The following is a 115,343-nucleotide window of genomic DNA, read 5'->3' as shown; positions in this document are numbered from 1 at the left end:
GAGAATAGAGAATGAGACAACACATCATGGTTGTGGATGACGACGAGAAAATCACTTCTTTGCTTAGAAGAAGCCTTGCGTTTGAGGGGTACGAGGTGTCTACGGCAAGCAACGGAATGGAAGGCCTGAAGCTTCTCTTAACGGCGGATCCGGACATGCTTATACTTGACGTGATGATGCCGCAGGTAGACGGATGGGAAGTATGCCGCCGCGTGCGGGAGGGTGGAAGCACCGTGCCTATTCTTATGCTGACGGCGAAAGATGATATTTCGGATCGGGTCAAAGGACTGGATGCGGGCGCGGACGATTACTTGATCAAACCTTTTGCGCTGGAGGAGCTTCTGGCCCGAGTCCGTGCTTTGCTGCGCCGTAAGTCGGACAGGATGGACGAGTCCAGCAGCAACAAGATTGTGTTCGAGGATCTGGCATTGGATCTGGATTCCCGCGAAGCGATCCGTTCCGGCAGAAGAATCGAGCTGACCGCGAAGGAGTACGATTTGCTGCTCTTATTTATGCAGAATCCGCGCCGGGTATTGACGAGAGATGCCATTATGGAGAAAATCTGGGGCTATGATTTTAGCGGAGAGTCGAATGTGCTTGAAGTGTACATCGCGATGCTCCGCCAGAAGCTGGAGGAAGGCGGAGCCAAACGGATTATCCAAACCGTGCGCGGAACCGGCTACGTACTGCGGGGAGAGGGTTGATTAGCACATGACGATCAGGCTTCGTCTGACCTTATGGTTTTCCGGAATTCTTGCGGCTACATTGATCGTATTGTGCTTGGCTATTTATTTCTTCGTTAATATGAATACGTTTGCTGATGTCAAAGAGCAGCTTCGTGACCAAGCCAATGACTATAACGTTTATAAATATGAATACGGCTTAAATCAAATGGAGCTCAATTTGCAGAAGAAGTCGCCCTTCGTAGACAAAAATTACTTTGTCCAATTAGTTAATTATACGGAAGGTGTTATCAAGCAATCCGCTGAACTGGGCAGCAACGGATTGAAATTTCCGATTCCAGAAGCAAAGTCGAATCCGAAGAATGGCTACGTGAAAGCTACATTAAAGACCGATAGCGGGGAAATCCTCCCCTTCCTTATTTACCAAAGGGTCATTCCGAATAATACTGAAGAGGGGGAGATCATTGGTCTGCTCCAAGTAGGAACCGTCGTTGCGAGCGAAACCAATTATTTGACGGGACTTCGCGTAATACTCATTGCATCCTCGGTAATTTGTTTGATGATTGCTTTCTCAGTAGGCTTGTTTCTTGCACGGAAAGCCTTGCAGCCAATCGAACGGGTTATCCGCAGCACCGAGCAAATTCAGAGCGGTTCCGATTTAAGCGTGCGGATTCCGATTGAAGGTCCGAAGGATGAGATCGGCCATCTGGTCTATACCCTGAATATTATGCTATCCCGCATCGAAATGGCGTATAACGGACTGGACGAATCCTATAAAGCGCAGCGAAGGTTTGTTTCCGATGCGTCCCATGAGCTGCGTACTCCCCTGACGACGATTCGCGGCAATATCGAATTGCTGCAGCGGATGTGGTCAAAGACGCTTGACCCGGGTGAAGCGGGAGATATTGTACTCGCTCTGGATACCGAGCGCTGGGAGCTGTCAAACGAAGCGATGCAGGATATCTCGGCGGAGGCACGGCGGATGTCCACTCTCGTTAATGACCTTCTTGCTCTGGCAAGAGCGGATGCAGGTTACGAGATGGAGAAAACACCGCAACCCATGCTGCCCATTGTAGAAGAAGTGGGCCGCAGAGCGGGGCTGCTGCCTCGGAATGCGGAATGGCGGATCGGGGATTTGTCGGCGCTCGACGGTTACCGGGTAAACGGGAATGCGGATTATTTGCAGCAGCTGCTCTTCATCTTCATTGAGAATGCGTTCAAATATACGCCAAGCGGCTGGATCGAGATGTCGGCGACACGCCGGGAGAACCAGCTTGGCATTATTATTAAAGACACCGGAATCGGCATGAACCCGAAGGAGGTTCCGCATATCTTCGATCGGTTCTACCGGGCTGACGAATCGCGCGGCAAGACCGTTGGCACAGGGCTTGGCCTGTCCATCGCGAAATGGATTATCGATGAACACCGCGGCTCGATCGAGGTCACAACGATGGAGGAAGAAGGGTCCACGTTTGTCATTTGGCTGCCAATAGACTTTTCCCCCCAGCCTGCTTCGATTATAATAGAAGGAACCGATCGAATCGAAGACTAACCTTCGTTATTCAGAAAGCAGGTGCAACAAGTGGAAATTGTTAAAATATCGCCGCGCGGCTATTGCTATGGCGTAGTGGATGCCATGGTGCTCGCGCTGCAAACCGCCAAAAACCTGGACCTTCCGCGTCCGATTTATATTCTTGGCATGATTGTTCATAATGCGCATGTGACCGAAGCTTTCGAGCAAGAGGGCGTGATCACGCTTGACGGCGAGAACCGTCTGGAGATTCTGGAGCAAGTGGAGGGCGGTACCGTTATCTTTACGGCCCATGGCGTATCCCCCGAGGTCCGCAACCGTGCGCGCGAGAAAGGCCTTACCATTGTGGACGCAACTTGTCCGGATGTAACCAAGACGCATGATTTGATTCGGGAGAAAGTCGCCGAGGACTATCATATTATTTATATTGGCAAAAAAGGCCATCCGGAGCCGGAAGGCGCTATTGGCGTGGCGCCTGACCGCGTTCATCTGATAGAGCGCGTCGAGGATATTTCCAAGCTTAACGTGCCTGAAGGCCGTATTATCATTACGAATCAGACCACGATGTCGCAATGGGATATCCGTCATATTATGAGCAAGCTTCTGGAGGCGTATCCGAAGGCGGAGATTCATAACGAGATCTGCCTAGCTACGCAAGTGCGTCAAGAAGCCGTAGCGGAGCAAGCCGGACAGGCGCAACTGTGTATCGTTGTTGGCGATCCGCGCAGCAATAACTCCAACCGTCTAGCGCAGGTATCCCAGGAAATCGCGGGAGTACCGGCTTACCGTGTGGCGGACGTATCGGAGATCCAGCAGGAGTGGCTCAAAGGCATTGACCGTGTAGCCGTAACCTCCGGCGCGTCGACTCCAACTCCAATTACAAAAGAAGTTATCGCGTATTTGGAGCAATACGACCATAACGACCCTTCCACGTGGGAGATCAAGCGTACCGTCAACAAGAACAAGCTCCTTCCAACCATTCGTACCAAATCGGCTTCCAGCACAGCCGAAGCTTAATAGAAGATAGAGTAAATGCGGTGCTCCATGCACCGCATTTATTTTGTTTTTGGCTAAATGCGCCATTTCCGTGGTTTAGTTGTGCCTTAACGATGCACGGCATCGTTAAGGCAGCCGCTCTGCGCTAAATGGTGGTACTTAACGCTGCCGCGCATCGTTAAGAAGCGTAAAAATCGTGAAAAACCTGCCATTTCCATGGTTTAGCCGTACCTTAACGATGTGCGGCATCGTAAAGGTGGACGTACTGCGCTAGATGGTGGAGCTTAACGATGCCGCGCATCATTAAGAAGTATGAAGGCGTGGAAAATGCGGCCATTTTAGTGGTATAGCTGTGCCTTAACGATGTGCGACATCGTAAAGGGGGCTGCTCTGCCCTAAATGATAGAGCTTAACGATGCCGCGTATCGTTAAGAGTGGAATTAAGCGTCAAACTGAGCAGAGTCCGGCTGTGCTAATATCGCCCGCCAATAATCTGACCATTTTGTTCAGGACCGTAAGGGATGGACTTAGAGGAGGTTTGAAGGTGCGGTCCGGTTCTCCGGACTTTAGGTTGAGTTTTTATTGTTTTTTGTAAATCAAGCGGTTTGCAGCGGAGGAAGTGAATGTTCTGGAGAAGCGGAGCGTTCGCCTTGTGAGATAGATTCCAACCTTGGAATAGTTAATTCAAGGAATCTATCGAGCACAGCGATCGTAAGAATATTCACTTCCGTAGCTGCCAAGCAGCTGATTTAAGAAAATAATAATTGACGAAACCAAAGTCCATCGTGTATATTTGCTTTAACAAGTAAAAGCATAAAAGCCACAAAGCATAAAAGCGTATAAGCGTTGAAGTGAAAAAGGAGAGATGAACATGATCGTTATTACTAGCCCGAATATTGCGGATGAGCGTATCCAAGAAATTGTGAACCATATTGAAAAAGCGGGCGTGCAGGCCCATGTATCGAGAGGAACTGACCGTACGGTTATCGGAATTATCGGCAAGGCCGAGCCGACGCTTGCGGAGCATTTGCGCCAAATGAAAGGCGTAGAGAATGTTATAAAGATTTCGAAGTCCTACAAGCTGGCAAGCCGCGACTTCCATCCGGACGATACCGTAATCGACATTAAAGGAGTAAAGATCGGCGGCGACAACCTTGTTATTATGGGAGGGCCTTGCGCGGTTGAATCGCCTGAGCAGATCGATGAGATCGCACGACTTGTCAAGGCAGCCGGCGGGCAAGTGCTCCGAGGCGGTGCGTTTAAGCCTCGCACGGGTCCTTACAGCTTCCAGGGCGTTGGCGTGGAAGGTTTGGTCATGATGGCGGAAGCGGGCAAGAAGCATGGCCTGCTCACGATTACGGAAGTCATGACACCAGAATATGTTGATGTATGCGCCGAGTATGCCGATATTCTTCAGGTCGGAACGCGCAACATGCAGAACTTCGACTTGCTCCGCAAGCTTGGCACCATTAAGACACCGGTATTGCTGAAACGCGGCTTCAGCGCAACGTATGACGAATTCCTGAATGCGGCGGAGTACATCCTGGCAGGCGGAAATCCGAATGTTATGTTATGCGAGCGCGGAATCCGAACGTTCGAAACTTACACGAGAAACACGCTGGACTTGTCCGCGATTCCGGTTCTGCAAGGGCTTAGCCATCTACCGGTCATTTCGGACCCTAGCCACGGTACAGGCCGCCGCGAATTGGTAGAGCCGATGTCCAAGGCATCCGTTGCGGCAGGGGCGAACGGTCTGATCGTCGAAATGCACACAGATCCGGATAATTCGATGACAGGCGACGGTGTACAATCCTTGTTCCCAGACCAATTCGCTAATTTATTAAAGGATTTAGAAAAGCTGGCTCCAATCGTTGGCAAGCAATTTAACACTCCCAAAGAGCCTGCTGCTGCTTTTGCGGAATGGAAAATTTAATCCAGATTTAAAAAATAAAAAGCCGGGAAGCCTTGATACACAAGGCCTCCCGGCTTTTCTGATCGAATGTAAAGGCTTAATTGTGAACAAATGTTTAAACTTGTAAGTATACCTCACATATGAATAAAAAATACCTTACATAAGTATTGACGATGCCAAACCGTAGTTTTATAATTACCTCATAGTTTAGCACGAAAATTGAACGATAACTGTTCAACACTAAGCAAATGTTCGGAAATGGAGGAAATATCTGATGTCAGTTCAAAATGTTTTGAACACAATTCAAGAAAACAACATCCAGTTTGTAGATTTCCGTTTTGTGGATCTCGCTGGTCGCGCGCACCACATTACTCTTCCTGCTACAGAAGTTGACGCTGATACTTTCGTAAACGGTGTAGCATTCGACGGTTCCTCGATCCCAGGTTTCCGCGGTATCGAAGAGTCCGACATGGTAATGATGCCGGATACTGAAGCAGTATTCGTTGATCCTTTCACAGATCATCCTACACTGAACATTATGTGTAACATTCATACACCGGACGGAGAGCGTTATGAGCGTGACCCACGCAGCATCGCTCAAAAAGCGGAAGAATACCTGCAAACGACTGGTATCGGTACTACTGCATTCTTCGCGCCTGAGTCCGAATTCTTCATCTTCGACGAAGTTCGCTACGAAAGCACAATGAACTCTTCTTCCTTCTATGTTGATTCCGAAGAAGCGGGTTGGAACACAAACCGTAAAGAAGAAGGCGGCAACCTGGGCTTTAAAGTTCCTGTAAAAGGCGGCTACGTGCCAGTTGCTCCAGTTGACCAACAACAAGACATCCGCAGCGAAATGGTTCGCCTGATGCAAGAAGTTGGCCTTCGCGTTGAGCGTCATCACCACGAAGTTGCAACTGCGGGTCAAGCGGAAATCAACTTCCGTTTCAGCACTTTGACTAAAACAGCTGACAACCTCATGCTGTACAAATATATCGTTCACAACACAGCTCGCCAATACGGAAAAGTGGCTACTTTCATGCCAAAACCGCTGTTCGGCGACAACGGTTCCGGTATGCACGTTCACTCCTCGATCTTCGACGGCGACACTCCGCTGTTCTATGAAAAAGGCGCTTACGGCAACCTGAGCCAACTGGCTATGCACTACATCGGCGGTATTCTGCACCACGCTCCAGCTCTGATCGCTTTGACGAACCCTTCGACAAACTCGTTCAAACGTCTGGTTCCTGGTTACGAAGCTCCGGTTAACCTCGTATTCTCGAAAGGTAACCGTTCCGCTGCAGTACGTATTCCAATCGCATCGGTAACGCCAAAAGGCTGCCGTATCGAGTTCCGTACTCCGGACTCCACAGCTAACCCTTACCTGGCATTCGCAGCTATGCTGCTTGCTGGTCTGGACGGCATCAAACGTAAACTGGATCCTGTTGCTCTGGGCTACGGTCCATTCGACAAAAACATTTACGAACTGCCAGAAGAAGAGAAAAAAGAAATCCGCAGCGTACCTGGTACACTCGACGAAGCGCTTGACGCTCTTGAAGCGGATTCCACATTCTTGACTGAAGGTGGCGTATTTACGGAAGAGTTCATCGCTAACTATGTTGCCGTTAAACGCAGCGAAGCAAAAGCGGTATCGATCCGTATTCATCCACACGAGTACAGCCTGTATTTCGGCTGCTAATTCGAAACGCACTTATTCAAGCGGATTCCCTGGCGGGAGTCCGCTTTTCATTTGTCGAATTGTGCAATCGCAAGCGGTTCGTACATAGGTCTTTCGCCTAGTCTTGTGCGGTATAAAGTAATTTCGGTGACGTCGAAGGCTGTCTGACCCTGTAGAAAGGGGCTGGAGAGCTCTTCGAGCTTGCGGGCAGTGCATGGTTCATTAGCTGAATATTTTCGTGCTAAGGTAACGTGAGGACGGTAAGGGCGGCTCTCGGGCGTATACCCAATACCCGAATGAAGCGATTGGCCAAGCGATTGGTGGAGCCTGTGCAGGCCAGCGGGCAGTTGCTTTAAGCCCAGCCATAAGACGGAGGGGCGTTCCTCCCGGCCAAATCCGCCAAGTTTCGACAACTCCAAAGGAAATATGGAGGAGCGGGAAGCGGCTTCCTTCATTGCAGCCTCGATAGCGGGAATAGAGGAGACGGCCATGTCTCCGATAAAGTGAAGCGTAATATGCAGGTCCCGGGGATCAACCCATTTCTGAAACGCGAGCTGATTTTGCCAATCGGGCAAATGGCTAACGATTTGTCCGGTAATGTTTGCTGGAATAGATATTGCGGTGAAAATCCGAATGTTTTCTGCCATATGATTATTCTCCGTTCGACTTTTTGTCACTAACATTATGTAAATGTACTTGAAGACAGCCGTTAAACTTGCTATCATAATCAATATCATGTGAGTTGGTTAACAAAAATAAAAGGTGGGTAACGGAAATGAAACGAGCCTATAATTTCAATGCAGGACCGGCCGCTTTACCGCTTGAGGTGCTGCAGCAGGCGCAAGAGCAATTTGTCGAATATCAGGGCGCGGGAATGTCCATCATGGAAATGTCCCACCGCAGCGCACTTTATGAGCAAGTGAATAATGAATCACAAGCACTCATGCGCGAATTGTTCGGTATTCCGGATAACTATCATGTCCTTTTCCTGCAAGGCGGCGCAAGCCAGCAGTTTGCCATGATTCCCATGAATCTGCTGTCCGCGGGCCGTTCTGGCGCTTATGTCAAGACAGGCGCTTGGGCTGACAAAGCCATTAAGGAAGCGAAGTTGATCGGCGAGACGGTCATTGCCGCTTCATCGGAAAACGACAACTTCATGCGTATGCCTAACGTTAATGATTTTGTTGTGCCGGAGAATGCCGCTTACCTTCATCTGACATCTAATGAAACTATCGGAGGCGTGCAGTTCCAGGAATTCCCGACTAACCTTGGCGAAGTGCCGCTTGTAGCCGATATGTCCAGCGATATTTTGAGCCGTCCTATTGATATTAGCAAATTTGGCCTTATCTATGCCGGCGCGCAAAAAAATCTTGGTCCATCCGGTGTTACTGTTGTTATCGTGCGCGATGACCTGGTTCAAGAAAGCCCGAAAAATATCCCGGCTATCTTCCGCTACGACACGCACGCGAAGAACAAGTCGCTCTACAATACGCCGCCTTCCTTCTCGGTATATATGGTTAACCTGGTTCTGAAATGGATCAAGGGTAACGGCGGGGTTGCTGCGATGGAGCAGCTGAACCGCGACAAAACAAAGCTGATCTACGACGCGATCGACCATAGCAACGGCTTCTACGTTGGATGCGCTCATCCGGACAGCCGATCGCTTATGAACATCACATTCCGTATGCAAAACGAAGAGCTCGAGAAGCTGTTCGTGAAGGAATCGGAGCAAAACGGTTTTGTTGGCCTGAAGGGCCACCGCGATGTTGGCGGTCTGCGCGCTTCGACGTACAACGCGGTTCCGCACGAGAGCTGCAAAGCGCTTGCTGATTTTATGGCTGACTTCCAGCGCCGTAACGGTTAAGAAAGTGAACAAAGACCGCCATTTCCGTAATCGGAAAGGCGGTCTTCATTGTTAGGGGTGTTTATGCGAGTGATGAATCGGCCATATTAGGGGCGTGAAGCTTGTAACCGACATTGCGGACCGTCATAATGTACTCGGGCGTTCTTGCGTTTTGCTCGATTTTATCTCTAAGATGGCTGATATGAACGTCAACGATCCTTGTATCGCCGAGGAAGTGGTAATCCCATACCCCGTGAAGCAGCTGCTGACGGCTTAATACTTTGCCTCTATGCTTGCATAAGAAAAGAAGAAGCTCGAATTCCTTTGGCGTCAGTTCAATGGACCGGCCGTCGATCAGCACTTCGCGTTGTTCGGCGCGTACCGTCAATCTGCCAATATCGAATGTCGTTGATTCCGCTTGACCCGGAAGGGACTGAATACGGCGGAAAATCGCCTGAATGCGGGAGATCAGCTCTTGCGGGCTAAATGGCTTCGTCATATAATCGTCTGCCCCGTTATCGAGCCCGGCGATTTTGTCCGTGACATCCTGCAAGGCGGTCAGCATAACGATGGGCACCGCGTTGCTCTGCTTGCGCAGCTCGCGGCATACTTGAATGCCATCCATCTTCGGAAGCATCAAGTCGAGTACGATCAGGTCAGGACGGAATGGCTTTAACATCTCGAATACGGCTTCGCCATCGCTTACGCAACGGACATCATAACCGGCGAGCTTCAAATTGAATTCGATAAGCATGGAGATGGATGGCTCGTCATCAACGACCAATATTTTCTTTTTCATCGTATCTATTCTCCTTTTGCCTCCTACATGATGTTTTCATTATGAGGGGAGACATTTATGCGGAGATTAAGAGTACGTTAACCTAATGTAAAAATTGCCTCTTTGGCACTGATGCGGGAACGCAGTGTTTCGTGTATAATGACATAGAATGTGAGGTTGGTACAGTTATGGCTTTTCATATTGTTTTGGTTGAACCTGAAATTCCTGCAAATACGGGCAATATTGCACGGACTTGCGCCGCAACAGGAGCGCATCTGCATCTTGTACGCCCCCTTGGTTTCCAGACCGATGACCGCACTCTTAAGCGCGCAGGACTGGATTATTGGCATGCGGTTCATGTGGAGTATCATGATTCCTTCAAGGAGCTGCAGGATGCGAATCCAAACGGAAGATTCTTTTATGCCAGTACAAGAGCTACAAAAGTGTATACGGAGTTTGAATTCCAAGACGGAGATTTCTTCGTATTCGGGAAGGAAACAAAAGGGCTTCCGCAGGAGCTGATTGATGCGAATCTGGAAACTTGCATGCGGATGCCAATGACGGGTGATGTCCGGTCGCTGAATCTTTCCAACTCGGCGGCTATTATTGTGTATGAGGCCCTGCGCCAGAACAAGTTCCCGGGAATGGACTGAATTTACATAATATTAAGGAGTATCCATGCTTGGGGAGGAATTCGAAAAAGGCCATCGAAAGTCTACTGTGCTATGTTTTCATGTTAGCTTGCAAATCCAGTCATAAAGAGGTGAAAAGATGAAACCAGCAGGTGTGGTTAGAAAGGTGGATCAACTCGGGCGAATTGTCCTTCCGAAATCACTTCGTAAACGGTATCAAATGAATGAAGGGGATCCTGTAGAGATTTTGGTGCAAGGTGACCATATTATTTTGGAGCGTTACCGTCCAAGATGCGTGTTCTGCGGATCAATGGAAGATGTGAAGGAATTCAAGGACCGTTATCTATGCGAGCCGTGCATGAATGAAATGGGACAGCTTCACAACCGTTAATTAAATAATTATCCATAATGCACTATTACAAACATACGAAGTAAAAAAAGAAGCTTCTCCTGAGTACAAGGGAAGCTTCTTTTTTTGAATTCTAACAATTTATAAGCTTTACCTTATAAAAATGGCTTAGAATTCACTCGGATGAGACGCGCCTTGCAGCCGTTTCATCGCGGCCTTTTTAAAGGCCTTTGGTCTTGTCGTCGTTGTACGAAGACGTCAAGATGGCAGTCAGGAACAAAATAAAGACTGTCATAACAATAACGAAAGTAATAGACATTTTGTGCACCTCCGATATGCTAGCTTCATTATAACCAAGTATTAGGGAAAAGAAAACGTTTAAGTTTGCGCGAATTCTTTTTATTATGCGACAATAGTGGCAGTACAAATCATGGATTTATGTTGCGGGAGGAGAGGGAAAATATGGAATTTCGATTTGCATCAAGAATGACGCAGGTTAAGTCATCCGTCGTAAGGGATATTCTGAAGCTGACGCAAGGCAACGATATCGTATCCTTTGCCGGCGGCCTGCCGGCGGAAGAGCTTTTTCCCGTACAGGCCGTCAGGGAAGCCGCGGACCGCGCGATCTCGGCGGGTACAAGCGCCTTGCAGTATGGGCTTACCGAAGGTTACTTGCCGCTTCGCGAGCAGCTGTGCGTCCGAATGGCACAGAAGGGAATGAACGTGCAGCCGGAGGAAATGATTGTGACGACAGGCTCCCAGCAGGCGATCAGCCTGCTTGTCCAGGTGTTGACCGAACCGGGAGACACGGTGCTGGTTGAGAGGCCTACCTATTTAGCCTGTCTGCAAGTATTCGAACTGCATGGTTTAAAGGTTGTTGCGGCGGAAAGCGATGAGCATGGCATGATTCCGGAGGATGTGGAGCGTCTGGTCCGACAGCATAAGCCGAAATTTATTTATGCCGTTCCGACCTTTGGCAATCCGACAGGCAATGTCTGGAGCTTGGAGAGAAGGCAGCAGATCCTGCGCATTTGCGCCGGCCATCAAGTGCCTATTATTGAAGATGATCCATACGGCGAACTGAAATACGATGAGAATGAGGCATACCCAACCCTGTTTGCGCTTGACCAGCAGCAGGTTGGAAGCGGCGTTGTAATATACACAAGCACCTTCTCGAAAATCGTAGCTCCCGCACTTCGCACCGGCTGGGCGATCGGCGATACCCGCGTAATCAAAATGCTTGCAAAAGCGAAGCAGGCGGCCGACCTGCAGTCCAGCACGATGGATCAGCAGATCTTAAGCCAGCTGCTCGCGCGGTTCCCGCTAGACGAACATATTCGCATTATTTCGGAATCGTACGGTGGCCGGATGCGGGAGATGCAGAGCCTGCTCAAGGCGCAAGAAATCGAAGGGCTTAATTGGATCGAGCCGAAGGGCGGCATGTTCCTGTGGGTCGAGCTTCCCGAGGGGCTGGATGCCGAAGCGCTGCTGCGGGTTGCGGTCTCGAAGGGCGTAGCTTTTGTGCCGGGCAGCGCCTTCTATGCTTATGATCCAAAACGAAACACCGCCCGGCTTAATTTCACCCATAATAAAGGGGAAAGAACGGTGCTTGGCGTTGCGCGTCTGGCGGAAGCCATTCGCGAATTTACGGCTCGTAGCTAAAAGAAGTCTTCTTTGCGCGGTTCGTCTTCTTCCCTTTGGAGGCTTTAGGGGCTTTCGCTTCAGCTGCTTTTGCCGGTTTCGGCTCGGATGCCTGCGGAAGGGTGAAGGTCTCTTTCCATTCGGCGATTACCTCCGCATATTCCGCCAGGGCCAAGGCTCCGGCTGCCGTTAATCGGTATTGGCCGCGCCCAACCTTCTCGAACCAACTATAATAATTGCTTCGAAGCATCGAAGCGCTTTGCGGGTTGCCCGTCAGCGACGCCAGCTGGCTTGGCGACAGAATGCCGGCCTGCTGCATGGCGTAGGCTGCCCGAAGCGCCTTCTCCCGATAGGCGGTGACGAGCTTGCGGCCGGTGCTGCCGCCTACGTTGTAATCGCCGCTGCGTTCCCGGAATTCCCTGAGGAGCCGGGCCTGGCGGGTTCTTCGGATCCCGCGCTTAGGCATCTCCCCGGGCTCGCAAAGCATTTCGATCAGCGGAGCTTTGGTCTTGAAGAAGGTGACGGTCATGAGGCCAAGACCCAGCATCCGGCACAGTTCCGTGATATCGCTGAAGCGCTGGTTGTGGGCGCCGCTTTTCTTGCGGTTGCGCTCAACGGCCAGTACAACATGATCATTTATGCGTAAACGTTCAATCCCTTGCAGCAGCAAAGCGAGATTGAACGTTTTTTTCATTTCGACAACAACCGCTTCGCTGCCATCCGGTTTCATTGCAACCAAATCGCAGTGGAGAACCTCGCTTTTTACCGTAAAACCTAACTTTTCGTAGTAGGCCTTGATGGGGCTGTACAGCTCCTCTTCCTTGTTAACTGCCATGTTAATTCCCCTCTTTCTCCCATCATTATAGCAAATGCTTGTCGTTATTTGCCGGATTGCCGACTAAAATAGTGGTCAATTTCCTACATAACTAAGCATAGGATTGTAATACTTCAGTAAAAAAGTTGGTCCACACGATCAATGATGTAGAGATAATCCCGGGCGGAATGAAAACTAGCGGATTGCGGAAGCGATGGGAGGAGGCACGGCATGGACATTTTCAAGCGAATATCGGAGTATCAGACAGAGAGTGAGAAGCTTGCGTGGACGGGATCTTTCAGAGAATATATCGAACTGCTTAGAGAGGACCCGACCCCGGCCATGACTGCGCACGCGCGCGTCTATGAGATGATTGAATCTTTTGGGGTAGAGGACGATAACGGAAGGAAACGTTATAAGTTCTTCGAACAGGAAATATTCGGTCTCGACCGCGCCGTAGAGAAGCTGGTGGAGGAATACTTCCACTCGGCGGCCAGAAGGCTGGATGTCCGTAAACGGATCCTGCTCCTAATGGGACCGGTCAGCGGCGGCAAATCAACCATTGTGACGATGCTGAAGAAAGGGCTGGAGCGTTTCTCCAGAACGGAGAAGGGAGCTACTTACGCCATTAAAGGCTGCCCGATGCATGAAGAGCCGCTGCACTTGATCCCGCATGAGCTTCGTCCAGAGATCGAGAAGGAGCTTGGTGTCCGTATTGAAGGCAACTTGTGCCCTTCTTGCCAAATGAGGCTTCGGGTTGAATACGATGGAGATATTGAGAATGTCATTGTTGAACGCGTGCTTGTGTCGGAGGAAAACCGGGTGGGTATCGGTACATTCAGCCCTTCCGATCCGAAGTCGCAGGATATTGCCGACTTGACAGGCAGTATCGACTTCTCGACGATTACGGAGTTTGGCTCGGAATCCGATCCTCGCGCATACCGCTTCGACGGCGAATTGAACAAAGCGAACCGCGGTCTGATGGAATTCCAGGAAATGCTGAAGTGCGACGAGAAGTTTCTGTGGAACCTGCTCTCGCTGACGCAGGAGGGGAATTTCAAGGCGGGCAGGTTTGCGCTTATATCAGCCGACGAGCTGATTATCGCCCATACGAACGAATCCGAGTACAAGTCGTTTATTAGCAATAAGAAAAACGAGGCGCTTCAATCGCGTATGATTGTGATGCCGATTCCATACAACCTTAAAGTATCCGAGGAAGAGAAGATTTACACGAAGCTGATCGGCCAAAGCGATATGAAGCATATTCATATCGCGCCTCATTCCCTGAAATCGGCAGCTATCTTCTCCATACTTACCCGCCTCAAGGAAACGAAGAAGCAAGGCATGGACCTTGTGAAGAAGATGAGAATGTACGACGGAGAAGAGGTCGAAGGATTTAAGGAAGCCGATCTGAAGGAAATGCAGAACGAATATATTGAGGAAGGGATGTCCGGCATTGACCCTCGTTATGTCATTAACCGGATTTCCAGCGCACTCATCAAACAGGATATGCAATGTATCAATGCTCTCGATGTGCTGCGGGCGCTGAAGGACGGCCTTGACCAGCATCCTTCGATTACGAAGGAGGAGCGGGAAAGATACCTGAACTTTATCTCGGTAGCGCGCAAGGAGTACGATAACCTGGCCAAGAAGGAAATTCAGAAGGCATTTGTCTATTCCTTTGAAGAGTCCGCCCGGACCTTGTTTGAGAATTATCTCGATAACATTGAATCCTACTGCAACTGGACCAAAATCAAAGATCCGCTTACCGGCGAAGAGATGGATCCGGATGAGCGCCTGATGCGGTCGATTGAAGAGCAGATCGGCGTATCCGAGAATGCGAAAAAAGCGTTCCGCGAAGAAATTCTGATCCGGATCTCTTCGTACTCGCGGAAAGGGAAGAAGTTCGATTTCACAAGCCATGAACGTCTGCGCGAGGCGGTTGAGAAAAAGCTGTTCGCCGACCTGAAGGATATCGTGAAAATTACGACTTCGACCAAAACGCCGGATGAAAGCCAACTGAAGCGCATTAACGAAGTGACCAAACGGTTGATTGACGAACACGGCTACTGCCCGGTATGCGCAAACGAGCTGCTGCGGTATGTGGGAAGTCTCTTGAATCGTTAATTTCTCAACTAAAAAGCGGCTGTGCGGGGTAATCCCTCGCACAGCCGCTTTTGGTTTTTTAAATAGTTAAATACATACGGAGCATTTTGAATGATTCCGGAGAAAGATTAAGCTTACGAAGCAACTTTCTTCCAGAAAGTTTTTAAGTGGTCGCTTTTGTGAGGGGATTCCAATCCTATTGGAATAGTTCCGAAGGAATCCCCGAGCAATGCGATCGGAAGAACATTCAAATGGGTGGTATGCTGTTTAACTATGCTCTTGTCATGAAGAATACAAGAATACATACAAGCCGGTTCCTTATTTTCCGATATAATCTTTATAGGGCTTTTTGACTTATTAGGGGGAGATCGGATCTATGATTAAAGTCTCGGATGAACGCCGCAAACAGTTGGAATATACCCGTATTACGGAAGAGGACTTGAAACGGCTCGCGGATTGCAAACCTATATTCGAGCAAGTCGTTGAAGAGGTTGTGAACCGCTTCTATGACAACATTGAACAACAACCGCAACTGATGCATATTATCTCGAATGTAAGCACCATCGAACGGCTTAAGCAGACCCAACGCGGTTATTGGCTGTCGCTGGCTTCCGGTGTCATTGACCAGGATTACATCGAGAATCGGATTACGATCGGGCTTGTCCATTCCCGGATCGGATTGACGACCGACTGGTATCTGGGAAGCTATATGACCTATCTGGATATTGCGGCCACTGTGCTGCAGCTTGCGATTCCGGATAAATGGACTTCCGTGCTGCACTCCTTGTCCAAAATGTTTAACCTGGATTCGCAGCTGGTGCTTGAAGCGTACAACCGTGCCGAACAGGCTATGATTCAGGAGCTGGCTGACCAAAGATCGGTTATGCTCACCACGATTACGGAGTCGGTGCAGCAGCTGGCCGGACTGATGACAGAGCTTGACCAAGGCGCTAAATCGATTGCCGAGGCGGCCGTGTCCACTTCCCAGTCGCAAGACCGCTCGCATGATTTGCTTGGAGATCTGCAGGAGGAGCTGGCGGGTATCACGGAGATGGGGCTGTTGATCCGCGGGATTGCAGACCAGACGCATCTTTTGGGACTGAATGCCGCTATTGAAGCGGCACGCGCCGGCGAGATGGGACGAGGCTTTGAGGTTGTGGCGAACGAAGTCCGCAAGCTTGCCGCAAACTCGCGTTCCGCGCTGGAAACCATCCAGACGAATCTGGACGAGATTCACAAGAAGATTCATTTGGTTCAGATGGAATCGGAGAAAACCTCGGTCGAAGCCCGCAATCAGGCGGCAAGATCCCAGGAGCTTGCCGTATTCGTTCATACCGTGGATACCGTTACAAAAGATTTGCGGCAATTGAATACATAACAAGAGAATAGGCATATGATATAAAGCAGGGTTTCTTCGCCAGCGCAGAAGCCCTGCTTTCGTGCTATATAAGTTGACACGAAATCCCAACTCTTGTATGATTAATCTAACAAAAATTTACTTTCATAATAACTTTCAAGACATTCGAGTTAGATAAATTAACATCAAAGGCTTGGGGCCAACTTTGGTAGTCATCAATGAAGGCATCAGGGAAGGTGCTGTACCATCATGGAGGAGGCGGTTGGCATGTCGACGGCCAAACAGTCGCAGTCGCATTATTACGATTCGCAATCATTTTACGATGAAATGTTCGAGAAAGACTTTTCGGTTCGTCCCCACTATGACAATATCCATCGGCTGTTCGCCAGAATGAAGCCGCAGGAATTGACGATGAGGCAGCATGCTCTTAATCAACGCATGATGGAGGAAGGAATCACCTTTACCCTGTACAGTCCAAACCAAAGCGAACCTCTGGAAAGAACCATTCCCTTTGACTACATCCCCCGCGTTATCCCCAAGCATGAATGGGAAGCAGTGGACCGCGGCGTCCGTCAGCGGACCAAAGCGCTTAATATGTTCATCCACGATATCTACCACGCCCAGCGCATTGTGTCCGACGGGATTATCCCAAGACGAATGATTGTATCCAACGTATATTTTCGCCCGGAAATGATGGGGTTAGACGTTCCGGGAGGCGTGTATATCACGTCCTCCGGCATAGATTTAATTAGAGACGAGAAAGGCCGCTATTTTGTCCTCGAGGATAATCTCCGATCGCCTTCCGGTTACTCGTATTTGTTCAAAGGCCGTACCATCATGAGCGAGCTGTTCCATGATTTATACTTGTCCTCTTCCGTTCAAAGCATTGAGCGCAGCCTGAACTATTTCCTACGTTCTTTGCGTTCTCTCGCGCCTAACGGGAAGAAGGATCCGTTGATTGCGCTTCTTACTCCCGGCTCTTACAATTCGGCGTATTATGAGCATACCTTCCTCGCGCAGCAGCTCGGCATTCATTTGGTTGAAGGCCGCGACCTGGTCTATAAAGATCACAAAATTTATTTGCGCGATCTGAGAGGCCTCCGTCAGGTGGACGTCATTTACCGCCGGATAGACGATGATTTTCTTGATCCGCTTGCTTTCCAGCCGGATTCGCTGCTGGGGGTTCCCGGGCTGATGAACGCTTACCGGGCAGGCAATATCGCCATAGCGAATGCGCCGGGTACGGGGGTTGCGGACGATAAGGCAGTGTATGCTTATGTTCCGGATATGATTCGTTATTATCTCGGAGAAGAGCCGATCCTGCACAATGTACCGACGTATTTGTTATCCCGGAAGGCAGAGCGAGACTACGTTCTGGAACATTTGGACCAGCTGGTCGTAAAGGAAACTTCGCTTTCAGGCGGGTACGGCATGCTGATCGGCCCAACGGCTACCCCCAAGGAAATCAAGGAGTTCGCCGAGGAGATCAAAAAAGATCCGAGCCGTTACATCGCGCAGACCACAATGAAGCTGTCGCGTGCGCCGGTTATGGTCGACGGGCAAATGACGCCTCGCCATATCGATCTGAGGGCATTTGCGCTAATGGGGGAAGATTCCGCACATGTTATTCCCGGCGGACTTACCCGAGTTGCTTTGCGGGAAGGCTCGCTGGTTGTTAACTCCTCGCAAGGCGGAGGAGTGAAGGATACATGGGTGTTAAATCGTTAATAGCTTCAATCCAGAAACGGAGGTATCGCTGTGCTTAACCGAAACGCTGAAGCGTTGTTTTGGATCGGCCGCTATATGGAAAGGGCGGAGAACCATGCAAGATTAATTGATGTCCATTATCACCTGCAGGCAGAGGATGAATTAGGCGTTGAAGCTTGCGGTCAAGACGGCGAGAGCAAAGGGGTTCCATGCAAGTGGACCCGGATTGTAGACGCTTTGGGCAGCAGAAGCGCTTACGAGCAGCAATACGGCAATTATACCGAACAAGACGTGCTTCATTACATTACGCTTGACCGGGACAACGCCAACTCGCTGGTCTCTTGCGTGAGCCATGCCCGCGGCAACCTGCGTACTCTGCGCGAGAAGGTTCCAAGCGAGCTGTGGGACACGATTAATTCCTTTTACTTATGGCTGCGCGAGAAACAGCCGGAAGACCTGATGAAGGAATCGCCTCATCTGTTCTATGGGCGGATTAAGGAATGGGCGGCTCTGTTCCAGGGTTTGTGCCAATCGGTTATGCCTCGCGAGAACGAATGGCATTTCATCGAATGCGGGCGTTTCCTCGAGCGGTCGGAGAATACGCTGCGGATTATCAAAGCGGTTGGCAATGCGGCCGTTGGCGATGGCTGGAACAATGCCGGCGCTTACCCGTACTTGCAGGCTGTCCTGAAATCGCTGAGCGGTCATCAGTCATTCCGCCGTTATTATGCCGATGGAATGTCGGTCGAGTCCATCGTGGAATTCGTTATTTTGAACCAATCGTTTCCGCGCTCCGTTCACTTCTCCTTCCATGCTCTCGACGAGCATATGAAGCAGATTGAGCTGTCGGATAATCAACTGCGTACCGCCCATGATCGAATCATCCGCCAGGTAGCGAAGGTGAAGGCGGACTTGGCTTGCCTGGAGCATGACGATATGATCGTCGACCGGAACGGATCGATCGTTGGTCATTTGCTGGAGGCGTGCCAGATGCTGGGGCATTCTTTTGCCAAAACCTTTTTTCGCATGGGGGAGGCAAGCGCATGAAGCTAAATATATCCCACGTGACGCAATACGATTACGAGGAGTCGGCGACGGACAGTGTCAATGAGATCCGGCTGACGCCAAGCACCAATGAACGTCAATCCTGCTATCAGCAGGCTATCTTCATAGAGCCGAATGCCTCGCTCTTCAGCTATGAGGATTTCTTCGGCAACCGGGTGCATTCGTTCTCGGTGAACCCGCCGCATAAGCGCTTGACGATCCGTACGCAGATGACGGTCGTAACGAGACATGCGCCTAGTCCGGAGGAGCAGGCCGCTCTGCTGAACGGCAAGCTTGCCAGAGAGGCGTGGGCATGGCTGGAGACGGAGGAAGCGGCCAACAGGTTCGCGGAGTTTCTGCTGCCGACGAATTATGCGGATGTAACGGCTGACGTGGAGCATTATGCGGATACCGTTAACGCGAAGGAAGGCAAAGATATAAGCGTGCTGAGCTGGCTCATTTCCTTAACCAGCAAGATCAGAACCGAATTTATTTATGACCCGGAAGCTACGACGGTTACAACCAAAGCCAGCGATCTGATCGAGCGCAAACGCGGGGTTTGCCAGGATTTTGCCCATCTCATGATTGCCTGCTGCCGGGTTCGTCAGATTCCCGCCCGTTACGTAAGCGGCTATCATTTTGTCGGGGATCTTCAAGGCGGCAGCGCGGATTTCGAGCAGGCCTCCCATGCCTGGGTAGAGGCTTATGTACCGCAGCTTGGCTGGTGCAGCTTTGATCCGACGAATGAATCGCCGGTTGGCGAGCGGTATGTCAAGCTGGGGCATGGACGCGACTATAAGGATATCGTGCCGGTAAAAGGGGTGTACCGCGGAAGCGGACAACAGAAGCTGATGGTAACGGTAGATGTGCGCAAAATCGAGGATTAATGCAATGACGGATAAGCAATAAGGCTGCTTTCACAGGTTCAGTTCATGCGAACCGAGGAAGCAGCCTTTTATTTTTGCGGTTAACCAAGAAAATAATCGAGCTCGACCTCAACCTCTTCGATGACAACATCCGTGATCCGTTTATCCCGCGTATATCGCCACTGCTCATAATATTCCTCTTTCATATAGACATGAACCATAAATCTTGGCCCTACGTTAAACATAACCCGGTAGCCTATGAACTTATCTTTGGACAACGGTATCACCTCGGAAGTCTTATTGCGCGTTAGTAGGTACTAGAAAAATTATAGTGAAGATAGAGAGAAAATGCTATAAGCGGGTATCCAGCTTTCATGGGCGAGTTTTCCTAAATTTTTTCTCATAATTGGTAATAGAGGAAATGATGTTTGGAGGAATTTTTATCCTGCAAAATGAAGGGAAACAGCCTGATGACGCGGATTCCCGGGCATGGCCAAAGCTAGTCCAGGGCTAGGTTTGAAGGTGTTTTTCATTCCTGTTCACAAACAAAAAACAATGGTAAAAGCTAGAAAATTAAAGGGCTGTAAGACTGGCTCCGTCTATCAATAGTGGTACTTTTTGGTCATTGCGGTGAGAGTTGGCATATATTTTAATAGGGGGTGGGAGGGATGACAAAAACATGAAAAAGCAATTACTAAGCCTCGCTATTATCGGGTCTTTACTAGGGACAGCCGGCATTGCAAACGCAAGTACGGCCTGGACCACGGCAAGCGCAGTAAAGAAATACAAGGAGTACATAAACGCAGATAGCTATGTGAAGGACGAGCTCTATAATGTGGCCGATTTCCGTGCGAAATACGGTAGTCAGTCAAACACTCTCGCTTACCAAATTGTCGAACGCGCGATCTGGTACATGGAAAACGGATATATGGTTTACGGCAGCGGTTCGGATGCTTACGGCAAATACGGCTACGAGGACTGCTCGGGCTTTGTCCGTTTCGTATTTGGCGACTTCGGCTTTAATCTTACAGGAACATCCGCGAATTACAACACGGTTGGCACAAAGGTTGCCGGTGTAGGCAAACAGAAGGTGAACGGCAAGTGGCAGCTGACCGGCATTGAAAACCTGAAGCTTGGCGATATTTTGACCTGGCAGGAAACCGATCATATTATGCATGTTGCGATTTACATGGGAACCAACCGCGATGGTCAGCCGGTTGTAATCGGCACGCGTTCGGACGGCAACCCGACAGCGCTTGGCACGGTTGACGGCTGGGAATATTGGTGGGGCGAGAACTTCAAGGAAGCCCGCCGCGTAGTCCCTGCGGCAGGATTTACTGGTATGGCAGGTAAAACGGTTAAAGCGCCTATCATTCCTGAGTCGTATGTGCTTCCGCCGCAAAAGCCGGTTCCGGCTTGGACAGGCCCATCAACTGGCGGCGATTCTACAACGCCGACACCAACGCCGACGCCAACGCCGGATCCGAAACCGTCGAATCCTTCCAATGAGAAGACTACTTACGTGGTAACGGTAAAGGGCTGGGTTAGCCTGAAAGCGTCTGCGAGCTCGAGCTCGTCCACGGTCGGCAGACTTGAGCTTGGCCAAAAAGCCGAGCTGATCAAGAAAGCCAACAGCTACTGGTATCAAATTAAAGTAAACGGTAAAACCGTTTATATCACAACAAACAGTACGTACACGAAGACAATTACGGAATAGAAGCTGAATCGGGAAGGTCATTCCTTTTTGCGTCGATTCGCGCTATAACTGGTGCTTTGGGAAGGGCTCCATGGACAAGCGCGAAGCAACGAATGGAGGAATGATTGGAGCTCCCGGTCAACATGAAAAGGGTTGTTCCCGGATGCCGATTATGGCAGGGAGCAGCCCTTTTTTAGTTTTATCAGGATTCGTTAGAGTCCGACAGTAATGTCCGTATCCGGTTATCGACAATACTGAGATCCCACGGGTAAAAGTAAACATGGTCGCCGTCATCCGCAATAATGTAGGAATAGGCGATCGGCTCATCCGTATAGAAGACCATGGAATAATAAGCCGGATCTCCGTTCTGGCTGTTCGGCGTATAAGCAGGCTTATATTCGCCGGATTGCAATAGATGAATAAAGTCCGATTGCTCCCGATTCGCAAGCGTCCGGTACGGAGCGGTTTCGCTGCCTTTATACAATTCGATTTTGCTGACCCGGTCAATAGGAAGGTCCTTAAAGCTGGGCTGGTTAAGCGTATTATAATAAGAGTTTTCCACATAGATGCGGTATCCGCCAATTCTGCTCTTGTCTTCCGCAGCAATGATCTCATCGGGTTTATAACCCTTTACCTCATACAGCCGCGTGCCGATAGCGAGAAAAGCCGCATCGCCTTCCTTGGTCCGGTAGTCAGGATTGGAGACAACATCCCCTACCTTAAACTTCACCTTGCCCGCTACGGCATCCGTTACATCGTCTCGATTAACAAGCACGCCGTCATAAAGGCCGGTATAGGTATGACCGTTAAGCTTAACGAAATCCACCCAGTCGATGTCCGCATTTCCATTAATCGATTGGGAATTATCCCTTGTCAGCGCCCAATAGGTTATTGCGCCTAATCCTAGAATAAGCAGCAGGCTTGAGCAGAGGATAACCGCCTTTTTTTGCATGAGACACCACTCTCCTAATAACGAATTAACGGGCAAACGAGCCAAATGGTTGCAACCGCAGTTGTATGGAGGCCTATCCACTTTAGCACAAGTGGCTTTAACCGGCGGAACATACACTGTGATTGGAGGGTGAATTCCATGTATGTGAAAAAGTACAAAAGCCGAAGCATCTACGGAAAGCTTAAGGTATGCCGATATTTGCAGTCTCACAAAAGCCTGAAGAAGCTTGTCCCCCATACCGTATCGTTTAGCCATAAACATATGGCTTCGATGCTGGCGGAGCATTCTGCGGTCTATGTAAAGCCGGATACGGGCTCGCAGGGGATGGGGATTTTTAAAGTTGCGAAAGCGAAAGGCTCCGGTTATACGGTCATGCATATCGTGAAGAAGCAGCAGCTAAGCCGTCATTTGAATTCAGTCAAAGCCGTATATGACCATATCAGCAGGAAGTCGGAGAGAAAGCTGATTATCCAGAAGGGCATCGCGCTCGACCGGGTGAACGGAAGGGCGTACGATATCCGGGTGATGGTACAGCGCAAGCCGGGAGGTTCCTGGACCGTGAACAGCTGTGCGGTGAAGGTTGGGGCTCCGAAGAAGATCGTTACGAATTATTATCAGGGCGGCAAGCTGTATACGATGGAGAGGCTTGGGAAGGAACAACGTCTCTCGCCAACGAGGACGGCGAAGCGAATCTCGCAGCTAAAGTCGAAATCACTAAAAATCGCAAAGCATCTCAGCGGCAAACGCAAAGGCATGCATGAGCTGGGCATCGATTTTGCCTATGACAAGAAGCAGCGCCTCTGGGTTATTGAAGTCAACTCGAATCATCCGCAGTTTTATCCCATCAAACAGCTCGACCCGCAGGCGTACAAGAAGATGAAAGAGTTCGCGAGGAGTTACGGGAGGAAGGACGCTTAATAGGGAAAAGCCGCAGTCCGGTGCCTCACGATAAGGCATGGGAATGCGGCTTTTTTTACTTCATAATTCTACAAAAACTTCCGGCTGGTCTTCTTCCCGTCGCAGCTGAACACGATCTTTTTATCCTCGACGATGGTCTCTAGATGGACGTTTTTGCCCCACAGCTGCACGACATAAGGAAGGGTACGCTCAACATATTTCAGGTCAAGCTCGGTTCCCTCATAGTTATGCTTCAGGAAGAGCTCGCCGACCCGATTGAAGTCGCCGTCGGTGACAACGATGCTCGGGAAGCCGCCGTTTACCTTGGAATAGACAAGCTGCTCGCGGATGTTTTCCCAGGATTTATCGGTAATTTTCCACTCCGGGCCTTTCTTTTCGAAAATATAGAGATCCAGTTCATCGGTCAGATTCTTCGTTAAATAATTGCGCAGGAAGGAGATGTCGGAATCTTCTTCCCGGACCTCGAAAATTTTCTCCCGGCCTTTGCCCGGCACGCGTCCGAACCGCTCCTGCTCTTCCTTCGTCGGTTTATCCCAGCGCTTCTCGATATCTTCAAAGATCTTTAGTCCGAGATAATACGGGTTTAAGCTATGGCGGGAAGGGACAACAACGGAGGAGTTCAGCTTGGCGAACTCGATGGTCTCGTCGCTTGTAAGCGACAACTCGCGGATAATGCGCTGATGCCAATACGAAGCCCAGCCTTCGTTCATGATCTTCGTCTCGATCTGCGGCCAGAAGTAAAGCATCTCGTCGCGCAGCATCGACATGATGTCGCGCTGCCAAGGCTCGAGCTTTGGCGAATATTCCTCGATGAACCAGACCAGATCCTTCTCCGGCTCAGGAGGGAACTGATTGGACGCCGGAGTGGCTGCTCCAGCCGACTCGGCGATCTCCTCAAGTGACCACAAATCTTCGTATTCCGACTTTGCCGTCTGCTTCGTGGAACGCGATTTTTCCTTCGTCAGCAGCTCGATATACCGGGTCTTATCCAGCTGATAAGGCTTAATAATGGTCGGGTCAACGTGCTCCTGAATAGCCAGAACGGCGTCAATAAACTTCTCGACGGCTTCCGTGCCGTAATCCATCTCGTATTGATGAATGCGGTCGGCGGTAGCGGACATGCTCTCCACCATGTTGCGGTTCGTTTGGCTGAAGCGGGCATTGTTCTTGAAGAAATCGCAGTGGGCCAGAACGTGGGCGACAATAAGCTTATTCTGAATCAGCGAGTTGCCCTCGAGCAGGAAGGCATAACACGGATTCGAGTTAATAACAAGCTCGTATATTTTGCTTAGACCGAAGTCGTATTGCATCTTCATCTTGTTGAACGTTTTGCCAAAGCTCCAATGGCTGAAGCGCGTAGGCATCCCGTAAGCGCCAAAGGTATAAATGATGTCCGCAGGACAAATCTCATACCGCATCGGGTAAAAATCAAGTCCAAAACCTGTTGCGATTTCCGTAATTTCATCGATGGCGTATTCCAGTGCACGGATCTCATCCTGATTCATTCCGCTATCCCCCCGTACTTGATAAATACCGTTCATACCATTTGTATGCAGGCTTCGCAGGCCGATATGCCCTGAGCGTTCAAGTAATCTCCTATTTATTTATTCGACAAATTCGTATATGATTTCCCTATTCATGAACGATAGGACTTGGGAGGGCGCAGCAATATGGAGAAGCGGATGAGAACCTTCATGCCGTTTACGTATAAAATGATGATTTCCTACCTGCTGCTTGTCTTGGTTACGGACGCGGTCATCGGCTATTTCTCGTATACGATGCTGGTGCAATCTCGTACGGAAATGGCAGAGACAAACATCAAGACGGCGATGGAGCAGACGGAAAATAACCTGAGCTACCAGCTCGACGAGATTCAGCGGATGTCCGATACGTTGTTCGGCAGCTTATCCTTCCAGCGGGCGCTGCAGAAGAAAGGCGATCCTCTCCAGACGTATCTGACGATGCTGGATGAGATCGTACCCCAGATTCAGGCGCCGCTTCATTTGTACGGCAATCATATCCGGCTCCTTGTCTATACGACAAACGGCTATCTGAACGAGGTTGAAGGAGACAGCATGTACGAGGAGATTAAGGACAGCGACTATTATATTTTGCCGTACAGCGAGATTACGGATAAGTCGTGGTTCAATGCCATTCAGGATTCGGACCGGGATAATATTTGGCTGCAGGTCGACACCGACCGGGCCTTGAACAATATCTCCCACTTTCGGAAGCTGGTCTCTTATACCGATTACAAGACGATTATCGGTTACGTTCGGATTACGACGAGGCTGGATGATTTGCTGGGGGATTTTAAAGCGTTTCCAACCGAGGAAGGGCTCATTCTTCGTCTGGTGGACACTAGCAGCGATACGGTCCTCTATCAACGGGGAGACAATGGGCATACGGACGGGGCAGCTTCTACGGGCGCCATGCCGGAAGAGGACAACGGCACTTATCTTGTCATGCAAAATAAAATTCCGAGCACCAGCTTCGTGATCGAGACGCTTGTTCCGAACAAGTACCTGAGCAAAGACGCGGCCAAGCTTCGCGGCGTTATTTTCTCCGTGTGCCTGATCAGTTTCCTTGTGATGTCGTTTATCGGATTCCTGGTGGCCCGATTGTCCGGGCGAAAAATGAGACGGATCGTCACTTTCCTCCGTTCCTTCCAGGGGGGGAGCTTCCAGAAACGTCTGCGCTTCAGCGGCAATGACGAATTTGTTCATATTGCCGGCGCGTTTAACGATATGGCGGAGAACATTCAAGACCTGATCAAGAAGGTATACGTGGAAGGCATTCAGAAAAAGCAGGCGGAGCTCGAAGCGCTGCAGGCGCAGATTAATCCGCATTTCCTGTACAACACCTTGTCGACGATAGGCAGCCTTGCCAACTTGTCGGAGGCGGAGAAGGTAACGGGAATGGTTGAAGGGCTAGCCAAGTTTTACCGGCTTACGCTGAACGATGGCCAGGTATTTATCCCGCTGGCGAAGGAGCTGGAGCAGGTGGAAGCTTATCTGGACATCCAGCGTATTAAGTATGCAGGAAAGTTTGATGTCCATATCGATATGGAACGGGGACTTGAAGATTGCAGGGTCATTAAGCTGATATTGCAGCCTTTTGTAGAGAATATCTTTAAACACGCCTGGTTTGGCAGCCATATCGCCATTCGGATCAGCGGCAGAGCGGTCGGAAATAAGGTGGAGCTGAAGGTCATTGACACCGGAATCGGAATGAAGCCGGATGTTTTGAAAGCCGTAATGGCGCAGCCGGGACAGTCGGGCGGATACGGCATCCGTAACGTGGATGACCGGATCAAGCTGCGGTACGGCGACGAGTACGGCATTGGGATCGGCAGCGTGTTTGGCGGCGGGACAACCGTACGCATTCTGCTGCCAATCGATCGTCAGGATACCGGGATTGAGGACGAGCAAAGGAGACAGCTGGCATGATTACAGTGTTACTAGTAGATGACGAAGCGATAGATCTGGAATGGATGCGGCGCAGGGTAACGGGCAGCCCCTTGCCCTTGCAGGTGGTAGGTACCGCAAGCAGCGGCTTTGAAGCCCTGAAGCTGATGGAGGATGAGCGGATCGATGTTATTCTGTCCGATATCCGGATGCCTATTATGTCGGGGACGGAGTTCGCGCGGAAGGCGAAAGAACGAAATCCTCATGTGCAGGTTGTTTTTATAAGCGGCCATGAAGACTTTCAATACGCGAAGGAAGCGATTCAGATGAACGCTTCGGGTTACCTGCTCAAGCCAGTCAAAGACCAGGAGCTGCATGACATGCTGGAGACGGTCTATAAGCAGGTCGAGAGCGAGCGGAAGCGGCATTCGATCGTAACGGAGGCCTTGTCGCTGGTGAATAGGGAGCTGATGCTCAAATGGCTGGCCGATGCGGCCGAAGAGCATGAACGCGAGCATATCGCTCCGTTCCTGGGCTCGCTCCTCCAATACGGGGCTGCAGCAGCGGTTATCGAGATCGATGACGTAGAGTGGAAAATTCCCGAGCAGGAGCGGCGCAGCCAGACCCGCAGCATCTCCGCCTTTATCGAGCAGTTCGTCGGCGATCATAACGGAGGTACGGTGCTGGTCAGCCATGATCAGCGGATTGTTATTCTCTCGCCCATTTCCGATGACCGGTTTAACGCGATGCTGGAGGAGCTCGTTGGCGAGGTCAGCCGGCATTTCCCGGTTACGATCACGGCAGGAGCCGGCAGCTCCGCACGGGATACGGAGGAGCTGCGCGAATCGTTCCGGCAGGCTCAGGCGGCCCTTAGCGCGAAATGGCTGCTTGGCAAAAACCGGCTCATCAAGGATGCTTCCGGCACCCCGCGTGAGGACAAGCTGGAGCCGAATGTCGAAGAGAACGTTGAGCGGATGCTAACCGCGATTCTCGATTATGACCTTGTAGCCATAGATGACCAGCTGCTGAAGTTGTTCGGCAAGAACGAAAGCGTATCCCAGAAGCAGTATGCGTACGACTTGATTATCCGGGTTACGTCGAAGCTGCATGCCGATCTGCTGCAGCAAAACGAGAATTTGTACGAGCTGCTGAAGTGGGATGCGCAGAAGGCAGCCGTTCTGTTCCAGTTCGAGACGATAGACGATATCCTGTCCTGGCTGCGCAGAAGATTTTTTGAGCTGTCCGAGCTGCTGTACGTGAAGCGCCAGAAGCAGAAGCGCAAGCTGTTCGACAACATTATGGCGTTTGTGGACGAGAGGCTGGAGCAGAAAATTACGCTGAAGGAAGTAGCGGCGCATTTTGATTTTACGCCTAATTATTTGAGCACCTTGTTCAAGGAAGAGACGGGGACCTTATTCAGCGACTGGCTGAATGAACGGCGAATGGACCGGGTTCGGGAGCTGCTTGCGGATCCCTGCCTGAAGGTGTACGAAATAGCGGAGCGGGTAGGCTACAAGAACATCATTTATTTCAACCGGCAGTTCAAGCAGTTTACCGGCATGACGCCGGGCGAGTACCGGAAGAAGCATAAAATCTAGTCCGTTTGTCCTTCATTCATAAGCCTGCGGCTGTTTTTCCAAGCCTGCGGGCTTTTGTTTTTTTCAATCCGTATAAACTAAACTTTCTGGCCGAAATCGTAGATTAAGTATTACTTTTTGTAGTTTGGCTTAATTTTGGAGGGCTGTCTCGGTTTATATAATTAACTTATAAGACAGAGAGATTATACAGGAGGAGAAAAACGAATGAAGCGACGCGGATTTTGGGGTTACGCCCTTCAGAACAAGACGCTGCTGCTCATGCTGGCGCCGGCGGTATTCTTTTTTATACTGTTCGCTTATATCCCGATGGCCGGCATTGTGCTTGCATTCAAACAATACAACAACACGGGCGGCATATTCGGAAGTCCGTGGAACGGAATCAGCAATTTCCGCTTTTTCTTCGAATCGGGCAATGCCTGGATGGTAACGAGAAATACGGCGCTTTATAACATCGCCTTTATCATCGTCAACAACGTGCTGCAGATTGCGGCGGCGATATTCCTGTTTGAAGCGGTGGGCAAATGGTTCCGCAAGCTCACGCAGACGATGCTGTTCCTGCCATATTTTATCTCGTGGGTTGTCGTAGGCGCGATTGCCTACAACCTGTTCAACTACGACGTGGGTACGCTGAATGTGCTGCTGAAGGCAGTAGGCATGCAGCCGGTTGATATTTACAACACGCCTTCATATTGGCCGGTCATTCTCGTGCTCGTATCCGCTTGGAAAACGATTGGCTACGGCTCGGTCATGTATCTGGCGGCCATTACGGGAATCGACAACGAGATGTACGAAGCGGCTGAGATTGACGGAGCAAACGTGTTCCAACGGATCTGGCGCATTACACTGCCGAATCTGTTCCCAACCGTCATTATTCTGGTGCTGCTTGCAGTCGGCAATATTTTCAGGGGAGACTTCGGCATGTTCTACAACATGGTTGGCAACAACGGACTCTTGTTCTCCTCAACCGATGTTATTGATACCTTCGTATTCCGGTCGCTGACGACCTCGAACGAAATCGGCTTATCGGCTGCCGCAGGCTTCTATCAATCCGTGCTTGGCTTTGCAACGATCTTGCTGGCTAACTATGCGGTACGCAAATACGACAAAGATCATGCATTGTTCTAAGCACATGCTTACGAAGGAGGATTATAGATGAGTGCAATTGCCCAAACGGGGAAAAGCGGGGTTAAACGTCAAGCGGACATTATGCTCTTGCGAGTTATCGGTTATATTTTCATATCGCTCTTGGCCGTCATCTGCTTTGTACCGTTCCTACTAGTAGTCAGCTCTTCCTTTTCGGAAGAAAGCTCCATCGTGGAGAAAGGTTATCAGCTTATACCGGCAGTGTGGTCCACCGATGCTTACAGCATTCTGTTTAAATATCCGGAGCAAATGCTCCGGGCGTATGGGGTCACCATTACGGTGACGGCAATCGGAACGTTGCTCGGCTTGTTCATAACGGCGATGACGGCTTACGTTCTGCAGCGGAAAGATTTCAGATGGCGCAACCAGTTTGCTTTCTTCTTCTTCTTTACGACATTGTTCAGCGGAGGTCTTGTGCCATGGTATATGCTGATCGTTACGTATCTGGATTTGAAAGACAAGTTGATCGTCCTTATTCTCCCGATGCTGCTGAACGTGTTCTATATTATCGTGATGAAGACGTTTATGAGCAGCATTCCGGAGGCGATTACCGAATCGGCCAAGATCGACGGCGCAGGGGACTTCCGCATTTTCGTCCAGCTGATCCTTCCCCTGTCCAAGCCTGTACTTGCCACCATCGGTTTGTTCATCGCTTTGGCCTATTGGAATGACTGGTACAATGCGCTGCTGTTTGTGAGCGACGAGAAGCTTATGCCGCTTCAATATTATCTGTACAAAATGCTTGGCAATATGGACGGCATGCGTAAAGCAATGGTTGCATCGGGAGCGGTCGTTACGACCAACGTCCCGACGGAGAGTTTGAAGATGGCCATGACGATTGTCGCAACCGGGCCTATCCTGCTCGCTTATCCGTTTATTCAACGGTATTTCGTGCAAGGCCTTACGCTTGGCGCAGTAAAAGGTTAGGATGACCTCAGGGCGACCTGGTTATCATATATGACTACCATTATTTAGGGGGATACACATGCGAAACAAAAAAACGGTCATGATGCTGGCAGCAACGGTTGCCTTATCTGCTACGGTTCTTGGAGCATGCGGCAGCAACAATGGTAATAACAACGGAAAGAACGCGGAAGCGACGCAATCGCCTGCTGCAGAATCGCAATCGCCAACGGCATCGGCTAACGGCGGCGCGGTTGACACATCAGAAGAGCTAAAGATCAAAATGCTGCTTGTTGGCGGCAAACCGGTTGATTATGACGCGGTCTTCGGCGAGCTGAACAAGAAGCTGAAAGAAAAAGTTAACGCTACCGTTGATGCCGAGTTCCTCGACTGGGCGGACTGGACGCAGAAATATCCGCTGAAGTTCGCCGCAAACGAAGATTTCGATATTGCCTACACAGCGAACTGGGCTTTCTATAACGACCAAGCGCTTAAAGGCGGCTTCATGGAGCTGACCGACGATATGCTCAGCAAGTTTATGCCGCAAACGATGAAAGCTATGCCTGCGGTTGCTTGGGAGCAGTCGAAGGTGAACGGCAAGCAGTACATGGTGCCGAACAACAACCCGGAAGTAACGGACAAAGCGGTATTGATTCGCGAGGATCTGCGCAAGAAATATAACCTGGAGCCGGTTAACAGCCCTGAGACTTATGCCGCTTACCTGAAGGCGATTGCGGCTAACGAGAAAGGCATCAATGCCTTTAACGCAAAAGGCGCCGACGGCTGGAAATGGCATGAGCTTGATCAAGTCCTGCTCGAGCAGGCGAATGAGTTCAATCTGGTCGACTACAGCATGCCGCTGGCTTACAAGCTGGACGACCCAACAGGCAAAGTATTCAATATTTACGACACGCCGGAATTCAAATCCCTTCTTGCTTATTATAAAGATCTGGCCGACAACGGCGCATGGTCCAAAAATATCGTGTCCAACAAAAACGACGTATGGCAGGATATGAAAGCAGGCAAAACGGCTTCTTACTCCCATAACCTCGGTACGCTTGCAATGAACCTGGCGGAGCTGAAACGCGAGCAGCCGAATGTTGAGCTGGCAATCGCGGATCTGACGCCTGACAAAAAGAAAATCGCCGCAATCTCGACGCAAAACGGCTTTGCGATCCATGCCGGTTCGAAGAAAGCGGAACGTTCGCTGATGGTGCTTGACCTGCTGCAAAACGATAAAGAAATCCATGACCTGTTCATGTACGGCATTGCGGGCACAAACTACGAGCCTGTAGGCGATGACAAGTTTAACGCATTGCCTGGCACGCCGAACTACACCGGCTTCTCCAACTGGGGTTCGAACTCCCCGCTGAACCGCAAAGACGCATCGTACCCTGCTGAAGCAGACGCGATTGCCGCGGAATGGGACAAGAAGGTTTACCACTTCAAGCTTGAGACCTTTGTATTCAACGATGCAAACGTGAAAAATGAAGTGGCTAACGTAGGCAACGTCATGCTTCGTTATGCCATTCCTCTCGAGTATGGCCTGATCAAGGACATCGATAAAGGCCAAGCGGATCTGATCGCGCAGCTGAAAGCAGCTGGTATCGAGAAGGTGCAGAAAGAGCTGCAAAGCCAGATCGACGCGTTTTTAGCGGCTCAATAAGGGGAGACGATTGTCTCTCCGCCTTGGGGAAAAGGATTTGTTAGAGATTGCTGGGGCGTGCAGGAACGGGGTATCCCCTTCGGCCACTGTTGTCTGCAGGAAATTTGAATTTAATCTCCAATGGAGATTTCCCGCAGACAAAGGCGGACGCTAACGCTCCTCAGGGGACACCCCTTTTCCTTTCGCCAACTATTCTCTAGTGAACCATTTTCTCAGCTTTGGAGGAGACAAAAGTCTCCTCCTTTTTAAAACCCAAAAAGGGAGGAAAAAAGATGAAAAAGATAGCTAGAAGAAGCATTCTTTTATTTTTCACATTTACGTTAGCGCTTACATCGCTTCTGGCCGTTGGGCCAATGAAGAAAGCCGAGGCGGCGGAAAGCAATTTGTCCGATCCCGATACGTTTATTAAAGGCGTGGATATTTCGACGCTGCAGGCGCTCGAGGATAAGAATGTGAAGTTTTATGATGGAGGAATCCAGCAGGATCTGCTGACCATCATGAAAAATCACGGCGTCAATTATGTCCGTCTTCGCCTCTGGAATGATCCGGTGCAAGCGGATGGCTACAATGACAAGGCACATGTGATTGCGATGGCGGAGCGGGTGAAGGCGGCAGGAATGAAGCTGCTTCTTGATTTCCATTATTCCGACTTCTGGGCGGATCCCGGACAGCAGGTGAAGCCGGCAGCGTGGAAGGATCTAAGCTTTGCGGATTTGAAGACCGCCGTTTATAGCTATACGGAAGATGTCATGAGCGATCTGGCTGATGCGAATGCTTATCCGGATATGGTGCAGATCGGCAACGAAATTAACAGCGGCATGCTGCTGCCCGACGGGTCGACAAGCAACATGGATAATCTTGCCGGGCTGATCAGCGAAGGCGTTAAAGCGGTGCGAGACACCACGCCAAACGGTCAAACGACGCAAATCATGCTGCATTTGGCGGAAGGCGGCAACAACGGCAAATTCCGCAGCTTTTTTGATGCAATGAAAGCGCGAAATGTAGACTACGATGTTATCGGCATGTCCTATTATCCGTTCTGGCACGGCACGTTCCAGCAGCTGAAATCCAATATGGACGATATCGCCACAAGATACGGCAAGCCGATTGTCGTAGCCGAGACGTCGTATGCCAATACGCTTGAGAATGGCGATGACCATCCCAATACGGTTGGCGAGAACGAGACAAAGCTGGTTGGCTTTGAAGCAACCGTCGCGAATCAGAAGCTTGTCACCGAGACGGTGCTGAATACCGTTGCCCATGTGCAAGGCGGACTTGGCCTTGGCGTATTTTACTGGGAGCCGGCTTGGCTGCCGGGTGTAGGCTGGAAGAAAGGCGAAGGCAATGCGTGGGAAAATCAGGCGATGTTTGATTATGACGGCAACGCGCTTGACTCGCTTAACGCGTTCCAATATGTACCGGGCAGCATCGCAGGCGTAGATCCGATTCTCGTTTACCCGGCGACACCGGTTACGATTGCAACGGGAGACGTCTTGTCGCTGCCGGCAGATACAAAGGTTCTTTATAACGAAGGGACCATTGCAGCCAAACCTGTTGAATGGGAGAGTTATAATCCGGAGCTGTTGAGTACGCCGGGAACGTTTACGGTTCAAGGGAATGTGGCGGGCACAAATCTTCGTACCTCGGTAGAAGTAACGGTGACGGGAAGTCCGAATCTGCTGAAAAACGGCAGCTTTGAGAGCGGTACGTTGTCGGATTGGACGGTTTCCGGCGATACGGGTGCCGTAAAAATCGAGCATAATGCGGGTAATGCAAAAGCCGGCGAATATGCATTGAATTACTGGTCGGGCTCGGCTTTTGCTTATCAGGTATCGCAGACGGTAACGGGTCTTGCGAACGGAACGTATGAGCTTCGCGGATATGCTTCCGGCGGGGAATATGCGGATCAGACGATCTCTCTGACGGCTGAGACCAGCGGCCAGACTCATAGTACTCCGGTAACGAATGCCGGATACAACGTCTGGAAGCAATATAAGATTGAGGACATTCAAGTTACGGACGGCCAAGTAAAGGTCGGTATTCACGTAAACGGGCCGGCAGGAGCATGGGGGTATTTCGACAAGCTTGAGCTGGTAAAGGTCGAGGCGGCAGAGGTTAACGTTGTGCAAAACCCTGGCTTCGAAAGCGGCGCTCTTGCGCCATGGACGGTTACGGGGGAGAGCGGAGCGGTAAAGGTTGAGCATAACGCGGCTAATGCCAAATCCGGCGAATATGCGTTGAACTATTGGTTAGGAACGGCATTTAAGTATACGGTTACGCAGTCATTCGAGAATCTTGAGAGCGGCATTTACGAGCTTCGCGCATCGGCGTCCGGCGGCGTATATGTCGAGCAGAAGATAAGCTTGTTCGCCAAATCCGGCGGGAAGACGTTCAGCACTGAGGTTGTAAATACCGGGTGGAATGACTGGCATTCTTACAAGGTTGGCACTATCGAAGTACGGGACGGCAAAGCCTCGATTGGATTTGATGTGGATGCTCCGGCGGGAGCATGGGGCTATATGGACGATATTGCGCTGGTGAGAGTAGGAGATCTTCCTTCCGGCGGCGATCAAAACGGCAGCGACGGATCAGGCAACGGCAATAGCGGGGGATCAAGCGATAACCATAACGGCATTGCTGCCATTACTTCTTCCCAATTGGCTGCTGACGGCAAGGGCGGTTACACGGTAGCTTTGCCGACGGGAACAACGCAGGCTGTTTTGCCTTCCGGTTTGTATGATCAATTGAAGAAAGGGCCGGTGACCTTGTCTGCGGGGGACATGTCCCTGACTATTCCTTCCGCGGTCTTGACCGAGCTGCTTGGCAAGCTGAAGACGGAAGCGGGCAGCAGGATTACTGTGAGCTTCGTACCCGTTACAGGGGAGGCTGCGGATAAAATGCTTGGCAGCACCGGCGCGGATGTCCGAGCGCTTGGCACCGTTTATAACTTCGGGTTGTCGGTAACGGATGCAGCCGGCAATGCCGAGAAGCTGTCCAAGTTCGGCAGTCCGCTGACTCTTCGCATGAAGGCATCGCAAAGCGGAAACGCGGAATTGACGGGTATCTATTATATCGCTGAGGACGGATCTATCCATTATGTTGGAGGGCAATTCGCAAATGGCGTATGGCAGGCAGATGTTGCGCATTTCAGCAGCTACGCTTTGCTTGAAGTAAAAAAATCCTATACGGATGTGCCTGTCGCGCATTGGGCGGCACTAGCAATCGAATCCCTTTCGGCGAAGCAGATTATTAATGGAACAACTGCCGCAAGCTTTGAACCGGAGCGCGCGATCAGCCGTGCCGAGTTCACTGCCATCCTTGTTCGCGCATTAAAGCTTGCCGGAACAGGCGTTCAAGCCTCGCGCTTCAGCGATGTGCCGGCAGACGCTTGGTATGCCGAAGCTGTGTCCGCGGCCTATGAAGCGGGTCTTGTGAAAGGCCGTTCGGCGGAGCAGTTTGTGCCAAACGGCTCGATTACCCGCCAGGAAATGGCCGTTATGCTGGCCAAAGCCTATGAAATTGCCCATAAAGCAGCTTCTGCATCCTCTATTGCCGGCAAAGAGCTTCCGTTCCTGGACAAATCGTCGATTGCGGATTGGGCGATGCCTTCTGTACAATGGGCTTATGAGCATGGGCTGTTAAAAGGACGGAGCGGCGACCGGTTTGCCCCGGCAGCTTCGATGACGCGCGCGGAGGCAGCTGAAGTCGTCTATCGCTTGCTTAAATAGAATCAGGAGTTTTTATTACGTGATGCATCTAGATGAACTGGTATTTATTTTTATGATTGTCCTGCTTGCTGGCTTTGTGCAGGGATTAACGAGCTTTGGCTTCGCTCTAATATCCATGCCGCTGCTGGTGAAGCTGATACCGATGCAGCAGGCCGTCCCTGTCGTTGTTGCGTTAAGTCTCTTCACCAACGTTGCCGTGCTGTACAGCAGCCGCAAGCATATCCGGATCAAGCAGATTTGGCCGCTTTTGGCCGCAAGCCTGCTGGCAGCGCCGCTTGGAACCTACGCGCTGCTGTATGTTCCGGCAAATGCGCTGAAGCTGGGGGCGGGTCTGCTTGTCGCCGTCGTATCCATCCTGATGCTGAGCGGCAAAAGCTTTCCGCTTGGCAGGCTGGCTTATGTGCCCGTAGGTGCAGTAAGCGGCTTTCTGAACGGAAGCATCTCGATGAGCGGGCCTCCGGTGGCGCTATTTTTGACCAACCAGGGCCTCGACAAGATGACTTTCCGCGCGAACATTACGGCTTATGCCTTAATCCTGAATATCATTACGATTGGGACGTATGCGTACGAAGGACTGCTTAACGAGACTGCTATGAAGACGGTAGGATGGGCGGTTCCGGCGCTTATTATCGGGGTTGTTATCGGAATCAAGGCGGTTGGACGGCTGAATGACAAGCTGTTCAAAACAATCGCGCTTTGGCTGATCCTCATTACCGGGATATGGACTGCGCTCGGCGGACTCATCGGTTAGCCCCAAAACAAAAAACCTTGAAGGTGTAGCGCCTAGGTACGGCGCTCCTGCCTTCAAGGTTTTTTTCTTGACTGTTTCATGTGATACATGGCTAGGTCTGCGTCCGTAATCAGCTGTTTGAGACTGGAGTACCGGCCTTGATTGGAGCTCACTCCAATACTAGCCGAAATTCTTACGGGCTGGCCTTGAACAAGAAACGGATCCAGGAAAGCGGCGTTGATCTTGTCATATACCGTACGAACGCCGTTATCCTCGCTTAAGTTCTGGAAGCAGATAATAAACTCATCGCCTCCGTACCTGACGATCCGGTCGCTGTGCCGGATTTGCTGCTTCAAGCGGTTTACCATTTCAACCAGCAGCAGGTCGCCAAACTCATGACCGAATTGGTCGTTAATCTGCTTGAAATCATTCAGATCGATAAACATAACCCCTAGAGGTACCTCTGCATTCCGCTGAAACAGCTCGTCGAGAAACCTTCGATTGTAAACGCCGGTCAAACTATCGGTTACTGTAGCCAATTCCAAATCTATCGTGTATCCAAGCAAGGCGGCCATGGAATTCAGAATCGACTGCTCCTCTTCGCTGGGTGACAAAGGAGTGCGGTCAACCAGATAAAGAGCGCCATGAACGACGCAATCGCTTGTTGATATCGGAACGATATAGTGGGAACGTTGTCCAATAATTGCGCTGATGTCGGATTGAAAAGTCATTCCGCTTTGCACGAGGGTATCTTTGCGGTTATAAGCACTTGCGATCCGGTGGTTTGTTCCTTCCCGGACCGTGATAAAGAGAGTATCGACATGAAACAAGGGGGTCAAAAGTTGTAGAACATGTCCGGCTGCATCGTCGAATGAGCGAATTTTGCTGGGCATTATGTAGTTCATCTCCTGCAAGAATGGCGAACCATATCGAAAATTACCTTCTGATTCCAGTTTAGTCGAAACCGGCTTCAGACTCAATATTGAACTTCTTAATAATGGGTATTTTGAGGTTGAACTGTTTTGTAATTAATAAAATTGTTAATCCAAATATCTTAGAATTTGTTGTTGAATTATTTCAAAGAGTCGTGTTTAATATAAGTATTGTTTCTAATTTATACATTTATCACGAGGTGATTCTCTTATGACGAACCGTGCAAAGATGATCGTTGACAAAGATTTTATCGTAGGTGAGGTAGATAAACGAATTTACGGCTCTTTTATTGAGCATTTGGGACGCGCGGTATACGGCGGTATTTACGAGCCTGATCATCCGTCCGCGGACGAGCAGGGCTTCCGTTCGGACGTGCTTGAGCTTGTGAAAGGATTAGACGTACCTATCGTCCGTTATCCAGGAGGCAATTTTGTATCCGGTTACAACTGGGAGGACGGCGTTGGTCCGGTTGCGGACCGCCCTAGACGGCTTGAGCTGGCATGGCGAACAATCGAGCCTAACCTGGTTGGCTTTAATGAGTTTATCGACTGGTGCAAAAAAGCAAACACCGAGGCAATGATGGCTGTCAACCTCGGTACCCGCGGACCGGAAGATGCCCGCAATCTGATCGAGTATTCCAATCATGCTTCGGGCTCGTATTGGTCGGATCTTCGCATTAAGCATGGTTACAAGGATCCGCATAATATCAAAACGTGGTGCCTGGGCAACGAGATGGACGGCCCTTGGCAGATCGGCGCAAAGACTGCCGTGGAATACGGCCGCATTGCCAATGAAACGGCCAAGATCATGCGCTGGGTGGATCCAACGATTGAGCTTGTGGCCTGCGGCAGCTCGGGCCTTGGCATGCCAACCTTCCCGGATTGGGAAGCAACCGTGCTTGATCTGACTTACGATAACGTTGATTACATTTCGCTGCATCAGTATTATGGAAATAGAGACAAGGATACGAAGAACTTCCTGGCTCAATCGTTAGGAATGGATTCCTTTATTCAGACGGTTATTTCCACGGCCGACTATGTGAAAGCGAAGAAACGCAGCAAGAAAAACATTAACCTGAGCTTCGATGAATGGAATGTATGGTTCCACTCCAACGAGAGCGACCGCAAGATCGAGCCGTGGTCCATCGCGCCGCCGCAGCTGGAGGATATTTATACGCATGAGGATGCGCTTGTGGTTGGCTGTATGCTGATCAGCCTGCTGAAACGCGCTGACCGGGTGAAAATGGCATGTCTTGCCCAGCTTGTTAACGTCATTGCGCCGATTATGACCGAGAATGGCGGAGCTGCATGGAAGCAATCCATCTATTATCCGTATATGCATGCAAGCCTGTTTGGCCGCGGCACCGTATTGGTTCCTTTGCTCAAATCGGATAAATACGACTCCAAGGATTATACCGATGTTCCTTATGTCGAAGCGGTAGCTGTGCACAATGAGGAACTTGGAGAAGTAACCGTATTTGCGGTTAACCGTGACTTGGATAATGCGAGAACGTTTGACATCGATCTTCGCAGCTTTGGCTCCTTCCGCGTGATCGAGCATATTGTCCTTGAGAATGATGACCTGCAGGCCGTTAATACGGCGGCAAATCCGGATAACGTGAAGCCGCATGCGAACGGAAATGCAAAGCTTGAACAAAACGGCACGATTGAAGCTTCTCTTAGCAAAGCTTCCTGGAACGTCATTCGAATCAAACTTCAGTAACAGGATGTGAAACATGTTAATCAAAGCGGATACCGATCAAGCCTGGCTTCCGCTTTATGAAGCGCTGGCTAGTCCTGTGCGATTAAATATTCTGGATCTTCTCGCCGGTGCAGCTGAGCCGATGAATGTCAAAGATCTGGCAGCCGCGCTTGGGCTGAGCAGCGCCATCGTTACGATGCATGTCCGCAAACTCGAGCAGGCGGGAATTATTCAGACAAAGATGGTCAGAAAACAGGGTGGCACGCATAAAATTTGCGAAATCGCGGCATCTCGCATCCAGATTGATTTGCCGCAGCCCGGCTTCACTCCGAAGAAAACCCACGAGATCAGTATACCGGTCGGCCATTATACCGAATTTGAGGTGTATCCGACCTGCGGTATTGCAACAACGGAAAAGGTCATTGGCCAATTCGACGACCCGAGGTATTTCCTCGAGCCTGAACGGATGAATGCCGGCATTCTATGGTTCGGCAAAGGATACGTGGAGTATCGGATTCCGAATTATTTGCTGCCGGGCCAGCAGCCTGAGGATCTTGAGATTGTGCTGGAGATCAGCTCCGAGGCACCGGGCTACAATGAAAATTGGCCATCGGATATCGTATTTACCCTCAACGGCGTCCGGATTGGCATGTGGACCAGTCCCGGCGATTACGGAGCAGTCAAAGGGAAATACACACCAACTTGGTGGCAGGACTTCGTTAATCAGTACGGTCTGCTCAAGATCATCCGCGTCCAGAAAAACGGTACCTTCATTGATGGCCAGAAAATTTCGGATATCGGAATCGATCAGATTGGCCTAAACCGCAATCAGTGGGTATTCCGCCTTGCCGTCGAAGACAATGCCGCCCATGTCGGCGGCCTGACGTTGTTCGGCAAAGGCTTCGGCAACTACAATCAGGATATGATTTTCCGTGTCCATTATCTGGAGTAGAGTGGTGGGCTCGCATGGTGATGTCACTACGAAAGTAAATGTTCTTCCGATCGCTGTGCTTTTCCGGTTCCGTGAACGAGTATTAGCGGTGGGAACCGGAAAAGCAAGGCGAACGCTCCGCTTCTCCAGAACATTTACTTCCTCCGCTCCAAAGTCGCTCGCCCCTGTGGGGTGGGCCGTAAAGGACTGCTGATGACCCAGCAGTCCTTTCTTTATTAGTAGTTGCTGGCTGGTCAGCCAAGCAACAACCCTTCATTTGTACTGTAAAAGTACAGGTTGTTTTGCGCTAACCGGCGCAAAATAACCATCTTGATGCAAAAATGCAGGATAATCTGTCCCATTATGCCCGTGAGGCATAATTTGGCTGGATTTACCTGCATTTTTGCATTTTGTTGAGCTAACGATCCGCCAAGCCGATCGTTTAAATGTACTTTTGCCTTTCGCCCAGCGGCGCAAAGGCAATCTCTTTAAAGCAAGCGTTCCTGGGCTGTCAGCCAGGAACGATAAGCGGCAGCAAAAAGGGCTGAACCCATGGGCTTTTAGCCTGGGGTTCAGCCCTTTTTTTGATTGCGTGGCGAGCCGGGAAGGCGCGGAGGAAGTGAATGTTCTTGAAAAGCGTTAGCGCTCGCCTTGGCTTTCGGGTTCCTACCTTGAAACCTCTTGTTGAGGGAACCCGAAAGGCACAGCGATTGAAAGAATATTCACTTACGCAGCGACGGCCATCAGCGAGCCACACCGCGTCAGCCATAAAAAATGAGCTGTACCCAAGGGTACAGCCCAATTTTTTAGCCCTCCAAAAGGAGAGTTTCTGGATCTTCCAGCATTTCCTTAACTTTTACAAGGAAGCGAACGGCTTCCGCGCCGTCAACAATACGGTGATCGTAAGTGAGGGCGATGTACATCATCGGACGGTTCTCCGAACGTTCTGCGTCGATTGCTACCGGACGAAGCTGGATTTTGTGCATACCCAGAATGCCGACTTGCGGAGCGTTCAGGATTGGAGTCGACAAGAGCGATCCGAAAGTACCGCCGTTAGTGATTGTGAAAGTACCGCCTTGCAGCTCTTCCAGCGACAGCGAGTTGTCGCGTGCTTTTTTAGCCAGGGATACGATCGATTTCTCGATCTCTGCGAAGCTCAGGCGATCCGCGTCGCGCACGACCGGAACAACCAGACCTTCTTTCGCCGATACCGCGATACCGATATCGTAGTATTGTTTAGCGATAATATCGCCGTTGTTGATTTCCGCGTTAAGAAGAGGGAACTCTTTCAGGGCGCCAACAACCGCTTTTGTGAAGAAGGACATGAAGCCAAGACCAACTTCGTGTTTGTCCAGGAACGATTGCTTGCGGCGTTTACGAACGTCCATGATCGCTGTCATATCTACTTCGTTGAACGTAGTCAGCATAGCTGCCGTATGTTGTGCTTCAACGAGGCGGTTAGCGATTGTCGCGCGGCGGCGGGACATTTTCGTACGAGTGTAAGGCTTGTTCGATGTGAATTCCGGTTGAGCAGCTTTTGCAGCCGGTGCCGGAGCTGCTGCAGGTGCAGGAGCAGCAGGGCGAAGTTCAACGCGTCCAAGCGTCGATTGCGCTTCGCTGATGTCGATGCCTTTTTCTCTAGCAAGCTTGCGGGCTGCAGGAGAAGCGTTCAGGTGGCTGTCAGCCGCAGGCGCCGGAGCAACGGCTACCGCTGTTGCAGGAGCAGCTGCTGCAGGAGCCGGAGCGGCTGCCGGTGCAGGGGCTGCTTCAGCTGCCGGAGCAGCCGGTGCCGGAGCGGCAGCGCCGCTGCCAGCTCCGATTGTGCCGATAACTTCACCGATCTCAACGGTGTCGCCTTCGTTTTTCGTAATTTCTTGCAGAACGCCGTCTTGCTCAGCGCTGATCTCGATGTTTACTTTGTCTGTTTCAAGCTCAAGAAGCACGTCGCCTTGTTTAACGGCGTCTCCTACTTTAACGACCCATTTGGAGATTGTGCCCTCCGTAATTGATTCACCCATTGCCGGTACGATAATTTGTTGCACGTGAGCTTACCTCCCTGTGTTATATGTCAACGACGGACTGTATTTTAAAGTTTGCAATAAAATGTGCTGCTGCTCGAAGCTGTGTACTTGCTGGAAGCCGCTTGCCGTACTCGAGCGCTCCGGACGGCCGATGTAGCTTACGCTTGCAGCGGCTGGCGCGATTTTGCGCAGACGAGGCTCCGTATAGAACCACGAACCCATGTTTTGCGGCTCTTCTTGTACCCAGACGATTTCCTTCAGATTCGGCAGGCGTTCGATAATGGCTGCGATTTCTTTCTCAGGGAACGGATACAGCTGCTCAACGCGTACGACATGCAGCCAATCCAGCTCTTGATCGCCGTTTTTCTCGATCGCTTCTTCAATATCAATGGCCATTTTGCCAGTCGCAAGAACGAGACGTTCTACGCGGTCCGGCTTCGCGCCAAGACCTTTTTGCTCGATAACCGGTTTGAACGAACCGCTGCTCAGCTCGGAAATTTCCGCGGCTACGCGAGGGTTACGGATCAAGCTCTTCGGTGCCATGATGATCAGCGGACGAGCGGCATCGCTTTCCGTGATCGAAGCTTGGCGGCGAAGCAGGTGGAAGTAGTTCGCTGCGCTGGACAGGTTAACAACCGTCCAGTTCTCTTCGGCAGACAACTGCAGGAAGCGTTCCAGACGAGCGCTGGAGTGCTCCGGACCTTGACCTTCGTAACCGTGCGGAAGCATCATGATCAGGCTCGATTTTTGCTGCCATTTAGCGCGGCCGGCCGAAATGAACTGATCGATCAATACTTGCGCAACGTTCGTGAAGTCACCGTACTGCGCTTCCCAGATAACCATGGTCTCCGGAGCGTGTACGTTGTAGCCGTATTCGAAGCCAAGGACAGCTGCTTCGGAGAGCGGGCTGTTATGAATCGCAAACGATGCTTTCGCTTCAGGCAGGTGATGAAGCGGGCAGAACGTGTCGCCAGTCTCGGCATCGTGCAGCACCAGGTTGCGGTGCGCGAACGTTGCGCGTTCTACGTCCTGGCCGCTGAGGCGGATCGGCTTGCCTTCTGCCAGGATGGATGCGAACGCAAGTGTTTCGGCATGGCCCCAGTCCATTTTCTCGCCGTCGTTTACAGCCGTTGCGCGACGTTCCAAAATACGCTGCAGCTTCGGATAAACCGTGAAGTTCTCCGGCCATTTCAACAGGTTTGCATTGATCTCGCGAAGAGTTTCAACCGAGATAGGAGCTACCGCATCGCCAGTTGCCAAATCATTTGGCAGGCCTTGCGTCTGATGAACAGGCTCTTGGCCCTCGCGGCTCTTCATTTCCTCGTAAGCTGCTTTCAGACGGCCGATAACTTCTTGCTTCAGGCCTTCCGCTTCTTGCTCGGTAATCGCGCCTTCCGCAATCAGTTTGTCCGTAAAGATACGGCTGACTGTCGGATGAGCTTTTACCTTTTTATAAATGGTAGGTTGTGTAGTTTCCGGATCGTCCGTTTCGTTGTGACCGTATTTACGGTAGCCGATCAGGTCGATCAGGAAGTCCTTTTTGAACTTCGTACGATATTCGCTTGCCATGCGAGCCGCTGCGATTACCGCATCCGGATCATCGGCATTGACGTGTACGATCGGAATTTCGTAGCCCTTCGCAACGTCGCTTGCGTAATGCGTCGAACGGGAATCATGGCTCTCCGTAGTGAAGCCGATTTTGTTGTTGACGATAATATGAAGCGTACCGCCATGCGCGTAGCCGTTAAGCTGCGACAGGTTCATGGTTTCAGCTACGATGCCTTCGCCTGGGAAAGCGGCGTCGCCGTGCATAATGATCGCTGCGGCGAGATCCGGGTTCTGCTTCGGATAGCCAGGTGCCGTGCGGTCATCCTGTGCCGCGCGCGTGAAGCCTTCGACAACAGGGTTGACGAACTCCAAGTGGCTTGGGTTGTTCGCAAGCGTAATGCGGGTCTTAACCGTTTCGCCCGTACCGATCGAGCGGTTCGCGCCAAGGTGATATTTCACGTCGCCGGTCCAGCCGTAGTTGATGCCGATAGAACCTTCGGACGGGCTCATTTTTTTGTTGGACGCATGATGGAACTCGGAGAAAATCTTGCTGTAAGGCTTGCCAAGCACATGCGCCAGAATGTTCAGGCGGCCGCGGTGAGCCATACCCATCAGAATATGTTTAACGCCGTCGTTGGACAGCTCATGAACCATCTCGTCGACGAGGGCCACGAGAACGTCGTTGCCTTCAACCGAGAAGCGTTTTTGACCGACGAATGTACGCTGCAGGAAATCCTCGAACTGTTCAGCCTCGAACAGCTTCGTCAGTACCTTCTTGCGTTCTTCCGTGCTCAGCTTGGTTGACGGATTTTCTTTCTCTACGCGTTGCTTCAGCCATGCGCGTTCTTCTTCGTTATGAACGTGGCTGAACTCGTAAGCGATTGTTCCGGTGTAAGCCTTGCGAAGCTTCTCGATAGCGTCCCAGCCGTTCTTAACATCGGCAGGCGCTTTCGTCCAGACAAGCTCTGCCGGAAGGGCAGCCAGATCGGCCTCAGTAAGACCGTATGTTTCAAGTTCCAGCATGTTGGTGCTTACTTTCGGACTGATACCGAGCGGGTCGATATCCGCAGCTAAATGGCCGAAAGCGCGTATGTTCCATACAAGCTTACCAGCCGCTACTAGGTTTTGGAGGACTTTGGCATCGATTGCCGCGCCGCCGGAAGCTTGCGCGGTAACGATTGGTGCTGCCGTTTGGCCTGCGTATTGAGGCGGTTCGCCATATTGCTCGAACAGCTCGCGATACTCGGCTACGACGGATTCAGGGTTTTGTTTAAACAGTTCGTATTGTTCTTGGACGTAACCAAGGTTGGGCCCGTAATAAGAAGCCCAGGGATCTTGCTTGTGCAAATTGCCAGATGACATCGACAGATACCTCCGTCTAGGATTTTGAAGTTCAAGGGACGGAAATTAGAACTTACTTATACATCCATTATAGTATAAACAGGCCTTAAAACTTAAATAACGAATATGTATCATTATTATCTTGAATATAGATTGATTCGGCTTGGCGAGCGGCATTTTTCATTCTTATTATGCTCATATCGGCATTATCCAACACCTAAGCAGGGAAGAAAGCCGGCGGTTCCTTTTAAAGCGCATTCATATTCGAGAACGTTCCTTTTGCCTTGCTAGTCAAACGAATAGAAATTTACCCCGCAAGCCGCTAAAAATATCCCTATTTCGCGCCGTTCAAGTCCTATAATGGAAGGGGATGGACATATTGATCAGCGGGAGTGAGGAATCGTGAACGTATCAATTGGAGGCTATTCGTTTAACAACACGTACCTGGAAGGAAAAATGGATGTGTTCGGCTATTTGGAAACGGTCAAATACCGCTACAAGCTGGATGTTGCCGATCTTTGGAACGGCTTCTTTATAGACCGCGGCACGGGGCCGATCTATCAGCTTGCCGAGGAAGGCTATATCCGCAAAATCCGCGAGGCATTGGACGAAAAGGAAATGTCGTTGGTCAACCTCGCCGTTGACGGCGCTCATCTGTGGGATCCGGATCCTGAGGTACGGAAACGCCTGCGTGATAACGCGCTTGCGCATTTGCGAGCAGCGGTTATTCTTGGCGCGAAGACCGTCCGGATTGATACCGGCGGCAGCTATCATGACGTGGAGACGATGACGGAGGAGCAATTCGATTATACGGTCCGGACTTACCGGGAATATGCGCAATTCGCGTCGGATAACGGTTTCCTTCTCGGCCCGGAGAATCACATGGGCGCATCGCTGCTGCCTCGCGAAATGAAACGGATCGCCGAAGCGGTCGACCACCCGGCCTTTGGCTTTCTTGTCCATCTTGGACGGTGGAGGGCCGACCCTGAAGAGGGCGACAAGCTGGTTGCGCCGTGGGCCTACCATACCCATTTCGATGAAAAAACCGCCGTATCCGGCGATGCTTTGAATACGATTGCAACGTTAAAGGATGCGGGTTATAAGGGCTATTGGGGAATTGAATATAACGCGCCGAAGCGGCAGTATCTGGAGACCGAAAGGCTGCTTGGCATAGTGAAAAAGCTGCTTGCGGACGAAGCTGACTTAAGGAGTGAAGGGTAATGGAGACGGTTAAAATCGGGATCATTGGCGTCGGTCAAATCGGCAAGCAGCATATCGAAAAGTACCGCCAGGTCGCGGACGCCCAGATTATTGCGGTATGCGACGTAAACGAAGCGGAAGCCAGAAGGGTAGCCGAGCAATACGGAATCCCGCATGTGTACTCCGATTATCGCGAGCTGATTGAGCGCGAGGATATCGTGGCGGTTGATGTCTGCCTGCACAATAACTTTCATGCTCCCGTCACGATTGCAGCTCTTCAGGCCGGCAAGCATGTGTATTGCGAGAAGCCGATTGCAGGTACATACGAAGACGGAAGAAGAATGCTGGAGGCGGCGGAGGAAACTGGCAAGCTGCTTCATATTCAGCTCTTCACGCTGTACGGCAAGGATACGAAAGCTGCTAAGACGCTTATTGACGGCGGCAAGCTGGGAAGGCTGTACCATGCGCGTTCCACCGGCTTCCGCCGCAGAAACCGTCCATACGTAGACGGTTACGGAACGCCGTTTTTCACCCGCAAAGAAACGGCTGCCGGAGGCGCTTTGCTCGATATGGGCGTATACCATGTGGCTCAGCTGCTCTACCTGCTTGGCAACCCGGAAGTAGAACGCATCTCGGGCAAGGTATATCAGGAAATGGCGATGCTGGAGGAACGCAAAACCAGCAGCGGGTTTAACGTGGAGGAGCTGGCGACCGGCTTTGTCCGGTTCAAAGGGGGCTTAACGCTTGATCTGATCGAAGCTTGGTCCGTTCATATGGGAGGCTTCGAAGGAAGCAGCATTCTTGGCTCGGAGGGCGGCCTCAGATTGCCTAACGGTCTGCCGGGCGAAGCCTCCCAGCGGTTCAGCTATCATAGCACGGTATGCGATATCGATATGGACAGCACGATTGACCTAGACATGATGGATTTGCGCTGGCACCGGCTTCGCGGGAACGAGGATGCGTACGATTCATCGCAGCATCACTGGATTGCGGCGCTGCAGGGACGGGTTCCGCTGCTGCCGACAGCCGACATTGCCCTGCGTACGATGCTGATCAGCGAAGGCATTTACTTATCGGAAGAGCTCGGCCGGGAAGTGACCGCTGAGGAAGTGATCGCCCGGTCAAGCTCAACGGCTATTCCCGTCTAGGCTGCAAAGAAAGCGGTGATGGACAACATGAGTGAGATAGAAGGAAGGATAGAAAGAAGAAGCTTTCACTTTATAAAGGCTTTCAACTTTTTCAGTTACGGAACGATAGCGGTCTATAGCACGTTTTTTGCGCTCTATTTGCAGTCAATCGGAATTAATCCGCTGAGAATCGGGGCGCTTATGGCAGGCGGCCCTATCGTATCGCTTATTGCTAATCCGTTATGGGGTTATTTGAGTGACCGGACCCGCAATATCCGGCTCATTCTAATTCTGATGCTGGCCGGCAATCTTGTTGCGATGCAGCTCGTATTTTTAAGCGATTCCTACACGTTTATATTTGGCTGCATGCTGCTGTTTTTCTTTTTCCAGATGCCGCTATTCTCGCAGAGCAACAGCCTTATCCTGAACAGTATCGAAGGGACTCGCCATAAGTTCGGGGCGTTCCGGTTATGGGGTTCCTGCGGCTGGGCGATACTTGCTTTGGTTACGGGACCGATTCTCGGGCAGATTGGCATCAGCCGGTTATGGCTGGTTTATACGATTATGATGCTGATCGCGATCGGATTCGCTTTTACCCTGCCAAGAGGCTCCTCCCCAAAGACGGCGCAAGGCGTAAATTACCGGCAGATGCTGGGCAACAGGGTGTTTCTTGTGTTTCTCGCTATCGGGCTTCTGATCTCGATTCCGAACTCGATGAACACAACGTTTATCGGATTGTATATGACGGAGCTTGGCGGGCATACGGATCTTGTGGGCTGGTCGGCTTTTCTGTCCTCCGTTTTCGAAATTCCGGTATTCCTGCTCTTTGACCGGTACTTGTCCAAGCATGCCCGGACGATGGTCAGCTGCCTGATTCTCGTCAGTCTGCTGTATGCGCTTCGCTGGTTCCTGATGGCGGGAGCGGACGGCGCGGAGCAGATTATTTTTATTCAGGCGCTGCATTGTCTGACGTTTGGGGCGTTCTATTATATCGGCACGCAGCTGACGGCGCTTCTCGTTCCCAGCGAGCTGCGGGCATCGGGGCAGGCGGTCTATGCGTTGACGTGGGGCGGTTTATCGGGGATTGCCTCCGGATTTCTTGGCGGTTATCTGTTCCAGCAAATCGGGCCTAAGTCCATCTATTGGACCGGGACGGGGATGGCGTTAATCGGGCTGGTAGGGTTCACGTTGTTGTATGCGTATATGAAGTTGACGGCGGCGAAAAAGTCGGAGCAGGAAATCAGCTTCTAGCAACATTTTCCGCATGACCTTCGTCCGTAACTTTGAACAGTTGTTCAATATGACAGCCTAGAGGATGAAGGAGGACATACCGTTATGAAAAAACGGATCGCTGCCGCGGCTATCTCCGCCGCCGTCTTGTTCGGAGCGCTATCCGGGCAGGCGCTTGCCGCCGATCATTCCGGTTTTACGGACATTGCCGGCACAAGCAGCCGCGCGCAAATTGAAGCTCTGCAGGAGCTTGGCATTGTAAAAGGGGTATCCTCTTCGGAGTTCCATCCGGAAGAAAACCTTACTGGAGCGCAAGGCATTGAGCTGATCGTCCGGACGATGCAGTTAAGCCTGGCCGCTATTGATTTTAAGCGGGCTCCTACGGCGGAAGGCTTTTTCACCCATGTGAAAAACGATGCCTGGTACGCGGACAGCTTCGTCATCGCACACTATAACGGTCTGGATCTGCCGGCCGACATCGACCCGAACAAGCCGCTCACGAGAGAGCAGTTCGCGCATTATCTGGTTCAGGCTCTTGAGAAAACCGGCCAATATCCGCTGATCAAGATGTATATCAACATTCAGGATGAGAAGGATATTACGGTAGATTATCAGGGAACGATCCAGCGTGCGCTGCTGTACAAGATCGTTGCGCTTGACGCGGACGGCAATTTCCACCCGCAGCAAATCGTAACCCGTGCGGAAGCGGCTGCTATTCTTTTTGCGGCTCATGAATTTGTAGAGACGCATAAGGATAACGGCGGCGAAGCCGGGGCTCCTGAAGAACCGGCGGCTTCGGCGCCGGCGACAGCGTTGGAGTAAAAAAGGCAGAGGCTGTCCATCCGACAAGAAGTCGGAGGACAGCCTCTTTCTTTTATCGCGCCGCAGCGAGGAATTTCATAGTATAATAGGAGCATCATGTGTCCCATAACGACGGCATCTGTTTTGCGCAATCGTTGTGGGCAGCTGGAGAGAGGAACACGAATGACGCAAATTAAAGATCTTCGCAATCAGGACGATTTTACCGGCTTCTATTTGCTTAAGGAGCTGGAAGTCAAGCAGACGAACGCAACAACGCCCAAGGATTATTTTGATATCGTACTTGCCGACGGCACCGGACAGCTGGGGGCCAAGTTCTGGGATGTCTCTTCGCAGGACAAAGAAACCTTTTTCCCGATGGGACTCGTTAAGGTTCAGGGGATTGTCCATTTGTACCGCGAGAAGCTTCAGATCAAAATTTCGCGCATGCGCCCGGCCGGCGAGGCAGACGGCATCACTCTGACAGACTTTATCCGTTCGGCGCCGGTTGCTTCAAATGAACTTATCGATACGATTTATAAAGCGAAAGACAGTATTCAAGATTCGGAAATTAAGGCGATTGTCACTTATTGCGTGACGAAGGTGGAGGAAAAGCTGACGCATTACCCGGCAGCCAAGACGCATCATCATGCGTATTTTGCCGGACTTGCTTACCATATGGCCAGAATGCTGGAGATCGGGGAATTTCTGTGCAAGCAGCGGCCGTTCCTGAATGCCGATCTGCTTAAAGCCGGCATTATTCTTCATGATATCGCCAAGCCCGAGGAGATGATCGCGCAGCTCGGCATCGTATCCGACTACAGCCTTTCGGGCAAGCTGATGGGACATATTTCGCTGGCATCGACATGGATTACGGAAGCGGCCATCCGCTGCAATATTAAATTGGATTCGGAAAAAGTACTGGGATTGCAGCATATGGTGCTGTCCCATCATAATCTGGGAGAGTGGGGAAGTCCCGTTCAGCCGCAAACGGCGGAAGCCGTGGCGCTGCATCATATCGATGCGATGGACGCCAAGCTTCAAATGGTCGAGGACGCCCTTGAGACAACTCCGGCAAGCGAGCCATGGACGCCGGTTGTCCGCGGACTGGAGAATAAACCGATCTATCGGATGAAGCTGTAATTATAAAGGGTAATGGGGTGAAAGACGGGTGCTAGAACACCCGGCACTACCGATGACCGATAACTTGCAAACGACTCAATATAAGCAATGCGTGCATTGCCTGGAGCAAAAGCCGGTAACGGACTTTCTCCGCCGTACGGGCAGACGTTCAGGACCGGCTTCGCGGCGCGGTTCCTGCCGCAGCTGCCGGAAGACAAGAAGCCGGATTACCGCGCCTGTTATAGTAGCTGCCGCTAATCAAGAAGGGGCGGCTCAGGCTGCTTCGCCACCGGTTGTGCCCGCGGCGGTTGCCGCCTTGCCGGACAGCCAGGCTGAGTCTGTTGCTGTGCCGGCTGTAGCTTCAGCGCCTGCAGCAGCAACTGTTCCTGCCGCAGCACCGAAGCGGCCTAGACCGTCCAAAGCTTCGGCGCGGACTGCCGGAGCCGGCGGGAAATACCGTCCCCGTCCGCTGCCGGCTAACTATTCGCCGACGGATGCAACTCTGCTTCGGACGACCCGTAAGGGGACAGTCTGGATGCGAGGCAAGACCGATAAAGGACGGCGCTGGCATCAGGAGATCGAGCTGGAGCTCGCGGTAACGCTCGTGAAGGAGCGGGCGGCCGTCATCGTGAACCGGACAACGATCCGGCGTTTGTTCAGCAACAAGGATTTCCGGAGCTACATCCTGACAAGAGACAATTACACCTGCCATTTCTGCGGACAATACGGCGATACGATCGACCATATGCTGCCGCGGGCAAAGGGCGGCCATACCACGCCGGATAATTGCGTATGCGCCTGCAATGAGTGTAATCAGTCCAAAGCGGATAAGGATATTGATGAATTTATGCGGGAGCTTTAAAAGAGCGGGGTGTACGGACCCGAGTCTGGGACTCGGGGCTTCGTACACCCTATATTTTTTGCTTAAGGTCCCTGAGGGACCTTAAGATCGCGGGAAGGTAAACCAACAGTGCTGTATTGTCCGACTCTCGGAGAGTTAAGGTCCCTGAGGGACCTTAAACCAGCAAAGTTACTGAAATTCCGAGTACTTAAGGTCCCTGAGGGACCTTAAGATCGCGGGAAGGTAAACCAATAGTGCTGAATTGATCGGCTCTCGGAGAGTTAAGGTCCCTGAGGGACCTTAAACCCGCAGAGTTGCAGAAATTTCGATTGCTTAAGGCCCTTTAGGGACCTTAAGATCGCGGGAAGGTAAACCAACAGTGCTGAATTGTTCGGCTTTCGGAGAGTTAAGGTCCCTGAGGGACCTTAAACCAGCAGAGTTACTGAAATTCCGAGTACTTAAGGTCCCTGAGGGGCTTTATGAGTCCGGGGAAACGGGGAAAGAATTAGAGATGTAAAGGAAATAAGACCCTGACAGGGTCTTAATGGACAGTCGTCACCGTAATAAACGAAGGATAAGCCCCTCGCAGGGTCTTATCCCACCTGAATATATGGAAAACCACCGAAAAAAACGTGTTACAGCTGAAATAAGACCCTGACAGGGTCTTATTTCTCAGGGCAGCAGTCGTAATCGTGAGATAAGACCCTCATAGGGTCTTATCTCAAATGCCGGCAGCAGTTTACGGGGAGATGAAGATGGACGACCAGCAACTAACCGGACTAGAACAAACTCCAATCCAATTCGCGCGAAAGGGTCTCAAGCAGATGGACGCCCGCGATGCTGTTGCCTTTGGAATTAAGAGCCGGACCAATTACCCCGATGCCAAGCCTTCCCGGCACCATCGTTAGGATTCCGCCGGATACGCCGCTTTTTGCGGGAAGCCCTACCTGGATGGCGAATTCGCCGGATGCATTGTACATCCCGCATGTAATCATAAAGGTCTTCGCGATCTGCACATACCGGCGGGGGATGAGGGAAGCACCTGTTACCGGATCGGTACCGTTGTTTGCGAGTACAAGGGCCATTCGGGCTAAGTCGGTGCAAGTAACCTGAACCGAGCAATGACGGAAGTAGACATCCAGTATGTCCTCGACTTGTCCCTCCAGCACGCCGTTATCCTTCAGCAGATAGGCCATTGAACGGTTCAGATTGGCGGTATCCGATTCCGATTTGTATACGTCCATGTCGTACGTTAACGTGTCATTTCCAGCAAGGGCTTGGAAAAAGGAGAGAATGCGCGCGGACTTCTCAGCCGAATCCCGGCCGTGAATCAAGGAAGAAATGGCGATTGCGCCGGCGTTAATAAGCGGGTTGAACGGGATGCCGGGACGGACAAGCTCCAGCTTCAGCATGGAGTTGAAGTTGTCGCCTGTTGGTTCCATGCCGACCTTTTGGAAGACGGCTTCTTCCCCGTTATCCATCAGGGCGAGAATAAGCGTAAACACCTTAGAAATACTCTGCATCGTAAAAGCCAAGCTGCAGTCGCCTGCCGAAAGAGCCTGCCCGCTCGTATCGATCATATGGATGCCAAGCGCATGCTGCGGAGCCTTGGCCAGCTCCGGAATATAGGAAGCTGTCTTGCCGTAGGCGGAACGGACTTTGCTCGCCTCTACCCAAAGGGGGAGCTGGCGGTTTAATAATTTGATTTCTTGTGTTGTAAACGACATTGCAGGTTCCTCCATTCCAAACCGGACGGATCTTCTATTTTTTTATATTATATTTCATATTCCAAATTGCGAACAGTGCGAGCGAATCTATAGATTGATTTATGAATAGGACTCGCTTAGACTTGGGTCTTACAGGCGGCTGACTGCCAGATTTGGCAGAGAGAGAGAATAAGGCCAGCCGGACAGAAACGGGAGGAATGGATAGTGAGAAGTAAATTAATCGGGCTCGTCATGCTCGCACTCCTTGCGGCGATTGTCGCGGGATGCGGTCAAAATAATAAGGCAGACAAGCAGGACAATCAGGCAACAAACGAAGGAAAAGCCGGACAGGAAGTAAACCTGAAGGTAGCGGTTCTAATCCCTCCGATGAGCGAAATTCTGGAGCTGGTGAAGCCGCTTTTGAAGCAGGACGGCATTAATTTGGAGATTGTAACGCTGTCGGATAACGTACAGCCTAACACGGCTCTTCAACATAAAGAGGTAGACGCGAACTTCTTCCAGCACGTTCCGTATATGAACGATTTCAACGCGACCAACAAGGCGAACCTGGTACCGGTTAAAGCGATCTACAATGCGGTATACGGCGGCTACTCGAAAAAGTATAAAAAAATCGAGGATCTTCCGGATGGCGCAACCATCGCGATTGCCAACGATCCGTCCAATATCGGACGCTCGCTTGTCATGATGGAGAACAACGGCCTGCTCAAGCTGAAAGAGGGAGTTGGCATTAAAGCTACGCAAGCCGATATCGTAGACAATCCGCATAAGTATAAATTTAAAGAAGTGGATCTGCTTATGCTGGCCCGCGTTATAGATGACGTAGACATGGTGCTCATGACGCCGGCTTACGCGAAGCCGCTTGGTCTCACGCCTAAGAAGGACGCTTTGATCAAAGAAGGCAGCGAATCCGACTTCGTTATTACTTTGGTTGCGCGCGAGGACAACGTAAACTCCCCGGCGATTCAGAAGCTGGCAGAGCGGATGACCGGCCCAGAGGTGAAAAAATTCCTCGAGGACAATTACAGCGACATTGCGCTTCCGGCGTTTTAATGGAAATGACGCACAAACTGCTTTTCGGTTTGTGCGTCATTTTTTTGTAAAGCTCGAAACTATCACTATTTGAAGAGCGTCTCTAAAAAGGGAATAACAAAATAGCGGGAGCGTGCAGAAATGAAGGGGAAAAGACATGGCGGCGATCAAGAAGCTCAAATGAAAAACAGACGGCGATCTTGAATTTGCCGTCTGTTTTTTGTCATTATCCGACTCTTTTCAAAAACTCCACGATCGTCAGCAGCCCTTTGTCGAAGTTCTCGAGGTTGAAGTGCTCGTTAGGAGCATGGAGATTCTCATCCGGCAGGCCAAAGCCCATCATAATAACGGGCGCGGACAGCTGGCGGGAGAAGGTCTCCACAATAGGGATGGAACCGCCGTCTTTGGTGAACAACGCGCGTGTGCCGTAAACCGCTTCATAAGCATCTGCTGCCGTTTGCAGAAGCGGGTTGGACGGATCCATATCGAAGGCGCGCGCTTTTTCGCCCGGCTTCACGGATAAGGTAACTCCTTGCTGTACGTTCGCATGAAGATGCGCGATGATGGCATCCAGAATGCGCTGCGGATCTTGTTGGCCGACAAGGCGGCAGGTAATCTTCGCATGTGCTTCCTTCGGAATAACGGTCTTGGTGCCTTCGCCTTGGAAGCCGCCCCAAACGCCGTTCAGCTCAAGCGTTGGACGGGCGCCGGTGCGCTCTACAAACGTATAGCCTTCTTCTCCGTACAAAGTGCTGAGTCCAAGCGTTTTTTTCAGCTGTTCTTCGTTGAATTTCTGTTTCTCGAACTCTTCATGCATAGCTGCCGTCAGCTCGGGAACCCCTTCGTAGAAGCCTTCGACTGTAATGCGTCCTTGCTTGTCATGCAGAGAAGCAAGCAGTTCGACCATGGCATGAAGCGCATTTGGAACGCCGCCGCCGTATGTACCCGAGTGCAGGTCCGTGTTCGATGCGTTAATGGTCAGCTCAAGCGAGCAAAGACCGCGCAGTCCCGTGGAGATGGCCGGTTTGCCTTTTTCGATAAGGGAAGTATCCGAGATCAGCACGGCGTCGGTTGCGAGCAGCTCTTGCTTCTCGTTCAAGAAAGTTAGCAGGCTAGGGCTTGAAATCTCCTCTTCGCCTTCAATGCAGAACTTCACGTTAACCGGGAGCTGCTGCTCCTGCTTCAGCAAGGCTTCAACGGCTTTGATATGCAGGAACACCTGTCCTTTATCGTCCGTTGCCCCGCGCGCATACAGCTTGCCGTCACGTTCCGTTGGTTCAAACGGCGGCGTCTCCCACAGATTAAGCGGATCGACCGGCTGCACGTCGTAATGGCCGTAGATAAGGAACGTTGGTTTGCCCGGCGCATGAAGATGATCGGCGTAAACAATCGGATGTCCGGCCGTCTGATGAATCTTTACGTTCTCAAGGCCGGCTGCCGCCAGCTTGCCTGCCACCCACTCGGCCGCTTTGATCATGTCCTGCTTATGCTCAGACAGCGCCGAAATGCTTGGGATTTTCAAAAACTCTTTAAGCTCCTCCAGCTGCTGCTCTCTACGTTCCGAAAAATACGATTCATAACTCATACGTTTTATGTACCTCCCAAAAAGAATGATCACACAAAGAGTCAGGATTAGACTGTTCGTGATGATTCTTACTTCGTAAGCATAAGTAACTGCATAAGAAGTCTAATTCAAGTATACGCTTCCGGGCAGTCAAAAAAAAGGCAGCCCCGCCCAAAGGGCGAAAGCTGCAGTTACACGTTATTTATGAAGCATGTGGAATACTTGCTCCACGTCTTTATCGCCGCGGCCGGACAGATTGATAATGATGATTTCGTCCTTGCTCATCGTTGGAGCGAGCTTTTTCGCGTGGGCAACCGCATGGGCGCTTTCAAGCGCAGGGATAATGCCCTCCGTGCGGGACAGCTCCTGGAACGCGGCAAGCACTTCCTCGTTGCTTACCGTAACGTATTCCGCGCGGCCGCTTACCTTTAGATGGCTGTGCTCCGGTCCGATACCCGGATAATCAAGGCCTGCCGCGATAGAGTACGTTTTTCTTGGATTGCCTTCTTCATCAAGCAGCACGAGGCATTTGAAGCCGTGGATGATGCCGGGAACGCCTTCGGTCAAGGTTGGCGCTTGATCCGGTTCAACGCCGATCAGGCGGACGGATGGCTCGTCAATGTAGTGGGCGAAAGCGCCAATCGCATTGCTGCCGCCGCCTGCGCAGGCGATAACGGCATCCGGAAGACGGCCTTCCTTGGCCAGAATCTGACGCTTCGATTCTTCGCTGATGATCGATTGGAAGTGTTTGACCATCGTTGGGAATGGATGCGGGCCTACGGCCGAACCCAGGAGGTAGAACGTGTTTTTATAGTTGGCAACCAGATCGTTCAGCGCTTCGTCAACGGCATCCTTCAGGCGGCCTTGACCTTTGTCTACCGGTACAACGGTAGCGCCAAGCAGCTCCATCCGGAATACGTTCAGCGCCTGACGGCGCGTATCCTCCGCACCCATATAGATGACGCAGTCCATATTAAACATCGCGCAAGCGGTTGCCGTCGCAACGCCATGCTGACCGGCACCGGTCTCGGCAATGACGCGTTTGGCGCCCATCCGTTTGGCGAGCAGGATCTGGCCAACCACGTTATTGATTTTGTGAGCGCCGGTATGGTTCAAGTCCTCGCGCTTCAGATAGATTTTTGCGCCGCCCCAGGCGTTTGTCAGCTGCTCGGCGTAGGTCAGCGGATTTTCGCGGCCGACATACTCCTTCAGGTAATAGTCCAGTTCTGCCTTAAATTCCGGATCGTCCTTGAATTTGTTGAATTGCGCGCTCAGATAGTCCAATACTTCCTTCAGCTCAGGCGGGACAAAGCTGCCGCCGAATTCTCCAAAATACCCTTCAGCCACTTGTTCTTGACTCATCTCCGAAAGCGCCTCCAATACTAGAGTTAATCTACCAATTCAAACAATATCGTAGCATAAAATAGGTCAAAATTCTTGTTAAAAATAGGAAGTTGATAGATTCGAATGTTCAATCACTGTTCACATTTTTTTACAAATATAAGTTGCGCTAAAGAGTAATTGTGATTACTATATAAAGTAAGGAGGTGCCAAAAAATGGAGGAGGAATTACAGCTTAACGTTCCGCTATTACGCCGCCTGGTCCCCAATCTTACTTCGGCGGCACGGACAGCCGGACTTCGGGCAGCCACCGTCTCCAATCTCTGTACGGGGAAGATCCCCGTCGGCCGCGCGGAGGTCCGCACTTTGGTTGCTTTAGCCACATTGGCAGGATGCAGTCTTGATGAACTCATTATTAGAGGGAGCGGGATGAGGATGATCGAAACCGGAATTAAAGCGTTGGATTTGCTCGCACCGGTGGTGCGGGGAGGAACGGTTGGTTTTGTAGCCCGGCCCAATATGGGGCAGCTTGTGTTGTTGGCCGAGTTTATGCACCGGATGAACAAACGGGGATATACGACGATTTTTTGGGATCCGGGTACCGATGCTCCGGGCATTAGCCATGTCAAAGAACAATCCGAATATGTACTTGCAACAAGAGAGGACCTATACAAGCAGATCGTTATGCTTCGCGAAGAGAAGGATATATTGCTGGGCGTTGACCGCAGCGCCGTATTAAGCGGGGAGCTTTTCTCGCTCAAGGAGAGCTTGAAGGAAGCGGGAGCAAGGCCAATTACGGTCGCATTGGTGGATATGGCTTATGCCGTTGCCGATGATTCGGCTGCCGAAGCTTACGGACCGCTCGATACGTTATGGCGGTTTGATTCGGATTTGATTAGCCGCGGTATTTATCCTGCCATCGATCCGATCACCTCTACCTCGACTATTTCTGAAGGCAATTATTTGGATGCCGCGCATCTTGCGTTGCAGCAACGCGCGCGCAAGCTGCTTCGGCGTTATAGAGAGCTGCGCTTGATCGTCACCACGCAAGGAATGGATAAAATAACGGATTCCGATTCGCAGCTGTATAAACGGGGGGAGAGACTGGAGTCTTATCTGGCCCAGCCGTTTTTTGTCTCGGAGCCTTATACGAATAAGGCCGGCGAATGGCTGTCCCTGTACGAAACGTTGGAGGACGTGAAGCGGATCCTGGACGGCGAGCTGGATGAGACGGAGGCATCCGAATTGTTTTTCAAAGGGAAGCTTGAGGAGAGGGTGCTGAGAAGATGAGTCTTTCCGGTTTGAATCCTATTCTGATGACGATTCCCGAAAGCTTCGAAAGTGCCCGGCTGCTTATCCGTGCTCCTTTGTTCGGGGATGGGGCGGCAGTTAATGAGGCAGTAATTGAAAGTATCGAAGAACTGCGTCCGTGGATGCCTTGGGCGAACAACATTCCTACGATAGAAGAATCCGAGATCCATATTAGAAATTCTCGGCTCAAGTTCCTGGACCGGACGGATTTGCAACTGCTTCTCTTCCATAAAGAGACGGGACAACTAATCGGCAGCAGCGGGCTTCACCGGATGGATTGGCAGGCACGCAGTTTCGAGACCGGTTATTGGGTGAGAACATCTTATGCAGGGCAAGGCTACATCTCGGAAGCGGTGGAGGCGATTACGAACTTTGCCATCCATCAATTAGAGGCTAACCGGATCGAGATTAGGTGTGATTCACGCAATAAGAAGAGCGCTGCAGTAGCAGAGAGGTCAGGGTTTACGCTTGAAGGAATTTTACGCAGCGAAAAGTGCGCAACCGACGGTTCGCTTCGCGATACGATGATTTTCGCAAAGGTTCGTGGCGTGGAGTATTAAGTAAAGTGTTTATACAGAAACAAGGCGGACATAGTTCAGCCGAAGCAGCCGCGAGGCTGCTTTTTTTGCGTCTGCTGAATCAATGAATTGCGGCCATGGGCCTATGAAGCAAATGGTATAATCTTCTAGAATAATGAGAGTCTGGAGAGGAGTGGACTGACAATGAAATTTCGGAGAATGGCTTATTTGTTCGTATGCGGCAGCTTGTTAATCTCGGGAGCTTTCACGGTAAATAGTAAGAACGCCTTTGCCGCTGAGACGGCCTCGCTAGAATCAGCTGTCAATAATGCTCCAATCGCAATAGCGGCAAGTGAAACGATGATGGAAGATACTGCATTGGAAGGCCGCGTGACGGGTTCTGACCCGGATGGCGATCCCTTAACGTTTGCATTGGCAAGAGGTCCGGCACACGGATCTGTTGAATTTAACTCGAACGGTACTTACACGTACAAACCGGCACCGGATTACAGCGGAAGCGACATTTTTTATTTCAAAGCCGATGACGGTACGGCAAAATCTACTGCAGCGACGGTTACGATTACAATAACCAATGTTAATGATGCGCCGTGGATAAATCCTAAGACTTTGACTACGCTTGAAGATATAAGCATAATCTCGAAGTTAATCGGATTTGATAAGGATGCGGGAGACCATTTGACTTATTTCATACCGGCAGCCCCCCTTAATGGCGCTCTATCTATTAACAGTTCCACAGGCGAATTCGTTTATTCGCCAAATCCAGGATATAGCGGTACGGATAGCTTTACTGTCATCGTTTATGATGGAGAGGCGTATTCTGCGCCTGCAGATATTACGATTACGATAACGGCATTAAACGATGCGCCGGCAGCAAAACCTGCAGAGGCGGCAGTAGATCAGGAGACTGTGCTCAAAGGCGTGCTAAGTGGAACGGATCCTGACGGAGATGACCTTACGTTTATTCCAATCTCAGAGCCGGCGCACGGCCTTCTATCCATAAATGCGTCAACAGGCGCTTTTACCTACACGCCTGAAGCTGACTATATCGGCAAGGACAGCTTCACATACGCGGTAAGCGATGGAACCATTACCTCGGCGCCCGCAACGGTAACGATCACGGTTAATCCCGCAAATCATGCGCCAACGGCAATTGATGCAAGCGGAGTAACCAAGAAAGGCAAAGCATTAAAAGGTACGTTAAGCGGAACGGATAAGGACGCCGGAACAACGCTGTCTTTTGCCATAGCTACAAAACCCGAACATGGCGAGGTTAAGATTGACGCGTCAACAGGGGCTTACAAGTACAAGCCGGCAGCCGGTTTTACCGGTACGGACAGCTTTACCTTCACGGTTAATGATGGGACGCTGACATCAGCGACAGCGACAGTCAGCATTACGGTAGAGCCAAAGAATACAAAAGATTATGGTAAAGAGGGAAAGAATAAATAATGCATTAAAAAGAAAGCGGTGGTCTAATGATAGACCGCCGCTGTTTTTATTTTGCCCGAGTAGGCTTTGACGGCTTCCTCTAATAATTCTTGATTCGATAAATTACCCGGGAAATTGACATATGAAAGGAAAAGAAATGATCTATTAATGCGGAAAATAACTGTTTTTCCTTGGATATTTACGGTAAAGTAAACAGATAGAAATGATGCAAGGAGTTGAACAAAATGGAGCATTACCGCTGGACCCAACCATAAATCGGGTGGTTGTACGTGGCAGCCACCAATTCATCAGATGAGGGTGGTCATTTATTATGGCAAATAAACAATACGAGATCATTAAGCGTCTCCCGACGGTGCAGGAGCATAAAGCTTTATGGGAAGCTGTAGGTTGGGGGAACATTCATATAGGTACGTCTGAGCAATCGATTGCTGGCTCGCTTTATGGCGTAGTTGTCGAGTGTGAAGGTGAGGTTGTCGGCATGGGGCGGGTCGTTGGCGATGGGGCCATGTACTTCTACATCCAGGACGTGGCGATAGCACCCGAGCACCAAAAACAGGGTCTAGGAAAGCTTATCGTAGAACGGCTGTTAGACTATATCAAAGAACGCCGCCATGAGAAAGGGCTTGCTTTTGTTGGACTGTTTGCCTCCCATGGCAACGATAAATTTTACGAGCAGTTTGGATTTAAAGATCACTCTCCGGGGATGACCGGAATGTTTACGGTGTTTGAATAGTTAATAGGAGTAAGGAAGATGACTCTTTGTGGGTCGTCTTTTTTTTGCGATGAAGAAGTGAACCCTTCTCCAATTTTATCGTATATAGAACAGTGCATGGAATAATTCACATTGGAGGAAGGAATACAATGCAATTCGTCTTATTAGCTGTAGGAGCTTTGTACTTATTTTTTCCGAAGTTGGCTTGGAAGTGGGGAAGGTTTAATTATAACAACGAAAGCAACGCTCAGAATAAGGATCTCGAGAAAATAACTCCATCGTGGAAGACAATCATATACCTGCGGGTGGTTGGAAGTTTATTAATTGCAGCTGCAGGCATGATTTTTTTTTCAATTAATAACTAGTGCTCATCTTTTTGTATAATATACCCATATAGGATGTACTTCATTTGATAGCTCCTGGAGGGAAGCGGTTGAGTACTAAAGTCATGAAGCGGATAAAGTACAAGTTTCTTTTCAAAAGAGCAGTTGAAGGTGAACTTTTTTACCTAGCTTTTATGCTAGTTGCCTATTTGTTGTTACATAGAGAGTTCGACTACTACGACTGTTTTGCCGGCGCGGTAATAGGAATCATTTTTGGAAATATGAATTGGATAGATAAACAGAAACGAGTTCATGCCGAGGTTGTAAGATCAAACTCAGGAAATGTTCAATGTCCTTGCTGCGGATATTTTACGATCTGCAGTGATGATGAAGTCATCGTAGAAATTTGCGATGTTTGTTTTTGGCAATATGATCTTGTAGCACATGAAAGGCCCCATATTAGCATTGGGGCAAACAAGCTCTCACTAAATGAAGCTATTAAAAATTATAAAAAGCATGGCGTATGCAAAGTGAAGAAGAAGCATTTGGTTAGAGAGCCAATCGCAGAGGAATTACCCGAGAATAATGTGGTGAGTGAATGAGGGATCATTATGTCAGAGAAAGGCGAGTATTATTGTAAGTTATTAAATCAAACAGTTGAATTAGGGGTATGCCTGGATATTAATTTTGAGAGAGAAAGATTGTTCAAGGCGGATACTCTAATCAAATTAAATATTGAGATGGATAAGGCACATTCGGTATGTTCGACTTGTCCCTATTGTCCGATTGGGGAAGCTGTTGCAAGGCAAGGAAGGATTAAGAGATGGATACAGCAATTGTTTTAGCTTTAACACAAGACCGGCATAATTTTAGTGTATATACGAAGGAGTGCTTGGACAATGTTTGAGGTTGGGGCTTTGAGAGAGTGGATGCTTACAAATGATGTCGAATCGAAATTGTATTCAGCATTTTGGAGAAGCTTTGAACACTACAAAGTAGAGGAATCTGCTGAGTTCGGTGAAGTTTTTCCTAATTATGACTCAACTTATCTTGAGTTTAAGATTGATTCAGTATCAATAAAGTTTAGTAATAACTATCCTGATTTTGATTACAACCATGTCGTTGCAACGCTTAATATGGAGTACTCTGATAATGTAGTCGGGTATTATAAACTCTTCTTTAACTTTGATGGCACAGTGGATGATGATATATTCGTTATTTATTGATTGGATTGAAATAAAGGTGCATTGATTAGGAAATGTATGAGACTCCTAGAATGGATAAAGAATAATAGTTACGATTCTAATGTTTACATATCTAATTAAGAATATGTAAAATCCATAAGGCTTGATGAACTTAGAATGTTAGATGAACAAGGTTTGAGATCACTAAAATCGATTCTGAAGAACAAAACCATTTCCCAAAAAAACCGGCCGTCCCCTGGACGACCGGTTTTCTTTTACCCCACAACGCCTTCCCGCTTGCGGAAGAACGACTTCAGGGCGTTATACACTTCGCCCTTCTCGCGAATGACGTAGTACATGAAGTGCTGCATATTAATATGCTTATACGCGGACATTAGCGTACTTGAGCGGTTGTACTGGTTCACTTCGCCGTAGCCGAACAGGTTGGAGCGTTTGAGCAGCTCGCCGATCAGCTTGACGCAGCGTTCGTTGTCGCTGGTCAGGTTGTCGCCGTCGGAGAAGTGGAACGGGTAGATGTTGTACACGCTTGGCGAGAACCGGCTGTCGATGATCTCGAGTGCCTTGATATAGGCTGACGAGCAGATTGTACCGCCGCTTTCGCCGCGGGTGAAGAACTCTTCTTCGGTCACTTCCTTCGCTTCGGTGTGATGGGCGATGAATACGATTTCGACTTTCTCGTATTGATGCCGCAGGAAGCGGGTCATCCAGAAGAAGAATGAACGGGCTACGTATTTCTCGAAGGAGCCCATGGAACCCGAAGTATCCATCATCGCAAGGATAACCGCATTGGATTGCGGACGCACAATCTCTTCCCAGGTCTTGTAGCGCAGATCATCCGGCGAGATGCCGTGGATGCCCGGCGTACCGGAGGTAGCGTTGCGCCGCAGATTCTCCATGATCGTCCGCTTCTTGTCGATGTTCGACATGATTCCTTTTTTCCGGATATCGTTGAACCGGATTTCCTTCGTCTCGAGCTGATCCTTATCCTTCTGGCGAAGGAACGGCAGCTCTAATTCCTCAAACAGCATGCTCTCCAGCTCAGCTAAGCTGATCTCCGCTTCAATAACATCCTCGCCGGGCTGATCGCCGGCGCCTTCGCCCTTGCCTGGACCTTTGGCCGCTTGCGGATCGACGCCTAACACGTCGCCGACCTGGCTGTCACCGTCTCCTTGACCTACATGTTTATTTTTATTGTAGTTATACACAAATCGGAATTCGTCAAGGCTCCGAATCGGCACTTTGATTACTTGCTTGCCGTCAGACATGACAATGCTTTCTTCAGACACGAGGTCGGGCAAATTTTGCTTAATGGCTTCCCGAACCTTCTGCTGGTGCCTGGCTTGATCCTGGTAGCCTTTACGATGCAGCGACCAATCCTCCTGAGATACAACAAACAGTCTATCTTCTGCTGAACCCATTTCGGAGCACCTCCTTGCACAGTTTTTTGGGTTTGTTATTCAATATATTCAAGTCCTCCCCGGATATGTGAAGCAAAAGTTGCCCGATTCTAGCAAACTTCCAAATAATCCGCCAAAATGTAACAAGTCCAACCCCTTAATAATGGGGAGAAATCGGCTCGCTTTATCGGTTATAATGTACTTTACATATGTAAGTAACGCTTATGCTTACGAAGTAAGAATTGACGCCAAGAGCATGCGCCAATTCTTTTGAGGAGGTATCAGATCATGTCCAACTACTGCAAGCTGCTGATCGTGGACGACGAAGCTTTGATCCGTCAAGGGATCAAGCATTATATGAACTGGGAGCAGGAAGGCTTCCAGATCGTTGGCGAAGCTTCAAACGGGAAAGAAGCGCTTGAGATGATCGCGGAGCTGCAGCCTCATATCGTGCTGACGGATCTTGTCATGCCGATTATGGACGGCGAAGAGCTGACCCGGCAGATCAAGCTGCAATACCCGGATATTGAAGTTATTGTCCTTAGCAGCTTTGGAGATTTCGATTACGTACGCTCCACCTTTCAAAGCGGCGTACGCGACTATATATTAAAGCCCAAGCTGGATACCGGCCACATGCTGAACGTGCTGAAAGCCGTTGCTCATAAAATTCCGTCCCTGCAAGGGGACGAGCAGTCCACGAATCAAGGGCCATCGGTCGATTCGGTGCTGGAGAAGCTGTTATCCGGTTATGAGATGGATGCCAAACAGGTTGAGGCGGAGCTGGGAGACCATTTTCCTCATAGCGCCTTCTGCCTTCTTGGCGTCGACATGCGCGGAATGACGGTAACGAAGGATCAGGTCAATGCCATCCGGCAAACGATGCAAGGCGAGCTGGACAAACAGGCGGTTCATGCCGACCAGTTAGTCTACCATGTGCTAAAAGCGGAATCGCCTATGATTCTGCTGCTTCTTAATCTGGATTACACGATGCTAAGCCTGCTGCCTTATTGGGGCAGAACGATGGCGAGTTCGATCAATCAGCTGGAGCTGGATGTAGCCGTCGTCGTAAGCGAGCCTTTCTCCGCGATTACGGAATTGGAGCAATCCTATAAGGCTAGTCTGCTGAAAATGATGGATTACGCCTTTTACTTCCCGGACAAGCATCTGTTGTTATTCCATGAATTCCCGGAATCGGTACAAGCGGCAGAGCCGTTTAATCTCAACAGCTTTACGGAATCGTTCAAGCGCGAACGCTTTGATACGGCGTTTGACTATTTGCTGGATCATCTGGAAGCGTTCAAAACAAACTATACGACGGATGTGTTTGAGTTCAAGTCGTTTCTGAGCAATGTTATTTTTAACATTACCGTGCTGCTGGGCAATATGAATTACGGCACGCAGCTGCTGGAGACAAAGAAATATTATTACTTCAAAGCTATTGAAGAGTCGCGAAATGCGAATGCGGCGGCAGAGCTGCTGAAAGCTTTTATAGGGGAAGCAAAGCTATGCATTGCCGAGAAAACCGAGCAGTCCGGCAATGCCAACATGAAGCGGCTGCTTGATTATATTCACGAGCATTATGCCGAATCGCTTAATTTGACGGAGATGGCGAAGCATTTTCATTTTAACCCGTCCTATTTGTCGAGCTATTTCTCTACCCATCATAACGAGGGCTTTGTCGATTATTTGCACAGGGTAAGACTGGAGAAAGCATCGGAGCTGCTGCGGGCAGGGGAAGCTTCGATCTCGGAGATCAGCGGGATGGTCGGCTATTCGGATCACAGCTATTTCTGCAAAGTGTTCAAGAAGCATACCGGACTGTCGCCAAGCCGTTATCGCCAACAAAACCTGAGATGAGTGAGTGATAGCTTTGAGTAAAGTACTCGACAGATTTAAATATAACGGCCTTTTCGTGAAAATGTTCATCATTATGGTCGTGAGCATTGTGGCCGTTTCGATTACCGCGACCTGGACAACGATGAACGTGTCCAGCCGCGTATTTATGGAGACCTTCAGTATTACCAATTCGAAAATTATCACGCAGATCCGAAACGGTATGGACTCGTTTAATTATTCCATTGTGCTGACGGCGAACAAAATCTCGCAAAGCGGAACGATCAAGCAGTTTCTGACCGAAGCCAGCGGCGATTCGAGCACGATGGTCGGAAGTTATTTCCAAATGGGGCAGCAAATGAACAAGATCCGCTCCAGCGTGGACGCTTATGAGGTCGGCATTACGGTGACAGGGGTGAACGGACGTCGTTATTCGACGGACCGTTCCTATTGGCCTGTACCGGATGATGCTCTTGCGAACCATCCCATAACGAAACGTTCCCTTGCGGAGCCACGCAGGCTGATGTATTCCTATGACGATGCCGAAACTTCCGGTACTCCGGGTATTGCTCCTACGATTGTAGCTTCCAAAGCCTTGGTCGACCGAAGCGGAACGGTTTATGGCATGGTTTACTTTGCCGTTCGCGAGCCGTATTTCGCCCGGTTTTATGACAGCAATACAAGTCTAGGCAATGATGTGGCGGTAATTGACAGCCGGGGAACCATTGTATCCTCCAACCGCAATGACTGGATCGGGCAGCGTTCGCCGGATCTTCTTCAGTATGCGAAAGAAATTGACGAGAAGAAGCTGGATTACATGAATGCCCACATTATGGGCAAAGACCATCTGCTGTTATCCGAGTATATTGCCGGATTAGACTTGTACATGGTGAACGTCATTGATAAGAAGCAGGTCCTGGGACAATTGACGGATACAAGACAGATTGCGCTTATCGTCATGGCGACTGTAGCCGCGGCGGTTATTATCGTGTTCCTTATTTCCAGGCGCCTGACCAAATCGCTGACCCGGCTGGTTAAGCAGATTTCCACCATTTCGAAGTATGAGTTCGACCGCCATGTGAAGGTGGACGGCAGTTACGAGACGCGCCAGCTTGGCATTGCCTTTAATGCCATGATTGACGAGCTGAATGAATATGTAGACAAGCTGGTGGAGACGCAGAAGCAGCAGCGTAATGCGGAGCTGGAAGCGCTGCAGCAGCAGATTAATCCTCATTTTCTATACAATACGCTCGCTTCCGTGAAGTTTATGGTCCAGCAGGGCAATAAGGAAAAAGCGGCCGAAACGATTAATGCGCTGATCTCGCTTCTACAGAATGCCATCGGCAATGTCAGCGAGATGATTACGGTACAGCAAGAGCTCGACAATATGAAAAATTACGTGTTCATCAATCAGGTTCGTTACGGCGAGCGAATCCGCGTTAGTTACTTTATCTCCCCGGATTGCCTGAATCACCGGATTCCGAAGCTGATGATTCAGCCATTTATCGAGAACGCCTTTTTCCATGCTTTTAATGTAAAGTCCGAAGGCTATATTTACATTATGGTTGCGCAGGAAGGCTCTTCGCTTGTCTGTGAGGTGGTGGATAACGGCGACGGCATGAATATCAATGGAGGCATTCCGAAGCAGGTCAGCAAGCGCCAGTTGTTCAGCGGAATTGGTGTACGCAATGTAAATGACCGGATCAAATTATTATTTGGTGAAGAGTATGGTGTGACGATTACAAGTGAGATCGGGGAAGGAACCCGGGTAAAAATTCGCATTCCGTCGCTTCAATCTAATAATGATCCAAATTTCTAAAGATTGTCCTAGTGCGAATAGACCACTTTCAAGCAACTCATAATAATATGACAATTCGTTGTAAAGATCGTTCTAACGAGCGCCATGATGGGAATGCTATCATGGATTTGTAAGCCGGAAAACGCTTACAACCACACATACAGATATGGAGGTCTTGAAAGTGAAGAAATTAGTCACTGTACTTGCTCTTAGCGCAGTCGCTCTGTCGGCGTGTTCTTCCAACACGAATAACAACACAAACACCGCGAACAACGGCGCGGCAAACGGCGGAAAAGCTGCAAGCAAAATTACGGTTTGGGCTTGGGATCCTAACTTTAACATCAAAGCGATGAACCTTGCGAAAGACGCTTATGCGGCAACTAACAAGGATTTGACCGTTGATATTGTAGAAAACGCTCAGAACGATATCGTTCAAAAGCTGAATACGGGCATGAGCTCCGGCACGACGAAAGGTCTGCCAAACATTGTACTTATCGAGGACTACCGCGCGCAAAGCTTCCTTCAAGCATACCCGGACATGTTCTACGACCTGAGCAGCGTGATCAACCCTAAAGACTTTGCTGATTACAAGCTTGGACCTACAAGCGTTGACGGCAAATATTACGGCGTTCCGTTTGACTCCGGCGTTGCCGGTCTTTATGTAAGAACGGATTATCTCGAAAAAGCCGGCTACACCATTAATGATCTTCAAGACATTACTTGGGACCAATACATCGATATTGGCAAAAAAGTTAAAGCGGCTACGGGCAAAGACTGGATCTCCCTTGATCCGAACGACCTCGGCATCATCCGCATGATGATTCAATCCGCGGGTTCATGGTACTTGAACGAAGACGGCAAAACGCCTAACATTGCGAACAACGAAGCCATGAAAGAAGCGTTTGAAGTATACAAAAAAATGATGGATGCCAACATCGTGAAAATCCACTCCGACTGGAGCCAATTCGTAGCGAACTATAACAATGGTGATGCTGCATCGGTACCTACAGGCAACTGGTTCACGCCTTCCATCACGGCGGAAGCTTCGCAATCCGGCAAATGGGCGATTGCTCCAATGCCTAAGCTTGCGAAAACGCCTAACTCCGTGCATGCAACTAACCTTGGCGGCAGCTCGTGGTACGTTCTGAACGTTCCTGGCAAAGAGCAAGCAGCAGAATTCCTTAAAGCAACATTGGGCTCGAACGTTGACCTGTACCAAAAACTCGTTACGGACGTTGGCGCAATCGGTACTTACAAACCGGCTACAACCGGCGCAGCTTATACAGCCGCTAACGAATTCTTCGGCGGGCAAAAAATCGTACAGGACTTTGCGAAATGGACGAACGAAATTCCAAGCGTAAACTACGGTATGCACACTTACGCAATCGAGGACATTCTGGTTGTTGAAATGCAGAACTACCTGAACGGCAAGAAGATTGACGATGTATTGAAAGACGCGCAAGCACAAGCAGACTCGTCTGTAAAATAAAGAGAGAAATTGACCTTGGAACATGGTCCTCCGCGTTCCGCCGCCATCTCTTAAGGGCGTGCCCTGCGGGGCATGCTCCAAGGTCTTTATTATGAATGCTCAAGATAGGAAGGAGCTGGCTGCCGCTGTGAGTAAAGCAAAAGCAATGAATATTAAGGCGAGAGGCAATGCGATCGGCTGGTCGTTTATAGCGATAGCTGTCATCATGATTTGCGCCTTTTATTTCTACCCGATGATTAAGGCACTGATGTTATCGTTCCAGACCGGAACCGGCACGAACTTGCATTACGTTGGTGGAGACAACTATGCAAGGCTGTTCAAAGACCAGACTTTTATTACCGCACTGAAAAACACGTTTATTTTCCTGATTATCCAAGTACCGATCATGATCGTGCTGGCCATGTTTATCTCGGTATTGCTTAATGATAGCAAGCTGAAGCTTAAAGGATTTTTCCGTACGGCGATTTTTCTGCCGGCTGTAACATCGCTTGTTGCTTATTCCGTTATTTTCAAATACCTGTTTGGCAATGACGGCTTGATTAACTCTTTGCTGACGAATCTGCATCTGATCAGCGCCCCAATTCAATGGATTACTGACCCGTTCTGGGCTAAAATTACGATTATTATCGCCATCACATGGCGTTGGACCGGATATAACATGATTTTCTATCTGTCTGCCTTGCAAAATATCGACAACTCGATTTACGAAGCAGCACGGATTGACGGTGCTTCGGCCTTCCGCCAATTCAGCCAGATTACGGTTCCGCTGCTGAAGCCAATCATTTTGTTCACTTCGATCACGTCGACGATTGGTACCTTGCAATTGTTTGATGAAGTTATGAACATTACGAAGGGCGGACCTGGTAACTCGACCATGACGCTGTCGCAGTATATTTACAACCTTTCGTTCAAATATACGCCAGACTTCGGTTATGCCGCGACCGTCTCGTACGGCGTTGTAATTCTTATTGTAATCTTCTCGATTCTTCAGTTTAAACTGGCAGGTGATAAAAATGGCTAAACGGATTTTCACCTATATATTCCTGAGCATTGCGGCCATTGTATCGATCTTCCCATTTATATGGATGATCATAAGCGCGACAAACAAATCGGTTGACGTAACGAAAGGTACTTTGATGCCCGGCTCAAGTCTGGGTGCGAACTGGCACAAAATTTTGGATCAGGTTGATCTTGGGCAAGCCATGCTTAACTCCGCGAAAATCTCGATCTCGACAACGATTCTTGCCCTGCTGATTGCTTCGCTTGCGGGCTATGGCTTTGAGATTTTCCGCAGTAAAGCGAAGGACGTTGTTTTTAACATCCTGTTGCTTTCGATGATGATTCCATTTGCTGCTTTGATGGTTCCGCTGTACCGGATGTTTGGTACCATTACGCAGAATATCCCGGCAATCGGGATCAATACGATGACAGCTGTCGTACTCCCAACGGTAACGACAGCGTTCCTTATTTTCTTTTTCCGTCAAAGTACGAAGATGTTTCCGAAGGAAATGCTTGAAGCAGGTCGAATAGATGGATTAAACGAACTTGGCGTTTTCTTCCGCATCTACGTTCCAACCATGAAAACGACTTATGCGGCTGCTGCCATCATTACGTTTATGTCCAGCTGGAATAACTACTTGTGGCCGCTCGTTGTGCTGCAATCCCCCGAGAAACGGACGATTCCGCTCCTGATCTCGAATCTGGGGTCCAGCTACTCGCCGGATTACGGCGTGAACATGCTTGTTATTCTGATTGCGACGCTGCCAACGGCCATTGTCTTCTTCCTGATGCAAAAGCATTTTGTAGCGGGAATGACAGGATCGGTAAAATAAGCTCGCAAGTAATGAATCATCACGATAGCCCGTATAACGGGCTATTGTGGTGATAATTCATTAGGCTGACGCTTTCGAAGTATGAATCATCACGATAGCCCGTATAACGGGCTATTGTGGTGATAATTCATTAGGCTGATGCTTTCGAAGTATGAATCATCACGATTGCCCGTATAACGGGCTATTGTGGTGATAATTCATTTTAGGGAGGAAATTAATAGAATGAAAGCAACAAGGGCAGACATCAATTGGCTCAGCGATCCGACCGTTTACCGCGTAAACCGTCTGGACGCGCACTCCGATCATCGGTATTACCGGGCAATGGAGGATGCGGAGCGCAAAGCGCCAATGGCGATGCGCCAGGATTTGAACGGCGGTTGGAAATTCAGCTATGCCGTAAATGCGGCCAGCCGAATCGAAAACTTTTATAAACAAGACTTTGATTGCAGCGGCTGGGATGACATTCAAGTGCCGGGGCATATTCAAATGCAGGGCTATGGCCAGCTGCAATATGTAAATACGATGTACCCTTGGGACGGTCTGGACGCCGTTCGTCCTCCGGCTATTCCGGTGACAAGCAATCCGGTGGGCAGCTATGTGAAGCATTTCCGCAAGCCGGAAGCCATGAACGGACCTGTCTACATTTCGTTCCAAGGCGTAGAATCGGCCTTTTATGTATGGCTGAACGGCGAGTTCGTGGGCTATGCGGAAGACAGCTTTACGCCATCGGAGTTTGATCTGACACCGTTTATCCGGGAAGGCGACAACAAGCTTGCGGTGGAAGTGTACCAGCGCAGCTCCGGCGCTTGGCTCGAAGATCAGGACTTCTGGCGTTTCTCGGGAATTTTCCGCGACGTGTATCTGTACACGGTTCCGGAAATCCATGTTAGAGATATGTTTGTCCATGCGGACCTCGATGACAGCTACAAGCAAGGTGCGCTGAAGGTTGATCTGGAATTATTGGAGCAAGCCGGCAATGCAGGCGCTTCTGTAAAGCTTGAGCTGAAGGATTCGGAAGGCGTTGTTATAGCCGCAGGCGAGGGGGCTTTTGCGGACGGCAAGCTGTCGGTAACGGTTGACGCGGGCGAAGTAAAGCCGTGGAGCGCGGAATCCCCGTATTTGTACAGCGTATGCTTATCCGTCTTGAATGCACAGGGCCAGCTGGTTGAAGCGATCGTGCAAAAAGCCGGCTTCCGCCGCTTCGAAATAATCGATAAAGTGATGCACCTGAATGGCAAGCGTATCGTATTCAAAGGCGTTAACCGCCATGAATTCAACGTACGCCGCGGCCGCGCCATTACGGCTGAAGACATGATCTGGGATATTAAGACGATCAAAGCGAATAATATGAACGCCGTTCGCACTTCGCATTATCCGAACCAGACGTTGTGGTACGAGCTATGCGACGAATACGGCATTTATCTGATTGACGAGATGAACCTGGAATCCCATGGCTCGTGGCAGAAGATGGGCGCGGTTGAACCTTCCTGGAACGTACCGGGCAATCTGCCGGAATGGCAGGGGTCCGTGCTCGATCGTGCCGAGTCGATGCTCGAGCGGGACAAGAACCATCCTTCGATTCTTATCTGGTCTTGCGGTAACGAATCGTACGCGGGCGAAGTCATTCTGAACGCGACGAAATATTTCCATGCGAAGGATCCTAGCCGCCTTGTCCATTATGAAGGTGTGTTCCATAACCGGAAGTATGACGCGACAAGCGACATGGAAAGCCGGATGTACGCCAAGCCCGCGGACATTATCGAATATCTGGAGTCCAATCCGTCCAAGCCGTACATCAGCTGCGAATACATGCATGCAATGGGCAACTCGGTTGGCGGCATGCATAAATACACGGAGCTTGAGCAAAAGTACCCGATGTACCAAGGCGGCTTCATTTGGGACTACATGGATCAATCCATTATGACCAAGGACCGTTATGGCAAAGAGTTCTTCGCTTACGGTGGCGACTTTAACGACCGTCCGACGGACTACAGCTTCTGCGGCAACGGCATCGTATTCGCAGACCGCCGCGTAACGCCTAAGATGCAGGAAGTGAAGTTCCTGTACCAGAACGTGAAGCTTGTTCCTTCGCGTACGGGCGTTAAAGTGATTAACGAGAACTTGTTCGTTAATACAAGCGAGTGGGATTTGACGGTCCGAGTATACCGCGATGGCGTAGAAGTATTTGGCTGGAACGGCGAAACGGCCGTTGAACCGGGAAGCGAAGACGTTGTGCCGCTCTCGCTGCCAGCGGAAGTAACGAAGATTGCCGGTGAATATGCCGTTCATGCCGCACTTGTGCTCAAGCAAGATGAGCTGTGGGCAGAAGCCGGCCATGAAATAGCCTTTGGCGAGTACGTATTCGAAGTTGCTGCAGAAGAAGCAATGCCTGCAGGCTCGATTCGCGTTGTAGAAGGCGATGTTAACATTGGCGTAATGGGCGATGGCTTCACGATTCAGTTCTCCAAAGGCGTTGGCTCGCTGGCATCGATCCGTTACGGCAGCCGCGAGTTTATCGCAGCGCCGCCAGTGCCGCAGTTCTGGCGCGCGCAGACGGATAACGACAAAGGTTATGCGCATGGCTATGATGCCGGTCTGTGGTATGCGGCAAGTCTTGCCCGCAAATGCCTCAAGGTTGAGCTGGACGTTGCAGCATCGGGCGACCGCGCAACGGTTGCGTTCGAATACGGCTTCAGCATTAGCGCCGACCTGCGCGTACGCACGACCTATACGGTGTTTGCAGACGGAAGCATTGAAGTTAAGACGGATTACAAAGGTGCGGCCGGACTTCCGAATGTGCCGATTGTTGGCCTGACGTTCAAGCTGTCTGCGGACTATGATCAGACGGAGTGGTATGCGATGGGGCCGGAAGAGAACTATATCGACCGCGCTTTTGGCGCGCGTCTTGGTACGTTCAGCCGTGCGGTGAAGGATCTGCCAACTCCGTACCTGGTACCGCAAGAGACGGGCAACCGTACCGGCGTACGCCAAGTGCGTATCACAGACAGCCAAGGCTATGGCCTGCAGCTGAACGCAGCTCCATCGGCACCGGTAGAATGCAACGTGTCGCCTTGGACCGCGTTTGAGCTGGAAAATGCCGCTCATTGGTATGAGCTGCCGCAGCCGCACTACACGGTTGTAACGGTCGCGGGACGCCAAATGGGCGTAGGCGGCGACGACAGCTGGGGCGCTCCGGTTCATCCGGAATACCAGATCCCGGCGGATCAGGACCTGAGCTTTACGTTTACGATTTCAGCGGTTGACCGCTCTACGAAATAGAAGGTTGCCGGATAGAGGCTGTCCCTGAGGGACGGCCTCTATTTTTTTATGGGGGTTACACGTCTAATTGAAAGGCTGAAACTAGTCTATCAGTAAGTCCAGAATGGTGCGTTCACGCTTGAAAGGCTGAAATCAGCCTAAAAAATTGCGTAACCGCACCTGCTCCCAGAGCTCGAATCGAGTCCGTGCCAACCAACCTCTTCCTAGCCCGCCACACTGCACGAAATGCAGCATAATGAGGCTCTAAAGCCCAGTAACTTGTTTTACGTTGTCCGTTATGCAGGATATTGCGGTGAATGAGTACCGGAACGGACCATTGAGGCCCGATTTACTGCAATCCGTGCAATGTATTCCTCAAGGGAGAGTGTTTTACGTCCCTTATCCTGCAAAGTGTACAACGTAGCGCAAACAGAAGGAGTCGGTTAATGGCCAAGGCGATCCAGAATATTTCAACCTGCCCCCTATAAAGCGCGTTTCATCTACATTAGCCAATACCATCCCTAGATTACGGTAGCTAGCATGCAAGTATAGTAACTCGATCCTTACATCATCTAACCTCTATCAAACCGCCTCTATACATAACGTCCAACGTTCACGCTATTTTATAAAACAGTTTGTATAATGTAATCCAAATGGCGTGTTATATAATATTACATAACAACACAAGCGGCGCGTTAAAGGATGACATTATCAATCTTCATTATGAGCGAGGGGGTTGGGAATTTGTCGCAAGAGAGTCAGAAGGAAATTGAGATACGGATCGAAGAGGTGTCGATGGCGTTTGGCCGGAAGGGCAGCGAGGTGTCGGCTCTCTCGCAAATCAGCTTTGATATCCACCGGAGCGAATTCGTTTCCCTATTAGGGCCTTCGGGCTGCGGTAAATCAACATTGCTCCGGCTAATCGCGGACCTGCTGCAGCCGACAAGCGGAAGGATAACGATCGGGGAAGAGGAGCCCCGCGAAGTCCGGTTAAAACGAAGATTCGGGATTGTTTTTCAAAGCCCTACCTTATTCGAATGGCGCACGGTGAAGGATAATGTCGAGCTTCCGATGGAAGTGCTTGGCCTTAAAAAGTCTGAATATTCAATCATATCAAGGCGTCTGATCGACATGGTTGGCTTAACAACATTCAAAGATCATTATCCCTGGCAGCTAAGCGGAGGCATGCAGCAACGAGTTGCGATTGCCAGAGCTTTGGCGCTTGACCCGCCGATTCTGCTGATGGATGAGCCGTTCTCCGCTTTGGATGAATTTACGAAGGAGAAGCTTCAGCTTGACCTGCTCGACATTCAGAAGCAGACCAACAAAACGATCGTATTTGTTACTCACAGCATTCCGGAAGCGGTGTTTCTGTCGGATCGGGTTATCGTCATGTCGGCACATCCCGGGCGGGTCCATGCGATCTTGGACATCGAACGGGAGGAAGGAAGCTTCGAGCATATCCGCAATTCTCGCCTTTTCCATGAGATGACGGCCAAGGTGAGGGCCTGCCTTGCAGAAGATAAGAATTGCATTCGCAATTCTTAAGTTAATGCTTACGAAGTAAGAATTGCATTCGCAATTCTTAAGTTGATGCTTACGAAGTAAGAATTGCATTCGCAATTCTTTTTAAGGAGCGTGATTCTCTTGATAAGCGGATGGCTTAGAAAAAGCGGCCAGGGCGGGATTCTCGCCTTGTGGGTGGCGGGAGCTCTGGTGCTATGGGAAGGGGCGGCCTGGTACATAGCCGATATTGCTCATGTACTGGCTCCGGCCTCCAAGCTCCCTTATCTTCACCTTGTCATTGAAGCTCTCATTAAGCACTGGTCTACGTTAGCCGAGCAAGGGGCGATTACCTTCGGGAACTCGATACTGGGCTTCCTGATTGGAACGGGCGTAGGGGCTGCGCTAGCTATTATCATGAGCTTGTCCAGAGCAATCGAGCTAACTCTATCTCCCTATATGATCGCTTCGCAAATGGTCCCGATTATCGGGCTGGCTCCAATTCTGTACGGCATTATCCATGATCCTGCGATGTCGAGGGTGCTGATGGCGGGATATGTAACCTTTTTCCCGGTAGCCATTCATATGCTGCGCGGCCTTCAGAGCATCAAGCCGGAGCAGGAGGAATTGATGCGTTCGTACGCAGCCTCCAGATGGACGACGTACACCAAGCTGCGGCTGAAGGCATCGCTTCCCGGGCTTTTTGCCGGACTTAAGCTGTCCGCCCCTCTCGCGATTACGGCTTCCATTATCGTTGAGCTGATGGGCGCGCCAAACGGCATTGGAGTTTTAATGCTCAGCTCTCTCTACTATGGCAGCTCGCAAGTGTATATGTTCTGGTCCACGATTCTAATCAGCGTGGTCATCGGGTTGATCTGGTTCCTGCTCGTTACGCTGGCTGAACGGTTATGGACTCCATGGCAGCCGGAATTTCGTTCGCAAGGGGGAAGGGAAGGATGAAGGAGATGACCGCCGTCAATACGGAGAAGTCTCCTGTCCCGGACGCGTTGCCACGATTAGTAGCAGACCATACAACAAGACTTAACTCCAAAGTAAACAGCCTATCTCCAAGCCCCTTACGAAAACAATCCAGAAGCACGTTCTGGCTGCCTATCGGATTTGGCCTCCTCTTTCTGGTCATCTGGCAGCTAAAAGGGTTCCATAAGCTGTTTCACCTGGAGCTTTATCAATTGCCGATCCCGTCAGCAATTGGAAAGGCTATTCAGACAAACGGCGATCTCCTCTGGAACTATTCCCTCTATACGGGCGCGGAGATGATCGGCGGCTGCCTGATTGGCTCGGCCATTGGCCTACTCGCAGCCATTGCAGCGTCCTTAATTCCGCAAGCCGCTAAAGGCGCAATCACCTTAATGGCTGGCTTAAACGCCATCCCAATCGTTGCGCTCGCGCCGGTTATGAACAACTGGTTTGGCGACGGCGTCGCTTCCAAGATCGCGATTGTCGCCATCATGACGATGGCTACAATGGCGGTAGGCGCCTATAAGGGGCTGCGTTCCGTCGAGCCCGCTTATCTGGAGCTGATGCATGCCTACGCGGCAGGAAGGCTCGTTATCTTTTTCAAACTTCGGTTCAAACTTGCTCTGCCGGCTATTTTTACAGCGCTTAAGATCAACATGGCAACCGGCCTCATAGGAGCGATAGTTGGCGAGTTTTTTATCTCTTCCAGAGGGCTGGGCTTTCTGCTATCCGATCAGATCAAGCTGGGCAACATGCCCATTGCCTGGTCCTGCATTGTTATCGCCGCCGTGCTTGGCATCGCGCTTTATTATCTCATTCAACTGATCGAGAGAATCGCGATTCCGTGGCATGTCGCCCGGCGCAAGCTGCAATAACTTCTTACGCATCAGGGGATGTCTTCATCTTACAAATAGATAACGATAGGGAGAGGATGGGGTAGATGAGAAAGAGAAACCGGGTCATTAAGGCCGTAACCTCGCTGACGATGGCAATGGCGCTTATTATGGTCGCAGCCTGCGGCAATAACAGTCCATCGGAGTCTTCGGCGAACGAGGGCAAATCAAGCGAACCTTTAAAGAAGGTAAAAATCCAGTTGAAATGGGTGCCTCAAGCCCAGTTCGCGGGAATTTTCGTCGCCAAGGAAAAAGGCTTCTACGAGCAGGAAGGGCTGGATGTCGAGATTGTGCCGGGCGGGCCGGATGTCGTTATAGAGCAGCAGGTTGTGAACGGTGCGGCGGATATCGGCGTAACAAGCTTCGACAGCCTGTTGGTGAACCGGGACAACGGATTGCCGCTTGTCTCTGTGGCGCAGATTTTGCAGAAGAGCTCGTACCGCTTTGTTGCGGGCAAAGCTTCCGGGATTGATACGCCGGCGAAGATGAAAGGCAAGAAGGTAGGCATGTGGACGGGAAGCCAGCAGTTTCAAGTGCTTGCTTTTATGGAGAAGAACGGCCTTGATCCGAAGAAGGATGTCGAGCTGGTGAAGCAGGGCTTTACGATGGACCAGTTCTTCAACAAGCAGCTGGATGTAGCGATCTCTACCATCTACAACGAGTACCATGTCGTGCTGGAGAGCGGCGTGAAGCCGGAGGATTTGTATGTGTACGACTTTGAGGATGCGGGCGTTGGGATGCTTGAGGATACGCTGGTGGTGAAGGAGGATTGGCTGAAAAATAACCGGGATACCGCGGTTAAGGCCATCCGCGCCACGATGAAGGGCTGGAACTACGCAATTGCCAACCAGAAGGAAGCGGTTGATATCGTAATGAAAGCCGTCACAGAAGGCAGCACAACGAAGGAGCATCAGACCACCATGCTGATGGAAATGGCGAAGCTTGTGAAGCCGGAAGGTTTCACGGATGCCCAGGTAGGCTCTTTCGTGGATGATGCCGTGCAGCGGACGGTAGATATTTCGCTCAAATACGGATTAATCAAGGCTGCGCCGGATTTAAGTAAAGCCATAGACAAGACGATTCTGGCGGATGCGGAAAAAAGCTAGAAAGGATGGAGAAGCTTAAGGTCCCTAAGGGACCTTAAACTCGAGAAAACTGAGGCCGGCAGGGTGGTTAAGGTCCCTAAGGGACCTTAACGCAGCAGAAGCGGCGGCGTGAAGCCCCGAAAGTGGCGGATGTGAAGGACTTAAGGTCCCCAAGGGACCTTAAGCTCGAGAAAACTGAGGCCGGCAGTGTGGTTAAGGTCCCTAAGGGACCTTAACGCGCAGAAGTGGCCGCGTAAAGCCCCGAAAGTGGCGGATGTGAAGGACTTAAGGTCCCTAAAGGACCTTAAACTCGAGAAAACTGAGGCCGGCAGGGTGGTTAAGGTCCCTAAGGGACCTTAACGCGGCAGAAGCGGCGGCGTGAAGCCCCGAAAGTGGCGGATGTGAAGGACTTAAGGTCCCTAAAGGACCTTAAGCTCGAAATAACTGAGGCTGGCAGGGTGGTTAAGGTCCCTAAGGGACCTTAACGCGGTGGAAGCGGCAGCGTGAATCGCCGAGAGAGGCAGTGGATGCGGCTGCGATTAGGAGATGCAAGGGTGATTTCGTTCAAACGGCTGCCCTCGCCTGAGGGCAGCAATCCGACTAACCGTATAAATTCGAATATCGTACATACTTATATGTCATCGGAGACAAGGCGGGAGGGAACGGGACATGAGTGTGGAGCTGCAAGCAACGATTAATGCGGAACGGCTGAACCGACATATCGAGGAGCTGGCGCAGATCGGAAGGATTGGGGAGACCGGCGTATGCCGGCTGGCTTTGTCGAAGGAAGACAGAGCGGGCGTAGAGCAGGTGAAGAGCTGGATGGAAGAAGCGGGAATGAGCGCAAGAATAGATCCTTTCGGCAATCTGATTGGCGTATTCAGAGGAAAAAATCCAGAGCTTCCGGTGCTGATGCTTGGCTCCCATGTCGATTCCCAGCCTTACGGCGGACGTTATGACGGGGCTATTGGCGTTCTTGGAGCAATTGAGGCTGTACAGACGATGGCTGAAAAAGGCATAACGCCGGAGATGGATATTGAGGTGGTCGCCTTTTGCGATGAAGAGGGCTGCCGCTTCAACAAAGGATTATTTGGCGTCCGCGGCATGACGGGCAAGCTTGAGGAAGGGGAGCTTGACCGGACAGACAAGAATGGCGTAACTCGCAGGGAAGCCTTAATTGAATTTGGCTGCGACCCGGCAGAGTTTGAAGGATATACGTTTGAGGCGGGGAGGATCGGCGCGTTCTTGGAGCTTCATATTGAACAGGGGCCGGTGCTCGAATCGCTTGATTCGCCGATCGGCATCGTAACCGGTATTTCCGGACCGCTCTGGTGGACGGTTGAGCTGAACGGCTTTGCCGGGCATGCGGGCTCGGTGCCCATGCCGATGAGACGGGACGCGCTGGTTGGCGCGGCCAAGGTAATCGTCGCCCTTAACGACCTCGCCCGTCTGGAGGAAGGGGCGTCGACGGTGGGGACGGTAGGCTCGCTGTCGGTGTTCCCGGACTCCCGCAACATCATCCCGGAGAAGGTGACGTTTACGGTTGACCTCCGGGATATCGTTCTCTCCCGCCGGAACGAGAGGGAGCAGCAGCTGCTTGATACCATCCAGGACATCTGCGATGAGCATGGCCTGCAGTATCTGATCCGGGAGGATACGAACAGCGAGCCGAGATATTGCGCGGAATGGATGAAGGACGTCTTGCGGAAGGAAGCGTCGGGCATGGGAATGAAGCTGCCCGAGCTGATGAGCGGACCGTTTCACGATTCGCTGACGATGTCTTACGTGACGGATTACAGCATGATTTTTGTCCGGTGCAAGGACGGCATCAGCCATAACCCCAAGGAGTATTCGTCTCCGGAGGATATCGCCCTGGGAGCGGAGCTGCTGTACCGGTCGGCGGTACGTATCGCAAAGCGGAATCGGGAGGAGAAGCGATGAGTAAGGTAACGATTGGATTAATCCAGGCATCCCATGACGTACATGGCGATGAACCGGTAGAGGCGCACAAAAAGGCGGCGATCGAGAAGCATATCCGGCTGGTCCGCGAAGCGGCAGCCAAGGGAGCGCAAATCATCTCGCTGCAGGAGGTTTTCTACGGACCGTATTTCTGCGCGGAGCAGGTCACCAAATGGTATGACGCCGCCGAGGAAATTCCGAACGGTCCTACCACAAAGCTGTTCCGGGAGCTTGCCCGGGAGCTAGGTGTCGTTATTATTCTTCCGATTTACGAGCGCGACGGCATTGCGAGCTATTATAACACCGCAGCGGTGATTGACGCGGACGGTGCTTATCTCGGCAAATACCGCAAGCATCATATTCCGCATGTAGCGGCAGGCGACGGGGGCTGCGGCTTCTGGGAGAAGTATTATTTTAAGCCGGGCAATCTGGGTTATCCGGTATTTGATACGGCTTACGCGAAGGTTGGCGTATACATCTGCTATGACCGGCATTTCCCGGAAGGGGCGCGTGCGCTTGGGCTGAACGGGGCGGAGATTGTCTTTAATCCGTCCGCGACGGTAGCGGGTACCTCGGAATACCTGTGGAAGCTGGAGCAGCCGGCTCATGCGGTGGCGAACGGCTATTACGTGGCGGCTATCAATCGGGTTGGGTACGAGGCACCTTGGAATATGGGAGAGTTTTACGGTCAGTCGTATTTGGCCGACCCCCGCGGCTCGATTGTAGCTATCGGCAGCCGGGATCAGGATGAGATTGTTATTGGCGTGATGGACAAAGAGCTGATCCGCGAGGTGCGAAATATTTGGCAGTTTTATCGGGACCGCAGGCCGGAAACGTACGACAGCATCATAAACCTATAATAAGCGCTGAGGGAAAGGGGGATGACGGATGGCTGCAACGTTTATATCCGCGGAATCTTTGCGGCGCAATTTTGCCGAGGTGAAAGCCGGAATGAAGCCCAAGGAGGCGGTCGAGGAGTCGAACCGCTGCCTGTATTGCTATGATGCCCCGTGTATCAAGGCTTGTCCGACAGGCATCAACATTCCGTCCTTTATCAAAAAGATCGCCACCGGCAACATGAAAGGCTCCGCCCGCGCCATTATGGAGGCGAATCCGGTTGGCGCAAGCTGCTCGCGGGTATGTCCGACGGAGGAGCTATGCGAAGGGGCTTGCGTGCTTAACCATTCGTCCAAGCCGATTATGATCGGAGATCTGCAGCGTTACGCAACGGATTGGGCAATCCGCAACGAGCAGGTCTTGTTCAAGGCGGGAAGCAGCAACGGGAAAAAAGCAGCGGTTATCGGCGGCGGCCCGGCAGGCTTGTCGGCGGCAAGGGAGCTGGCCCGATTCGGCTTTGCGGTCACGGTGTTCGAAGCGAAGGAGCAGGCAGGCGGCCTTGATACGTATGGCATTGTCTCGTTCCGGCTGCCGCAGGAAATCTCGCTGTGGGAAGTCGAGCAGGTCAGGCAGCTTGGCGTCGAGATCCGCACGGGCGTAAAGGTTGGAATCGATATAAGCGTTGAAGAAATTAAGCAGCAGTACGATGCGATTGTTCTGGCCATCGGCATGTCCAAGGTGCCGAAGCTCGGCATCGAGGGCGAAGGACTCCGAGGCGTCTTTGACGCGATCGAGTTCGTAGAATCAACGAAATCGTCCATTCGGACGGATATTGCGGGCAAAAAGGTTGCCGTTATCGGTGCCGGCAATACCGCCATTGACGCGGCGACCTGTTCGGTTCGGCTTGGAGCGGACGAGGTGACGATTGTCTACCGCCGGACTTCCGCAGAGATGACGGCCTACGATTTCGAGTTCGACTTTGCGAAGCAGGACGGCGTTATATTCAAATGGCTGACCGCGCCAAAGCGGATCATTGGAGATTCAGCCGGTAATGTAACGGCGCTCGAATGCACGTTAATGAAGCTTGAAGAGAACGAAGGGCAGGTCCGGCCGGTGCCGGTGGAAGGGTCGGAGTTTTTTATGGACGTTGATGCGGTTGTTCTTGCCATTGGTCAAACGCGCCATATCGGCCTGGTCGAGCAGCTTGGTCTCACGCATAAACGGGGAACCGTAGCGATTGATCCGGTTACGTTCCAAACTTCCGATCCGCAGGTGTACGCGGCTGGCGATGTTATTTTTGGCGACGGGCAAGGGGAAGCGATGGTTGTATCGGCGGCGCAGCAGGGCAAGAAAGCCGCGTATGCCATCTATCGGCAGCTGGTGAAGGAGCAGGAGGAGACGGCGTAATTATTTTTTAGGAGGGGAACGCGATGGCTGATTTGCGTATCAATCTGGCGGGCATATCCTCGCCGAATCCGTTCTGGTTAGCGTCGGCGCCGCCAACGAATACGGGGTATCAGGTTCAGCGGGCTTTCGAGGCGGGTTGGGGCGGAGCGGTATGGAAGACGCTTGGCGATCCGATTATCAATACCTCGTCGCGGTTTGCGGCCGTGCATTTTAACGGGCAGCGCGTGGCGGGCTTTAACAATATCGAGCTCATTACGGATCGGCCTCTCGAGGTGAATCTGAAGGAGATTTACGAGACGAAGAAACGGTTTCCGAATCATGCCGTTGTGGTGTCCCTTATGGTGGAGCCGAAGCGGGAGAAGTGGCATGAGATTGTAAAAAAAGTCGAGGCCGTAGGCGTCGACGGACTGGAGCTGAACTTCGGCTGTCCGCATGGCATGGCGGAGCGCGGCATGGGCTCGGCCTCCGGCCAGCAGCCGGATCTTGTTGAAGCGCAAACGATGTGGGCGAAGGAAGCGGCGAGAACGCCGGTCATCGTGAAGCTGACGCCTAACATTACGGATATTACGGCTACCGCGAAAGCGGCCGTTCGCGGCGGTGCGGATGCGATTTCGCTCATCAATACGATCAACTCGCTGGCGGGCGTGGATCTCGATACCTGGAACACGATCCCGCATGTTGGCGGCAAAGGCGCTCACGGCGGGTATTGCGGTCCGGCGGTGAAGCCCATCGCGCTGAACATGGTGGCGGAATGCGCGCGCAACGCTCAGGTTGGTGTGCCGATCTCCGGAATTGGAGGCGTCTCCAATTGGCGCGATGCGGTCGAATTTATGCTGATGGGAGCTACCGGCGTGCAGGTATGCACAGCGGCCATGCATCACGGCTTTAGCATCGTGGAGGATATGATCGACGGGCTGAGCAACTATCTGGATGACAAAGGCTTATCTTCCGTTACCGAGTTGATTGGTAAATCCGTTCCCCGTTACTCGGATTGGGGCGATCTTGATTTAAATTATCAGGTCGTTGCCCGGATTCACGAGGAGAATTGCATTGTCTGCAACAAATGCCATATCGCCTGCGAGGATACGTCGCATCAATGCATTGAACGCCTGACAACGGACGACGGCCGTGCTTACCTGAAGGTGCGGGAGGAGGATTGCGTCGGCTGCAACCTTTGTTCGATCGTTTGCCCGGTGGAAGGCGCGATCTCCATGGTCGAGATTCCATCCGGCGAGCTGCCGATGTCTTGGAATGAGCGCCAGAAGGCGGTAGCTGCAGTCGGCGATGCCAATCAAGCGCCAGGCGGCGCGAGCAAGGAGGCGGTATAAGCGATGGCTGCGAAAATCATACGAAACGGCACGATAGTAACCGCCGCGGATACGTATCAGGCGGATGTTTTGATTGAGGACGGCGTAATCAGGCAGATTGGCCTTGGTCTTTCGGCAGAGGGTGCAGAGATTGTTGATGCTGCCGGGAAATACGTTTTTCCTGGCGGGGTCGATCCGCATACCCATCTGGATATGCCGTTTGGGGGGACGGTGACGGCCGATGATTTCGAGACGGGGACAAGAGCAGCGGCATTTGGCGGGACCACAACGATTATCGATTTTTGCCTGACGGACAAGGGAAAGCCGCTAAGCGAGTCGCTTCGGAAATGGCATGCCAAAGCAGCCGGCAAAGCCGTTATCGACTACAGCTTCCATCTGATGATCAGCGAGATCAATGACGCCGTGCTGGCGGAGCTGCCTTCCATCGTGAAGGATGAAGGGATTACTTCGTTTAAGGTGTTTATGGCGTACAAAAACGTGTTCCAAGCCGATGACGGCACGTTGTACCGGACCATGCTGTCGGCCAAGGAGCTTGGCGCCATGGTCATGGTGCATGCCGAGAACGGCGATGTCATCGAGTTTCTGGTGGAGAAGGCGCTTGCCGAAGGGAATACCGACCCGATCTACCATGCGCTCACCCGGCCGTCCGCTATCGAAGGCGAAGCAACGGCACGCGCGGCGGCGCTTGCCGAGCTGACGGGGGCAAGGCTGTTTGTCGTGCACGTCACCTGCGCGGAGGCGGTCAAGGCGATCCGCGAGGCAAGAACCCGCGGGGTTGACGTGTGGGGCGAGACCTGCCCGCAATATTTGGTGCTCGATCAGTCGTATCTTGCGCTGCCGGATTTCGAAGGGGCCAAGTATGTCTGGTCTCCGCCGCTCCGCGAGAAAAGCCACCAAGAGGTGCTCTGGAATGCGCTTATTACGGGCTCCCTGCAAACGCTAGGCTCCGATCAGTGCTCCTTCAATTTCAAAGGGCAAAAGGATTTGGGGAAGGGCGATTTCAGCAAAATTCCAAACGGAGGTCCGGTCATTGAGGATCGTTTCTCGATCCTGTATTCGGAGGGAGTCGCGAAAGGCAGGCTGACGCTTAATCAATTCGTGGATATTGTCGCCACCCGTAACGCCAAGCTGTTTGGCTTATTCCCGCGCAAAGGGACGATTGCCGTTGGCAGCGACGCGGATATCGTTATTTTTGACCCAACCGCAGAGAGAACGTTATCGGCGGAGACTCATCATATGAACGTCGATTACAACCCGTTTGAAGGGCTTCGCGTGAGCGGCGTGCCGGAAAGCGTATTGTCGCGAGGCGAGTTTGTCATTCGGAATCAAGCTTTTGTAGGGGAAGCGGGGACGGGGCAGTTCCTGAAGCGCGAGACGTATAAGCAGACAAATGCAGGTGCCAAGGAACAGGTTGAACAGCTGTAAGCAGGGATAAGAGTGCAAGCGGGAAGACCATTCAACGGAGGTGCTTACTTATGTCCGCTTACCAGGAGTTTATGGAAGAGAAACAAAAGCTGGATGCTTATATCGGCAGGCAGTTCAGAATTCATAGCGTAGTGGAGAATTTGAGCGGTGCAACCATCGAGCTTGTTCATCCCGGCGGGGAGAGCGCGGTGCTGCAGCTGCTCTCCGCGGATGCCCGGAAATATATGTCCAATCTGGTGGTGAAGCAGCTGGCTTCCTCCGGCTGGAATGATGCGGGGTAACTACTGAATCGCTCCATACGTGTATTCGTATGCATTTAATGCGAGCTCAATGGCCAGCCTTTTGTCTGCAACGAGGTAGTCGTCGCCTAAGAGCGATGCTATTTTCTCGAGCCGATGATAAAGCGTCTGCCTAACGATAAACAGCTCTTTTGCAGTATCCTGTTTAGAGCCGGACAGAGAGAGGAATACCTTCAGCGTCTTGAGCAGCTGCCCGTTTTTCTCCTGATCGTACCGCGCCAGCGGGCCGATATATTCCTCGATGAGGGCGGGCAGCATTCCGGTTTTTTTGAGACCGGAGATGATCCGGTACGTGTGCAGATCACTGAAAAACGGCGAGCTGAGCGGTCCGATATCCGTCTGGATGGCAACCGTCTCTTGTGCGGACTCGTAGCCTTCCTTGGCGCGGGACAGATCGGTTATATATTTGCCGATGCCCATCGTTCCCGCGAATAAGGCGGTATCCGGGTTATGTTCGGTTCTTCTCAGGCGGTCAATGGCGCGGAGGAGGCGGTCCTTCCACTTGAGCTGCTTCATCTGATCGATAAGGACAAAGACGATATGATCATGAAAAATAGCGGGGAGAAGGAAGTAGCCTTCGCCTTCAAAGATGGCGCGGGCGACCATGTTTTTCTGAATAAGCAGCTCTTCGCCTTCCTTCCACTCCGCCAGCTTCAGGTTCAAGCGGAATACGCAAACGGTTAAGCCGTACAGCTTGGCGGAGGGCTTGATCGAGCAGATATACTCCCGGACTTCCTTCTCGGCATGCTTGCCGCACAGCCAATCCGTCACCCACATTTCATCCTTGTAGCGCCGTCGCTCCTCCATATATTTGGTGCGCATCATTTCTTGAGCGATAGCGGTAGCGCAGCGGTCGAGCGCCAGAACCTGAAATTCGCTCAGCTCCTGCTCCGACTGCAGCAGCAAATCGGCAAACAGATGGTCTAGGGCAAGAATCGGACGGTGCGCGAGACCGCGCTTCAGGTCAGGGGTGGCGAACATTTCTCCGTAAATCCATTGCTCGTAGAAGCTGTCTGCTTTGGCTTTGGGCATATGCGGAACAAACTGGGCTTCGGCATTAAGCGGGAAAAAAGCGACTTGGGTGCCGGTCGTGTGGTGGAGAAGCTTAAGCAGCGGCATAATGCCTTTGCCTGAGAGCAGCAGCTGGTTTAGCTTGGTGGAAAGGGCTTCGAGCTCATAAACCATGCGGTGATGCTGGTGGATGAAGTAGGCGTGAAGATCTTGGGTGATGTCGATATAACGAACCTCCTCGTGGAAAAAAAGGAGAGGAAAGTTCTCGCGTTTAGCCAGCTCGATCATGGCATCGGATGGCTTTTTGGTGTAGGTGCCCAGCTCGATACAGAGGCCGGAGGCTCCGGAATCGATAAGCTGCCGGAGGAACGATAGGCTTAGCTCCTCGTCGTCGTGCCAGCCTATGCCGGTGGACAGAATCAGCTCATTGCCGCTTAGAAGCTTGCCAATCTGGGTAACTTCCATAATGTGGACCCATCGTACGGTGCGATTCAGCGCTTCTTCGCTTGCGATCGTCTCAGCCTTCTGAAACAGCGGGCGCTGCAGGATGTCTCTAACGGTTAGCTGCATCAACGTTTCAACCATGGACATTCACCGCCCTAGCGTGAAATATTGGGGAATCGGAATCTAGTTTTTTCCCACCACAATAGAATTTATAAGTTTCGATAACAATTGAAAACTGAAATTCTATTTGGCGATAAAACCTACCTTTAGACGCGGTCGTTCATCTTTGATAGGCCTCGATATTGGTTTTCCCACCACAATAGAATTTATAAGTTTCGATAACAATTGAAAACTGAAATTCTATTTGGCGATAAAACCTACCTTTAGACGCGGTCACTCATCGTCGATAGGCCTCGATATTGGTTTTATCACATTATACAAGAGGATAGAATTGGCAGGCAACGTAACGCATTGTGGCAGGCGGATAGGAGAAAGGGAGGGAGCGTATATATGGAGATTGGCGTTCCGAAAGAGAGAAAAAGCTCGGAGCATCGCGTTGCTCTAACGCCCGGCGGCGTTTATGAGCTCGTGAAGCATGGACACCGCGTGTTTGTGGAGACGGAGGCGGGGGCGGCTTCCGGATTCCCGGATGAACAGTATCTTGCGGCCGGAGCCATAGTTGTAGCGGATGCGGACGATGCTTGGTCAAGAGATATGGTCGTGAAGGTGAAGGAGCCGCTGAAGGAAGAGTACCGGCATTTCCGTGAAGGACTGGTGCTGTTTACGTATTTGCATCTGGCTGCGGAGCGGGAGCTGACAGAGGCTTTGGTACGGCAAAAGGTGACGGCGATCGCTTACGAGACTGTTCAACTGGCAAGCGGCCAGCTGCCACTTCTTACTCCGATGAGCGATATTGCCGGACGGATGGCGGCACAGGTCGGAGCGCAATTTCTGGAGAAGGCCTATGGGGGAAGAGGTATTCTGCTCGGCGGCGTTCCCGGCGTGAAAAAAGGCCGCGTCGCCATTATCGGCGGCGGCGTAGTTGGGACGGGTGCTGCGCAAATCGCGCTTGGACTTGGCGCCGACGTATCTATTATAGACCGCGATGCCGATAGGCTGCGGATGCTGGAGGACCGGTTCGGCGGCAGGGTGCAGACGCTCGCCTCGCATTCCCGGCAAATCGCCGAGGCAGTCGCCGAATCGGATCTTGTCATTGGAGCAGTGCTGATACCCGGCGCACGTGCGCCAAAGCTTGTGACGGAGGACATGGTCCGTGCCATGCCGGCAGGCTCGGTTATCGTAGACGTCGCCATTGACCAGGGCGGCAGCGTGGAGACGATCGACCGGATTACGACGCATGCCCAGCCGGTATTCGAGCGATTTGGCGTCCTTCATTACGCCGTCGCCAATATGCCGGGCGCCGTGCTTTATACGGCAACGGCGGCACTAACAAACGCCACGCTGCCGTACATGCTGGCGCTGGCCGACCGCGGCGTCCGCGCTGCGCTTGCCGGCAGCGAGCCAATCCGGCGCGGCGTAAACGCCATGGACGGCTTCGTCACTCATGAAGCCGTCGCCGCCGCGCATCAGATGAACTATACCAATGTGCGCGATCTGTTAAGCTCTTCGATCGCATGAGAGAACCCCCCGCAAGGCTGGACGCCAGCCTGCGGGGGTTCTTTTTTGTTTAAGAGAGCTGTGCCACTTGCGTGGCTTCCGGCTGCGGAAGGGACTTTAAGATTTCGCGAATAGCCCTGAATCGCCGCATGTATTGCGATTTCACGAGGTTAAGGTCCCTAAGGGGCCTTAACCCGCCTCGCATGAGCAGGAAGAAAGCCCTTAAGGTCCCTAAGGGACCTTAAGGATCCGCGAATAGCCCTGAATCGCCGCATGAATGGCTGATTTCACGAGGTTAAGGTCCCTAAGGGGCCTTAACCCGCCTCGCATGGGCAGGAAGAAAGCCCGTAAGGTCCCTAAGGGACCTTACGGATCCGCGAATAGCCCGGCATCGCCATATGACCGAGCATTCCAGCGGCCTACTTCCGAATCTCTTCCGAGGGCAGCAATCGCCATCCTCCAGCATGATTTAGGAACGATGCCAGCGGGCGGGCATCGGGGGAACTCTTTTCTACTATTTTCCTCAATCTCAATAATTTCTTTAATTACCCATTACGTTCTTCAAACACTCCAAAACTATAATCGCTAAGTATGTCAGCATTCGACAGATAGAGAGAGAAGAAGGAAGCCAAGCAATAGGGAGAAAGGAGACACACGTGAAATTACACAAAAAAGCCGGGGTTGTACTGGCTGCTTTATGGCTGTTTTTGACCGTAATGGGCGGAACGGCCGAGGCGCATTTCAGCTCGACGGGGTTCTCGGATATTACCGTTAAGGACAAGAGCCTGGAGTACAACTTGTTCTTGCTGGAGAGGGAACTGCTCGAAGCTATGCCGCAGCTTGACGGCAACGGTGACGGCAGGCTTTCCGAAGACGAGTTGTCCAGCGAAAATGATACGCTCACTGCGCTTGTTCATGACAGGCTTATCGTCACGGGCAATAACAAGGTTGGCATGGGAGTTGTTCTCGCAGCCAAACAGACGGAAAAAGCAAAAGTGCCGATGATCGAGATCGACATCAACTATGATTTTGCCGAGCCTGTCGACCGGTACATGGTTCAATATAACTTTTACGATGGAACGAATCCCGACCACCGCAGCTATGCAACCATCCGGATGGGGAAGCAGTCCATCGTACAGGTCATTAACAGCTCGAACAACATTTTGCAGATGGAAGGCTACCATGGAACGGATGCGGCAAGCTCCGATGCGGACACTGCTCAAGGTACGGGCGACATGAAGCCGGTAACCGCATCATCCTCATGGACAAGCACACTGAAAGATTACGTGACGATGGGGATGGAGCATATCTGGTCGGGCGCCGATCATATGTTGTTCCTCTGCGGGTTAATCCTGGCCTCGGGTACAAGCGGCTGGACGATGCTGAAGCTGGTCTCGGCTTTTACGGTTGGACACAGCATCACGCTGGTCCTGTCCGCGATGGATCTGGCATCGTTATCACCGCTTATCGTGGAGCCTCTTATTGCGCTGAGTATCGTGTTTGTAGCTTTTGAGACGATGTTCCGCAAAAGATTCCCGCAGCTGCAAGGCAAGCAGATTGCCGTCACGGTGACGTTCGGGATGGTGCATGGCTTTGGCTTTGCGGAGATTTTGCACGGAACGATGTCGGGCAACATTGCCCTGCCGCTTTTTTCCTTTAACCTTGGCGTTGAGATTGGCCAGCTCGTTGTACTGGCGATCGTTATTCCAATTCTATGGGTGATTCGGAAGCTGATCACAAACAGACGTCAGAGCGCGTGGACGTATGTCACCTCCTCTATCGTTGGACTGATGGGGCTTTACTGGCTGATCGAACGCCTCATTTCTGACTTCACGATGTAACAAGCGCTACATACTAATCAGAAGGAAGTGTTTCCTATTATGTTGAGCAAGAGATACAAGAAATGGATCTCTAGCGTTCTACTGGCAAGCATGTTGATGAGCATGCTGTCTTCTATTGGTATCGCTGCTGCTGCAGAAGAGAATACCGTACCGGAGCTGTTTGTCTCCGAGATTCATCCCGACGTAGCGGGAACGGATGATTACGAGTTTTTCGAAGTATACAATAACTCGAACAAAACGATTCGTTTGAACGATTATACATTCCTGTACCGTTATCCGGACCCTACAACTTCTCCGGATTTGACGTTCAGCTTTGGCGAGAAAACATTGGATCCAGAGCAGGTCATGGTGTTCTGGTACAATCCGAAAAACTTTGTCCTCGCCGATTTTAACGCCAAATACGGCGTAGGCTTGACGGACAGACAGATCGTCCAGATTACGGGTTTCAGTGGCTTCTCTAATACGGCTGACCGTGGGGTTGTCATTAAAAACAGCCAAGGAACGGAAATTTCGAGTTCCAGCTATACAGCCGCTACCGATGTTGGCGCCGGCCTTGGCGACCATTATATGCTGCCGGCAGCGGGTGGCGTGCAAACCGACAAATTTGCGGTGAAGTCTGCTCCAACTCCGGGTACGCTGGCACAAGGACAAATTCCGACAGTTCATTACCAATTCCCTGAGGGCCCGGTTAATCAGGCGCCGGTTATCACCCATTCTCCTGTCACAGCGGGAAGCAGTGAACAAGACCTGACCATTACGGCGCAAATTACGGATGCCGATGACACGGCTACGGCGGCGGTCTTTTATAAGAACTCGTCCGACGCTGCGTTTACTTCGGTCCCGATGACCAATACGGGAGGTTCAGATTTTTCCGCGGTTATTCCAAAGGCTTCTCTTACGGGAACCGAGCTGCAGTACTACATTGAAGCAGCGGACGCGGTTAACCATGTAAAATCGTCCACTTATACGGTTGCAATCGAGCAGCATAACTTCGATTACTCGAAAGTGCCTCCTATGCTTATTACGGAGCTTGTACCGGACAGCACAAACGTGACGGGGGTCAGCTCGGATGCTTATGAATTCGTCGAGCTGTACAACAATACGACACGTGCGATCTCGCTGAGCGAATACAAGCTGATCTATCGTTACACAAACTCCGCGACACCGGACGCTGTATGGGAACTGCCAAGCACGGCTGTAATCCCGCCGCTCGGCAATGTGGTGCTCTGGGTAATGAACGGCGCTACCAAAGATCTGAAAGTAGATGATTTTAACGCCAACTATCAGACCACTCTTGTAGAGAATACGAATCTGTTCCGCATCGATGGCGGCGGCGGCATGGCCAACGGCGGCCAGCGCAAAATCGTAATCGCGTCGAAGACTGGCAAGGAAATTGCCGAAGCGTTCTACGAGAACGATGCGCAGACGGTAGCGGACAAAGGGATTTTCTATCAATATCCGGTTGACGGCACAAACCAGATGAAGATGTTCAGCGCAGGCGTCACCGCCGCAACTCCAGGCACGGTAGAAGCGGCGTTGCTTCCGGAGCATCCGGCTCCGTCTGTTAATCAACTGCCTGTTATCGAGCATACGGCACCTGCTTCAGGCAGCATTGATAACGATCTGACGGTACAAGCAACCATTGCGGACCCGGACAGCGACGCCGTAACAGCATCGTTGTTCTACAAAGTAGGCGATGCAGCGGACTACGCTTCCTTGCCGATGTCGGCGGGAGAGAACAATGTGTTCTCGGCGAACATTCCGAAGGAAGCTTTTACGGATTCCCAGCTGCAATACTATATTCAAGCCAACGATGGCATCGATACGGTGAAATCGAACGCCTACACGGTAACGATTGAGCTCGGCAACGTCGATTACTCGAAGCTTTCGCCCCTGATGGTGACGGAGATTGTTCCGGACTCCACCAATGTAGGAACAGCGGACGGCTACGAGTTTATCGAGATTTACAACAATACGGACAAAACCGTAAACTTTAAAAACTACAAGATTCAATACCGCTATACCGCTTCCGGCCCGGATGCGGATGTGGTCTGGCCGACGGATTCGGAGGACCTGCTTATTCCGTCGAAAAAGACGCTGGTATTCTGGGTCATCAACAGCCAGAACAAGCAAAAAACCGTTGCCGACTTCAACGCCAACTACGGCACGAACCTGGTAGAAGGCACGGATATCGTAAAAATCTACAGCGATGGCATGGCAAACGGCGGCGGCCGCGGCATTGTTATTGCAACGAATACGAAGACCGAAATTTCGGCCGTTTATTACGATACGGATGCGGAGACTGTCGCAAACAAAGGGATTTTCTACAAATATTCGCCCACCGGCAGCACGCAGATGATCAAATACAGCGCGGGTACGGAAGCGGCAACGCCTGGCTCCGTAGCTCCGGTTCAAGTCCCGCAGATTACCGTTAAGACTCCGGTCGATACAACAAGCCCTACTTATAAGGATCTGACGAATACACCGGAGATCGACAAATCCAAAAATCTTTCGATCGTTGCGGAAGCGCATGACGAGAACGATGTTAAATCCGTAGCTTTTTATTATAAGAGCAACCTGGATACTCAATACACGAAACGTTATTTGGCAGAAAGCTTTGCCGATACGCTGTATCATTACACGATCTACTCGCCCGAACTGATCGGCCGAGATTACATCGAGTATTATTACGTCATTTCCGACGGCCAGAACGAAGTGACTTCGGAGAAGTACCGCGTTAACGTGACCGGCAATACGGATCATTCGGATCTGCGCCTTAACGTGAAGGACGGAGATTTCCTTGCCGGAACAAAGGTGCTGAAAGCAACGGCGGAGAATGCGCCGGCTTCCGAGCTTCATCTGTCCATTGACCAGAACGAAGCAACGGAAGGAACGTACAGCGCGGTTGAGCAGGACGCGTACTTCGCTTTCGAAGCGAATGGCGTTAACTACTACTTCAAGAACGGCGTTACGATGGGAGACGAAATTCTGTCGATCTTCCTGGACCCGATTAATACGTATACAACGCTGACGGTACCCATCGCGGCGGAACGCCTGAAGGGCGGAAGCAATATTATCTCCATCCGTGCTGGTACCAAGGCATCCCCGTTTGATGACCGGCCGGAAGAGAACAAGGATGATTTTACCGTTCGTAACGTAAGGCTTGTATTTGCGGACGGTACGGAAATTTTCGACGAACGTTACAAAAACCGGGATACTGTTATCTCGATGGGCGACAGTGCCGGTAAATTCCCGGTTATGGACTTCAACTTTGTCATTCCGGATGAGCTGCTTGCATCGAAGGCTTATGCGCTTGATACAACCAAGCTGACCGACGGCGATCATACCGTAAAAGTGAGTCACTCCCAGTACGGAGAGAAAGCTGCGGTTGTGAAAGTGGATAATACGGCGCCAACGATTGCAACGACTCTTCAAGAAGGAAAAGAGTACCGCGGTGCATTCACCATTAACGCTACCGCTAATGATGCGTTGTCCGGCGTGGATAAAGTGCAGGCGTGGCTGGACGAGACGCCTATCACAATCCCGTATGCAACGGCCTCCAAAGATTTGGCAGGCGGAGAGCATGTATTCAAGGTTCAGGCAACCGATAAAGTCGGCAACGTGGCTGTGAAAGAGGTTACCTTCTCCGTACCGGATGAGAATCCGCTTAAGCCGGAGCTGGTATCTCCTGCTAATGGCGTTTCCGGTACCGGCAGCAACCCGGTTCTGGCTGTAAAGGTAAAGGATCCTACAAATGACAAGATGGATGTTTCCTTTTACCGCGGCTTTAAGTATGACGGGGCTAATAAAGACGGCTTCCAAGGCTTCCGCAACGCGGCGGATGTCGAGCCTCCGAAGGAAATAGCTCCTGCCGGCGAACAAGCGATGAGCGCGGAAGATTATGCGTTGATCAGCGCCGCCGACGGCAAATATCTGACCGATGATTCCACGGAGCAATTCCCTTATCAGCGGTTCCAGGTTCAGCTTGATCCTTCCGTGAAGGATACGGACCAGATCGAACTGAGCTGGAAAGGCAAATCGCTGGAAGGCCGGAAGGTCAGCATGTATGTATGGAGCCCGTCCAAACAGCAATGGATTAGCGTCGATTACAAAGTAGCGGGCTCGACAGACTTTGCGCTTGGCGCATGGGTTACGGCCGGGGAATATGCGGACAATCATACGCTTCAAGTGATGGTGCAGGACGAGCTGCCGGTTTCGCAGGAAAACTATGATTTCTCGTTTGCCTGGATGTCCGATACGCAGTATTACTCGGAGAGCTATCCGCACATTTACGAGGATATGGTGAATTGGATTGCCGACAACAAAGAGAAGAATAAGATCAAATACGTGATCCATACCGGCGATATTGTCGACGATGCGGATCAAGAATTCCAATGGAAGCGTGCTTCCGCCGACATGAAGGTGCTGGAAGACGCAAACATCCCTTACGGCGTCCTAGCCGGTAACCATGACGTTGACCATCAGGTTGGCGCGTATGATTACTACTGGAATTATTTTGGGGAAAAACGGTTCAAGGAGCAGCCGACTTACGGCGGTTCCCTGGATAACAACCGCGGTCACTATGACCTTGTATCCTCGAATGGCAATGATTTTATTATGGTATACATGGGGTGGGGTATCCGCGATTCGGATATCGATTGGATGAACGAGGTGCTGGCAAAATATCCGGACCGCAAAGCGATTCTGAACTTCCATGAATTCCTGCTTGTATCCGGCAACCGGGCTCCGATTGCGGATAAGATTTTTGAAGAAGTGGTGCAAAAGAACAAAAACGTATTTGCCGTCCTTTCCGGCCATTATCATGACTCCAAACTGCTTGTAAGCGAGCTCGATGACAATGGTGACGGCAAGACAGATCGCAAGGTGTATCAAATGCTGTCCGACTACCAAGGCGGTCCGGAAGGCGGTCAAGGCTATATCAAGCTGCTGCAGTTCGATATCGCGAATAGCAAGATGTATGTAAAAACGTATTCGCCGTATATGGACGACTATAACTTCTACGATCCAAGCGATACGACTAAACAAGAAGAATTCACGCTTGATGTGGATTTAAAGCCGCAGGTAAAAGAGGTTTCGACCGACTACATGGGCGTTAACGTCTACTCCGATCAGCCGATCGGCAAGGTAGATCAGGTAGCAAGCGGAGAGCAGGCGTCCGTGAAATGGAGCGGTTTGAAGGCGAATACCAAATACCAATGGTATGCGGCAGCCGAAGATGCTTTCTCCGGCAAGACGTTGTCCGACATTTGGAGCTTTAACACAGGCTCCAATAGCGATACCGGTACAACCCCGCCTGTAGAGGTACCAAGCGGCGGATCCGGTAACGGTGGGAAGAAGCCGGAGCAAACAAACAATGGAGTCAGCATTGACGGCACAACAGCCGGTCAAACGTTAACCGTATCGGCTAAGTCGTTGAACGAAGCGATCAAAATGATTGCGGGACAAAAAGGCCAGACGGTAACCATTAAAGCAGATTCCAAGCAAGCCGTAAGCGCGGAACTGCCGGCACGAGTGCTGATGGACGCGCTTAAGCAAGCTCCAAATCTGACGATTTCGGTTATCATGGGCAACGCAAGCTATGACCTGCCGATTCGCGCCCTTAACCTGCCAGCGACAATTGGCACGGACGCGACGATCGTAATCAAGATTAATCAAGCGGACAGCACATTGTCGGGCACGATGAAGGACAAGGCAGCTAAAGCCGGCGTTAAGCTGATTGGTACTCCGGTTGAGTTTAGAGTCATCCTTCAAGCAAACGGCAATACAAAAGAAATTCATGATTACGGCAAGACGTACGTATCCCGTACGCTCGACATCAATCAGACTTTGGATGCTTCGCATTCCACAGCCGTGATGTATAACGAGGCGACCGGCGCGTTTACATTCGTACCGGCAACCTTTAAGAAAGTAAACGGGCATACGATTGTAACCATTCAACGCAACGGCAACAGTATTTATGGAGTGTTGCAGCTGAGCAAGACCTTCAGCGACCTTAGCAAGCATTGGGCGAAAACGGATATCGAGCTGATGGCCTCCAAGCTGATTGTCAAAGGCACCAGCAACACGATGTTTGCTCCTAACGCCGTTGTTACCCGTGCAGAATTCGCGGCTATGGTCGTCCGTGCGCTTGGTATCTCCGAAGATCAAGCTGCAGCATCCTTCAAGGATGTAAGCAGCAAGAACTGGTTCTCGGGCGCGGTAGGCGCAGCGGTAAAAGCAGGTATTGTAAAAGGCTACGATGGCAATAGCTTAAAGCCTAATGCATCGATTACCCGCGAAGAGATGGCGGTTATGATCTCTCGTGCGCTCGCCTTTGCAGGCAAACAGCCAGCCGGCGCTGCCTCGCAGCTGAATGCCTTCAAGGATAAAGCTTCTATTGAAGCTTGGGCGAAGCAGGCAGTAGCGCAAGCGGTTGAAGCGAAGATTATCGAAGGAAAGACGGGCGGTAATTTTGCTCCGGACAGCAAAGCGACCCGCGCGGAAGCAACCGTTATGCTGAAGCGACTGCTCGAGTACGCAGATTTTATTTAAATTCCAAAGGTGTATGAAAAATAGGTCAGCCAGACTTTTCTGGCTGGCTTATTTTTTTACCTATTGGGTGACCGGGCAATATGAGGAAGCGGACGGATAGGCGATAAGTATGATATACTTTTCTAACCTAACGATTGTTGAAGGGAAGACGGTTCCGTGAATAATTCGGTTCAAATCAAAGCGTTGAAACACGGTGATCTCCTGCATTACGAATGGAACACCGACCTGCTGGAGGAAGGGGACGGCTATGTGTTTGTCCTTGGCCGTTACGGCAGGAAGCTTCAGCATCATACGAAGAAATCCGTATTTACCGTAAACAACTGGTCGATCGAGTTTTTCTCGAGCAAGCATTGGTTTACCGTCAGCGCGGCGGTTGTAGACGGCCAAATTAATGAATATTATTGCAACATTAACCAGCCTGCCTTGATTAACGGCGGCGAAATATCCTTTGTTGATTATGATCTGGATCTTGTCCAGCGCGGCGGCGAGTGGATGGTTATAGATGAGGACGAATTTGCCGAAAATGCGATTAAGTTCGGGTATCCGGAGCAGCTAATCAAGCAGGTCAGAGAAGAGCTGGCCGGACTGCAGACGCGTGTCGCCGAGCGCCAGTTTCCTTTTGACGGAACCATTGAACGGTTGATGGCCAGAATTCCGGACGAACAAGCAAAAGTTACAAATCCGACTGTATAAGAAGGAATTTAGCGCGGGATGTAGAAGTAATCAAGAAATTATTCCACTACTACTATGGACGTTAAGGATGAAGAACGATGCTTAAGGATAAAATTTTGAACAGACAGGCGGGCATTATTACCTACGGCATGACTCCGCCCAAATCAAGCCATACCCCGGAGAAGCTGGCGGAAATATCGCAAAAGCAATACGAGCGTCTGAAAAACCTGGATATTGACGGGCTTATCCTGTACGACGTTCAGGATGAAGCGGACCGGACGGATGAGGAGAGACCTTTCCCGTACCTTGAAGCTCTGGATCCAACCTTGTACAGCAAGAACTACCTGAACTACTGGAAGGTTCCTAAAATTATTTACCGCGTGGTTGGCAACAACTCGGAAGAAAGCTTCGCGGAATGGCTGAAGCAGGATGCCGAAGAGGACCGCTTCTCGGTCTTTGTTGGTACTTCCTCGAGCAAGCAGCAGACAACGATGAAGCTGCCGGAAGCCTACGAGCTCAGCAAAAAGCTGAACGACCGGTTAACGCTCGGCGGCGTCGTTATTCCGGAGCGCCATATGAAGAAGAACGACGAGCATCTCCGCATCAGGGATAAGGTAGACGGCGGATGCAAGTTCTTTATTTCGCAGGCTACCTTTAACGTGGAAGCCTCAAAGAATATGCTGTCCGATTACTACTATTATTGCCAAGAGCAAGGGATTGAGACCGTGCCGATTCTGTTCAACTTAGCGCCATGCGGTTCGCAGAAAACGCTCGAGTTCATGAAGTGGCTGGGCATCAGCATTCCGAAGTGGCTGGAGAACGACCTGATTAAGTCCACCGATATTTTGGACAAGTCGGTTGCGCTGTCGCTGAAAATTTTCGAAGAGCTGTTTGAATTCGGCATCGAGAAAGGCATCCCGATCGGCTGCAGTATCGAAAGCGTATCGACGCGCAAAGTGGAGATTGAAGCTTCGGTGCAGCTGGTGAAGGACATTAAAAGTATGATTGACCGTAAGCTTGGCGTTCACGCCGTTATCTAAACAAAAGGCCGTTGTTTAAGCCGGAGCTTGCTAGGAGCTCGGCATGAACAGCGGCTTTTTTATAGCTAGTTCATCGATTTCCATATTTCTGGTTGCGACTCCTATCGCTACCTCATACAAACAAATGGACTTTGGCACAGCCCGCCCCCAATTCCTGTTTCACTCCTTATACTTGAATTGAGTTCTCGATAACAACGTTCACTAATTTGAGATTAACCGGATTAGCCAGTGTATCGCCAACCGGGCATTTACTCTCTAAGAACTTAACAAATTCCTCAACTTTCGCTTTTGGAGAATCGGTTTTAATGCGGAATGTATAACGGATATCGGAATAACCTGGACGGATTTCAGATCTGTTAAAAAATCCATCGAGATCAATGTCACCTTCAACTTCCACTTGAAAATCATCAAGCTTGATACCAAACTTAGGCGCGTACACTCTTGCCACGATAGACTGACATGCCCCTAATGAGGCAAGAAGCACTTCTACTGGATTCATCCCAGTGTCCGTTCCCCCTAAACTTTGGGGTTCGTCGATGATTATCTCGAAATTCCTGGAGCTGGTTTTGACTTTCACTCCTTCTTGTAAATGTGCAGTTGCTTTAAATGTTTGAACAGCGGACATGTTTGCACTCTCCTTTGGTTACTTTAATTCTTTCATAACTAAAAATGAGATCGCCTTACGCAACATATCTTCTCAGTAACTATAATACCAACTATACCACTTTGGATTATAAGTTTTATTCCACTATATGTCAATGTATATCCTTCTATTCGTAGACGAATCTTTCGGGCCAGAACGCTGCCTTTCGATTGAATGAAAGTAAAAAGCCCGCCCCCAATTCCTTTTAAAGGATTGGGGGCGGTGCTCTTTTAAAAAATATAAGTAAGTATTTCACTCGCGAAATGTAGGCTGCTCCTCCTAAGGATGGTGCAGCCTTTTAGGCTCAGGAATTCAGAAACGCCTCGCGCTGGCGAAGCTCGATCCGGCGGATTTTGCCGGAGTTGGTTTTGGGCAGCTCGCTTATGAATTCGATTTTACGCGGATATTTGTATGGCGCCGTTACGGATTTGACGTGATCCTGCAGCTCTTTGACCAGTTCCGGTGAGCCGGGGACGCCGTCCCTCAGAACGATAAACGCCTTTACGACGTGGCCGCGAATTTCATCCGGACTTGCAACAGCCGCGCATTCCTTGACGGATGGATGGCGGAGCAATGCTTCCTCGACCTCAAACGGTCCAATCGTATAGCCGGAGCTGATAATAATATCGTCCCCGCGGCCTTCGAACCACAGATAACCTTCCTCGTCCTTGCTTGCGCGGTCGCCGGTAATGAAGTAGGAACCAACGATGTTGGCCCCTTTGCGTTCAGGATCCTTGAAATACGATTTGAACAGGGCAGGCATGTCGGTATGAACGGCAATGCTGCCGACCTCTCCCATCGGCTGCGGACGGCCTTCGTCATCAATAATCTCGACAAGACCCGGAACGATAGACTTGCCCATGGAGCCAATCTTAATAGGGGAATCCTTCAGATTGCCGATCAAGAGTGTATTTTCCGTCTGGCCGTAGCCGTCGCGGATGATGAAATGGAACAGCTCCTCGAACTGCTTGATCACGGCCTGGTTAAGCGGCTCGCCGGCCGATACCGCGCTGCGGATCGACGACAGGTCGTAACCGGATAAGCCATCCGTCTTCGCCATAATGCGGTATTCGGTTGGCGTGCAGCACATCACCTGAACCTGGTTTTCCTGAATGATCCGCAAATAACGCTCTGCGCTGAAAGAACCGTTATAGATCAAGCCGGTTGCGCCGCTGCCCAGCACGGATAAGAACGGCGTCCAAATCCATTTCTGCCAGCCCGGCGCAGCGGTTGCCCAGACCAGATCGGAGCTTTGGATGCCAAGCCATGCAGCGGTGATGCGCAGATGCGCGTAGCCCCAGCCGTGGCTGTGAACGACGCCTTTTGGATTGCCGGTTGTCCCCGACGTATAAGCAAGAATCGCCATATCATCGCGGTGGGTAGCCTCGGCTTCGCGTTCCTCCGGCTGTCCTTCCATTAGGGAGCTTAAGGTCATCCAGCCATCGGTTTGTCCGCTGCTTGCGTCAATCCGGAACTTCAATGCCGGCAACTCTTCCGTAATGTTGTCTACTTCAGCAGTGTCTTCGGCCCATGCGATAACCGCACGCGCTTCGGAATGCTGGAGGCGGTAGGACAGATCCTTGGCCCGGAGCATTTCGGAGGATGGAATAATGACAAGACCAAGCTTCAAGCAGGCCACGTAGATCATATACGCCTCGATGGTTCTTGGAACCATGACGAGGACGCGATCGCCTTTTGCCAGGCCAAGCTCGTTCAAGCCGCCCGCCAGCCGGTTTACCTGCTTCAGCAGCTCGTTATATGTAATTTGCGTGGTATGGCCCTGATCGTCCAGCAAACGGAGAGCAAGCTTGTCCGACTTGTGACGCTCAATCTCAGAGCTGATGTTATAGTGTTCGGGTGCGATCCATTGATCGAAATTCATTTGGGCCTGCTCCTTTGTCGATGCATGATTCATGCTGATTAGCGACAGTATAGCATAGGTTGCGAACATGAAAAAGATGACTTCCGACAAGCGGAAGCCATCTTTTTTCCAGCCTTTTAGCCTTGTTCGTCTTGCAGTTCTTCTTTGAAGCCTTCAACGCTTTCTCTCCGGCGCTCGTTCTTTTCTTCGAGCTGGTTTTGTTCCGTGCTGCTGATTTCGGAGCCGAACTCGTTCAAATATTGTTCAGTCTCTTGGATGTTCTGCTGCGTGTTAGCGATATGCTGCTGCAGATGCTCTGCATTGTCCGCACGATTGTCTGGCTTTGCCATTGGTATACCTCTCCTTTATTCGCGTTGGTCGTCGGGCACCGGCTTGGCACCCAAAAGCTATTGTGACCCAAAGGCTGGATTTTTTATGCAAAAATAAACTAAAGTTAATTGTCTAAAGATTGGTTTTTCTGTTTAATGATATAAGAGGGCTTGTTTTGCCTGCTTAAATCCAATCCAGGTGTAAATCGTCAACTAATATATAACTATTTAAAATAGGCGGGTGGATCTCGATGTCGGAAATTAAGGTTGAATGTCCAAATTGCGGGCACAAAAATCAGGTTGAAGCTCTGAAGCTAAGGCAGGCCAAATGCGAAGCTTGCCACGAAAGCCTTATTCAGGAAGACGTCCTTCCGGCAGATCTGTCGGATGAGGAGATTGCAAGCAGCGTGGAGTCGCTTCCTGCGGAGAGGCAGGAGGAAGAGGTCGATACCGACTCTTGGGCCGCAAAGATTGGCGATTACGAGGAGCAAGTGAAATACGTAAACAAAGGCTTCTGGTCCAAGGTGAGAAAATACGCGGGCAAGGTGCCATTTTCGCATGAAGCAGTGGCGATGTACTATTGCGCAATGGACCCCAATACTCCGGTAAAAGTAAAAGTAACCGCCATCAGCGCGCTGGCCTATTGGATTCTGCCGATCGACCTTGTGCCGGATATTTTCCCGGTTATCGGCTATGGGGATGATGCCACCGCGATCTTTGTCGCATATAAGGCCATCAGCTCGCATATTACGGACGAGCATCGGGATAAGGCAGCAGCCTTTTTCGCGAAATAAGAGTTAACCATTTGCAAATACCTCGCTTATGCTTAGCGGGGGTATTCACATCGAAAGATGAGTTAGTCGGGAGAAGGCTAGGGGGGAAATGGCAACTTGAATATGACGGAAGAGAGATGCAGGAGAGAAGTTATAGAGGCCGGTCGGAGGGAAGTGTTAGCTTACATCCACTCCGATGCGGGTGGTTGGGAAGAGGCCAAAACCGCACAGCAGATCCGGCAGGTGTATGATCAGCATCGTCCGCTGCATTACGATCTTTATCTGGATCTGAGCAAAGGGGAATGGCTTGCGAGGGGTCAGGCTATGGAGCTGTCTGAGGGTGATGTCTGCGTGTTATTCCGGATGATTACCGAAGGCTTGTCCTGTACCTCGGAGATGATCTTTACGGCCAGGTACAAGCGGGAGCTTGAGCCCGGCAACAAGAAGGATAGAGGCCGGCTTGACAGCTACTATCGAAGATTGAAGGAACGCTTGAAGCTGTACGGCATTACAACCGAGCATTATACGGTGAAGCCGGGAACCAGGTATTTTGTTATTTATCCGGAGCAATGGGGCGGGGAGACCGCGAAGCGTTGACCTTCCTTGCCCGCAGGTATATGCTGACCTTAGAGGCTATACCGGTTGCAAAGGTGGGGAAGCATGAATACGAACAGCTTTTACGATGCAAAGTGGAGAGACGGGGAGTTCCGGCCCAAGATCATGGCGTATTACTACAAGCAGTGGGAGGATTTCCATATGGGCTTCCATCAGCATGACTGGACGGAGTTCATGTACGTTATTTCCGGGAACTGCACGGTCGAGACAAATAAGGACGTTATTGCGATGCGCAAAGGTGATCTTATTATGCTGGATGCCGGTGTGCCGCATCGACTGATCGTCGAGAGCGGGAGTCCGTGCCGGATGCTGAATGTAGAGTTTGGGTTCCAGCCCTGCGACGGCATCTACCCGTCCATGAATCAAATGGCCAATCATAATCCGATGTTCTCCAAGCTGCTGGAGCAGCGGCTCGATACCATTGTGCTGAGAGACTATGAAGATATTCAGGTGAACCTGCGGAATCTCGTGTTTGAGCTGGATCTAGGCGGCGAAGGCAAGGAGCAGGGACGCGAGATGATGACCAATCTTCTGATGTCCCAGCTGCTCGTTCGTGTTGGAAGGCTGGTAGCCGTTGAGGCGAAAAATAGCACGGAGCGCCAGATCCATCATTACGTGCGGCAAGCAACGGAATACATTCATCAATATTACGATACGGCGATCCAAGCCAAGGATATTGCGGCTGCCGTTAATCTGCATCCCGTCTATCTCCAGCGTATTTTCAAATCGAATATGAACAAGACCATCAATGAATATTTGGTGGACTTGCGTATGGATAAAGCCAAAATGCTGCTCGCCCGGACGGATGTACCCATCATCGAGGTGGCGGATCATATCGGGCTGAACAGCCGCCAATATTTCAGCATGCTGTTCAAGAAAATGACGGGCATATCGCCCGCCGAATACCGCAAATCCAAGAATACGATCTCCAGCTGGACCGATTATGAAGTTGAAATAGTTGACAACATCTAACGCAAGCTGTTGCGAATGTGGAAACGCCTTCTTTTTCCGCCTGCTAGAATAAGGGTATTAAGCGACAACACCCTTATAGGCGAAGAGGAGGCGTTTTTTATGAGTTTTAAGGTGGCATTCGTAGGTGCGGGAAGTATTGGGTTCACACGCGGCTTGATGAGGGACTTGCTCGCCGTGCCGGAATTTGAGGATATTCAGGTTGCTTTTACAGACATTAACGAACATAATCTCGACATGGTAACCCAGCTCGTGCAAAGAGACATCAACGAAAATGGCTTGTCCATTGAGATCCAGGCCACAACCAACCGCAGAGAGGCGCTTAAGGATGCGCGTTACGTGTTTTGCGTGGTGCGGATCGGCGGTCTGGAGGCGTTCCAATATGATATCGACATTCCGTTAAAATACGGCATCGACCAATGCGTCGGAGACACCTTGTGTGCAGGGGGGATCATGTACGGCCAGCGCGGCATTGCCGAGATGCTGAACATCTGCAAGGACATCCGCGAGGTGGCAGAACCAAATGCGCTGCTACTCAACTACGCGAACCCGATGGCGATGCTGACTTGGGCTTGCAACAAGTACGGCGGTGTACGTACCATCGGCCTCTGCCATGGCGTGCAAGGCGGACATCACCAAATCGCGCGTGCGCTTGGCCGGGAGAAGAAGGACGTCGACATCATCTGCGCGGGCATTAACCATCAGACTTGGTATATTTCGGTTAAGACGGATGGCGTAGATCGTACGGGGGATCTCTTGGAGGCATTCGAATCGGTGCCGGAATTCGCTCAGACCGAGAAGGTCCGCATCGACATGCTGCGCCGCTTCGGTTACTATTCCACCGAATCCAACGGTCACTTGAGCGAATACGTGCCATGGTATCGCAAACGTCCGGATGAGATCAAGGACTGGATTGACCTTGGCGTATGGATCAACGGCGAGACCGGCGGCTACCTCCGCGTCTGCACTGAGGGCCGCAACTGGTTCGAGACCGACTTCCCGAACTGGATGAAGGCAGAGCCGTTCAAGTACACGGCTGAGAACCGCGGTGAAGAGCATGGATCTTATATTATAGAGGGCCTCGAGACAGGCCGAGTGTACCGCGGCCACTTCAATGTCGTAAATAACGGTGTGATCACCAACCTGCCGGACGATGCCATCATCGAGGCACCAGGTTATGTCGACCGCAACGGCATCAACATGCCGGTTGTTGGCGACCTGCCGCTCGGCCCGGCAGCCGTCTGCAATGTCAGCATCTCCGTCCAACGCATGGCCGTAGAAGCCGCCGTCCACGGCGACGACAAGCTGCTCCGCCAAGCGATGATGATGGACCCGCTCACCGGCGCAGTGTGCAATCCGAAGGAAATCTGGCAGATGGCCGACGAGATGCTGGTTGCTCAGGCGAAGTGGCTTCCGCAGTACACGGAAGCTATTGCTGCAGCGGAGGAGCGGTTGGCAAAAGGAGATTTGCTGCCAACGCGGGAGAATTATCAAGGCGCTGCGCGCCTAAAGACGAAGTCGGTCGAGGAGCTCAGCCAGGATAAGGAAGCTGCGACTCGCAACGCGATCGAGTCGGATAAGGCGAAGGAGCGGCCTGCGGCCGGGGTTTAAGTTATAAGAGGTTTTTGACTGGCTATGTCGAATTATAAAAATGAATTTAAGTGAATAGTCTAAAAGAATCATATATAAGATATTGCATGGGCTATGAGTACTGTCAAATGCTAAACATTAGCATCAGATTAGAACGTTTGTTCCTGTTTGGGTCTATTATTTATTCTTTTTTTGGTGTATAATCACTCCTGGAGAGTACTCTCCAGGAGTGATTTTTTGTTGGGTTTAGGAAGGGGTTAGGCTTATGGCATATGCGAGGCATCAAAGTTTTTATTTGAGAGATAAATGGTTTAGTAAAGGATTAAGGGCAGTAAGTCAAAATCCTAGATTTTTTTTTAATGAATATGCTTTTGAAACTATTGGATTAGGTAAGAACATGTTAGAGTCGTTAAAGTATTGGCTTGTTGCCTTTAACGTTCTTGAAGAAAAAACGGAAGATGGACAAAAAGTACATACTTTATCCGATTTGGGTAGAATTTTATATGATAATGATCGACTCTTACAAAGAAATGAGACATTATCGATACTTCATTATAATTTAGTTAGAAATACTAATGATCAAGCTACTGTTTTTGATTGGTACTTTAACAAATATAAAGAGACTTCTGTAAGCAAACCTGAGCTATTAAATTCTTTTATTACTTGGGTAAGCCAAAACGAAACAAAGGCCATCTCGGACAAGTCCTTAAAGCGGGACATTGATTGTTTAATACAATTTTACACAAAGGCTCCTGACGAGAATGATCCGGAGGATGTTATTTTCTGTCCATTTTCCAAACTTACTTTAATGAAAAGTGAGTCTTCTGGGGAAGGATTTGACATCATAAAAAAATTGGTGCCTGAGATTAATAAGATAGGTGTTATCCCACTTTATTACGTATTGCTGACGTATCGAACCATAAACGATGCAGATTTAATAAGTGTTGATGAGATTCTGCATGGTGATTATCTTTGGGGTAAAACATACAACCTCTCTCGGAATAAGATAATCGAGGTTTTGAATATTCTTACAAATCACGATCAGTTCCCAATAGAGTATGTTAGAACTAATAACTTAGATTATATTAAAGTACCGAAGATCTCCCCGACTGAATTTTTGAAGAGTGAGCTTTTGAAAGGATGACTGCATCGAGATGGCTTTTAAGTCGAGTGTAAACATTAAATTTGATATAGGTAATGCTGAATTTATAAAACGTTATATTCCTACCCCTTCCCACGCTGAAGCGATGAGAGGGATAATTGAGGGAATTACCGAAGAGAATGCGAATCACTCACATATTATTATTGGGCCGTATGGTACTGGAAAATCATTGTTGGCAAATGTAATCGGGAGCGTTGTTTCAAAGCTAGTCGATTCTACTGAAGTAATCAATTTAGTTAATAAGTTTGAACAAGTGGATGACCAAATCGCTATTAAAATAAAAGGCGCAAGTAATTTATCTACAACTTTTTTGCCGATATTACTAAGCGGTAACGAGGGTAGGTTTAGACAATCGATTTTATCTAGTATATTAAAAAAGCTCAATGATCAGGGTATCGATGTAGTGTTACCGGGACTAGCAACAAAAATTATTGACTCGATTAAAGTATGGGAAAATACTTTCCCCGAGACCTTTAGAAAATTTAACTTACAATTAGAGCGGGATGGAAAACATCTCACAAAATGGATTGCGGAAGTAAAGAAACAAAACGAAGCTGAGATAAGATACTTTTCAGAAATATACCCGCTTTTAACAGCGGGTGCTTCATTCGAAATTGACTTTGACCATAGTTTTTTATCGCAGATGGAATATTTAGATAATATTCTACAAGAAAATAATCTTGGTATCTTTATTGTATATGATGAATTTGCAAGGTTTTTACAAGGGTTAGGTGCCTCAAAATTTAACGAGGCTATGCAAGATATTCAAGATCTTGCGGAACTCGCAAATAGATCAAAATCAATACATTTTTTATTAATTACCCATAAAAGTTTGCGTCATTATTTCAACAACTCAAATGAAGAATTTGCAAAAGAGTTTCAACGCATTGAAAAGCGCTTTAGTCATTATTTAGTTAAAAGTGATCAAGCGACCTTTCTTAGGATTGCCGAGATCATAATAACTGAAAATATTGAACAAAAACCGCAGATATCGATTTCGGACTTTACTAATACGCAAAGCCAGATGAGAAAATACCCTCTTTTTCCTAGTATTAATCAAACTGAACGTGATGAGTTAGTAATAAAGGGGATGTATCCGCTTCATCCAGTTTCGTTATTTCTGCTACCGAACTTAACTCGTGTGTTTGGGCAAAATGAAAGAACGTTGTTTACTTTCTTAGAAAGTCAAGAAACGAGTGGTTTAATCAACCACATCAATAAAACCAATGACTATTATCTAGCGCACCAGTTATTTGATTTCTTCTTTCCTGATTCCAATGATATTAGTAACGAAGAGATCTCTGAACATATTCTCCTATATAAAAAAGCAATGGCACGATTACCAGAGGATCTTACTAACAGACATGCAGCAACTAATTTAGTAAAGATCATTACCCTATGGAATTTGTGCGCGTTACAAAGTGACCAGAAGTTAACAACGGACTTTTTGCAGTTCGCGACACAGATTGGTGGGGATGAGCTTTTAAGTATCTTGTCTATACTAAGCAAAAACAAAGTTGTTAGATTTAATAGAGTTAATGATTTCTGGGAGTTATTCGCTGGAAACTCGATTGATTTACATGAGAAATTAGAACAAGAAAAGCAAATAGTCAAGCTTAGTAATGCAAAAGAAATAGAGGTTTTACAAAATAATCTTACTAGGAAGTTTTATTTCCCGGATCGGTACAATGATGACAAGGGTATGACTAGGTTTGCTGCTGTTAAAGTAGTTTATGGTAAAGACTTGCTTGAAGGTGTAGAAGATAATAAAGGTGAATTCTCTGATCTTATACTGTATTTTGTGTTGCCAGAGGATACAGTAACCAAGGTAGCTTTAGATCCTGTATTAAGAAGTCTAAGCGAACAATATAAAGACAAATTGTTTTTCTTACATCCCGAACCTGCTGAAGAGATAATTACGGAAGTTTATAATTACCTTGGCTTAGATTTACTGAAAAAGAATAAGTCATTATTAGCAGAAGACAAAGGGATTAAGGAAGAATTAGAGATTCTAATTAATGAGACAAAATATAAAATCTCAAACTACTTATATGAAATAACAGCTTTTAATGAAAATCAATTGTGGTACACTGATGGCCGTACTTCTTCAATTAAGTCAGAATTTCAGTTGGCAGAGGTACTATCTGAAAAATGTTATTCGATATATCCTAATACACCGATCGTATTAAATGACTCTTTTAATAGAAATAGTATTTCCGGTGCACAACGAAACGCTGCAATTTTGCTTATTGATAAAATACTTGAGGAACCCCAATCCGATCATTTTGGTATTACTGGGAATGGACCTGAATATGCATTATTTGCTTCTATATTTAAAAATAACGACAGGTTTGACTATAATATTAATAACCTAGCGTACTCAGATATAAAAAACGAATCCTTTACTGCACTTAGGTCTATGTTGATGGAGAAGTTGGAGGAAAACTCCACTGGTAATTTGGAAGAGCTAGTCGATATATTTATTAGACCGCCATTTGGTATTCGAAAACCGTTGATTCCAATTCTTTTTGTGGCTTTACTCAGGGATCGGTGGAACGAGTTTATGTTGTATCGAAACGAAATGTTTGTTCCAGGAGTCAATGGAGCTAAGCTTTTTGAAATAATTGTCGATGTTGGCTCTGAAAACTATCAGTACGTTTACGAGAATATTAGCGAAGATTATATAGAATTCTTTAATAAAATGGAGTTGTATTACCAAGATTCTTTAGAGTTGCGTCTTAGTAATCATTCCAGACTGATTTACATGTGCGGTACACTTCTTAAATGGCTAAGGTCACTACCGAGAATCGTCCAAACCTCAGAGTATATTGATGATGAGTTTAGACAATTTAGAGAGTGTATCAAAAGATCTGAAATTGACCCGCAGAAATCTATTACCCAACTTTTTAACCTTTATCATAATGATCCTGAAAAAATGTTGGTAGTTAAACAATACGGTGAGAGTTTCACTACAAACTTAAAAAAGAATTTGACCGATAAAGTATTTGAAACAATGGGGGTTCCTAGTAGTGAGGAACTAAATGATTGGGTTAAACAACAAAAGTTAAATGGTAGTTTTAGCAATAATAAGATGATTGTAAAAATGTTATCATCGTTTAATGTCGATTATGATGGTTCGTGGATTGATCACTTTGCTGAGGGGTATATAGGTGTTAAAATAAACGATTGGTCTGATACTACCTATGACTTGTTTATCACTCAATTAAAACATGATTATAAGCAAGTCGCGGCAACGAAAGAGGAAGTTTTGCTAGACACAGAGAATTTAGTTACTATTCAAATGAACAATAGTAGAAAAACAATAAATAAAGTCGATTTATCAGTGAAATCGACAACCGTATATGCAAATCTAGAAAGAATGATTAATACTGCGGGAAGAAATGTGCCACGGCAAGAGCTAGAATATCTAATCTATAAATTATTCGAAGATTATGTGGTAAAAGCGGAGTGATATTATGGAGAGACAAGAAAAGAAAGTAGTACATGTGGCGATGTTTAGCGGCGGTGCTGGAAGTGCATATGTTGCTAACCATATGGTGCAAACGTATGGTAAAGAGAACTGTATTTTATTTTTTACGAACACGTTATGGGAAGATGAAGATAACTATAGATTCATGGATGAGGTATCTAGGCACATTGGTGTGGAAATTACTGAGAGACTTGATGGGAGAACACCAGAAGAGGTTTTCTACGACGAACGATTCCTTGGAAATGCTCGACTGGCTAAATGTTCTGAAGAACTCAAGGTTAGACAAACGATTATATTTTTAGAAGATGAGCTAAGAAATCAAAAGAATCTAGAACCTATTCTTTATTTTGGGATTGGCCCACACGAGAAACACCGTGCGGACAATCTGAAGGAATTTTATTCACACTTTACTTTAGAACCAATTGAGACTCGATTTCCTTTAATTGATTTATTTAGAGAAGATCTTGATGCTAAAGGAATAATTCGAGACGAATGGGGAATTGAGTTACCTCGGATGTACAATATTGCAGAACACCTGGCTAATAACGGTAACAATAATGCAAAAATAGCGTTAAAATATGGTATTAAAGGCTTCTCCCATGCCAACTGTGCCGGTAGATGTGTCCGCGGTGGTTATCAGCATTATGCCTTACTTTATGCGATATGGCCGGAGAGATATCGGGAACAAGAAGAGATGGAGGAACGTTTCAGGGCCACTTTACTTAAGGATGTCTCCATTCTTAAGAAAAATGGTGGTTCCTATACGATGAGACAATTTAGAGAAGTAATGGAGAAAGAAGGTTTTGAAAAATTCTTATTTAAAGCTGATGCAGATATACCATGTGTGTGCTCGTTTGCATAAATATAGTTTATATGTTAGTCCCAAAAATTCGTCGAAGCAATTTCGACGAATTTTTTATTTTATTAAGTAATAAAAAATTTAGTTAGATAATACTTAATCTAATTAAAGTATATAGGGGAATTCGATAATTTCAGAAATAAGGTATAGGGAATAAGTGAAATATTTGGGTGCGATACCAGCAGCCATTTCGATATGAGGCTTGGTCAAGCTCGATCAGGTAAAGGAACTCAATTTGCGTTAGTAAAGGTAAAGGATAGATTAGAAGACTTCTTTTTAATGGATTACACTATTTTTAATGTTGAAGGGACTGAATTTATTTCTAGCATTAACGTTGATCAACTAAAAGCATGTACATTATTACCTTCATTAACAGAAAAGTCATTAGTAAATCTAGGTTTTTCTTCTGGTTTAATAAGTTTTGCTCTAGGTTTTGATGTAGTAAAACCTATCTTCCCACCTGCAAATTATAATTCAACATTTACCTTCAATTTAAGCCTCATAGTCTTATTGATGAACAATTTGAACATATTTAGAGGTCAAGTTGAAATTGACGCTATGTTTATTGAGAAGCGAGATAACAGAGATACATTATTTGTAATAGAAGTCAAGAGTGATTCTAGTCATAAATCATTGGCAAAGCATAAGTTGCTTTATCCTGTACTTGGAGTTGCGAAAAATGTCCCTAATCACACACCTACAGTTCCAGTTTATGTAAAAGTTTTAGGTATTCACTTTCATATTGTTGAATGTAGTGTACCTGACCCGAGAGTTGAGGTCGTGGCTATAACGGTAAAGAACTCATTTAATTCTTAACTTGGACTCAATTAAAAATCTTTTTAAGTAGTAAGTTTTTTGCTAGACAGGATATATTATGTAAGATGTCGAATGTAACAATCGAACCATATCTTAATAAGGCGGTAGTTCAAAATGACTATAATTCAATCTGAATGGATTAGTTTCCTTCGACAATATGGGCCTATTCCTAGAAACGACAACATGTATGATGAAGCAATCCATAGGATTATTAAAAAGAAGAAAATTGAGCCAATTACCATAGAATCAATATATTTAAAAGAACTTATAGATAATTTTCTTTCAAGCAATCCTAAATCGGTTATTCTTACCGGGACTGCTGGGGATGGAAAAACCTACAATTGTAGAGAGATTTGGTTAGCTTTAAATGGCTCACTTTCTGTATGGCAAAATGATGATAAGATTAAAGAATTGCAATTATCAAATTCTAAGAGATTATTTGTTATAAAGGATCTGAGTGAGCTTAAGGACGAGGAAAGAAGTATTCTAGAGCAGTTTGTTAGCTCTGTTCTTAGCCCAAATGATAATAATGTCTTTTTAATTGCAGCAAACGATGGCCAACTGATTGAGGCTTGGAAACATTTAAGGCCGGATCCTAATATTGAGACAGTTAAGCAGTGTATAGAGGACTTACTGGTTTCTGAGATAAAAGAGAAAAATGGGTTTCACTTAAAGCTGTACAATCTAAGTCAAATTAGTGCTGCAATACTTTTTCCTCAAATTGTAGATGTTGTTATAAAACATTCGGGTTGGAACAATTGTAACAACTGTTCATTGTATGGAGAAGATCAGACAGAAAAAAAATGTCCTATATGGGAAAATCGCAAAAGACTTGAGGGTAAACATGACAATAGGTTATTGAGTTCAAGGGTAACCGATCTTTTAGAATTATCTGAGTTAAACGGAGTTCATCTCCCAATAAGACAATTACTTCTTTTGGTTTCCAACATGCTTCTCGGACATCCGGAAGCTAAAGATAGACTAATGACATGTACAGATGCAGCAAAGATAGTGGAAGAAAATAAAACATCGCAAGCAAGTATCTATCGTAATGTCTTAGGTGAGAATCTTACAGAAAGACGTCGTGAATCAACAGATGTATTTGCTACTCTAGGCAAGTTTGGAATAGGGTATGAGACAAGCAATACTATTGATAATATTTTGATTTTTGGGGAAGATGATCCTGAACTAAATCCATATTACCAAGAGCTTTTGTTAAATGATACATATTACGGTGCTGATCAAACATACCGTGCACATCAAAAGGACTATTTAGAGGGCGTGACAGATAGTTCCGAAGTCTTTTTGATTTCACTCCGATCACAACGACAAAGATTGTTTTTTGTAATTCCTAAAGATAAAGAGGAAGAACTTAAACTATGGCAACTTACTACTTTTCAATACGCTGGAGAATATCTATCTGATGTATATAGAGCTGCAACAAATAATGGCAAAGTAGCTTCTCAGATTACTTCTAGAATAGCCCAGGGCTTAAATCGTATTTTTACAGGGTTATTAGCAAAGAACAACGACGAGCTAATATTAGCTACATCAGGCAGTCACTCACAAGCAAAAGTTAGTAGGATTTTTGAGGAAAGTATTTCTGTTCCTAAAAAGCGCGGAGAAAGCATGCAGATCAAATTGAATGCTAATGCGAAGCTTATAGTTGAAGTTAAACTCTCACCATCTGTTTCTGCAGTTGAACTGATTTTACAATTAGTTCGATATGAGTTTTTATCAAGAGTAGCAGAAGGCGCACTTCCAGGAAGTTTTTCACGGGAATGTTATGAGGATATTTTAGGGTTTAAAAGTAAACTCCTCAAACAATTAGAAATTAGACGCAAAATAGATGAAGAGGATTCGGATGATGAAAGTGAATTATCATTTAGGATTATCCGTTTAACTCCTGATGGTTTGATAGACGACAGAACAGTAGAGGTAAACTACAATGAATAACAGACTACCACGTCCAAATAAAATAGATTCTGATATGTGGGTAGATGAGGCCATTTGGGGCCATCGTTTATATGACGAGCAGACTCCATGGCTTTGTTTTATGGAATTTCTAACTGTACTTCAAGCGGAATACATTGCAGGAAGAGCGTTTCTTGAAGTTGAGCCCAATAAATTAGCTTATTTACCTCAATCAAGATTATATTTGCGAAATATCTTGTTTAATAATCCTCAATTATCATTGATAGCTAACAGATATAAATACGATGACAAAGAAGCGTGGACACAATGGTATGAGGTCATGTCTAAGGGACAAGCTGGCATAGTAAATGCTGATTTTACCTACTTAGAAAAGCGATTCCCCAAGTTTGAAGATTTTGTATCAGTTGTTCAATTTCTTCGGGAGACAACTATAGAAGGGGATAACAATAAACGGTGGAGTTCGCAATTTATTTTTCCATATGGTCCTAGTTGTCTATATGAAGATTTAAATGTTAAAGAAAATAAAGCTCCTACAAATGACAGAAGGTTCTTTGGTAGAACGGGAGAGTTATTGTATTTGATGCTGACTAGAAGTGGTGAAGGTTCTAGAATTCTTTCAAGCTTACAGAAAAGCGTCTTAAATCCTTTAAATAAATTTAATCGTCTAGTAGCTGCTTTAGAGCCAAAAGGAACAGTAAATGCTTCTTCTTTGAAACCCGGGGGATATCTGCCGTACTTAAATTTGCCAGAATATCAAACACTTGCAGAGGACTGGTTAAGTTTATTAGAGAGTAATATTCCAAATTATGATGCAATACCTCATCTTGTTAATATAACGGGGTTACACATGATAATGTATAGTTTGAATCGTGCAAAATCTGTACTCGATGATAATTCAAAATTAACTTTTGTTCTAGAAATTGTATCACCTAAGAAGACAATTATTAGGGAGCTTTCTTCTGATTCATTTACATTGCACAATAATATGTCAAGAAGGGCTATAGAAGCCTATATTAGACAAGTTACCCAAACAGATGCATGGAATCAAGTGACAGATATTACTGAAGCCATATCATTGTTAAAAAAAGAATATGAATGGCCGAAAGAGAATGAAATAGACTCTGCGAATTCA

At 49.7% G+C, this 115,343-nt stretch carries 87 protein-coding genes (1 of these 87 cut by a window edge); 70 read left to right on the top strand and 17 right to left on the bottom strand.

Features of this window, described 5'->3' with window-relative positions; all coding sequences use genetic code 11:
• Positions 1–11 precede the first annotated feature (11 nt).
• From WFK81_RS01950 to glnA, 5 genes are all read left to right on the top strand, one after another.
• A complete protein-coding gene (locus WFK81_RS01950) occupies positions 12–704 on the top strand; it encodes a response regulator transcription factor (RefSeq protein WP_336784776.1) in 693 nt (230 codons plus the stop codon).
• Positions 705–711: 7 nt separating this feature from the next.
• Positions 712–2,235: a sensor histidine kinase gene (locus tag WFK81_RS01945; RefSeq protein WP_336784775.1), complete on the top strand. Its 1,524-nt coding sequence runs from the start codon at positions 712–714 to the stop codon at positions 2,233–2,235.
• 30 nt (positions 2,236–2,265) lie between these two features.
• The gene (locus WFK81_RS01940; RefSeq protein WP_336784774.1) at positions 2,266–3,231 is read left to right on the top strand and encodes a 4-hydroxy-3-methylbut-2-enyl diphosphate reductase; all 966 of its coding nucleotides are present in this window, start codon (positions 2,266–2,268) and stop codon (positions 3,229–3,231) included.
• A gap of 850 nt (positions 3,232–4,081) precedes the next feature.
• Complete coding sequence (gene aroF / locus WFK81_RS01935) at positions 4,082–5,143, top strand: 3-deoxy-7-phosphoheptulonate synthase (RefSeq protein ID WP_336784773.1); 1,062 nt, start codon at positions 4,082–4,084, stop codon at positions 5,141–5,143.
• Between the two features lie 253 nt (positions 5,144–5,396).
• Positions 5,397–6,821: a type I glutamate--ammonia ligase gene (glnA, locus tag WFK81_RS01930; RefSeq protein WP_336784772.1), complete on the top strand. Its 1,425-nt coding sequence runs from the start codon at positions 5,397–5,399 to the stop codon at positions 6,819–6,821.
• Between the two features lie 47 nt (positions 6,822–6,868).
• Here the strand turns inward: glnA and thpR are convergent, their stop codons facing one another.
• A complete protein-coding gene (thpR, locus tag WFK81_RS01925) occupies positions 6,869–7,447 on the bottom strand; it encodes an RNA 2',3'-cyclic phosphodiesterase (RefSeq protein WP_336784771.1) in 579 nt (192 codons plus the stop codon).
• 128 nt (positions 7,448–7,575) lie between these two features.
• Here thpR and serC point away from each other — a divergent pair, with 128 nt between their 5' ends.
• Positions 7,576–8,664, top strand: a complete 1,089-nt coding sequence (gene serC / locus WFK81_RS01920) for a 3-phosphoserine/phosphohydroxythreonine transaminase (RefSeq protein WP_336784770.1) — start codon at positions 7,576–7,578, stop codon at positions 8,662–8,664.
• 61 nt (positions 8,665–8,725) lie between these two features.
• Here the strand turns inward: serC and WFK81_RS01915 are convergent, their stop codons facing one another.
• Positions 8,726–9,442 carry a response regulator transcription factor gene (locus WFK81_RS01915; RefSeq protein WP_336784769.1) on the bottom strand — a complete coding sequence of 239 codons (717 nt, stop codon included), beginning with the start codon at positions 9,440–9,442 and terminating at the stop codon, positions 8,726–8,728.
• A gap of 167 nt (positions 9,443–9,609) precedes the next feature.
• On the opposite strand from WFK81_RS01915, the gene trmL reads away from it, so the two are divergent.
• The 3 genes from trmL (at position 9,610) to WFK81_RS01900 (ending at position 12,064) form a co-directional block, all read left to right on the top strand.
• The gene (trmL, locus tag WFK81_RS01910; RefSeq protein WP_336784768.1) at positions 9,610–10,074 is read left to right on the top strand and encodes a tRNA (uridine(34)/cytosine(34)/5-carboxymethylaminomethyluridine(34)-2'-O)-methyltransferase TrmL; all 465 of its coding nucleotides are present in this window, start codon (positions 9,610–9,612) and stop codon (positions 10,072–10,074) included.
• 118 nt (positions 10,075–10,192) lie between these two features.
• A complete protein-coding gene (locus WFK81_RS01905; protein WP_336784767.1) occupies positions 10,193–10,444 on the top strand; it encodes an AbrB/MazE/SpoVT family DNA-binding domain-containing protein in 252 nt (83 codons plus the stop codon).
• A 420-nt stretch (positions 10,445–10,864) separates the two neighbouring features.
• Complete coding sequence (locus WFK81_RS01900; protein WP_336784766.1) at positions 10,865–12,064, top strand: aminotransferase-like domain-containing protein; 1,200 nt, start codon at positions 10,865–10,867, stop codon at positions 12,062–12,064.
• Here the strand turns inward: WFK81_RS01900 and WFK81_RS01895 are convergent.
• A complete protein-coding gene (locus WFK81_RS01895) occupies positions 12,048–12,878 on the bottom strand; it encodes a DUF2161 family putative PD-(D/E)XK-type phosphodiesterase (protein WP_336784765.1) in 831 nt (276 codons plus the stop codon). The two genes, WFK81_RS01900 and WFK81_RS01895, sit on opposite strands and share 17 nt — an antisense overlap.
• Before the next feature lie 210 nt (positions 12,879–13,088).
• Between WFK81_RS01895 and WFK81_RS01890 the strand changes: the two genes are divergently transcribed.
• The 5 genes from WFK81_RS01890 to WFK81_RS01870 all read left to right on the top strand — a co-directional run bounded on the left by WFK81_RS01890 (position 13,089) and on the right by WFK81_RS01870 (position 19,958).
• On the top strand, positions 13,089–14,984 hold the full coding sequence (locus WFK81_RS01890) for a PrkA family serine protein kinase (RefSeq protein WP_336784764.1): 1,896 nt from the start codon (positions 13,089–13,091) through the stop codon (positions 14,982–14,984).
• A 355-nt stretch (positions 14,985–15,339) separates the two neighbouring features.
• A complete protein-coding gene (locus tag WFK81_RS01885) occupies positions 15,340–16,341 on the top strand; it encodes a globin-coupled sensor protein (RefSeq protein WP_336784763.1) in 1,002 nt (333 codons plus the stop codon).
• 246 nt (positions 16,342–16,587) lie between these two features.
• Entirely contained in the window at positions 16,588–18,048 is a 1,461-nt protein-coding gene (locus tag WFK81_RS01880; RefSeq protein ID WP_336784762.1) for a circularly permuted type 2 ATP-grasp protein, read from the top strand.
• A 30-nt stretch (positions 18,049–18,078) separates the two neighbouring features.
• Positions 18,079–19,074 (top strand): alpha-E domain-containing protein, encoded by a 996-nt coding sequence (locus tag WFK81_RS01875; protein ID WP_336784761.1) that lies wholly within the window; start codon positions 18,079–18,081, stop codon positions 19,072–19,074.
• A complete protein-coding gene (locus WFK81_RS01870) occupies positions 19,071–19,958 on the top strand; it encodes a transglutaminase family protein (protein ID WP_336784760.1) in 888 nt (295 codons plus the stop codon). Before WFK81_RS01875 ends, WFK81_RS01870 begins: the two co-directional genes overlap by 4 nt.
• 80 nt (positions 19,959–20,038) lie before the next feature.
• Here WFK81_RS01870 and WFK81_RS01865 read toward each other — a convergent pair whose 3' ends face one another.
• Positions 20,039–20,215, bottom strand: a complete 177-nt coding sequence (locus WFK81_RS01865) for a hypothetical protein (protein ID WP_336784759.1) — start codon at positions 20,213–20,215, stop codon at positions 20,039–20,041.
• Between the two features lie 401 nt (positions 20,216–20,616).
• Between WFK81_RS01865 and WFK81_RS01860 the strand changes: the two genes are divergently transcribed.
• Entirely contained in the window at positions 20,617–21,654 is a 1,038-nt protein-coding gene (locus WFK81_RS01860) for a C40 family peptidase (RefSeq protein WP_336784758.1), read from the top strand.
• Between the two features lie 181 nt (positions 21,655–21,835).
• On the opposite strand, the gene WFK81_RS01855 is transcribed toward WFK81_RS01860, so the two are convergent.
• Positions 21,836–22,585, bottom strand: coding sequence for a hypothetical protein (locus WFK81_RS01855; protein ID WP_336784757.1), 750 nt, complete (start codon positions 22,583–22,585; stop codon positions 21,836–21,838).
• Positions 22,586–22,723: 138 nt separating this feature from the next.
• Between WFK81_RS01855 and WFK81_RS01850 the strand changes: the two genes are divergently transcribed.
• Positions 22,724–23,503, top strand: a complete 780-nt coding sequence (locus WFK81_RS01850) for a YheC/YheD family protein (RefSeq protein WP_336784756.1) — start codon at positions 22,724–22,726, stop codon at positions 23,501–23,503.
• A 68-nt stretch (positions 23,504–23,571) separates the two neighbouring features.
• Here WFK81_RS01850 and WFK81_RS01845 read toward each other — a convergent pair whose 3' ends face one another.
• Positions 23,572–25,008 carry a SpoVR family protein gene (locus WFK81_RS01845; RefSeq protein WP_336784755.1) on the bottom strand — a complete coding sequence of 479 codons (1,437 nt, stop codon included), beginning with the start codon at positions 25,006–25,008 and terminating at the stop codon, positions 23,572–23,574.
• A 165-nt stretch (positions 25,009–25,173) separates the two neighbouring features.
• Between WFK81_RS01845 and WFK81_RS01840 the strand changes: the two genes are divergently transcribed.
• The 7 genes from WFK81_RS01840 to WFK81_RS01810 all read left to right on the top strand — a co-directional run bounded on the left by WFK81_RS01840 (position 25,174) and on the right by WFK81_RS01810 (position 36,699).
• Positions 25,174–26,952 carry a sensor histidine kinase gene (locus tag WFK81_RS01840; protein ID WP_336784754.1) on the top strand — a complete coding sequence of 593 codons (1,779 nt, stop codon included), beginning with the start codon at positions 25,174–25,176 and terminating at the stop codon, positions 26,950–26,952.
• Complete coding sequence (locus WFK81_RS01835) at positions 26,949–28,508, top strand: response regulator (RefSeq protein ID WP_336784753.1); 1,560 nt, start codon at positions 26,949–26,951, stop codon at positions 28,506–28,508. Before WFK81_RS01840 ends, WFK81_RS01835 begins: the two co-directional genes overlap by 4 nt.
• 204 nt (positions 28,509–28,712) lie before the next feature.
• Complete coding sequence (locus tag WFK81_RS01830; protein ID WP_336784752.1) at positions 28,713–29,633, top strand: ABC transporter permease; 921 nt, start codon at positions 28,713–28,715, stop codon at positions 29,631–29,633.
• A gap of 27 nt (positions 29,634–29,660) precedes the next feature.
• On the top strand, positions 29,661–30,578 hold the full coding sequence (locus WFK81_RS01825) for a carbohydrate ABC transporter permease (protein ID WP_336784751.1): 918 nt from the start codon (positions 29,661–29,663) through the stop codon (positions 30,576–30,578).
• 58 nt (positions 30,579–30,636) lie between these two features.
• Positions 30,637–32,220, top strand: a complete 1,584-nt coding sequence (locus WFK81_RS01820; protein WP_336784750.1) for a DUF3502 domain-containing protein — start codon at positions 30,637–30,639, stop codon at positions 32,218–32,220.
• A gap of 272 nt (positions 32,221–32,492) precedes the next feature.
• Positions 32,493–35,948, top strand: a complete 3,456-nt coding sequence (locus WFK81_RS01815; RefSeq protein ID WP_336784749.1) for a glycosyl hydrolase 53 family protein — start codon at positions 32,493–32,495, stop codon at positions 35,946–35,948.
• 22 nt (positions 35,949–35,970) lie between these two features.
• Positions 35,971–36,699, top strand: a complete 729-nt coding sequence (locus tag WFK81_RS01810; protein WP_336785463.1) for a sulfite exporter TauE/SafE family protein — start codon at positions 35,971–35,973, stop codon at positions 36,697–36,699.
• Positions 36,700–36,752: 53 nt separating this feature from the next.
• Here WFK81_RS01810 and WFK81_RS01805 read toward each other — a convergent pair whose 3' ends face one another.
• The gene (locus WFK81_RS01805) at positions 36,753–37,571 is read right to left on the bottom strand and encodes a GGDEF domain-containing protein (protein ID WP_336784748.1); all 819 of its coding nucleotides are present in this window, start codon (positions 37,569–37,571) and stop codon (positions 36,753–36,755) included.
• Between the two features lie 250 nt (positions 37,572–37,821).
• Here WFK81_RS01805 and arfA point away from each other — a divergent pair, with 250 nt between their 5' ends.
• From arfA to WFK81_RS01790, 3 genes are all read left to right on the top strand, one after another.
• The gene (gene arfA, locus WFK81_RS01800) at positions 37,822–39,333 is read left to right on the top strand and encodes an arabinosylfuranosidase ArfA (RefSeq protein WP_336784747.1); all 1,512 of its coding nucleotides are present in this window, start codon (positions 37,822–37,824) and stop codon (positions 39,331–39,333) included.
• 13 nt (positions 39,334–39,346) lie between these two features.
• Positions 39,347–40,264 carry an ArsR/SmtB family transcription factor gene (locus WFK81_RS01795; protein ID WP_336784746.1) on the top strand — a complete coding sequence of 306 codons (918 nt, stop codon included), beginning with the start codon at positions 39,347–39,349 and terminating at the stop codon, positions 40,262–40,264.
• 382 nt (positions 40,265–40,646) lie between these two features.
• Positions 40,647–40,886, top strand: coding sequence for a hypothetical protein (locus WFK81_RS01790; protein WP_336784745.1), 240 nt, complete (start codon positions 40,647–40,649; stop codon positions 40,884–40,886).
• A gap of 163 nt (positions 40,887–41,049) precedes the next feature.
• On the opposite strand, the gene odhB is transcribed toward WFK81_RS01790, so the two are convergent.
• Both odhB and WFK81_RS01780 read right to left on the bottom strand, forming a co-directional pair.
• The gene (gene odhB, locus WFK81_RS01785; RefSeq protein WP_336784744.1) at positions 41,050–42,285 is read right to left on the bottom strand and encodes a 2-oxoglutarate dehydrogenase complex dihydrolipoyllysine-residue succinyltransferase; all 1,236 of its coding nucleotides are present in this window, start codon (positions 42,283–42,285) and stop codon (positions 41,050–41,052) included.
• A 6-nt stretch (positions 42,286–42,291) separates the two neighbouring features.
• Positions 42,292–45,174, bottom strand: coding sequence for a 2-oxoglutarate dehydrogenase E1 component (locus WFK81_RS01780; protein WP_336784743.1), 2,883 nt, complete (start codon positions 45,172–45,174; stop codon positions 42,292–42,294).
• Between the two features lie 381 nt (positions 45,175–45,555).
• Here WFK81_RS01780 and WFK81_RS01775 point away from each other — a divergent pair, with 381 nt between their 5' ends.
• From WFK81_RS01775 to WFK81_RS01750, 6 genes are all read left to right on the top strand, one after another.
• A complete protein-coding gene (locus WFK81_RS01775) occupies positions 45,556–46,374 on the top strand; it encodes a sugar phosphate isomerase/epimerase family protein (RefSeq protein WP_336784742.1) in 819 nt (272 codons plus the stop codon).
• A complete protein-coding gene (locus WFK81_RS01770) occupies positions 46,374–47,501 on the top strand; it encodes a Gfo/Idh/MocA family protein (protein WP_336784741.1) in 1,128 nt (375 codons plus the stop codon). The genes WFK81_RS01775 and WFK81_RS01770 overlap by 1 nt, the downstream gene beginning before the upstream one ends.
• Before the next feature lie 27 nt (positions 47,502–47,528).
• On the top strand, positions 47,529–48,731 hold the full coding sequence (locus tag WFK81_RS01765) for an MFS transporter (RefSeq protein ID WP_336784740.1): 1,203 nt from the start codon (positions 47,529–47,531) through the stop codon (positions 48,729–48,731).
• Between the two features lie 84 nt (positions 48,732–48,815).
• Positions 48,816–49,532 (top strand): S-layer homology domain-containing protein, encoded by a 717-nt coding sequence (locus WFK81_RS01760; RefSeq protein WP_336784739.1) that lies wholly within the window; start codon positions 48,816–48,818, stop codon positions 49,530–49,532.
• A gap of 162 nt (positions 49,533–49,694) precedes the next feature.
• The gene (locus tag WFK81_RS01755) at positions 49,695–50,651 is read left to right on the top strand and encodes a 3'-5' exoribonuclease YhaM family protein (protein ID WP_336784738.1); all 957 of its coding nucleotides are present in this window, start codon (positions 49,695–49,697) and stop codon (positions 50,649–50,651) included.
• A gap of 52 nt (positions 50,652–50,703) precedes the next feature.
• Positions 50,704–51,492 carry an HNH endonuclease gene (locus WFK81_RS01750; protein ID WP_336784737.1) on the top strand — a complete coding sequence of 263 codons (789 nt, stop codon included), beginning with the start codon at positions 50,704–50,706 and terminating at the stop codon, positions 51,490–51,492.
• Positions 51,493–52,250: 758 nt separating this feature from the next.
• Here the strand turns inward: WFK81_RS01750 and glsA are convergent.
• Positions 52,251–53,198 carry a glutaminase A gene (gene glsA, locus WFK81_RS01745; protein ID WP_336784736.1) on the bottom strand — a complete coding sequence of 316 codons (948 nt, stop codon included), beginning with the start codon at positions 53,196–53,198 and terminating at the stop codon, positions 52,251–52,253.
• A gap of 231 nt (positions 53,199–53,429) precedes the next feature.
• Between glsA and WFK81_RS01740 the strand changes: the two genes are divergently transcribed.
• Entirely contained in the window at positions 53,430–54,248 is an 819-nt protein-coding gene (locus WFK81_RS01740; RefSeq protein ID WP_336785462.1) for a MetQ/NlpA family ABC transporter substrate-binding protein, read from the top strand.
• A gap of 205 nt (positions 54,249–54,453) precedes the next feature.
• Here the strand turns inward: WFK81_RS01740 and WFK81_RS01735 are convergent, their stop codons facing one another.
• Both WFK81_RS01735 and trpB read right to left on the bottom strand, forming a co-directional pair.
• Positions 54,454–55,812, bottom strand: a complete 1,359-nt coding sequence (locus WFK81_RS01735) for a dipeptidase (protein ID WP_336784735.1) — start codon at positions 55,810–55,812, stop codon at positions 54,454–54,456.
• A 177-nt stretch (positions 55,813–55,989) separates the two neighbouring features.
• Positions 55,990–57,153 carry a tryptophan synthase subunit beta gene (trpB, locus tag WFK81_RS01730; protein WP_336784734.1) on the bottom strand — a complete coding sequence of 388 codons (1,164 nt, stop codon included), beginning with the start codon at positions 57,151–57,153 and terminating at the stop codon, positions 55,990–55,992.
• A 195-nt stretch (positions 57,154–57,348) separates the two neighbouring features.
• Here trpB and WFK81_RS01725 point away from each other — a divergent pair, with 195 nt between their 5' ends.
• The 6 genes from WFK81_RS01725 (at position 57,349) to WFK81_RS01700 (ending at position 62,692) form a co-directional block, all read left to right on the top strand.
• The gene (locus WFK81_RS01725) at positions 57,349–58,422 is read left to right on the top strand and encodes an ATP synthase beta subunit C-terminal domain-containing protein (protein WP_336784733.1); all 1,074 of its coding nucleotides are present in this window, start codon (positions 57,349–57,351) and stop codon (positions 58,420–58,422) included.
• Positions 58,419–59,003 carry a GNAT family N-acetyltransferase gene (locus tag WFK81_RS01720; protein ID WP_336784732.1) on the top strand — a complete coding sequence of 195 codons (585 nt, stop codon included), beginning with the start codon at positions 58,419–58,421 and terminating at the stop codon, positions 59,001–59,003. The genes WFK81_RS01725 and WFK81_RS01720 overlap by 4 nt, the downstream gene beginning before the upstream one ends.
• A gap of 162 nt (positions 59,004–59,165) precedes the next feature.
• Positions 59,166–60,431, top strand: a complete 1,266-nt coding sequence (locus WFK81_RS01715; protein WP_336784731.1) for an Ig-like domain-containing protein — start codon at positions 59,166–59,168, stop codon at positions 60,429–60,431.
• Between the two features lie 310 nt (positions 60,432–60,741).
• On the top strand, positions 60,742–61,164 hold the full coding sequence (locus WFK81_RS01710; protein WP_336784730.1) for a GNAT family N-acetyltransferase: 423 nt from the start codon (positions 60,742–60,744) through the stop codon (positions 61,162–61,164).
• A 412-nt stretch (positions 61,165–61,576) separates the two neighbouring features.
• A complete protein-coding gene (locus WFK81_RS01705) occupies positions 61,577–62,068 on the top strand; it encodes a CPCC family cysteine-rich protein (RefSeq protein WP_336784729.1) in 492 nt (163 codons plus the stop codon).
• Positions 62,069–62,365: 297 nt separating this feature from the next.
• On the top strand, positions 62,366–62,692 hold the full coding sequence (locus tag WFK81_RS01700) for a hypothetical protein (RefSeq protein WP_336784728.1): 327 nt from the start codon (positions 62,366–62,368) through the stop codon (positions 62,690–62,692).
• A 233-nt stretch (positions 62,693–62,925) separates the two neighbouring features.
• Here WFK81_RS01700 and yhbH read toward each other — a convergent pair whose 3' ends face one another.
• Entirely contained in the window at positions 62,926–64,089 is a 1,164-nt protein-coding gene (gene yhbH, locus WFK81_RS01695) for a sporulation protein YhbH (RefSeq protein WP_336774110.1), read from the bottom strand.
• Between the two features lie 267 nt (positions 64,090–64,356).
• Between yhbH and WFK81_RS01690 the strand changes: the two genes are divergently transcribed.
• From WFK81_RS01690 to WFK81_RS01615, 16 genes are all read left to right on the top strand, one after another.
• A complete protein-coding gene (locus WFK81_RS01690; RefSeq protein WP_336784727.1) occupies positions 64,357–65,925 on the top strand; it encodes a response regulator transcription factor in 1,569 nt (522 codons plus the stop codon).
• Positions 65,926–65,986: 61 nt separating this feature from the next.
• Positions 65,987–67,720 carry a sensor histidine kinase gene (locus tag WFK81_RS01685; RefSeq protein ID WP_336785461.1) on the top strand — a complete coding sequence of 578 codons (1,734 nt, stop codon included), beginning with the start codon at positions 65,987–65,989 and terminating at the stop codon, positions 67,718–67,720.
• Positions 67,721–67,880: 160 nt separating this feature from the next.
• A complete protein-coding gene (locus WFK81_RS01680) occupies positions 67,881–69,188 on the top strand; it encodes an ABC transporter substrate-binding protein (protein ID WP_336784726.1) in 1,308 nt (435 codons plus the stop codon).
• 145 nt (positions 69,189–69,333) lie between these two features.
• A complete protein-coding gene (locus WFK81_RS01675) occupies positions 69,334–70,209 on the top strand; it encodes a carbohydrate ABC transporter permease (protein WP_336785460.1) in 876 nt (291 codons plus the stop codon).
• Positions 70,202–71,020 (top strand): carbohydrate ABC transporter permease, encoded by an 819-nt coding sequence (locus WFK81_RS01670; protein ID WP_336784725.1) that lies wholly within the window; start codon positions 70,202–70,204, stop codon positions 71,018–71,020. Before WFK81_RS01675 ends, WFK81_RS01670 begins: the two co-directional genes overlap by 8 nt.
• A 222-nt stretch (positions 71,021–71,242) precedes the next feature.
• The gene (locus WFK81_RS01665; protein ID WP_336784724.1) at positions 71,243–74,299 is read left to right on the top strand and encodes a glycoside hydrolase family 2 TIM barrel-domain containing protein; all 3,057 of its coding nucleotides are present in this window, start codon (positions 71,243–71,245) and stop codon (positions 74,297–74,299) included.
• A 723-nt stretch (positions 74,300–75,022) separates the two neighbouring features.
• Positions 75,023–75,826, top strand: a complete 804-nt coding sequence (locus WFK81_RS01660; RefSeq protein WP_336784723.1) for an ABC transporter ATP-binding protein — start codon at positions 75,023–75,025, stop codon at positions 75,824–75,826.
• 99 nt (positions 75,827–75,925) lie between these two features.
• Entirely contained in the window at positions 75,926–76,741 is an 816-nt protein-coding gene (locus tag WFK81_RS01655) for an ABC transporter permease (protein ID WP_336784722.1), read from the top strand.
• Positions 76,738–77,634, top strand: coding sequence for an ABC transporter permease (locus WFK81_RS01650; RefSeq protein WP_336784721.1), 897 nt, complete (start codon positions 76,738–76,740; stop codon positions 77,632–77,634). Before WFK81_RS01655 ends, WFK81_RS01650 begins: the two co-directional genes overlap by 4 nt.
• A 65-nt stretch (positions 77,635–77,699) precedes the next feature.
• On the top strand, positions 77,700–78,758 hold the full coding sequence (locus tag WFK81_RS01645; protein WP_336784720.1) for an ABC transporter substrate-binding protein: 1,059 nt from the start codon (positions 77,700–77,702) through the stop codon (positions 78,756–78,758).
• Positions 78,759–79,406: 648 nt separating this feature from the next.
• Positions 79,407–80,678 (top strand): M20 family metallo-hydrolase, encoded by a 1,272-nt coding sequence (locus WFK81_RS01640; RefSeq protein WP_336784719.1) that lies wholly within the window; start codon positions 79,407–79,409, stop codon positions 80,676–80,678.
• On the top strand, positions 80,675–81,556 hold the full coding sequence (locus WFK81_RS01635) for a nitrilase-related carbon-nitrogen hydrolase (RefSeq protein WP_336784718.1): 882 nt from the start codon (positions 80,675–80,677) through the stop codon (positions 81,554–81,556). The genes WFK81_RS01640 and WFK81_RS01635 overlap by 4 nt, the downstream gene beginning before the upstream one ends.
• A 28-nt stretch (positions 81,557–81,584) precedes the next feature.
• A complete protein-coding gene (locus tag WFK81_RS01630; protein WP_336784717.1) occupies positions 81,585–82,940 on the top strand; it encodes an NAD(P)-dependent oxidoreductase in 1,356 nt (451 codons plus the stop codon).
• 23 nt (positions 82,941–82,963) lie between these two features.
• Positions 82,964–84,268, top strand: coding sequence for an NAD-dependent dihydropyrimidine dehydrogenase subunit PreA (gene preA, locus WFK81_RS01625; RefSeq protein WP_336784716.1), 1,305 nt, complete (start codon positions 82,964–82,966; stop codon positions 84,266–84,268).
• Positions 84,269–84,271: 3 nt separating this feature from the next.
• Positions 84,272–85,693, top strand: coding sequence for a dihydropyrimidinase (hydA, locus tag WFK81_RS01620; protein WP_336784715.1), 1,422 nt, complete (start codon positions 84,272–84,274; stop codon positions 85,691–85,693).
• Between the two features lie 50 nt (positions 85,694–85,743).
• Complete coding sequence (locus tag WFK81_RS01615) at positions 85,744–85,974, top strand: hypothetical protein (protein ID WP_336784714.1); 231 nt, start codon at positions 85,744–85,746, stop codon at positions 85,972–85,974.
• On the opposite strand, the gene WFK81_RS01610 is transcribed toward WFK81_RS01615, so the two are convergent.
• Entirely contained in the window at positions 85,975–87,588 is a 1,614-nt protein-coding gene (locus WFK81_RS01610) for a PucR family transcriptional regulator (RefSeq protein WP_336784713.1), read from the bottom strand.
• A gap of 369 nt (positions 87,589–87,957) precedes the next feature.
• Here WFK81_RS01610 and ald point away from each other — a divergent pair, with 369 nt between their 5' ends.
• From ald to WFK81_RS01585, 5 genes are all read left to right on the top strand, one after another.
• A complete protein-coding gene (gene ald, locus WFK81_RS01605; RefSeq protein ID WP_336784712.1) occupies positions 87,958–89,085 on the top strand; it encodes an alanine dehydrogenase in 1,128 nt (375 codons plus the stop codon).
• 635 nt (positions 89,086–89,720) lie between these two features.
• The gene (locus WFK81_RS01600) at positions 89,721–90,905 is read left to right on the top strand and encodes a HupE/UreJ family protein (protein WP_336784711.1); all 1,185 of its coding nucleotides are present in this window, start codon (positions 89,721–89,723) and stop codon (positions 90,903–90,905) included.
• Positions 90,906–90,944: 39 nt separating this feature from the next.
• Positions 90,945–97,457, top strand: coding sequence for an S-layer homology domain-containing protein (locus WFK81_RS01595; protein ID WP_336784710.1), 6,513 nt, complete (start codon positions 90,945–90,947; stop codon positions 97,455–97,457).
• A 156-nt stretch (positions 97,458–97,613) separates the two neighbouring features.
• Positions 97,614–98,150 (top strand): DUF402 domain-containing protein, encoded by a 537-nt coding sequence (locus WFK81_RS01590; protein WP_336784709.1) that lies wholly within the window; start codon positions 97,614–97,616, stop codon positions 98,148–98,150.
• 77 nt (positions 98,151–98,227) lie between these two features.
• Positions 98,228–99,169: a methylenetetrahydrofolate reductase gene (locus WFK81_RS01585; RefSeq protein ID WP_336784708.1), complete on the top strand. Its 942-nt coding sequence runs from the start codon at positions 98,228–98,230 to the stop codon at positions 99,167–99,169.
• A gap of 166 nt (positions 99,170–99,335) precedes the next feature.
• Here the strand turns inward: WFK81_RS01585 and WFK81_RS01580 are convergent, their stop codons facing one another.
• The 3 genes from WFK81_RS01580 to tlp all read right to left on the bottom strand — a co-directional run bounded on the left by WFK81_RS01580 (position 99,336) and on the right by tlp (position 102,023).
• Positions 99,336–99,794, bottom strand: a complete 459-nt coding sequence (locus WFK81_RS01580; RefSeq protein WP_336784707.1) for an OsmC family protein — start codon at positions 99,792–99,794, stop codon at positions 99,336–99,338.
• 322 nt (positions 99,795–100,116) lie between these two features.
• Positions 100,117–101,694 carry an acyl-CoA synthetase gene (locus tag WFK81_RS01575; RefSeq protein WP_336785459.1) on the bottom strand — a complete coding sequence of 526 codons (1,578 nt, stop codon included), beginning with the start codon at positions 101,692–101,694 and terminating at the stop codon, positions 100,117–100,119.
• 116 nt (positions 101,695–101,810) lie between these two features.
• The gene (gene tlp / locus WFK81_RS01570) at positions 101,811–102,023 is read right to left on the bottom strand and encodes a small acid-soluble spore protein Tlp (RefSeq protein WP_336784706.1); all 213 of its coding nucleotides are present in this window, start codon (positions 102,021–102,023) and stop codon (positions 101,811–101,813) included.
• Between the two features lie 230 nt (positions 102,024–102,253).
• Here tlp and WFK81_RS01565 point away from each other — a divergent pair, with 230 nt between their 5' ends.
• The 10 genes from WFK81_RS01565 to WFK81_RS01520 form a co-directional block, all read left to right on the top strand.
• The gene (locus tag WFK81_RS01565; protein ID WP_336784705.1) at positions 102,254–102,796 is read left to right on the top strand and encodes a YkvA family protein; all 543 of its coding nucleotides are present in this window, start codon (positions 102,254–102,256) and stop codon (positions 102,794–102,796) included.
• Between the two features lie 96 nt (positions 102,797–102,892).
• Positions 102,893–103,372 carry a hypothetical protein gene (locus tag WFK81_RS01560; RefSeq protein ID WP_336784704.1) on the top strand — a complete coding sequence of 160 codons (480 nt, stop codon included), beginning with the start codon at positions 102,893–102,895 and terminating at the stop codon, positions 103,370–103,372.
• Positions 103,373–103,435: 63 nt separating this feature from the next.
• Positions 103,436–104,362: an AraC family transcriptional regulator gene (locus tag WFK81_RS01555; protein WP_336784703.1), complete on the top strand. Its 927-nt coding sequence runs from the start codon at positions 103,436–103,438 to the stop codon at positions 104,360–104,362.
• Between the two features lie 99 nt (positions 104,363–104,461).
• The gene (locus tag WFK81_RS01550; protein WP_336784702.1) at positions 104,462–105,970 is read left to right on the top strand and encodes an alpha-glucosidase/alpha-galactosidase; all 1,509 of its coding nucleotides are present in this window, start codon (positions 104,462–104,464) and stop codon (positions 105,968–105,970) included.
• A 244-nt stretch (positions 105,971–106,214) separates the two neighbouring features.
• On the top strand, positions 106,215–107,093 hold the full coding sequence (locus tag WFK81_RS01545) for a DUF4007 family protein (RefSeq protein WP_336784701.1): 879 nt from the start codon (positions 106,215–106,217) through the stop codon (positions 107,091–107,093).
• Positions 107,094–107,103: 10 nt separating this feature from the next.
• Entirely contained in the window at positions 107,104–110,583 is a 3,480-nt protein-coding gene (locus tag WFK81_RS01540; protein WP_336784700.1) for a hypothetical protein, read from the top strand.
• Positions 110,584–110,587: 4 nt separating this feature from the next.
• A complete protein-coding gene (locus WFK81_RS01535) occupies positions 110,588–111,463 on the top strand; it encodes a hypothetical protein (protein ID WP_336784699.1) in 876 nt (291 codons plus the stop codon).
• Between the two features lie 192 nt (positions 111,464–111,655).
• Positions 111,656–112,276, top strand: coding sequence for a DUF6997 domain-containing protein (locus WFK81_RS01530; protein ID WP_336784698.1), 621 nt, complete (start codon positions 111,656–111,658; stop codon positions 112,274–112,276).
• A 114-nt stretch (positions 112,277–112,390) separates the two neighbouring features.
• Positions 112,391–114,232: a hypothetical protein gene (locus WFK81_RS01525; RefSeq protein WP_336784697.1), complete on the top strand. Its 1,842-nt coding sequence runs from the start codon at positions 112,391–112,393 to the stop codon at positions 114,230–114,232.
• Positions 114,225–115,343, top strand: partial view of a hypothetical protein gene (locus WFK81_RS01520; protein WP_336784696.1) — the 5' portion only. Its footprint extends 417 nt past the window's final position; the window shows 1,119 of its 1,536 coding nt (coding positions 1–1,119); it begins with the start codon at positions 114,225–114,227; its stop codon lies beyond the right edge, outside the window. Before WFK81_RS01525 ends, WFK81_RS01520 begins: the two co-directional genes overlap by 8 nt.

Source organism: Paenibacillus sp. MMO-177 (genome assembly GCF_037147795.1).
GTDB lineage: Bacteria > Bacillota > Bacilli > Paenibacillales > Paenibacillaceae > Pristimantibacillus.
This window is presented reverse-complemented; position numbering and strand designations above follow the sequence as displayed.

What these genes read in the sequence shown, in the direction of transcription:
- WFK81_RS01950 (WP_336784776.1), top strand. Translation starts at nt 12, where the DNA reads ATGAGACAACACATCATGGTTGTGGATGACGACGAGAAAATCACTTCT.
- WFK81_RS01945 (WP_336784775.1), top strand. Translation starts at nt 712, where the DNA reads ATGACGATCAGGCTTCGTCTGACCTTATGGTTTTCCGGAATTCTTGCG.
- aroF (WP_336784773.1), top strand. Translation starts at nt 4,082, where the DNA reads ATGATCGTTATTACTAGCCCGAATATTGCGGATGAGCGTATCCAAGAA.
- glnA (WP_336784772.1), top strand. Translation starts at nt 5,397, where the DNA reads ATGTCAGTTCAAAATGTTTTGAACACAATTCAAGAAAACAACATCCAG.
- thpR (WP_336784771.1), bottom strand. Translation starts at nt 7,447, where the DNA reads ATGGCAGAAAACATTCGGATTTTCACCGCAATATCTATTCCAGCAAAC.
- serC (WP_336784770.1), top strand. Translation starts at nt 7,576, where the DNA reads ATGAAACGAGCCTATAATTTCAATGCAGGACCGGCCGCTTTACCGCTT.
- WFK81_RS01915 (WP_336784769.1), bottom strand. Translation starts at nt 9,442, where the DNA reads ATGAAAAAGAAAATATTGGTCGTTGATGACGAGCCATCCATCTCCATG.
- trmL (WP_336784768.1), top strand. Translation starts at nt 9,610, where the DNA reads ATGGCTTTTCATATTGTTTTGGTTGAACCTGAAATTCCTGCAAATACG.
- WFK81_RS01905 (WP_336784767.1), top strand. Translation starts at nt 10,193, where the DNA reads ATGAAACCAGCAGGTGTGGTTAGAAAGGTGGATCAACTCGGGCGAATT.
- WFK81_RS01900 (WP_336784766.1), top strand. Translation starts at nt 10,865, where the DNA reads ATGGAATTTCGATTTGCATCAAGAATGACGCAGGTTAAGTCATCCGTC.
- WFK81_RS01895 (WP_336784765.1), bottom strand. Translation starts at nt 12,878, where the DNA reads ATGGCAGTTAACAAGGAAGAGGAGCTGTACAGCCCCATCAAGGCCTAC.
- WFK81_RS01890 (WP_336784764.1), top strand. Translation starts at nt 13,089, where the DNA reads ATGGACATTTTCAAGCGAATATCGGAGTATCAGACAGAGAGTGAGAAG.
- WFK81_RS01885 (WP_336784763.1), top strand. Translation starts at nt 15,340, where the DNA reads ATGATTAAAGTCTCGGATGAACGCCGCAAACAGTTGGAATATACCCGT.
- WFK81_RS01880 (WP_336784762.1), top strand. Translation starts at nt 16,588, where the DNA reads ATGTCGACGGCCAAACAGTCGCAGTCGCATTATTACGATTCGCAATCA.
- WFK81_RS01870 (WP_336784760.1), top strand. Translation starts at nt 19,071, where the DNA reads ATGAAGCTAAATATATCCCACGTGACGCAATACGATTACGAGGAGTCG.
- WFK81_RS01860 (WP_336784758.1), top strand. Translation starts at nt 20,617, where the DNA reads ATGAAAAAGCAATTACTAAGCCTCGCTATTATCGGGTCTTTACTAGGG.
- WFK81_RS01855 (WP_336784757.1), bottom strand. Translation starts at nt 22,585, where the DNA reads ATGCAAAAAAAGGCGGTTATCCTCTGCTCAAGCCTGCTGCTTATTCTA.
- WFK81_RS01850 (WP_336784756.1), top strand. Translation starts at nt 22,724, where the DNA reads ATGTATGTGAAAAAGTACAAAAGCCGAAGCATCTACGGAAAGCTTAAG.
- WFK81_RS01845 (WP_336784755.1), bottom strand. Translation starts at nt 25,008, where the DNA reads ATGAATCAGGATGAGATCCGTGCACTGGAATACGCCATCGATGAAATT.
- WFK81_RS01840 (WP_336784754.1), top strand. Translation starts at nt 25,174, where the DNA reads ATGGAGAAGCGGATGAGAACCTTCATGCCGTTTACGTATAAAATGATG.
- WFK81_RS01835 (WP_336784753.1), top strand. Translation starts at nt 26,949, where the DNA reads ATGATTACAGTGTTACTAGTAGATGACGAAGCGATAGATCTGGAATGG.
- WFK81_RS01830 (WP_336784752.1), top strand. Translation starts at nt 28,713, where the DNA reads ATGAAGCGACGCGGATTTTGGGGTTACGCCCTTCAGAACAAGACGCTG.
- WFK81_RS01825 (WP_336784751.1), top strand. Translation starts at nt 29,661, where the DNA reads ATGAGTGCAATTGCCCAAACGGGGAAAAGCGGGGTTAAACGTCAAGCG.
- WFK81_RS01820 (WP_336784750.1), top strand. Translation starts at nt 30,637, where the DNA reads ATGCGAAACAAAAAAACGGTCATGATGCTGGCAGCAACGGTTGCCTTA.
- WFK81_RS01815 (WP_336784749.1), top strand. Translation starts at nt 32,493, where the DNA reads ATGAAAAAGATAGCTAGAAGAAGCATTCTTTTATTTTTCACATTTACG.
- WFK81_RS01810 (WP_336785463.1), top strand. Translation starts at nt 35,971, where the DNA reads ATGCATCTAGATGAACTGGTATTTATTTTTATGATTGTCCTGCTTGCT.
- WFK81_RS01805 (WP_336784748.1), bottom strand. Translation starts at nt 37,571, where the DNA reads ATGCCCAGCAAAATTCGCTCATTCGACGATGCAGCCGGACATGTTCTA.
- arfA (WP_336784747.1), top strand. Translation starts at nt 37,822, where the DNA reads ATGACGAACCGTGCAAAGATGATCGTTGACAAAGATTTTATCGTAGGT.
- WFK81_RS01795 (WP_336784746.1), top strand. Translation starts at nt 39,347, where the DNA reads ATGTTAATCAAAGCGGATACCGATCAAGCCTGGCTTCCGCTTTATGAA.
- WFK81_RS01780 (WP_336784743.1), bottom strand. Translation starts at nt 45,174, where the DNA reads ATGTCATCTGGCAATTTGCACAAGCAAGATCCCTGGGCTTCTTATTAC.
- WFK81_RS01770 (WP_336784741.1), top strand. Translation starts at nt 46,374, where the DNA reads ATGGAGACGGTTAAAATCGGGATCATTGGCGTCGGTCAAATCGGCAAG.
- WFK81_RS01765 (WP_336784740.1), top strand. Translation starts at nt 47,529, where the DNA reads ATGAGTGAGATAGAAGGAAGGATAGAAAGAAGAAGCTTTCACTTTATA.
- WFK81_RS01760 (WP_336784739.1), top strand. Translation starts at nt 48,816, where the DNA reads ATGAAAAAACGGATCGCTGCCGCGGCTATCTCCGCCGCCGTCTTGTTC.
- WFK81_RS01755 (WP_336784738.1), top strand. Translation starts at nt 49,695, where the DNA reads ATGACGCAAATTAAAGATCTTCGCAATCAGGACGATTTTACCGGCTTC.
- WFK81_RS01750 (WP_336784737.1), top strand. Translation starts at nt 50,704, where the DNA reads ATGACCGATAACTTGCAAACGACTCAATATAAGCAATGCGTGCATTGC.
- glsA (WP_336784736.1), bottom strand. Translation starts at nt 53,198, where the DNA reads ATGTCGTTTACAACACAAGAAATCAAATTATTAAACCGCCAGCTCCCC.
- WFK81_RS01740 (WP_336785462.1), top strand. Translation starts at nt 53,430, where the DNA reads ATGCTCGCACTCCTTGCGGCGATTGTCGCGGGATGCGGTCAAAATAAT.
- WFK81_RS01735 (WP_336784735.1), bottom strand. Translation starts at nt 55,812, where the DNA reads ATGAGTTATGAATCGTATTTTTCGGAACGTAGAGAGCAGCAGCTGGAG.
- trpB (WP_336784734.1), bottom strand. Translation starts at nt 57,153, where the DNA reads ATGAGTCAAGAACAAGTGGCTGAAGGGTATTTTGGAGAATTCGGCGGC.
- WFK81_RS01725 (WP_336784733.1), top strand. Translation starts at nt 57,349, where the DNA reads ATGGAGGAGGAATTACAGCTTAACGTTCCGCTATTACGCCGCCTGGTC.
- WFK81_RS01720 (WP_336784732.1), top strand. Translation starts at nt 58,419, where the DNA reads ATGAGTCTTTCCGGTTTGAATCCTATTCTGATGACGATTCCCGAAAGC.
- WFK81_RS01715 (WP_336784731.1), top strand. Translation starts at nt 59,166, where the DNA reads ATGAAATTTCGGAGAATGGCTTATTTGTTCGTATGCGGCAGCTTGTTA.
- WFK81_RS01710 (WP_336784730.1), top strand. Translation starts at nt 60,742, where the DNA reads ATGGCAAATAAACAATACGAGATCATTAAGCGTCTCCCGACGGTGCAG.
- WFK81_RS01700 (WP_336784728.1), top strand. Translation starts at nt 62,366, where the DNA reads ATGTTTGAGGTTGGGGCTTTGAGAGAGTGGATGCTTACAAATGATGTC.
- yhbH (WP_336774110.1), bottom strand. Translation starts at nt 64,089, where the DNA reads ATGGGTTCAGCAGAAGATAGACTGTTTGTTGTATCTCAGGAGGATTGG.
- WFK81_RS01690 (WP_336784727.1), top strand. Translation starts at nt 64,357, where the DNA reads ATGTCCAACTACTGCAAGCTGCTGATCGTGGACGACGAAGCTTTGATC.
- WFK81_RS01685 (WP_336785461.1), top strand. Translation starts at nt 65,987, where the DNA reads ATGTTCATCATTATGGTCGTGAGCATTGTGGCCGTTTCGATTACCGCG.
- WFK81_RS01675 (WP_336785460.1), top strand. Translation starts at nt 69,334, where the DNA reads ATGAATATTAAGGCGAGAGGCAATGCGATCGGCTGGTCGTTTATAGCG.
- WFK81_RS01670 (WP_336784725.1), top strand. Translation starts at nt 70,202, where the DNA reads ATGGCTAAACGGATTTTCACCTATATATTCCTGAGCATTGCGGCCATT.
- WFK81_RS01665 (WP_336784724.1), top strand. Translation starts at nt 71,243, where the DNA reads ATGAAAGCAACAAGGGCAGACATCAATTGGCTCAGCGATCCGACCGTT.
- WFK81_RS01650 (WP_336784721.1), top strand. Translation starts at nt 76,738, where the DNA reads ATGAAGGAGATGACCGCCGTCAATACGGAGAAGTCTCCTGTCCCGGAC.
- WFK81_RS01645 (WP_336784720.1), top strand. Translation starts at nt 77,700, where the DNA reads ATGAGAAAGAGAAACCGGGTCATTAAGGCCGTAACCTCGCTGACGATG.
- WFK81_RS01640 (WP_336784719.1), top strand. Translation starts at nt 79,407, where the DNA reads ATGAGTGTGGAGCTGCAAGCAACGATTAATGCGGAACGGCTGAACCGA.
- WFK81_RS01635 (WP_336784718.1), top strand. Translation starts at nt 80,675, where the DNA reads ATGAGTAAGGTAACGATTGGATTAATCCAGGCATCCCATGACGTACAT.
- WFK81_RS01630 (WP_336784717.1), top strand. Translation starts at nt 81,585, where the DNA reads ATGGCTGCAACGTTTATATCCGCGGAATCTTTGCGGCGCAATTTTGCC.
- preA (WP_336784716.1), top strand. Translation starts at nt 82,964, where the DNA reads ATGGCTGATTTGCGTATCAATCTGGCGGGCATATCCTCGCCGAATCCG.
- hydA (WP_336784715.1), top strand. Translation starts at nt 84,272, where the DNA reads ATGGCTGCGAAAATCATACGAAACGGCACGATAGTAACCGCCGCGGAT.
- WFK81_RS01615 (WP_336784714.1), top strand. Translation starts at nt 85,744, where the DNA reads ATGTCCGCTTACCAGGAGTTTATGGAAGAGAAACAAAAGCTGGATGCT.
- WFK81_RS01610 (WP_336784713.1), bottom strand. Translation starts at nt 87,588, where the DNA reads ATGGTTGAAACGTTGATGCAGCTAACCGTTAGAGACATCCTGCAGCGC.
- ald (WP_336784712.1), top strand. Translation starts at nt 87,958, where the DNA reads ATGGAGATTGGCGTTCCGAAAGAGAGAAAAAGCTCGGAGCATCGCGTT.
- WFK81_RS01595 (WP_336784710.1), top strand. Translation starts at nt 90,945, where the DNA reads ATGTTGAGCAAGAGATACAAGAAATGGATCTCTAGCGTTCTACTGGCA.
- WFK81_RS01585 (WP_336784708.1), top strand. Translation starts at nt 98,228, where the DNA reads ATGCTTAAGGATAAAATTTTGAACAGACAGGCGGGCATTATTACCTAC.
- WFK81_RS01580 (WP_336784707.1), bottom strand. Translation starts at nt 99,794, where the DNA reads ATGTCCGCTGTTCAAACATTTAAAGCAACTGCACATTTACAAGAAGGA.
- WFK81_RS01575 (WP_336785459.1), bottom strand. Translation starts at nt 101,694, where the DNA reads ATGAATTTCGATCAATGGATCGCACCCGAACACTATAACATCAGCTCT.
- tlp (WP_336784706.1), bottom strand. Translation starts at nt 102,023, where the DNA reads ATGGCAAAGCCAGACAATCGTGCGGACAATGCAGAGCATCTGCAGCAG.
- WFK81_RS01565 (WP_336784705.1), top strand. Translation starts at nt 102,254, where the DNA reads ATGTCGGAAATTAAGGTTGAATGTCCAAATTGCGGGCACAAAAATCAG.
- WFK81_RS01555 (WP_336784703.1), top strand. Translation starts at nt 103,436, where the DNA reads ATGAATACGAACAGCTTTTACGATGCAAAGTGGAGAGACGGGGAGTTC.
- WFK81_RS01550 (WP_336784702.1), top strand. Translation starts at nt 104,462, where the DNA reads ATGAGTTTTAAGGTGGCATTCGTAGGTGCGGGAAGTATTGGGTTCACA.
- WFK81_RS01545 (WP_336784701.1), top strand. Translation starts at nt 106,215, where the DNA reads ATGGCATATGCGAGGCATCAAAGTTTTTATTTGAGAGATAAATGGTTT.
- WFK81_RS01540 (WP_336784700.1), top strand. Translation starts at nt 107,104, where the DNA reads ATGGCTTTTAAGTCGAGTGTAAACATTAAATTTGATATAGGTAATGCT.
- WFK81_RS01535 (WP_336784699.1), top strand. Translation starts at nt 110,588, where the DNA reads ATGGAGAGACAAGAAAAGAAAGTAGTACATGTGGCGATGTTTAGCGGC.
- WFK81_RS01530 (WP_336784698.1), top strand. Translation starts at nt 111,656, where the DNA reads ATGAGGCTTGGTCAAGCTCGATCAGGTAAAGGAACTCAATTTGCGTTA.
- WFK81_RS01525 (WP_336784697.1), top strand. Translation starts at nt 112,391, where the DNA reads ATGACTATAATTCAATCTGAATGGATTAGTTTCCTTCGACAATATGGG.